At 72.1% G+C, this 112394-nt stretch carries 107 protein-coding genes and 1 pseudogene (2 of these 108 cut by a window edge); 54 read left to right on the top strand and 54 right to left on the bottom strand.

Annotation, left to right across the window (positions count from 1 at the left end):
• The 5 genes from O1G22_RS04385 to O1G22_RS04365 form a co-directional block, all read left to right on the top strand.
• On the top strand, window positions 1–162 hold the end of the coding sequence (locus O1G22_RS04385) for an FAD-dependent oxidoreductase (RefSeq protein WP_270086322.1). 1005 nt of this gene lie to the left of the window's left edge; the window shows 162 of its 1167 coding nt (coding positions 1006–1167); its start codon lies beyond the left edge, outside the window; its stop codon occupies window positions 160–162.
• 134 nt (window positions 163–296) lie between these two features.
• The gene (locus O1G22_RS04380) at window positions 297–2084 is read left to right on the top strand and encodes an RICIN domain-containing protein (protein WP_270080067.1); all 1788 of its coding nucleotides are present in this window, start codon (window positions 297–299) and stop codon (window positions 2082–2084) included.
• A 57-nt stretch (window positions 2085–2141) separates the two neighbouring features.
• Window positions 2142–2963 carry an inositol monophosphatase family protein gene (locus O1G22_RS04375; RefSeq protein ID WP_270080066.1) on the top strand — a complete coding sequence of 274 codons (822 nt, stop codon included), beginning with the start codon at window positions 2142–2144 and terminating at the stop codon, window positions 2961–2963.
• A gap of 52 nt (window positions 2964–3015) precedes the next feature.
• Window positions 3016–4368 (top strand): FAD-binding protein, encoded by a 1353-nt coding sequence (locus O1G22_RS04370; RefSeq protein ID WP_270080065.1) that lies wholly within the window; start codon window positions 3016–3018, stop codon window positions 4366–4368.
• Window positions 4369–4469: 101 nt separating this feature from the next.
• Window positions 4470–4712 carry a chaplin gene (locus O1G22_RS04365; RefSeq protein ID WP_270080064.1) on the top strand — a complete coding sequence of 81 codons (243 nt, stop codon included), beginning with the start codon at window positions 4470–4472 and terminating at the stop codon, window positions 4710–4712.
• Between the two features lie 52 nt (window positions 4713–4764).
• Here O1G22_RS04365 and O1G22_RS04360 read toward each other — a convergent pair whose 3' ends face one another.
• The 10 genes from O1G22_RS04360 to iolC form a co-directional block, all read right to left on the bottom strand.
• A complete protein-coding gene (locus tag O1G22_RS04360) occupies window positions 4765–5934 on the bottom strand; it encodes an acyltransferase family protein (RefSeq protein WP_270080063.1) in 1170 nt (389 codons plus the stop codon).
• Between the two features lie 241 nt (window positions 5935–6175).
• On the bottom strand, window positions 6176–7042 hold the full coding sequence (locus O1G22_RS04355; protein WP_270080062.1) for a sugar phosphate isomerase/epimerase family protein: 867 nt from the start codon (window positions 7040–7042) through the stop codon (window positions 6176–6178).
• Window positions 7039–8055, bottom strand: a complete 1017-nt coding sequence (locus O1G22_RS04350; RefSeq protein ID WP_270080061.1) for a Gfo/Idh/MocA family oxidoreductase — start codon at window positions 8053–8055, stop codon at window positions 7039–7041. The genes O1G22_RS04355 and O1G22_RS04350 overlap by 4 nt, the downstream gene beginning before the upstream one ends.
• Window positions 8056–8075: 20 nt before the next feature.
• Window positions 8076–9497, bottom strand: a complete 1422-nt coding sequence (locus tag O1G22_RS04345) for a sugar porter family MFS transporter (RefSeq protein WP_270080060.1) — start codon at window positions 9495–9497, stop codon at window positions 8076–8078.
• A gap of 9 nt (window positions 9498–9506) precedes the next feature.
• Window positions 9507–10454 (bottom strand): TIM barrel protein, encoded by a 948-nt coding sequence (locus O1G22_RS04340; RefSeq protein WP_270080059.1) that lies wholly within the window; start codon window positions 10452–10454, stop codon window positions 9507–9509.
• Between the two features lie 43 nt (window positions 10455–10497).
• A complete protein-coding gene (locus O1G22_RS04335; RefSeq protein WP_270080058.1) occupies window positions 10498–11988 on the bottom strand; it encodes a CoA-acylating methylmalonate-semialdehyde dehydrogenase in 1491 nt (496 codons plus the stop codon).
• 13 nt (window positions 11989–12001) lie between these two features.
• A complete protein-coding gene (iolD, locus tag O1G22_RS04330) occupies window positions 12002–13879 on the bottom strand; it encodes a 3D-(3,5/4)-trihydroxycyclohexane-1,2-dione acylhydrolase (decyclizing) (RefSeq protein ID WP_270080057.1) in 1878 nt (625 codons plus the stop codon).
• Window positions 13876–14751: a 5-deoxy-glucuronate isomerase gene (iolB, locus tag O1G22_RS04325; RefSeq protein WP_270080056.1), complete on the bottom strand. Its 876-nt coding sequence runs from the start codon at window positions 14749–14751 to the stop codon at window positions 13876–13878. The genes iolD and iolB overlap by 4 nt, the downstream gene beginning before the upstream one ends.
• On the bottom strand, window positions 14748–15617 hold the full coding sequence (locus O1G22_RS04320; protein WP_428986476.1) for a Cgl0159 family (beta/alpha)8-fold protein: 870 nt from the start codon (window positions 15615–15617) through the stop codon (window positions 14748–14750). Before O1G22_RS04320 ends, iolB begins: the two co-directional genes overlap by 4 nt.
• A gap of 7 nt (window positions 15618–15624) precedes the next feature.
• Window positions 15625–16620 (bottom strand): 5-dehydro-2-deoxygluconokinase, encoded by a 996-nt coding sequence (iolC, locus tag O1G22_RS04315; RefSeq protein ID WP_270080054.1) that lies wholly within the window; start codon window positions 16618–16620, stop codon window positions 15625–15627.
• A gap of 239 nt (window positions 16621–16859) precedes the next feature.
• On the opposite strand from iolC, the gene O1G22_RS04310 reads away from it, so the two are divergent.
• Window positions 16860–17852, top strand: coding sequence for a LacI family DNA-binding transcriptional regulator (locus O1G22_RS04310; RefSeq protein WP_270086321.1), 993 nt, complete (start codon window positions 16860–16862; stop codon window positions 17850–17852).
• Window positions 17853–18006: 154 nt separating this feature from the next.
• Here O1G22_RS04310 and O1G22_RS04305 read toward each other — a convergent pair.
• Window positions 18007–18147 (bottom strand): annotated as a pseudogene (locus O1G22_RS04305) (hypothetical protein); the annotation flags it as partial.
• A gap of 489 nt (window positions 18148–18636) precedes the next feature.
• On the opposite strand from O1G22_RS04305, the gene O1G22_RS04300 reads away from it, so the two are divergent.
• The 4 genes from O1G22_RS04300 (at window position 18637) to katG (ending at window position 22027) form a co-directional block, all read left to right on the top strand.
• A complete protein-coding gene (locus tag O1G22_RS04300; RefSeq protein ID WP_270080053.1) occupies window positions 18637–18846 on the top strand; it encodes a hypothetical protein in 210 nt (69 codons plus the stop codon).
• 312 nt (window positions 18847–19158) lie between these two features.
• On the top strand, window positions 19159–19329 hold the full coding sequence (locus O1G22_RS04295) for a hypothetical protein (protein WP_270080052.1): 171 nt from the start codon (window positions 19159–19161) through the stop codon (window positions 19327–19329).
• Window positions 19330–19345: 16 nt separating this feature from the next.
• Window positions 19346–19783 carry a Fur family transcriptional regulator gene (locus tag O1G22_RS04290; RefSeq protein ID WP_225097728.1) on the top strand — a complete coding sequence of 146 codons (438 nt, stop codon included), beginning with the start codon at window positions 19346–19348 and terminating at the stop codon, window positions 19781–19783.
• A gap of 33 nt (window positions 19784–19816) precedes the next feature.
• The gene (katG, locus tag O1G22_RS04285) at window positions 19817–22027 is read left to right on the top strand and encodes a catalase/peroxidase HPI (protein WP_270080051.1); all 2211 of its coding nucleotides are present in this window, start codon (window positions 19817–19819) and stop codon (window positions 22025–22027) included.
• 81 nt (window positions 22028–22108) lie between these two features.
• Here the strand turns inward: katG and O1G22_RS04280 are convergent, their stop codons facing one another.
• On the bottom strand, window positions 22109–22666 hold the full coding sequence (locus O1G22_RS04280) for a GlcG/HbpS family heme-binding protein (protein ID WP_428986318.1): 558 nt from the start codon (window positions 22664–22666) through the stop codon (window positions 22109–22111).
• Window positions 22667–23049: 383 nt separating this feature from the next.
• Between O1G22_RS04280 and O1G22_RS04275 the strand changes: the two genes are divergently transcribed.
• Window positions 23050–24249 carry a right-handed parallel beta-helix repeat-containing protein gene (locus tag O1G22_RS04275; protein ID WP_270080050.1) on the top strand — a complete coding sequence of 400 codons (1200 nt, stop codon included), beginning with the start codon at window positions 23050–23052 and terminating at the stop codon, window positions 24247–24249.
• A 74-nt stretch (window positions 24250–24323) separates the two neighbouring features.
• Here O1G22_RS04275 and sigJ (O1G22_RS04270) read toward each other — a convergent pair whose 3' ends face one another.
• Window positions 24324–25292, bottom strand: coding sequence for an RNA polymerase sigma factor SigJ (gene sigJ / locus O1G22_RS04270; RefSeq protein ID WP_270080049.1), 969 nt, complete (start codon window positions 25290–25292; stop codon window positions 24324–24326).
• Between the two features lie 171 nt (window positions 25293–25463).
• Here sigJ (O1G22_RS04270) and O1G22_RS04265 point away from each other — a divergent pair, with 171 nt between their 5' ends.
• On the top strand, window positions 25464–26156 hold the full coding sequence (locus tag O1G22_RS04265; protein WP_270080048.1) for an NAD(P)-dependent oxidoreductase: 693 nt from the start codon (window positions 25464–25466) through the stop codon (window positions 26154–26156).
• Between the two features lie 9 nt (window positions 26157–26165).
• Here the strand turns inward: O1G22_RS04265 and O1G22_RS04260 are convergent, their stop codons facing one another.
• From O1G22_RS04260 to O1G22_RS04245, 4 genes are all read right to left on the bottom strand, one after another.
• On the bottom strand, window positions 26166–26555 hold the full coding sequence (locus O1G22_RS04260; RefSeq protein WP_270080047.1) for a VOC family protein: 390 nt from the start codon (window positions 26553–26555) through the stop codon (window positions 26166–26168).
• A 103-nt stretch (window positions 26556–26658) separates the two neighbouring features.
• Entirely contained in the window at window positions 26659–27387 is a 729-nt protein-coding gene (locus O1G22_RS04255) for a hypothetical protein (RefSeq protein ID WP_270080046.1), read from the bottom strand.
• A 125-nt stretch (window positions 27388–27512) separates the two neighbouring features.
• A complete protein-coding gene (locus tag O1G22_RS04250; RefSeq protein ID WP_270080045.1) occupies window positions 27513–29084 on the bottom strand; it encodes an amidohydrolase in 1572 nt (523 codons plus the stop codon).
• 35 nt (window positions 29085–29119) lie between these two features.
• Entirely contained in the window at window positions 29120–30592 is a 1473-nt protein-coding gene (locus O1G22_RS04245; RefSeq protein ID WP_270080044.1) for an APC family permease, read from the bottom strand.
• Between the two features lie 234 nt (window positions 30593–30826).
• Between O1G22_RS04245 and O1G22_RS04240 the strand changes: the two genes are divergently transcribed.
• Window positions 30827–31429: a TetR/AcrR family transcriptional regulator gene (locus O1G22_RS04240; RefSeq protein WP_270080043.1), complete on the top strand. Its 603-nt coding sequence runs from the start codon at window positions 30827–30829 to the stop codon at window positions 31427–31429.
• Window positions 31430–31708: 279 nt separating this feature from the next.
• Here O1G22_RS04240 and O1G22_RS04235 read toward each other — a convergent pair whose 3' ends face one another.
• The 6 genes from O1G22_RS04235 to O1G22_RS04210 form a co-directional block, all read right to left on the bottom strand.
• On the bottom strand, window positions 31709–33274 hold the full coding sequence (locus O1G22_RS04235; RefSeq protein ID WP_270080042.1) for a N,N-dimethylformamidase beta subunit family domain-containing protein: 1566 nt from the start codon (window positions 33272–33274) through the stop codon (window positions 31709–31711).
• 131 nt (window positions 33275–33405) lie between these two features.
• Window positions 33406–34410, bottom strand: coding sequence for a hypothetical protein (locus O1G22_RS04230; protein WP_270080041.1), 1005 nt, complete (start codon window positions 34408–34410; stop codon window positions 33406–33408).
• Window positions 34411–34457: 47 nt separating this feature from the next.
• Window positions 34458–35459 (bottom strand): aminoglycoside phosphotransferase family protein, encoded by a 1002-nt coding sequence (locus O1G22_RS04225; RefSeq protein ID WP_270080040.1) that lies wholly within the window; start codon window positions 35457–35459, stop codon window positions 34458–34460.
• Between the two features lie 112 nt (window positions 35460–35571).
• Window positions 35572–37374 carry a phospholipase C gene (locus O1G22_RS04220; protein WP_270080039.1) on the bottom strand — a complete coding sequence of 601 codons (1803 nt, stop codon included), beginning with the start codon at window positions 37372–37374 and terminating at the stop codon, window positions 35572–35574.
• A gap of 203 nt (window positions 37375–37577) precedes the next feature.
• Window positions 37578–38816 carry an iron uptake transporter deferrochelatase/peroxidase subunit gene (gene efeB, locus O1G22_RS04215; RefSeq protein ID WP_270086319.1) on the bottom strand — a complete coding sequence of 413 codons (1239 nt, stop codon included), beginning with the start codon at window positions 38814–38816 and terminating at the stop codon, window positions 37578–37580.
• Window positions 38817–38830: 14 nt separating this feature from the next.
• Complete coding sequence (locus O1G22_RS04210) at window positions 38831–40039, bottom strand: EfeM/EfeO family lipoprotein (protein WP_270080038.1); 1209 nt, start codon at window positions 40037–40039, stop codon at window positions 38831–38833.
• A 193-nt stretch (window positions 40040–40232) separates the two neighbouring features.
• Here O1G22_RS04210 and O1G22_RS04205 point away from each other — a divergent pair, with 193 nt between their 5' ends.
• Both O1G22_RS04205 and O1G22_RS04200 read left to right on the top strand, forming a co-directional pair.
• Window positions 40233–40457 (top strand): hypothetical protein, encoded by a 225-nt coding sequence (locus O1G22_RS04205; RefSeq protein WP_270080037.1) that lies wholly within the window; start codon window positions 40233–40235, stop codon window positions 40455–40457.
• Window positions 40454–40699 carry a hypothetical protein gene (locus tag O1G22_RS04200; RefSeq protein WP_270080036.1) on the top strand — a complete coding sequence of 82 codons (246 nt, stop codon included), beginning with the start codon at window positions 40454–40456 and terminating at the stop codon, window positions 40697–40699. Before O1G22_RS04205 ends, O1G22_RS04200 begins: the two co-directional genes overlap by 4 nt.
• Before the next feature lie 23 nt (window positions 40700–40722).
• Here O1G22_RS04200 and O1G22_RS04195 read toward each other — a convergent pair whose 3' ends face one another.
• Complete coding sequence (locus O1G22_RS04195) at window positions 40723–41511, bottom strand: polysaccharide deacetylase family protein (RefSeq protein ID WP_270080035.1); 789 nt, start codon at window positions 41509–41511, stop codon at window positions 40723–40725.
• Between the two features lie 181 nt (window positions 41512–41692).
• Between O1G22_RS04195 and pip the strand changes: the two genes are divergently transcribed.
• A complete protein-coding gene (pip, locus tag O1G22_RS04190) occupies window positions 41693–42658 on the top strand; it encodes a prolyl aminopeptidase (protein WP_270080034.1) in 966 nt (321 codons plus the stop codon).
• A gap of 74 nt (window positions 42659–42732) precedes the next feature.
• Here the strand turns inward: pip and O1G22_RS04185 are convergent, their stop codons facing one another.
• Window positions 42733–43491, bottom strand: a complete 759-nt coding sequence (locus tag O1G22_RS04185; RefSeq protein WP_270080033.1) for a GNAT family N-acetyltransferase — start codon at window positions 43489–43491, stop codon at window positions 42733–42735.
• Between the two features lie 350 nt (window positions 43492–43841).
• Between O1G22_RS04185 and O1G22_RS04180 the strand changes: the two genes are divergently transcribed.
• The 3 genes from O1G22_RS04180 to O1G22_RS04170 all read left to right on the top strand — a co-directional run bounded on the left by O1G22_RS04180 (window position 43842) and on the right by O1G22_RS04170 (window position 47823).
• Window positions 43842–44273, top strand: a complete 432-nt coding sequence (locus tag O1G22_RS04180; protein ID WP_270080032.1) for a dihydrofolate reductase family protein — start codon at window positions 43842–43844, stop codon at window positions 44271–44273.
• 199 nt (window positions 44274–44472) lie between these two features.
• Window positions 44473–46935, top strand: coding sequence for a SpoIIE family protein phosphatase (locus tag O1G22_RS04175; RefSeq protein ID WP_270086318.1), 2463 nt, complete (start codon window positions 44473–44475; stop codon window positions 46933–46935).
• Between the two features lie 90 nt (window positions 46936–47025).
• On the top strand, window positions 47026–47823 hold the full coding sequence (locus O1G22_RS04170; protein ID WP_270080031.1) for a maleylpyruvate isomerase family mycothiol-dependent enzyme: 798 nt from the start codon (window positions 47026–47028) through the stop codon (window positions 47821–47823).
• A gap of 3 nt (window positions 47824–47826) precedes the next feature.
• On the opposite strand, the gene O1G22_RS04165 is transcribed toward O1G22_RS04170, so the two are convergent.
• From O1G22_RS04165 to O1G22_RS04145, 5 genes are all read right to left on the bottom strand, one after another.
• Window positions 47827–48921: a PP2C family protein-serine/threonine phosphatase gene (locus O1G22_RS04165; protein ID WP_270086317.1), complete on the bottom strand. Its 1095-nt coding sequence runs from the start codon at window positions 48919–48921 to the stop codon at window positions 47827–47829.
• 280 nt (window positions 48922–49201) lie between these two features.
• On the bottom strand, window positions 49202–52141 hold the full coding sequence (locus tag O1G22_RS04160; protein WP_270080030.1) for a lectin: 2940 nt from the start codon (window positions 52139–52141) through the stop codon (window positions 49202–49204).
• Window positions 52142–52325: 184 nt separating this feature from the next.
• Window positions 52326–53972 (bottom strand): APC family permease, encoded by a 1647-nt coding sequence (locus O1G22_RS04155; protein WP_270080029.1) that lies wholly within the window; start codon window positions 53970–53972, stop codon window positions 52326–52328.
• Between the two features lie 97 nt (window positions 53973–54069).
• The gene (locus O1G22_RS04150; protein ID WP_270080028.1) at window positions 54070–55059 is read right to left on the bottom strand and encodes a trypsin-like serine peptidase; all 990 of its coding nucleotides are present in this window, start codon (window positions 55057–55059) and stop codon (window positions 54070–54072) included.
• Window positions 55060–55216: 157 nt separating this feature from the next.
• Window positions 55217–55672 carry a MarR family winged helix-turn-helix transcriptional regulator gene (locus O1G22_RS04145; RefSeq protein WP_270080027.1) on the bottom strand — a complete coding sequence of 152 codons (456 nt, stop codon included), beginning with the start codon at window positions 55670–55672 and terminating at the stop codon, window positions 55217–55219.
• A gap of 138 nt (window positions 55673–55810) precedes the next feature.
• Between O1G22_RS04145 and O1G22_RS04140 the strand changes: the two genes are divergently transcribed.
• Genes O1G22_RS04140 through O1G22_RS04125 form a run of 4 tightly spaced genes read left to right on the top strand, consistent with a single transcriptional unit; the run spans window position 55811 to window position 59632 of the window.
• Complete coding sequence (locus O1G22_RS04140) at window positions 55811–56722, top strand: SDR family oxidoreductase (protein WP_270080026.1); 912 nt, start codon at window positions 55811–55813, stop codon at window positions 56720–56722.
• Between the two features lie 16 nt (window positions 56723–56738).
• Window positions 56739–57611: an amidohydrolase family protein gene (locus tag O1G22_RS04135; RefSeq protein ID WP_270086316.1), complete on the top strand. Its 873-nt coding sequence runs from the start codon at window positions 56739–56741 to the stop codon at window positions 57609–57611.
• Window positions 57612–57621: 10 nt separating this feature from the next.
• Window positions 57622–59145 (top strand): acyl-CoA synthetase, encoded by a 1524-nt coding sequence (locus O1G22_RS04130; RefSeq protein ID WP_270080025.1) that lies wholly within the window; start codon window positions 57622–57624, stop codon window positions 59143–59145.
• Between the two features lie 28 nt (window positions 59146–59173).
• Window positions 59174–59632: a MaoC family dehydratase gene (locus O1G22_RS04125; RefSeq protein WP_270080024.1), complete on the top strand. Its 459-nt coding sequence runs from the start codon at window positions 59174–59176 to the stop codon at window positions 59630–59632.
• Here the strand turns inward: O1G22_RS04125 and O1G22_RS04120 are convergent.
• Window positions 59623–60210, bottom strand: a complete 588-nt coding sequence (locus tag O1G22_RS04120) for a TetR/AcrR family transcriptional regulator (RefSeq protein WP_270080023.1) — start codon at window positions 60208–60210, stop codon at window positions 59623–59625. The two genes, O1G22_RS04125 and O1G22_RS04120, sit on opposite strands and share 10 nt — an antisense overlap.
• Window positions 60211–60316: 106 nt before the next feature.
• Between O1G22_RS04120 and O1G22_RS04115 the strand changes: the two genes are divergently transcribed.
• The 3 genes from O1G22_RS04115 (at window position 60317) to O1G22_RS04105 (ending at window position 63050) form a co-directional block, all read left to right on the top strand.
• The gene (locus O1G22_RS04115) at window positions 60317–61339 is read left to right on the top strand and encodes an aldo/keto reductase (RefSeq protein WP_270080022.1); all 1023 of its coding nucleotides are present in this window, start codon (window positions 60317–60319) and stop codon (window positions 61337–61339) included.
• A 19-nt stretch (window positions 61340–61358) separates the two neighbouring features.
• Entirely contained in the window at window positions 61359–62234 is an 876-nt protein-coding gene (locus tag O1G22_RS04110) for an LLM class flavin-dependent oxidoreductase (protein ID WP_270080021.1), read from the top strand.
• A 78-nt stretch (window positions 62235–62312) separates the two neighbouring features.
• On the top strand, window positions 62313–63050 hold the full coding sequence (locus O1G22_RS04105) for an SDR family oxidoreductase (RefSeq protein WP_270080020.1): 738 nt from the start codon (window positions 62313–62315) through the stop codon (window positions 63048–63050).
• A gap of 6 nt (window positions 63051–63056) precedes the next feature.
• On the opposite strand, the gene sigJ (O1G22_RS04100) is transcribed toward O1G22_RS04105, so the two are convergent.
• Entirely contained in the window at window positions 63057–63971 is a 915-nt protein-coding gene (gene sigJ, locus O1G22_RS04100) for an RNA polymerase sigma factor SigJ (RefSeq protein WP_270080019.1), read from the bottom strand.
• Window positions 63972–64093: 122 nt separating this feature from the next.
• Complete coding sequence (locus tag O1G22_RS04095; RefSeq protein WP_270080018.1) at window positions 64094–65299, bottom strand: NAD(P)/FAD-dependent oxidoreductase; 1206 nt, start codon at window positions 65297–65299, stop codon at window positions 64094–64096.
• Window positions 65300–65379: 80 nt separating this feature from the next.
• On the opposite strand from O1G22_RS04095, the gene O1G22_RS04090 reads away from it, so the two are divergent.
• The 10 genes from O1G22_RS04090 (at window position 65380) to O1G22_RS04045 (ending at window position 74732) form a co-directional block, all read left to right on the top strand.
• Window positions 65380–66219, top strand: a complete 840-nt coding sequence (locus O1G22_RS04090) for a GntR family transcriptional regulator (RefSeq protein WP_270080017.1) — start codon at window positions 65380–65382, stop codon at window positions 66217–66219.
• A gap of 76 nt (window positions 66220–66295) precedes the next feature.
• On the top strand, window positions 66296–67657 hold the full coding sequence (locus O1G22_RS04085) for an MBL fold metallo-hydrolase (protein WP_270080016.1): 1362 nt from the start codon (window positions 66296–66298) through the stop codon (window positions 67655–67657).
• A 61-nt stretch (window positions 67658–67718) separates the two neighbouring features.
• Window positions 67719–68114 (top strand): rhodanese-like domain-containing protein, encoded by a 396-nt coding sequence (locus O1G22_RS04080; RefSeq protein WP_270080015.1) that lies wholly within the window; start codon window positions 67719–67721, stop codon window positions 68112–68114.
• Window positions 68111–68857 carry a sulfite exporter TauE/SafE family protein gene (locus tag O1G22_RS04075; RefSeq protein WP_270080014.1) on the top strand — a complete coding sequence of 249 codons (747 nt, stop codon included), beginning with the start codon at window positions 68111–68113 and terminating at the stop codon, window positions 68855–68857. The genes O1G22_RS04080 and O1G22_RS04075 overlap by 4 nt, the downstream gene beginning before the upstream one ends.
• Before the next feature lie 281 nt (window positions 68858–69138).
• Window positions 69139–70143, top strand: coding sequence for a sugar ABC transporter substrate-binding protein (locus tag O1G22_RS04070; RefSeq protein ID WP_270080013.1), 1005 nt, complete (start codon window positions 69139–69141; stop codon window positions 70141–70143).
• The gene (locus O1G22_RS04065) at window positions 70143–71219 is read left to right on the top strand and encodes an ABC transporter permease (RefSeq protein ID WP_270080012.1); all 1077 of its coding nucleotides are present in this window, start codon (window positions 70143–70145) and stop codon (window positions 71217–71219) included. The genes O1G22_RS04070 and O1G22_RS04065 overlap by 1 nt, the downstream gene beginning before the upstream one ends.
• A 3-nt stretch (window positions 71220–71222) precedes the next feature.
• Entirely contained in the window at window positions 71223–72134 is a 912-nt protein-coding gene (locus O1G22_RS04060; RefSeq protein WP_270080011.1) for an ATP-binding cassette domain-containing protein, read from the top strand.
• A gap of 255 nt (window positions 72135–72389) precedes the next feature.
• Window positions 72390–73574, top strand: coding sequence for a chorismate synthase (gene aroC, locus O1G22_RS04055; protein WP_270080010.1), 1185 nt, complete (start codon window positions 72390–72392; stop codon window positions 73572–73574).
• Between the two features lie 32 nt (window positions 73575–73606).
• Window positions 73607–74089, top strand: a complete 483-nt coding sequence (locus tag O1G22_RS04050; protein ID WP_270086315.1) for a shikimate kinase — start codon at window positions 73607–73609, stop codon at window positions 74087–74089.
• A gap of 154 nt (window positions 74090–74243) precedes the next feature.
• Window positions 74244–74732 carry a carboxymuconolactone decarboxylase family protein gene (locus O1G22_RS04045; protein ID WP_225100181.1) on the top strand — a complete coding sequence of 163 codons (489 nt, stop codon included), beginning with the start codon at window positions 74244–74246 and terminating at the stop codon, window positions 74730–74732.
• Here the strand turns inward: O1G22_RS04045 and O1G22_RS04040 are convergent.
• A complete protein-coding gene (locus O1G22_RS04040; protein WP_270080009.1) occupies window positions 74692–75651 on the bottom strand; it encodes a LysR family transcriptional regulator in 960 nt (319 codons plus the stop codon). The two genes, O1G22_RS04045 and O1G22_RS04040, sit on opposite strands and share 41 nt — an antisense overlap.
• A 119-nt stretch (window positions 75652–75770) precedes the next feature.
• Between O1G22_RS04040 and O1G22_RS04035 the strand changes: the two genes are divergently transcribed.
• The gene (locus O1G22_RS04035) at window positions 75771–76160 is read left to right on the top strand and encodes a RidA family protein (RefSeq protein ID WP_225100179.1); all 390 of its coding nucleotides are present in this window, start codon (window positions 75771–75773) and stop codon (window positions 76158–76160) included.
• Between the two features lie 18 nt (window positions 76161–76178).
• Here the strand turns inward: O1G22_RS04035 and O1G22_RS04030 are convergent, their stop codons facing one another.
• From O1G22_RS04030 to O1G22_RS04020, 3 genes are all read right to left on the bottom strand, one after another.
• Window positions 76179–77405 carry a polysaccharide deacetylase family protein gene (locus O1G22_RS04030; protein ID WP_270080008.1) on the bottom strand — a complete coding sequence of 409 codons (1227 nt, stop codon included), beginning with the start codon at window positions 77403–77405 and terminating at the stop codon, window positions 76179–76181.
• Window positions 77406–77593: 188 nt separating this feature from the next.
• Window positions 77594–77944 carry a CYTH domain-containing protein gene (locus O1G22_RS04025; RefSeq protein WP_270080007.1) on the bottom strand — a complete coding sequence of 117 codons (351 nt, stop codon included), beginning with the start codon at window positions 77942–77944 and terminating at the stop codon, window positions 77594–77596.
• A 231-nt stretch (window positions 77945–78175) separates the two neighbouring features.
• The gene (locus O1G22_RS04020; protein WP_270080006.1) at window positions 78176–78997 is read right to left on the bottom strand and encodes an SDR family oxidoreductase; all 822 of its coding nucleotides are present in this window, start codon (window positions 78995–78997) and stop codon (window positions 78176–78178) included.
• Window positions 78998–79078: 81 nt separating this feature from the next.
• Between O1G22_RS04020 and O1G22_RS04015 the strand changes: the two genes are divergently transcribed.
• On the top strand, window positions 79079–79693 hold the full coding sequence (locus O1G22_RS04015; protein WP_428986317.1) for a TetR/AcrR family transcriptional regulator: 615 nt from the start codon (window positions 79079–79081) through the stop codon (window positions 79691–79693).
• 9 nt (window positions 79694–79702) lie between these two features.
• Here the strand turns inward: O1G22_RS04015 and O1G22_RS04010 are convergent, their stop codons facing one another.
• The 7 genes from O1G22_RS04010 to O1G22_RS03980 all read right to left on the bottom strand — a co-directional run bounded on the left by O1G22_RS04010 (window position 79703) and on the right by O1G22_RS03980 (window position 85781).
• On the bottom strand, window positions 79703–80179 hold the full coding sequence (locus tag O1G22_RS04010) for a hypothetical protein (RefSeq protein ID WP_270080005.1): 477 nt from the start codon (window positions 80177–80179) through the stop codon (window positions 79703–79705).
• Between the two features lie 126 nt (window positions 80180–80305).
• Window positions 80306–81187, bottom strand: a complete 882-nt coding sequence (locus O1G22_RS04005; RefSeq protein WP_270080004.1) for a DMT family transporter — start codon at window positions 81185–81187, stop codon at window positions 80306–80308.
• Between the two features lie 157 nt (window positions 81188–81344).
• Window positions 81345–83096 (bottom strand): carbohydrate binding domain-containing protein, encoded by a 1752-nt coding sequence (locus tag O1G22_RS04000; RefSeq protein WP_270080003.1) that lies wholly within the window; start codon window positions 83094–83096, stop codon window positions 81345–81347.
• Window positions 83097–83270: 174 nt separating this feature from the next.
• Complete coding sequence (locus tag O1G22_RS03995; RefSeq protein WP_225100172.1) at window positions 83271–83552, bottom strand: hypothetical protein; 282 nt, start codon at window positions 83550–83552, stop codon at window positions 83271–83273.
• Window positions 83553–83606: 54 nt separating this feature from the next.
• Window positions 83607–84272: a maleylpyruvate isomerase N-terminal domain-containing protein gene (locus tag O1G22_RS03990; RefSeq protein WP_270080002.1), complete on the bottom strand. Its 666-nt coding sequence runs from the start codon at window positions 84270–84272 to the stop codon at window positions 83607–83609.
• A gap of 177 nt (window positions 84273–84449) precedes the next feature.
• Entirely contained in the window at window positions 84450–85247 is a 798-nt protein-coding gene (locus O1G22_RS03985) for a thioesterase family protein (protein WP_270080001.1), read from the bottom strand.
• 75 nt (window positions 85248–85322) lie between these two features.
• Window positions 85323–85781 carry an Lrp/AsnC family transcriptional regulator gene (locus O1G22_RS03980; protein ID WP_270080000.1) on the bottom strand — a complete coding sequence of 153 codons (459 nt, stop codon included), beginning with the start codon at window positions 85779–85781 and terminating at the stop codon, window positions 85323–85325.
• Window positions 85782–85843: 62 nt separating this feature from the next.
• On the opposite strand from O1G22_RS03980, the gene O1G22_RS03975 reads away from it, so the two are divergent.
• Genes O1G22_RS03975 through O1G22_RS03965 form a run of 3 tightly spaced genes read left to right on the top strand, consistent with a single transcriptional unit; the run spans window position 85844 to window position 87363 of the window.
• Window positions 85844–86599: an AzlC family ABC transporter permease gene (locus O1G22_RS03975; RefSeq protein WP_428986316.1), complete on the top strand. Its 756-nt coding sequence runs from the start codon at window positions 85844–85846 to the stop codon at window positions 86597–86599.
• Window positions 86592–86921, top strand: a complete 330-nt coding sequence (locus tag O1G22_RS03970) for a branched-chain amino acid transporter permease (RefSeq protein ID WP_270079999.1) — start codon at window positions 86592–86594, stop codon at window positions 86919–86921. Before O1G22_RS03975 ends, O1G22_RS03970 begins: the two co-directional genes overlap by 8 nt.
• Window positions 86922–86946: 25 nt before the next feature.
• Entirely contained in the window at window positions 86947–87363 is a 417-nt protein-coding gene (locus O1G22_RS03965) for a nuclear transport factor 2 family protein (protein ID WP_270079998.1), read from the top strand.
• 106 nt (window positions 87364–87469) lie between these two features.
• Here the strand turns inward: O1G22_RS03965 and O1G22_RS03960 are convergent, their stop codons facing one another.
• Window positions 87470–88948 carry a glutamate-cysteine ligase family protein gene (locus O1G22_RS03960; RefSeq protein WP_270079997.1) on the bottom strand — a complete coding sequence of 493 codons (1479 nt, stop codon included), beginning with the start codon at window positions 88946–88948 and terminating at the stop codon, window positions 87470–87472.
• A gap of 193 nt (window positions 88949–89141) precedes the next feature.
• On the opposite strand from O1G22_RS03960, the gene O1G22_RS03955 reads away from it, so the two are divergent.
• Entirely contained in the window at window positions 89142–89399 is a 258-nt protein-coding gene (locus O1G22_RS03955; protein WP_270079996.1) for a hypothetical protein, read from the top strand.
• Here O1G22_RS03955 and O1G22_RS03950 read toward each other — a convergent pair.
• The 4 genes from O1G22_RS03950 to O1G22_RS03935 form a co-directional block, all read right to left on the bottom strand.
• Window positions 89348–89851, bottom strand: a complete 504-nt coding sequence (locus O1G22_RS03950; protein ID WP_270079995.1) for a hypothetical protein — start codon at window positions 89849–89851, stop codon at window positions 89348–89350. The genes O1G22_RS03955 and O1G22_RS03950 overlap by 52 nt on opposite strands.
• A gap of 316 nt (window positions 89852–90167) precedes the next feature.
• The gene (locus tag O1G22_RS03945; RefSeq protein WP_270079994.1) at window positions 90168–90524 is read right to left on the bottom strand and encodes a hypothetical protein; all 357 of its coding nucleotides are present in this window, start codon (window positions 90522–90524) and stop codon (window positions 90168–90170) included.
• Window positions 90525–90630: 106 nt separating this feature from the next.
• On the bottom strand, window positions 90631–91431 hold the full coding sequence (locus tag O1G22_RS03940; RefSeq protein WP_270079993.1) for an SAM-dependent methyltransferase: 801 nt from the start codon (window positions 91429–91431) through the stop codon (window positions 90631–90633).
• Window positions 91432–91929: 498 nt separating this feature from the next.
• Window positions 91930–93039, bottom strand: a complete 1110-nt coding sequence (locus tag O1G22_RS03935) for a (4Fe-4S)-binding protein (RefSeq protein ID WP_270079992.1) — start codon at window positions 93037–93039, stop codon at window positions 91930–91932.
• Window positions 93040–93276: 237 nt separating this feature from the next.
• On the opposite strand from O1G22_RS03935, the gene O1G22_RS03930 reads away from it, so the two are divergent.
• From O1G22_RS03930 to O1G22_RS03910, 5 genes are all read left to right on the top strand, one after another.
• Entirely contained in the window at window positions 93277–93981 is a 705-nt protein-coding gene (locus O1G22_RS03930; RefSeq protein WP_270079991.1) for an SDR family oxidoreductase, read from the top strand.
• A gap of 195 nt (window positions 93982–94176) precedes the next feature.
• Window positions 94177–95163 (top strand): aldo/keto reductase, encoded by a 987-nt coding sequence (locus O1G22_RS03925; protein ID WP_270079990.1) that lies wholly within the window; start codon window positions 94177–94179, stop codon window positions 95161–95163.
• A 115-nt stretch (window positions 95164–95278) separates the two neighbouring features.
• Window positions 95279–95917, top strand: a complete 639-nt coding sequence (locus O1G22_RS03920) for a helix-turn-helix transcriptional regulator (protein WP_270079989.1) — start codon at window positions 95279–95281, stop codon at window positions 95915–95917.
• A 22-nt stretch (window positions 95918–95939) separates the two neighbouring features.
• Window positions 95940–96929 carry a threo-3-hydroxy-L-aspartate ammonia-lyase gene (locus O1G22_RS03915; RefSeq protein WP_270079988.1) on the top strand — a complete coding sequence of 330 codons (990 nt, stop codon included), beginning with the start codon at window positions 95940–95942 and terminating at the stop codon, window positions 96927–96929.
• A gap of 765 nt (window positions 96930–97694) precedes the next feature.
• Window positions 97695–99299, top strand: coding sequence for an ABC-F family ATP-binding cassette domain-containing protein (locus O1G22_RS03910; RefSeq protein WP_270079987.1), 1605 nt, complete (start codon window positions 97695–97697; stop codon window positions 99297–99299).
• A 17-nt stretch (window positions 99300–99316) separates the two neighbouring features.
• On the opposite strand, the gene O1G22_RS03905 is transcribed toward O1G22_RS03910, so the two are convergent.
• Entirely contained in the window at window positions 99317–100102 is a 786-nt protein-coding gene (locus tag O1G22_RS03905) for an SDR family NAD(P)-dependent oxidoreductase (protein WP_270079986.1), read from the bottom strand.
• Window positions 100103–100263: 161 nt separating this feature from the next.
• Here O1G22_RS03905 and O1G22_RS03900 point away from each other — a divergent pair, with 161 nt between their 5' ends.
• Together O1G22_RS03900 and O1G22_RS03895 are read left to right on the top strand one after the other, a co-directional pair.
• The gene (locus tag O1G22_RS03900; RefSeq protein ID WP_270079985.1) at window positions 100264–100920 is read left to right on the top strand and encodes a TetR/AcrR family transcriptional regulator; all 657 of its coding nucleotides are present in this window, start codon (window positions 100264–100266) and stop codon (window positions 100918–100920) included.
• 119 nt (window positions 100921–101039) lie between these two features.
• On the top strand, window positions 101040–102491 hold the full coding sequence (locus O1G22_RS03895; protein ID WP_270079984.1) for a WGR domain-containing protein: 1452 nt from the start codon (window positions 101040–101042) through the stop codon (window positions 102489–102491).
• 122 nt (window positions 102492–102613) lie between these two features.
• Here the strand turns inward: O1G22_RS03895 and O1G22_RS03890 are convergent, their stop codons facing one another.
• Both O1G22_RS03890 and O1G22_RS03885 read right to left on the bottom strand, forming a co-directional pair.
• Window positions 102614–104197 (bottom strand): glycerol-3-phosphate dehydrogenase/oxidase, encoded by a 1584-nt coding sequence (locus tag O1G22_RS03890; RefSeq protein ID WP_270079983.1) that lies wholly within the window; start codon window positions 104195–104197, stop codon window positions 102614–102616.
• Window positions 104194–104793 (bottom strand): TetR/AcrR family transcriptional regulator, encoded by a 600-nt coding sequence (locus tag O1G22_RS03885; RefSeq protein WP_270079982.1) that lies wholly within the window; start codon window positions 104791–104793, stop codon window positions 104194–104196. The genes O1G22_RS03890 and O1G22_RS03885 overlap by 4 nt, the downstream gene beginning before the upstream one ends.
• A 114-nt stretch (window positions 104794–104907) precedes the next feature.
• On the opposite strand from O1G22_RS03885, the gene O1G22_RS03880 reads away from it, so the two are divergent.
• From O1G22_RS03880 to O1G22_RS03870, 3 genes are all read left to right on the top strand, one after another.
• On the top strand, window positions 104908–106503 hold the full coding sequence (locus O1G22_RS03880; protein ID WP_270079981.1) for an FAD-binding oxidoreductase: 1596 nt from the start codon (window positions 104908–104910) through the stop codon (window positions 106501–106503).
• A gap of 75 nt (window positions 106504–106578) precedes the next feature.
• Window positions 106579–107460, top strand: coding sequence for a diacylglycerol kinase family protein (locus O1G22_RS03875; RefSeq protein WP_270079980.1), 882 nt, complete (start codon window positions 106579–106581; stop codon window positions 107458–107460).
• A 106-nt stretch (window positions 107461–107566) separates the two neighbouring features.
• Entirely contained in the window at window positions 107567–107929 is a 363-nt protein-coding gene (locus O1G22_RS03870) for an NUDIX domain-containing protein (protein WP_270079979.1), read from the top strand.
• A gap of 10 nt (window positions 107930–107939) precedes the next feature.
• On the opposite strand, the gene O1G22_RS03865 is transcribed toward O1G22_RS03870, so the two are convergent.
• Both O1G22_RS03865 and O1G22_RS03860 read right to left on the bottom strand, forming a co-directional pair.
• Window positions 107940–108311 carry a thioesterase family protein gene (locus tag O1G22_RS03865; protein ID WP_270079978.1) on the bottom strand — a complete coding sequence of 124 codons (372 nt, stop codon included), beginning with the start codon at window positions 108309–108311 and terminating at the stop codon, window positions 107940–107942.
• A gap of 246 nt (window positions 108312–108557) precedes the next feature.
• Window positions 108558–109820, bottom strand: coding sequence for a molybdopterin molybdotransferase MoeA (locus O1G22_RS03860; RefSeq protein ID WP_270079977.1), 1263 nt, complete (start codon window positions 109818–109820; stop codon window positions 108558–108560).
• A 149-nt stretch (window positions 109821–109969) separates the two neighbouring features.
• Between O1G22_RS03860 and O1G22_RS03855 the strand changes: the two genes are divergently transcribed.
• Together O1G22_RS03855 and fdhD are read left to right on the top strand one after the other, a co-directional pair.
• Window positions 109970–112273: an FdhF/YdeP family oxidoreductase gene (locus O1G22_RS03855; RefSeq protein ID WP_270079976.1), complete on the top strand. Its 2304-nt coding sequence runs from the start codon at window positions 109970–109972 to the stop codon at window positions 112271–112273.
• Window positions 112261–112394, top strand: the 5' end (the start) of a protein-coding gene (gene fdhD / locus O1G22_RS03850) for a formate dehydrogenase accessory sulfurtransferase FdhD (RefSeq protein ID WP_270079975.1). It continues 703 nt past the right edge of the window; only the first 134 of its 837 coding nucleotides appear in the window; it begins with the start codon at window positions 112261–112263; the stop codon falls past the right edge of the window. The genes O1G22_RS03855 and fdhD overlap by 13 nt, the downstream gene beginning before the upstream one ends.

Genomic DNA, 112394 nt, shown 5'->3' with positions numbered 1-112394 from the left:
GTGGAGCACAACATCACCGTCAGCGGCGGCATTTCGCGCGCCGGACACAACCAGGCCCGCCCGGGCCCGGTCGTGGCACGACCCGCCGACCCGGACGCGGCGCTCCTGCGCCAACTGGCCTGGGACAGCCCGCTGTCCGCCACCCCGCCCGAGGAGCCCTGAGCGGTACCACCGGTCGGACACGCTCGCGAAAGTGCAAGAGGCGGAGCACTGGAGTCCATTGCCGGGGAAACCGCCGGGGCCGGATCGTTCCGTGCGACCGGACCTTCGGAACCCTCGGCAACAAGGAGCACAGTTTGCGACTCTTGAACAGAGCCGGCGGCGCCGTCGCCGCAGCCGTCGCCCTGGTCCTGGGCGGCGGCCTCGCATCCCCGGCGACGGCCGCCGCACCCGCCGACGCCACCTACAGCGTGACCGTGGGGACCCCGGTGCCCTTCACCCACCCCACGGACACCCCCGCCACCCCGTACCTGGACCGGGACGGCACCTTCCACTACCAGCAGTCCGCCGCCCTGTACGGCGCCAAGGACCCGCGCACCTGGGACTTCTACACCGGCAAGAACTTCGACTCCGCGAGCTTCGACAACACCCTGAGCAAGGCGGTGAACCCGGCCAACCCCGCCGACCGCAACGACGACACGACCTGGCGCTGCAACAACAGCCCCACCGGCCGGGAGGCGACCTACGCGCCGAGCGGCTCCGGCTACGCCCAGAAGAACTACTGCGACCTGTCCGGGATGTGGGTCGACCCCGACACCGGTGACTGGTACGGCCTGGTGCACAACGAGTTCACCCCGCAGCCCTTCGGCGACGGACTGCACTTCGACGCCATCGACTACGCCGTCTCCACCGACCGCGGCCACACCTGGACCGTCAAGGACCATGTGATCACGTCCCCGTACAGCACCGAGCGCGGCGACACGACGGCCTTCCCGAACCAGACGTACTCCTACGGCGACGGCGACCAGCGCCTCTTCGCCGACACCGCCTCCGGCTACTTCTACGTCTATTACGGCTCCCGGATCATCGACAAGAGCGGCGGCTGGAAGGCCTTCTACGAGCACGTCGCCCGCGCCCCGATCGCCGCCAAGATGGCTCCCGGCTCCTGGCAGAAGTGGTACGACGGCGCCTGGTCCCAGCCGGGCACCGGCGGCAAGGAGAGCGACATCGTCCCCGTGGACGCCGGACACCCCACCGGGTACACACCCGCCTCCGCCGAGTACGACCCCGCCCACACCGGCACCGCCGCCCAGCAGATCGCGGCCGGCACGATGCCCCCGACCTCGCCGCTGTTCGTCATGAACATCACCTACGACGCCTATCTCGGCCTCTACATCGGCACACCGCAGGCCGTCGACCAGAGCGGCACCTCACCGCAGTACCTCTACGCCACCGACGATCTGACCACGCAGAAGTGGCACCTCATCGGGGACACCGGCAGCTACACCAACGCCTCCTGGTACCGCTGGTTCCTCGACCGCGCCAACCGCACCAGCTCCACGATCGTCGGCAGGACCTTCCGCTCCTACTGCTCCTTCGGCTGCTCGCACGACGCCTCCGGAGAGTACGTGGACATCACCGTCGACTCCGCCAGGCCCGCGGCCGCGCCCATGGACACGAGCCGCCGCTACCGCATCGCCAACGGCACGGGCCGGCTCCTCGCCCAGGTGACCGGCGGCTCCGCGACCACCTCGCTGGCCCGGCCCGCCGCATCCGGCCGCGACACCTGGGTCTTCACACCGACCGGCGACGGCGCCTTCACCATCGCCAATGCGGCGAGCGGACAGCTGCTCGGCGTCGACTCCGGCTCCACGGCGGGCCGTGCCTGGGGCGCCCGGCCCACCGTCACCCGGGCACCTGCCGGCGGGCCGGCCGTCGGACAGCAGTGGTTCGTGATCGTGAATGCCGACGGCCACGGCTATCGCCTGGTCAACCGCTACAGCGGCCTTGTGCTCGGCCTCTCCGGCACGGTTGGCCGCTTCGCCGAGACAACGCCGGTGCGCACGTGGACGGACGGTGGCGGGAGTGCCGTGGGCGGGGGCCGCAGCGCGGGGGAACAGACGCTGTCTCTCAGCGCTGCCTGAACCTTCGAGGCACACAAACGCTCAAGGCACCACGGGACTTCTGACTATCCTGCGCCCATGTCGATCATCAACGGGGAATCCGGCAAGGGATCCGACGCCCGCTTGGCGCTGACCGCGGCCCAGGCGGGCGCCGCCGTGGTCCGTGACCTCTACGGCGGCCGGCTCGCGCGCTACGACAAGTCCGCCGGCGACTTCGCGACCGAGGCGGACCTGGCCGCCGAGCGGGCCATCCTGGACGTGCTGCGTGCCGCCCGCCCCGACGACGCCGTGACCGGCGAGGAGAGCGGACGCTCCGGTGCCGCCGACGCCCGGCGCCGCTGGCTCGTCGACCCGCTGTGCGGCACCCTCAACTACGCCGTGCGGACCATGCTCGCCGGCGTGAACGTCGCCCTGCGGGAGGACGCGCTGGTCATGGCCGCCGCCACGGCCGACCCGTTCAGCGGCGAGGTGTTCTGGACCGACGGGGACGCGGCCTGGGTGCGCTCGGCCGACGGCACCGACGAGCAGCTGACACCGACGGCCGCTTCCGCGCTGGTCGACGTCAACCTCGACCCGCCGTTCCCCGACGCCCCCGGCTTCCAGGCCGCCCGCCTCCTGGCCGACCCGGGCTTCGCGGAGCGGTTCCGGCCCCGGGTGATCTCCAGCACCCTCGCCGTGGCCTGGGTCGCCGCCGGCCGCCGGGCCGCCTACGTCACCGACGGCGACCTGCGCGACAGCGTGCACTTCGCGGCCGGCATCGCGCTGTGCCGGGCGGCGGGCTGCACGGTGACCGGCCTGCACGGCGAGCCCGTGCTCAGCGGCGCGGGCGGGCTGATCGCGGCCGCCGACCCGGAGACCCACGCCGCACTGCTGGAACTGGTCAAGCACCAGACGCCGTAGGGGAGTTCACGGCCTTCTCGACGTGCGCCCCGCCGTCTGATGTGATTCCGGCATGACGACGGCCCACGACCTCGCCGCACACCTCGGTCCGGCCCTGGACACCCGCCCGGACGCCCTCCATGACGTAACGGAGGACTTCGGGCACCTCGTCCGGGCTGTGCCGCGCGCCGTACTGCGCCCACGGTCCGTCGCCGACATCCAGCGCCTGCTGGAGTACGCCGGGCCCCGGGGCATCCCGGTGAGCGTGCGCGGCGGCGGGCACTCGATGTACGGCCAGGGGCAGGCGGACGGCGGGATCGTCGTGGACCTGCGCGGGATGGGGCCGGTCGGGCCCGTGACGGACAGTCAAGTGGTCGCAGCTGCAGGCGTGTTGTGGCGGGACGTGCTCGCCGCCACCCTGCCGCACGGACTCACACCGCCCGTCCTCACCGACTACCTGGGCGCGAGCGTCGGCGGCGTGCTGTCGGCGGGCGGGCTCGGCGGCGCCGGCCACCGGCACGGCCTGGTCGCGGACCAGGTCCTGGAACTGGAGGTGGTGACCGGCGCCGGCGAGCACCGCTTCTGTTCGCCCGACCGGGATCCGGAGCTCTTCCACACCGTGCTCGCCGGGCTCGGCCAGTGCGCCGTGATCGTCTCCGCCACCCTGCGGCTGGTCCCCGCACCCGCCCGGGTCCGCCGCTACTGCCTCTCCTACACCGACCTCACCCGCTTCCTGGCCGACCAGCGGATGCTCGCCGAGGAAGGGCGCTTCGCCCATCTGGAGGGCCAGGCCCGCCCGGCCGACGACAGCCGGCCGTACCTGATCGAGGCCGTGGCCCCGCACACCGGCCAACTCCCGCCGGACGACGCCCTCATGCTCACCGGCCTCGCCCACGACCCCACCGCCGTCGAGACCACCGACCTCAGCTACGCCGAGTTCGCACACCGCGTGGACACGGACGAAGAGGTCCTCACCGAGACGGGGGAGTGGCTGCACCCGCACCCGTGGCTCAACCTGCTCCTCCCGCACGACCGCGCCGAGCCCCTCGTCCGCGCCGTACTCGCCGACCCGGCCTTCAGCGATCTGCGCGAGACCGGTCTCGTCCTGCTGTACCCGCTCCTGTCCGCCCGGCTGCGCGCCCCTCTCTTCCAGCGCCCGCCCGGCGACGTCCTGTATCTGTTCGCCCTGCTGCGCACGGCGCCGCCCGGCAGCCCCGAGACGGCCGCGGCGATGGTGGCCGCCAACCGCAAGGTCTATGAACTCGCCCGGTCCCAGGGTGCCGTCGCCTATCCGGTCAACGCCCTGCCCATGTCGGACACCGACTGGCGGGACCACTACGGCAGCCGCTGGCAGGCTCTCGCGGACGCCAAACGGCGCCACGACCCGTACCTGGTCCTGACACGGGGACACGGCCTGCGGTTCTGAAGGGGACCCGTGCGGGCCCACGAACGGCGTACTCGAAGAGGCGGACGGCGCGGGGCGCGGGTGTGATGGAAACGCCCCAACGTCAACCAGTGAGGCAGATCATGCGTCTTCGCAGTTTCGCCACAACGGCCGTGCTCGCGGGTGTCCTCGCCACAGGAGGCTCGGCGACCGCCTTCGCCGCCGACCCCACGCCCGTCGTCGGTGTCGCCGGCAACAGCCCGGGCGTCGTCTCGGGCAATGTCATCCAGATTCCGGTCGATGTCGACGCCAACGTCTGCGGCAACAGCATCAACCTCGTCGGCCTGCTGAACCCGGCTCCCGGGAACGTATGCGTCAACGGGTGACGCCCGCCGTGTGCCGGCTCCCGCACCTGGGCGGGAGCCGGCACACGGCTGCTCAGTCTCTCGTCGCGGCCTGGGCCTCGCGGTGGGCGGCCGCCTTGGCGGCCGGGCGGCGCCGGCGGAGCAGCAGACGTCTCGCCGGGAGCTCCACCGTCTCGTAGAGCAGCCAGGACAGGGCGAGCGAGAGGGCGAACACGGTCGCGGTCACGGCCGTCCCCGCCAGGCCGCCGAAGTGCGGCTTGATGCCGAGCAGGTGCGTCCCCGCGCGCAGCACCAGCAGATGGACCATGTAGAAGGCGAAGGACAGCTCTCCGAGCCGTACCATCCGCCGGCCGCGCCACATCGACGGCAGCCCCTTCAGGTCCGCGTTCGCCGCCGCCGGGATCAGCAGGCTGAAGCCGAGGATCGTGCACATGGTCGCGGAGTAGCCGAGCGGAGCCTGCGGAACCAGGAAATAGCCGATGATCGCCAGGGCGAGCGAGGCCTCCAGGCCGGGTCCGCGCCAGCGGCCGAGCAGGACCAGCCGCGCGGTGACCGCGCCGAGGACGAACTCGGGCAGCCGGGCGGCCGGGAACGAGTACAGCGCGTACGTCCACCAGTGCTGGGAGTCCGCCCGCGAGATCACCACGATCGCCACCAGCGACAGCCCGCCCAGCGCGACCGATCCGCGCACGCCGAGCCTGCGCAGCAGCAGGATCAGCAGCGGGAAGGACGCGTAGAAGAAGGCCTCGCAGGCCAGGGACCAGCTCACCGGGTTGAGCGTCTGCCACCAGGGCCGCCACCAGGAATGCAGCAGCAGCACATTGGCCACCGCCTGCTTCGGCGTCGGCTGTGTGTTGCGCTCCAGCGTGAGCGCCAGCAGGAACGCGAGGCCGACCGTCACGAGGTGCACCGGATAGATTCTGGCGATGCGGCGCCGCCAGAAGCCGAGCGCCCGGTCGTGGGGTCTCGCCGACCAGGTGAGTACAAAGCCGGACAACACGAAGAAGAACGACACTCCGACCGCACCGGAGCTGAAGCCCCAGTACACCAGGCGGCCACCGGTGCCGCCGTAGTAACCGAAGTTGTTCACGTGCAGTCCGAACACCAGCAGCGCCGCCATCCACCGCAGTCCGGTCAGGGACGGCAGTGAGGGGTTGGCGGCGCGCGGGGAGTCCCTGGCGGTCGCTTGGCCGTCAGGGGTGTGCGGCGTCGTCCGGAGCGTCCGGGTCGTCGCCGTGGTCATCGAATCACCTGCCGCAGAGGATTGGCGTGGGGCATGAAGGGGAACGTTGCCCGTTCACCTCCGATCATGGCCCTACATGGCAAACATCACACTAGTGCCGAACGACGCACCCCTCCGGATGCCACGGACAGCCGGACCGGTACACCCGTACGAGTGATGGCGCCCCTGCCCCCGCCGTGGACAGCGGAACGCCCGGCGGCCCGCGTCGGTACGCGGGCCGCCGGGCACGGCAGGCGAGCGGCTAGGCGGCCAGTTCCTTCGTGATCCGCTCCAGCATGAACGCCGAGGACTCGCGGGCCCGCTCCTCCCAGGCGAAGACGCATGCCGTGGCCACGCCGTCGAACTTCAGCTCCCGCAGGGTACCGAAGAACGCCTCCCAGTCGACCTCGCCCTGGCCGATGTCCAGGTGCTGGTGGATCCGGGCCGGGGTGCCGGGCGGGTTGAGGATGTAGCGCAGCCCGCTGGAACCCTTGTGGTTGAAGGAGTCCGCGATGTGGACGTGCTGCAGCTTGTCGCCGGCGTAGCGCATCATCCCCGCGATGTCCGCCGCCGGGTCGGCCCCGGACAGGTGGAAGGAGTGCGGGGCGCAGTACAGGTAGTTCACCCACGGCTTGTTGAGCGCGCGGACCAGGTCGACCGCGGAGGTGTTCTCCTCGCAGAAGTCGTCCGGGTGCGCCTCCAGGTTCAGCGCGATGCCTTCCCGCTCGAACAGGGGCAGCAGTTCGTCCAGCGAGCGCCAGAACGCGGCCTCGCTCTCCGCGGCCCGTTCGGGACGGCCGTTGAACTCCGAGTTCATCAGCGGGCATTCGAGCTCCGCGGTGATCTCGATCATCCGCTTCCAGTAGCGGACGGCCGCCTGCCGCTCGGTCTCGTCCGGGGACGACCACTTGTACAGCGGCAGCACCGAGGACAGCTTCACCCCGTGCCGGCGCAGGGAGTTCTTCAGCCCGGCCACGCGCTCGTCGTCCGCCCGCGGGTGCAGGAAGAACGGCATGAAGTCGTCGCGGGGGGACAACTCGATGTATTCGTAGCCGAGTTCGGCCACCGTGCGCACCATGTCGTCGATCGGCAGGGCGCGGAACATGTACGGGTCGATGGCGATCTTCACGCGGCACCTCCGTAGAAGGCGGGGCGGGGCTTGAGGTCGGTGGCGACGACGCGCCCGGACTCCAGGGCCTCGACCGTCGCGGCCGTGATCACGGTGGCGGCGTAGCCGTCCCAGGCCGAGGGACCGGTGGGCTCGTCGCCGGCCGCCAGGCCCGCGATCCACTCGCGGAACTCGGTGTCGAAGGCGTCCCGGAAGCGCCCCACCCAGTCCGTGAGCACCTCGGTGCTGTGCGATCCGGCGGTGCGTACCCCGACCGCGGCCGGGTCCGGCAGCCGCACCAGGCCCTTTTCGCCGACGGCCTCGCACTGGATGTCGTAGCCGTACTGGCAGTTGACGAAGACCTCAAGGTCGACACGGACGCCCTTGGCGGTCTCGAACAGCATGATCTGCGGGTCCTTGAGGTGCGCGAACCGCTTGCCGGTGGCGCGCGGTGTGATCACCTGGGTGGAGACGATCTCGTCGTCCAGCAGCCAGCGCAGGACGTCCACCTCGTGCACCGCCGTGTCGAGCGCGGCCATCGCCGAGGTGTAGGACTCGGGGACGGTCGGGTTGCGGTGGGCGCAGTGCACGATCAGCGGCGCACCGATCCGGCCCGAGTCGATGACCTGCTTCAGCTGCCGGTAGCCGGCGTCGTAGCGGCGCATGAAACCGACCTGGACCAGGCGCCGGCCGTGGGCCTGCTCCGCCTCGATGATCCTCAGACAGTCCTCGGCGGTGGTGGCGAGCGGCTTCTCGCAGAACACCGGCTTCCCGGCGGCGATCGCGTTCAGGACGTGCTCGGCGTGGGTCGGACCCCAGGAGGTCACGAGGACCGCGTCGACGTCGTCGGCCGCGACCACCGCCGCGCCGTCGGGCAGCACCTGGGCACCGACCGGGGCTGCCGCCTCGGCGGCACGGTCGGCGTCGATGTCGGTCACCGCGGTCACCCGCGCCCCGGTCACGGTGTCGGTGAGGCGCCGGATGTGCTCCGTGCCGATCCAGCCGGCGCCGATGACTCCTACACGTACGGTCATGGTCAGTCCTTACAAGAGGTTCAGGAGAAGCGCGCCCGGAGTTCGGCTTCGAGGGTTTCCAGCGTGCGGCCCTTGGTCTCGGGCACGTAGAGCTTGACGAAGGTGAGCGAGAAGACACCCGCCACGACGAACAGGAAGAAGGTGTTGGAGATCCCGATACCGGAGACCAGCGACGGGAAGACCAGTCCGATCACGAAGTTGGTCAGCCACAGCACCACGGCAGCGACGCCCATGCCGAAACCGCGCATCCGCATCGGGAAGATCTCCGACAGCATCAGCCAGGTCACCGGCGAGATCGCACCCTGCTGGAAGGCCAGGAAGGTGACGGTCATGGCGAGGACCGCGTACGCGCGGCCGTCACCGGACGGCAGCACCAGCGAGAACACGCCGATCAGCAACAGCGCGGCGGTCGTACCGAGCTGACCGGTCATCAGCATCGGACGCCGGTTGACCCGGCCCAGCAGCCATATGCCGACGAAGGTCGCCAGCACCGAGATCACACCGTTGGCGATGTTCGCGGTGAGCGCGCTGTCGGCGGCGAAGCCGGCGTCGGTCAGGATCTGGGTGCCGTAGTACATGATCGTGTTGACACCGGTGATCTGCTGCACGATCGCGATGCCGAAGCCGATGAACATCAGCTTGCGCACCCACGGCGTGGACTTCATGTCCCGCCAGCCGCCGAGCTTCTCCTGCTCCTCCTTCACGGCGAGCGCGGACACCTCGGCGAGCTCGGCCTCGGCCCGCTGCGCGGACCGCACCTGCTTGAGGACCTCCAGGGCTTCGCCGAACCGGGTCCTGGACGCCAGCCAGCGCGGACTCTCCGGCATCACCAGCATGCCGAACCAGAGCACGACCGCCGGGACGGTGGCGATGACCAGCATCCAGCGCCAGATGCCACCCGACTCGCTCCCGACGTTCGCGATGATCGCATTGGACGTGAACGCCAGCAACTGCCCGCTGACGATCATCAGTTCATTACGGGTCACCAGCGCTCCGCGCCGCTCGGCCGGGGAGATCTCCGCGAGGTACACCGGCACGGTCACCGACGCACCGCCGACCGCGAGACCCAGCACGAAGCGGGCCACGATCATGACCGCGGTGGTCGGGGCGAGCGTGGCGCCGAGCGCGCCGACGAAGAACAGCACCGCGAGGGCGAGGATCGTACGGCGCCTGCCGCGCGCGTCCGACATCCGGCCGCCGGCGACCGCGCCGAGTGCCGCGCCCAGCAGCAGCGAGCTGGTGACCATGCCCTCGGTGACCGCGGTCAGTCCGAGATCCTTGCTCATATAGGGCAGGGCACCGTTGATGACACCGGTGTCATAGCCGAACAGCAGCCCGCCGAAGGTGGCGATGACCGTGATCAGCCGCAGCCGCCGGGCGACGGCGGGCGGGGCGTCGGCCACGGGAGCGGGGGCCTGAATCGCGTCGTCCCTGACGTCCATGGCCGCCTCCTACTTGCTGGTCGGGCGTCGAGTTCCGGTCAGGCCGCAGCCGGCCAGGTGCTCACGGGTGCTGACGGCGATGGGCAGCGGCACCTCGGGAGCGCACGGGTACAGGTCCTGCTCGACGATCACGAACAACTCGGCGTCCAGCTTGGCGAGTTCCGCCACGACATCGGCCGGGTTGGGCACGCCCGCCGGCGGCGACACGCACACGCCCCGCTTCACGGCCTCGCCGAATCCCAGGTTCTCGGCCGCGACCTGCGCGAGCACCTCCGGGTCCATCTGCTTGATGTGGACGTACCCGACCCGCTCGCCGAACCGGCGGATCAGATCGACGTTGTCGCCGCCGCCGTAGGCGACGTGCCCGGTGTCCAGGCAGAGGTTCGTGTACCGGCTGTCGGACTCGTTCAGCAGCCGCTCGATCTCCGGCTGGGTCTGGATGTGGCTGTCGGCGTGCGGGTGAATGACGAGCCGCACGTCGTACTCGTCCAGCAGCAGCTTGCCCAGCCGGTCCGCGGCCTTGCCGAACCCGGCCCACTGCTCGGCGGTCAGCTCGGGCGACTCGGTGAACGCGCCGGTCTTCTCGTCCCGGTACATCGGCGGGATGAGGACCAGGTGGTGGGCGCCCGCGGCCGCCGTCAGCGTCGCGACCTCACGGACATGTGCGAGCATCTCGCCCCATGCCTCCGGCCGGTGCAGCGCGCCGAACGCGGTGCCGCCGGAGACCTGCAGCCCCCGAGCCGCCAGCTCCTCCTTGAGGCGCTGCGGGTCGGTGGGGAGGTAGCCGTACGGGCCGAGTTCGAGCCACTGGTAGCCGGCCGTGGCCAGCTCGTCCAGGAACCGGGTGTACGACACCTGGTGCTCGTCCTCGGGGAACCAGATGCCCCAGGAGTCGGGAGCGGAGCCCAGGCAGAGGTTGCCCGCGACGGTGCGGAGCGGGGATGGCGCCGTTGCCATGGCGTGTCCTTAGGGGAGGAGGAGAGGGCAGGGGGGAGGAGACTCAGCTGGAGGTGGGGAAGTTGAAGCCCGCGGTGGTGTGCTGTTCGGTCTGGGGCCAGCGGGTGGTGACGACCTTGGGGCGGGTGTAGAAGCGGATGCCTTCGGGGCCGTGGATGGGGGAGTCGCCGATGAGGGAGTCCTTCCAGCCGCCGAAGGAGTAGTACGACATCGGGACGGGGACGGGGACGTTGATGCCGATCATGCCGACCTTGACGTTTCGCTGGAATCGGCGTGCGGCTTCGCCGGAGGCGGTGAACAGGGCGGTGCCGTTGCCGTAGGGGTTGGCGTTGATGACGTCGATGGCCTGGTCGAGGGTGTCGACGCGGACGATGGCGAGGACCGGGCCGAACAGTTCCTCCTGGTAGGCCTGCATCTGGGTGGTGACGTGGTCGAGGAGGGAGGGGCCGGTGAAGAAGCCGTTCTCGTGGCCGTCGATCTTCAGTCCGCGTCCGTCGACGACGACCGTGGCGCCCTGCTGGGCGGCCACGCCGACCGCGTTGTCGACGCGTTCCTGGGCGGCCTTGGTGACCAGGGGGCCCATTTCGGTGCCGGGCTGGTCGCCGGGGCCGACCTTGACCTCGCGGGCCTTGCGTTCCAGCACCGTCACCAGTCCGTCGGCGGCCGTGCCGACGGCGATGGCGACGGAGAGGGCCATGCAGCGTTCGCCGGCGGAGCCATAGGCGCCGGCGGTGATGTGGTTGGCGGCGAATTCGAGGTCGGCGTCGGGGAGGACGACGGCGTGGTTCTTGGCGCCGCCGAGGGCCTGGACGCGCTTGCCGTGCGCGGTGGCCTGCTCGTGGACGTACTTCGCGATCGGGGTGGAGCCGACGAAGGAGACGGCCTGGATGCCGGGGTGGGTGAGGATGGCGTCGACCGTGGGCTTGCCGCCGTGGACGACGTTGAAGACGCCGTCGGGCAGGCCGGCCTTCTGGTAGAGGTCGGCGACGAAGTTCGCGGCGGAGGGGTCGCGCTCACTGGGCTTGAGGATGAAGGTGTTGCCGGTGGCGATGGCGATGGGGTGCATCCACAGGGGGACCATGGCGGGGAAGTTGAAGGGGGTGATGCCGGCGACGACGCCGAGGGGCTGGCGGAAGTTGTGGACGTCGATGCCGCGGGAGACCTGGTCGGAGAAGCTGCCCTTGAGGACGTCGCCGAGGCCGCAGGCGAACTCCACGACCTCCCGGCCGCGCACGATCTCGCCGCGGGCGTCGTCGACGGTCTTGCCGTGCTCGGCGGAGATGATCCGGCCCAGCTCTTCCTCGTGCTCGACGAGGAGCTGGCGGAAGGTGAACAGGATCTGGGTGCGCTGGGTCAGAGACGACTCCGACCAGGTCTCGAAGGCCTTGGCGGCGGCGGTGACGGCGGTGTCGATCTCGTTGGTGCCGCCGAGGACGACCTGGGCCTGTTCGGCGCCGGTGGCCGGGTTGAACACGGCCTGGGTGTCGGTGCCGGCCACGGCCTTGCCGTTGATCCAGTGAGGGATGGTGTGCACGGGAGAGGTGTCCTTAGAGGTAGTGCCGCTGGGCGAGCTTGCGGTCGGCGTACGTCTCGTACGCCTCCCGGGTGGAGTCGAGGGTGGAGGCCTGGCTGACGGGTACGTCCCACCAGCCGTGTGCGGGCGGGTTGGGGCCGTAGAGGTCGGTCTCGACATGGACGACGGTGGTGCGGTCGGCGGCCTTGGCCTTCTCCATCGCCGAGCGGAACTCCGCGACGGTGGTGGCGTGGAGCACGTCCGCGCCCAGGGAGGAGGCGTTCGCGGCGAGGTCGACGGGCAGGACGTCGCCGTCGAGGAGGCCCGAACGGCCGTTGCGGAAGCGGTACTTGGTGCCGAACCGCTGCGAGCCGAGGGACTCCGACAGAGCGCCGATGGAGGCGAAGCCGTGGTTCTGCACGAGGACCACGATGACCTTCAGGCCCTCGGAGACCATGGTGACGATCTCCTGAGCCATCATCAGATACGAGCCGTCACCGACCAGGACGACGACCTCACGCGTCGGGTCGGCCATCTTGGCGCCGACGCCGGCGGCGACCTCGTAGCCCATGCAGGAGTAGGCGTACTCGACGTGATAGGCCTTCGGGTCCCGGGCCCGCCACAGCTGCTGGAGGTCGCCGGGCATCGAGCCGGCCGCGTTGATGACCACGGCCCGGTCGTCCAGGACGTCGTTCAGCGCACCGAGGATCTCCGTCTGGGCCGGCCGCGGACCGTGCCCGACGGTGAAGCACTGCTCCTCGATCTCCCGTGTGCGAGCGATGAGTTGCCGCGTCCGGTCGCGGTACTCCTGCTCCACCTCCCAGTCGGCCAGGGCTCCGGCGAGGGCCTGGATGCCGAGGCGGGCGTCGGCGATGAGCGGTTCGGCGGAGTGCTTGACGGCGTCGAGGCGGGCGACGTTGAGGTTGACGAAGGTGACATCGGGGTTGCCGAAGACGGTGTGGCTGGCGGTGGTGAAGTCGGAGTACCGGGTACCGATGCCGAGCACCACATCGGCGTCCTTGGCGAGTTCGTTGGCGGCGTGGGCGCCGGTGGAGCCGATGCCGCCGACGGCGCAGGGGTGGTCCCAGGGGACCGCGCCCTTGCCGGCGTGGGTGTCGGCGACCGGGATGCCGGTGGCCTCGGCGAAGGCGCGCAGTTCGGTCTCGGCGCCGGAGTAGACGGTGCCGCCGCCGGCCACGATCAGCGGTTTCTTCGCGGCTCGCAGCAGGCGGGCGGCGCGCTCGACGGCGCTGGGTTCCGGCACCGGGCGGCCGATGTGCCAGACCCGGCGCCGGAAGAAGTCGGCCGGCCAGTCGTACGCCTCGGCCTGCACGTCCTGCGGCAGCGCGAGCGTGACGGCGCCGGTCTCGACCGGGTCGGTGAGCACCCGCATGGCCGCCAGTGCGGCCGGGATCAGCTGTTCGGGGCGGGAGATGCGGTCGAAGTACTTGGACACGGCGCGGAAGGCGTCGTTGACCGTGACATCGCCGCCCCGGGAGCCCTCCAGCTGCTGGAGGACGGGCTCGGCCACGCGCGTGGCGAACATGTCGCTGGGGAGCAGCAGGACCGGGATGCGGTTGGTGATGGCCAGGGCCGCACCGGTGATCATGTTGGTGGAACCGGGGCCGGTGGAGGCGGTGCAGGCGAAGGTGGCGAGCCGGTCGCGCATCTTGGCGTAGGCGACGGAGGCGTGGACCATGCCCTGTTCGTTGCGGGCGAGGTAGTACGGCAGGTCGGCCTCGCCCGTGGTCGCGGCCTGGAGGAGGGCCTGGCCGAGGCCGGCGACGTTGCCATGGCCGAAGATGCCCCACACGCCGGGGATCAGGCGCTGTTCCTGACCGTCGCGTTCGCTGTACTGGCTGGCGAGGAAGCGGACGAGGGCCTGGGCGGTGGTGAGTCGTACGGTGTTCATCGGTTCGCTCCGAAGGGCAGCCGGTCGTCCACGTCCTGGGTGTCCCAGGTGGAGCGGACCCAGCCGTGGGCGGGGTCGTCGCAGATCAGCCAGGCACGGTCCTGACCGGGGCCTGCCATGACGTTGAGGTAGTACAGGTCGTAGCCGGGCGCGGCGATGGACGGGCCGTGCCAGCCGTGCGGGATCAGCACCGTGTCGCCGGAGCGGACCTCGGCCAGGACGTCGATCGGCCGCTCGGGGGTGCCGTAGACGCGCTGGTAGCCGAAGCCGTTCTCGCCGCCGGAGACCTCGAAGTAGTAGATCTCCTCCAGCTCCGACTCCTGGCCCGGACGCGCCTCGTCGTGCTTGTGCGGCGGGTACGACGACCAGTTGCCACCCGGCGTGAGGACCTCGCACACCAGCAGCTGCTCGGCGTCGAAGGTCCCGGGCAGGCAGTAGTTGTTCACCTGCCGCGAGCAGGCATCCGCGCCCCGCAGCTCCACCGGCACGTCTTCCTTGCGCCCGTACCGAGCGGGGAGGCCACCTCGCTCGGTACGGGCGGAGGGCAGTGCGAACCTCCCGCCGGAGGCGCTGCTGATCATGGCCTGCGACGCGCGCGGAACGTATGCGAAGTCGGTGGCCGAGCTGAACACGCCGGCCCGGCCGGTGAGTTCGAAGACCTGCCCCTCGACGGCGACGGTGCAGCCGCCCGTCAGGGGCAGCACGAGGAACTCGGAGTCCCCGCTGGACAGGGTGTGCACCGCGCCCGGCTCCAGGGTCAGGATCCTGAGGCCGGAGTATCCCCAGCCCGCCGACTCGGGCGTGACGACGAGGTCGTACGGGTCCTCGCCCGACGTCCCGCCCGGGATGACGTACGCGCTGTCGGTGGTCACAGCAGGCTCACCGCCTTGTCGACGGCGCCGGCGACGTCGCCGCCGGCGGGGTAGAGCAGGGAGCGGCCCACGACCAGGCCCTGCGCGGTGGGCAGCTTCAGCGCCTTGCCCCAGGAGGCGAAGGCGGCCTCGGGGTCGGTGACCTCGCCGCCCAGCAGCACCGCCGGCAGCGTGGAGGCGGCCAGGACGCGCTCCATGCCGGGGACGACCGGGAGCTTCAGCCAGGTGTAGGCGGTACGGCGGCCGAGCCCCGAGGCGATCGTGACGGACTTGATGACGGCCTCGGTGGAGAGGTCGTTGCGGATCCTGCCGTCCTGCCATTCCGAGACGAACGGCTCGACCATCGCGATGAGCCGGCGGTCATTCAGTTCGTTGACCGCGTGGGCGGTGTTCTCCAGCACCGACGGGGTCGCCGGGTCGCCCAGCGCGATACGGGTGAGGGTCTTGCCACCGTCGAAGCCCATCGCGGCGATGGTCTCGGCGTCGTAGCCGGTGAACCGGTCGTCGATCTCGAAGACCGAGCCCGCCAGACCGCCCCGGTTCATGGAACCGAAGACGCTCTTGCCGTCCAGGACGCCGAGCAGGAGCAGGTCTTCGAGAATGTCGGCGGTGCCCAGGACGCCGGTGACACCCGGGCGTTCCAGGGCGATGCACAGCCGGTCGAGGAGTTCGGCGCGGTCGGCCATGGCCGTCGGATCGCCGCCGACGGCGTTGGCGCCTCGGGCGGGGTGGTCGGCGGCGATGATCATCGTCTTGCCGTGCTCGCCGAGCGGCGAGGTCGCCTTCACCCGGCGGGCGGCGGCCGCCGCGATCGCGCCGGGGTCCTTGACGCGGGCCTGCACGATCCGGCTCACCTTGTCGGACAGCACGTCGTCACGCCTTTCGTTCGATGGTGGTGGCGAGGGCGGCCTCGCGGAGCTTGTCCTCGACCTCGGCCTCGGTCGGCATCGCCTCGGAGCAGGCCGGCCGGCCCGCGACGATGGCGCCGGCCGCGTTGGCGAAGGCGATCGCGCGTTCGGTGTCCCAGCCGGACAGCAGCCCATGGCACAGGGCCCCGCCGAAGGCGTCACCCGCGCCGAGCCCGTTGACGACGTCCACCGGAATCGGCGGTACCTCCACGGCCGCACCGCTGCGGTCCATGGCGAGCACGCCCTTCGGGCCCTGCTTGACCACGGCCAGTTCCACCCCGGCCGCGAGCAGCGCCTCGGCGGCGGCGTACGGCTCGCGCACGCCGGTGGCGACCTCGCACTCGTCGAGATTGCCGACCGCGACCGTGGTGTTCCGCAGCGCCTCGGCGTAGTACGTGCGCGCCTCGGCCGGTCCCAGGCGGTAGCCGCTGACCTCCGAGGGCCAGAACATCGGCCGCCAGTCCAGGTCGAAGACCGTGATCCCGGCCTTGGCCCGGTGCGCCAGCGCGGCCAGGGTGGCCGAGCGGCTCGGTTCCTCGCTCAGCCCGGTCCCGGTCACCCAGAACACGGCCGCCTCGCGCACCGCGTCCAGGTCCAGTTCCGCCGGTCGGATGTCCAGGTCGGGGGCCTTGGGCAGGCGGTAGAAGTACAGCGGGAAGTCGTCCGGCGGGAAGATCTCGCAGAACGTCACCGGGGTCGGCGCGATGTCCGAGACACCGACGTAGCGGCCGTCCACGCCGTAGCCGTCCAGGGCGGTGCGGACGAAGTCGCCGAACGGGTCCCGGCCCGTTTTGGTGATCACGGCCGCGGAGTGTCCGTAGCGGGCGGCGGCCACCGCGACGTTCGTGGGGGAGCCGCCGAGGTACTTGCCGAACGACGTGACCTCCGCCAGCCCGACGCCGGTCTGGAGCGGATACACATCCACTCCCACACGGCCGATGGTCAGCACTTCGAACGGCATCACGCTGGTTTCCCTTCGCTCCGGCTGCTTGAGTCCGGGGGTGGCAACAGAACGGTCCAGAGAGGCCCGGTCAGAGAGCCTGTCGCGCTCTACTAGCGCGCTCTAGTGCGAGTACGATGACCCCTGTCCAAATGTCATGTCAATAGCTTGTTGCCGGGAGATTTCCCGGAGCCCGGCTAGGGTGGGCGCGTCAGAGGGTGGGTGGGCAGGTGGATGTAAACGGCAAGCAGCGGCCGACGATGGCGGACGTCGCCGAGAAGGCGGGGGTCTCCCGCGCGCTGGTGTCGATCGTGTTCCGCAACCAGCCCGGGGCCAGTGAGGAGACCCGGGAGCGCGTGCTGCGGGTCGCCGACGAGCTCGGCTACCGGCCCGACAGTGCCGCCCGGCTCCTCGCGCGCGGGCGCAGCCGTACCATCGGCGTGCTGTTCACCGCGCACCAGATCTTCCAGTCGGACCTGATCGAGGGCATCTATCCCGAGGCCGAACGCCTCGGCTACGACGTGCTGCTGTCGGCCGTCGCCCAGGGCCGCAGCGAGGCCAAGGCGGTCGAGGCCCTGCTGAGCCATCGCAGCGAGGCACTGATCCTGCTGGGCCCCGGGTCCGACCCCGCCTACCTGGACGAGCTGGCCCAGCGCGCCGCCGTCGTCTCCGTCGGCCGCCGGGTGCCCCGGTCGCGCGTCGACTCCGTGCACACCGCCGAGGGCAAGGGCGTACGGCAGGCCATGGAGCACCTGCTGGAGCTCGGGCACCGCCGGATCGTCCACATCGACGGCGGACGCGGACCCGGCTCGGCCGAGCGGCGCCGGGCCTACCGGGCGGCGATGCGCCGGGCCGGTCTCCAGGCCGAGGGGCGTGTGATCCCCGGCGACCACACCGAGCGCTCCGGCATCGAGGCGGGCCGGCTCCTGCTCGACGAACGGGACGCCGGCGCGCCGCTGCCCACGGCCGTGCTCGCCGGCAACGACCGCAGCGCCATGGGGTTGTTGATGGCCCTGACCCGGGCCGGTGTCGAGGTGCCCCGGGACCTCTCCGTCGTCGGCTACGACGACAATCACCTCTCGCATCTGATGCCGATCGGCCTGACGACCGTACGCCAGGACGCCGCCCTGATGGCCGAACATGCGGTCCGCTTCGCCGTACAGCGCCTGGAGAACCCCGAACTGGAGCCCAGGGAGGCGGAGTTGGACCCGCAGCTGGTGGTGCGGGGAACCAGCGGGCCGCCACCTGCCTGAGTCTGCGGGGAAGTTGCTTGTGGTGCGTGGCGCTTACGGCGCGTCGGTGCGTGCGATCATGCGGCTGCCGGCGAAGGTGTGCGGGGGCGAGGCCGTGCAAGGTGTCACCGGAGCAGTGGGCCGGGTCCCGGTCCCAGACGGTGAGGTCGGCGTCACGGCCCGCGGTGAGGGCGCCGCGCAGGTGCTCCTCGCCGAGCAGGCGGGCGGCGCGGGTGGTGTGCGGGGCGAGCGCCTCGTCGTAGGTGATGGTGTGCTCGGGGCCCTTGACACCGATGACCGTCTGCCGGGTGGTCATCCCCCACACCGAGCGCATGGCGCCGAACCGGCCGACAGGGGAAGCCGGATCCGGCACTGGCCTCCGCGCCCAGGTCGAGTCGGCCGCGGGCGGGGAAGAGACGCGCCACGCGCTCCGGGCCCGGAAGCCCTTCCGCACCTCGGCGGTCTCCATGCAGCAACGGCTGCTGCATGGAGACCGGGGATGACCAGGGCCATGGCACGGGCGTGCCGCTCGGGGCCGGCCGGGCCGCTGTGCCCATCACCAGGGTGCCGGCGGGCAGGCCGGGATCGCGGGTGAGGACGCGCTCGTACGCGTCCAGCAGGACGCGGACCGCGCGGTCGCCGTAGGCGTGCGTCGCGCCGGCGGGTGAGCCGGTGCGGTTGCGTCCCATCCAGCTCGTGGTGCGCCCGCCGCAGGCTCCTCGCCGCGCGCGAGCAGCGGCTCCACCTCCTCCGGCCGACATCGCAACTCCTCGGATTCTTCGGTGAGTTGGGGCTGTACGCGGCGATGTCCTTCGAGCTCGTGACCCCCGGCACCCCGCACCGCCCGGGCGAGCCGCGGCACGATCTCGCCATGGCGAGCCACGCCGTCACCAAGCCCCTCCAGGACCACCCGGAGGACCCCGCCTCCGGTCGGCTCCGGGAGCCGAAGGAGGCCTGCCATGCTCTGGCCCGCCGGTACGAGTACGCCGGGGCAGGTCGCCGGGGCGGAGCCTGACCCGCCCGGCGTCGGCCGGCGTGAAGGTGAGTGAGCGGTCCGGCCCACCGGCGGTGCACGGGCACCGGCCCTTGCGTGCAACGCGACGGGGCGTGGTGCCTCGGGCGCGAGGTCAGCGGCTGCGCACGGCGCACGGCCGGGCAGCGCTCGCGGTCGCGCCTTGCCCCGGCTCACCCCTTCGGGCGATCTTCCGGCTTGCCGTGCGGCCCTGGGTGAGCCGGGGCCGGATGATGCGGGCATGCTTCGGCCGGGGTCGTCGGGCCGCCCGTGCCGCCGTGCCCGCCGCGGTGGGTGGGTCGTGCGAGGGCTGTCGTGAAGATCAACGCGCGTGTGGGCGTGAAGATCAGCGCGAAGGCAAAGGTGAAGGCAAACGACCGGGCTGGAGCCGGGGCGGGCGCGGCGGATGGCGGCCAGGTGGACGGCGGGCTGCGGGACGCGGCCAAAATTGCACCCCTCGTTTTCTTGAACCTCTCGTGTTTTTGAGGGTAGGTTCGGCCTCATGACCGCCTCCCCGACCCCGACCACCGCCGAGGAGCTCCGCGGTGCCGGCCTGCGCGTGACAGCAGCCCGCGTCGCGCTGCTGGAGACCGTCCGGGACGGCGACCACCTCGGCGTCGAGGCGATCGCCTCCGGGGTCCGCGCCCGCGTAGGCCACATTTCCCTGCAAGCCGTCTACGAGGCCCTTCACGCTCTCACCGCGGCGGGCCTGGTCCGCCGTATCGAGCCGGCCGGACACCCGGCCCGGTTCGAGGGGCGTGTGGGCGACAACCATCACCACATCGTGTGCCGGTCGTGCGGTGCCGTCGTCGACGTCGACTGCGCCGTCGGCGACGCACCCTGTCTGACCGCCTCCGACGACCGTGGCTTCTCCATCGACGAGGCCGAGGTCGTCTACTGGGGCATGTGCCCCGACTGTTCCCCCGGCCGCAGTTCCTGAGCACCGAGTTCCGCACAGTTCGGAAGGATTGCCATGACTGAGAACAACGACGCGATCGTCGCAGACGCGAAGACGGAAGGCGGCTGCCCCGTCGCCCATGGCCGCGCCGCGCACCCGACCCAGGGCGGTGGCAACCGCCAGTGGTGGCCGGAGCGGCTCAACCTGAAGATCCTTGCCAAGAACCCGGCCGTGGCCAACCCGCTCGGCGAGGACTTCGACTACCGCGACGCCTTCAACGCCCTGGACCTCGCCGCGGTGAAGCGTGACATCGCCGAGGTGCTCACCACCTCGCAGGACTGGTGGCCCGCCGACTTCGGCAACTACGGCCCGCTCATGATCCGTATGGCCTGGCACGCCGCCGGTACGTACCGCATCAGCGACGGCCGTGGCGGCGCCGGCGGCGGCCAGCAGCGCTTCGCCCCGCTCAACAGCTGGCCGGACAACGCGAGCCTGGACAAGGCCCGCCGGCTGCTGTGGCCGGTGAAGAAGAAGTACGGCCAGTCCATCTCCTGGGCCGACCTGCTGGTCCTCACCGGCAACGTGGCGCTGGAGACGATGGGCTTCAAGACCTTCGGCTTCGGCGGCGGCCGCGTCGACGAGTGGGAGCCCGACGAGGACGTCTACTGGGGCCCCGAGACCGAGTGGCTCGGTGACGCCCGCTACACCGGTGACCGCGAGCTGGAGAACCCGCTCGCCGCGGTCCAGATGGGCCTCATCTACGTCAACCCCGAGGGCCCCAACGGCAACCCGGACCCGATCGCCGCGGCCCGCGACATCCGTGAGACCTTCCGGCGTATGGCGATGAACGACGAGGAGACCGTCGCCCTCATCGCCGGTGGCCACACCTTCGGCAAGACCCACGGCGCCGGCCCGGCGGACAACGTCGGTGCCGACCCCGAGGCCGCCCCGCTGGAGCAGATGGGCCTCGGCTGGAAGAGCACCTACGGCACCGGTGTCGGCAAGGACGCCATCACCTCCGGCCTGGAGGTCATCTGGACCGAGACCCCGACCCAGTGGGGCAACGGGTTCTTCAAGAACCTCTTCGAGTACGAGTACGAGCTCACCAAGAGCCCGGCCGGCGCCCACCAGTGGATCGCCAAGGACGCCCCGGAGACCGTCCCGGACGCGTTCGACCCGGAGAAGAAGCACCGCCCGACGATGCTCACCACCGACCTGTCGCTGCGCTTCGACCCGATCTACGGGCCGATCTCGCGCCGCTTCTACGAGAACCCGGAGGAGTTCGCGGACGCCTTCGCCCGCGCCTGGTTCAAGCTGACGCACCGCGACATGGGCCCGGTCGTCCGCTACCTCGGCGCGGAGGTCCCCTCCGAGGAACTGCTGTGGCAGGACCCGCTGCCGCAGCGCACCGGCGAGCTGATCGACGCCGCGGACATCGCCTCCCTCAAGGAGGAGATCCTCGGCTCGGGCCTCACGGTCTCGCAGCTCGTCTCCACCGCCTGGGCCGCGGCCTCCTCCTACCGCAACAGCGACAAGCGCGGCGGTGCCAACGGCGGCCGTATCCGCCTGGAGCCGCAGCGGAACTGGGAGGTCAACAACCCGGACGAGCTCGCCCAGGTGCTGCGCACCCTGGAGGGCGTCCAGGAGTCCTTCAACGCCAAGGGCGGCAAGCAGGTCTCGCTGGCCGACCTGATCGTGCTCGCGGGCTCCGCGGCCGTCGAGAAGGCGGCGAAGGACGGCGGCTTCGCGGTCGAGGTGCCGTTCACGGCGGGCCGTGTCGACGCCTCGCAGGAGCAGACGGACGTCGAGTCGTTCGCCGCGCTGGAGCCGGCCGCCGACGGCTTCCGCAACTACGTCGGCAAGGGCAACCGCCTGCCGGCCGAGTACCTGCTGCTCGACAAGGCGAACCTGCTCAACCTGAGCGCGCCCGAGCTGACGGTTCTCGTCGGTGGTCTGCGCGTCCTCGGTGCCAACCACAACGGCTCCAAGCACGGTGTCTTCACCGACAGGCCGGGCACGCTGACGAACGACTTCTTCGTCAACCTGCTCGACCTGGACACCGAGTGGAAGTCGACCTCCGCCGCGCAGGACGAGTTCGAGGGCCGCGACGCCTCCGGCGCCGTGAAGTGGACCGGCACCCGTGCCGACCTGGTCTTCGGCTCGAACTCCGAGCTGCGTGCCGTCGCCGAGGTCTACGCGAGCGACGACGCGAAGGAGAAGTTCGTCAAGGACTTCGCCGCCGCGTGGGTCAAGGTCATGAACGCGGACCGGTGGGACCTCCGCTGATCCGCCTCGTCTGAACCACTGACAGGGACGTCCGGTCCCGCCCGGCAGGGCGGGACCGGACGTCCGCGTTTTTCGGAGGCGTCAGCGGCCGAGGACCGCCGCGCCCGCCTGCGCGTACCGCTCGTCCAGATCGCCGGACGGGGCACCCGCGACACCGATGCCCGCGACCGGGGCGCCCTTGGCGGTCACCGGGATGCCGCCCGCGAGGAACAGCGTGCCCGGGATGTCCTTCAGGGCCGGCGCCTGCTCCAGCCGCTCGGCCGGCTCCGAGGTGGGCGCGTTCCAGGACACGGCGGTGAACGCCTTGCGCTCGGCCGACTCGTACGACTGCGGCCCCGCCCCGTCCCCGCGCAGGGTGACCAGCGTGTTGCCGTCCCGGTCGACGACGGCCACGGAGACCTGCCGGCCGTCCTTCGCGGCGACGTCCAGCGCGGCACGCGCGGCCTGCTCGGCGGCGGCCAGGGTCAGATGCGTGCTCTGGGTGAGGTCTGCGCTCCGGGCGGCCACGGGGGCGGGCGCGGCACCGGGGGAGTCGGCCGCGCCGGCGGCGACCGTACCGACGACACCCGCGCCGATCACGGCGAGCGCGGCCTGGACGCCCCGCGGTACCCCGCTCCTGCTGACCGTGCTGTCGACCAAGAACACCCAGGACGCCCCGCCGGACGACGCACTGGTCGCGGAGACGGCCCGCATCCTGTCCCACACGCTGGCCCCCGGCGAGTGACGAGGGTCCCCGCCGCTGTCGGTTCCGTCGTCTCCGGTGCGTGACCGCGTGGCTTGCGGGTGTTGGTTCCGTCGTCTCCGGTGAGTGGCCGCATGGCCTGCCGGTGCCTGATCCGTCTTCTGAATGTAGATCATGTACGTGACCATTGACGCGTACACGGCAACTCCCTATCGTCGGGAAAGCGGGAGCGGAAAGCGCTTTCCCTCCTGGCTTCACGATGCCACGCCCGGCAGTGGAGTTCACCCCCTTGGACCGCTCGAATCCCGCACAGCCGAGCCAGACTTCAGGAGACAAGCCGATGCAACCAAGGTCAGCCATCGCGTGCGCGGCTCTGCTCGCCGGCACCCTCGCCGTGTTCTCCGGCACCACGGCACAGGCGGCGACCGCCCACCCCCAGGCCGCAGCGGCGGCCACCGTGCTGTACGTGTCGCCGAGCGGCACCGACAGCGCGGCCGGTACCCAGTCCGCGCCGACCACGCTCACCTCGGCCATCAGCCGCATCGCATCCGGCGGCACGATCTACCTGCGCGGCGGGACGTACACCTACTCCTCCACGGTCACCATCCCGGCCGGCAGCAATGGCACGTCCAGTGCCCGCACCACCCTGTCCGCCTACCCGGGCGAGTCCCCGGTGCTCAACTTCTCGGGCCAGAGCACCAGTTCGTCCAACCGCGGAATCCAGCTCAACGCGAACTACTGGCACCTGTACGGCCTCACCGTGGAGCACGCCGGGGACAACGGGATCTACGTCGGCGGCAGCAACAACGTCGTAGAGCGCGTGGTCACCGCGTACAACCGGGACACGGGACTCCAGCTCGGCCGCATCTCCTCCAGCACGCCGAGCAGCCAGTGGCCGTCCAACAACCTGATCGTGAGCTCCGAGTCGCACGACAACCTGGACCCCACCGGCGAGAACGCCGACGGTTTCGCCTCGAAGCTCACCACGGGCACCGGGAACGTCTTCCGGTACGACGTCTCCCACAACAACATCGACGACGGCTGGGACCTCTACACCAAGACCGACACCGGCGCCATCGGCCCGGTGACCATCGAGTACTCCCTGTCGTACGGCAACGGCACGCTCACCGACGGCACCCAGAACAAGAACGGCGACCGCAACGGCTACAAGCTGGGCGGTGACGACATCGCGGTCAACCACATCGTGCGGCACGACATCGCCTACAAGAACGGCCACCACGGGTTCACCTACAACAGCAACCCCGGCACGATGACGATCTCCAACAACGTCAGCATCGACAACACCGAGCGCAACTTCGCCTTCGACACGGGCACTTCGGTGTTCCGGAACGACACCTCGTGCCGCTTCGCCGTCAGCGGCCAGAACGACAAGATCTCCGGCAGCTCCGACAGCTCCGACCAGTTCTGGACCGGCACGAACGGCTCCCGCTGCTCCTCGTACTCCGGGGCCCTCGGCTGGTCCTTCGCCTCGGACGGCCACCTCGTGGTGACCTTCGGCGGCAGCGTCGTGAATCCGTGACGGAGCCCCGGCCCGACGCATGACACACCCCTCGCGGGACGCCGCGTTCGCCGGCGTCCCGCTCGTGCGCGCCGCTACACCTCCGGCGGTGTCCCGCCCGGCGCGGCGGGGTCCACGGCCGAGAGCTTGTCCGGGTTCGTGACGAGGTAGACCTCGCGGACCCGCTCGGTGTCCGGGTCGAGGTCCATGACCATCACCGCGTGCGGGGAGCCGTCCGCGAACACCACCACGGCCGCGTCCCCGTTGATGTCCCGGTGCTCGAACCGCAGCCCCTCCGCCGAGCGCGCGGCATAGCCGGTCAGCGTCCGGGCCACCTTGTCCCGGCCACGGACCGGCCGGGGCGCCGCCTGCCCCTTGCCGCCGCCGTCCATCCACAGCGTCGCCTCCGGCGCCAGGATCTCCAGCAGCGCCGCGAGATCCCCGCCGAGCGCCGCGGCCACGAACCGCTGCGTCGCCTGCCGCCGGACCCGGGGATGGGCCTGGTAGCGGGGGCGCCGGGCGCGTACCCGGGTCCGGGCACGGTGGGCGAGCTGGCGTACGGCGGCGGGGCTGCGGCCGAGGATGGCCGCGGTCTCGGTGTGCGCGTAACCGAACACCTCGTGCAGGACGAACACCGCCCGCTCCAGCGGGGTCAGGGTCTCCAGGACGACGAGCAGCGCCAGGGACACGGACTCGGTGCGCACCGCCTGTGCGGAGGCGTCCTCGCCGGCCGCCGGTCCGTCGGGGCCGTCCGTGAGCAGGGGTTCGGGCAGCCACGGGCCGACGTACGTCTCGCGTCGCCGGGCGATCCGCGCCCGCCGTGCCAGCGCCTGCCGCACGGTGATCCGTACCAGATAGGCCCGCGGACGGCCGATCTCCGGCGCCTGCCCCGCCTCCCCGGCGCCCGCCCGGCCCGCCCAGGCCAGCCAGGTCTCCTGCAGCACGTCCTCGGCGTCGGCGACGCTGCCCAGCATGTTGTACGCCACCGCGAACAGCAGCTCACGGTGGTCCAGGAACGCCTGCGTGGCGGTGTCGGTCCCCGCAGGCGTCCGGTGGTCGGCCATGGCATCTCCCTCACGACGTCTCGCCACCCTGAGGGGCCGAGGCCCCCGGAGTGTGACATCGGGGGGCGGCTGTGTGCCGTACGTCTCATCCTGCGCCGGTGCTGTCACACCCGCCGCTGTCCGGGCCCTCTCGGTCCATGGCAGCAGCACCGCGCAGCGAAGGAGAAGCCCATGAAACTCGTCGTCTTCGGCGCGAACGGGCCGACCGGGCGGCAGGTCACCGAGCAGGCGACCGCCGCCGGTCACACCGTCACCGCCGTGACCAGGCACCCCGACGCCTTCCCGCCCGGCCGGCCCCGGCTGCGGGTCGAGGAGGCCGACGTCCTGGACGGGGCGGCGGTGGAGCGCGTCGTCGCCGGTCACGACGCGGTGATCTCCACCCTCGGCGTCCCCTACGGCCGGGATCCGGTCACGGTGTACTCGACGGGCCTCACCCACATCACCCGGGCCATGACCCTGCACGGTGTCCGGCGGCTGGTGTGCGTGTCGTCCACCGTCCTGTTCGACGTGCCGGCGCCCGGTGAGGGCGTCTTCTTCCGGAAGGTGCTGGAGCCCTTCTTCGTGCGGGTCGTCGGGCGCACGGTCTACGACGACATGCGCCGCATGGAGGAGATCGTCCGCGCGAGCGGCCACGACTGGACGGTGCTCCGGCCGGCCGGTCTCTTCGACACCGGCGAGGTGAGCGACTACCGGGTGGCGCCGGGCCGGCTGCCCGGACGGTTCACCTCCCGGGCCGACCTCGCGCACGCACTGGTGCGCGAGGCCGCCACCGAAGGTCATGCGCGCACGTTTCTCGACGTACGCACCACCGAGGGCACCCCGCGCCTGATCGACCTGATCAGGCGGGAGGCGTTCGGCACGTGAACCCGCCGGTCAGGCGGGCCAGCCACCGTAGGGGACGGTGATCAGCTCCATGGCGTGACCCGCGGGGTCCAGGAAGTACACGCCGCTGCCGCCGTCGTTGTGATTGATGGTGCCGGGCCGCTTCTGGTGGGGGTCGGCCCAGTGCTCGATCCCGCGTTCCTTGATCTTCGCGTACGCGGCCTCGAACTCCTCCTCGGAGACCAGGAAGGCGTAGTGCTGCGGGGTGATGTGTTCCGCGGGGGCGGTGGCGAAGTCCAGGGTGACTCCGTTGCTCAGGGCGACCGCGACGAACGGGCCCCACTCCCCGGCGATCTCCAGGCCGAGCAGTTCGGCGAAGAACTCGGCGGACTCCCGGTTGTCCCGGGCATGGACGATGGTGTGGTTCAACTCGACGGACAAGGAATGCCTCCTGAGGGCATCTCCTGGCACCTCCATGCCTCACCCGGACGGTGACCGGCACGCGATGCCACTGTCGATCTTAGCCGGGCGGACCTCTGACGGCTCAGCCGACCATGTCGTGTTCGGCCACGGGATGCGCCTCCAGGTCCGGGGCGGCGAGCAGGTCGGCGATCAGCTCGGCGGACCCTCCGACGTAGGTGCTGGTCAGGTCCACGTCCCCGCCCAGGATCCAGGCGCGGTCCGCGGGCCACCACAGATCGGGCAGCTCGGCGAACTCGTCCGGGGAGACCGGCGAGACGGCGTCGGCCAGGGCGCCGCTGAGCAGCACCTCCTCCCGGCCGGGGGTCTCGAAGAAGGGCACATGGCCGAAGTCCCAGCGGCCGTACCCGTCCCACAGCCCGAACCAGCACCGCTCCGGGGTCGTGGTGTGCCGGGTCAGCACGGGTACGAGGGCCCGGGCGAGGCCGGGCGGGGTCGGGCCCTCGGGCGGATGCTCGTCCCAGACGCCGGGCAAGCCGTACTCGGCAACGCCGTAGTAGCCGCTGTCCATGCGGACGACCTCGTACCAGCGCGAGTCCGGCGTGACCCGGGTGCCGTGCGCGGCGGCCACCGCCGACCAGCGCACGGGCCGGTCGTCCAGAGAGGCCGGATGCAGGATCCGGGCGTACGCCGCGAAGCCCCCGGCGGCGACGCCGGCCACCGTGCCGAAGACCCCGTGTCCCGGCGTGCCCGGTGTCAGCCAGTCGGCGGGGGAGAGGTCGCCGGTGCGCACGCGCAGGCGTCCGTACCACTCCGGAGCGGGCATCCGGCGCACCGTTCGGAAGACGTTCATCCGCCCAGTGTGCCGGGTGGGCCGCTGCCTTTGCCCACTTCACGACCGTGCGAAGAGGGCGGGAGCGGTTCCTGCGTGGGCCTCCCGGGCGGCCCGACCCGTGCACCGGGCTCGCCGCTCCCCGGTCACACCCCCCGGTGCACCACGTGTCCGCCGGTCACCGTCAACGCGACCGGGGCGTCGGCCAGTTCGTCGGCCGGGGCGTGCACCGGGTCCACGGTCAGCGCGGTCAGGTCGGCGCGGTGGCCGGGGGTGATGCGGCCGGCGGTGCCGGACTCCCCGGCCGCTGCCGCCGCGTGGCTGGTGCAGCCCTCCAGCGCCTGCAACGGCGTCAGTCCCGGCCGGTGGGCCGCGGCGCCCCTGGGCCGGCGGGCCGTGGCCAGTACGGCCCGGACGTCGTAGTGCGCGATGGGCCAGTCCGAGCCGAGGGCGACCGTCGCGCCCGCCTCCCGCAGATCCCGCAGCCGCCAGGCACGCGCTGCCCGGTCGCCGCCCAGCCGGCGGGACCACTCGTCGGTGCCGTCGTCGCGCGTGTACCCGGTGTGCGGCGGCTGGAGCGAGGCGGCGACCCCCAACTCCGCGAAACGGGGAAGGAGTTCGTCGGGCGCGGTCTCGATATGCTCGATCCGGTGGGCGCCGTACCCGCTCGGCCCGAGGGAGGCGACGGTGTCCAGCACATGGCGTACCGCCGCGTCCCCGATGGCGTGCGTGGCCGTGCGGACACCGGCCGCGTGCAGGGCGTGGACGGCCTCGGCGTAGGCGCGCGGGTCCGGCCAGAACGCGGCGGTGCCCTGACCGTGGCAGTCGGGGTGCTCCAGCCACGCCGTGCCGCCCTCCACGGTGCCGTCCATGAAGAACTTGACGCCGCCGACCAGCCAGTGCCGCCCGCCCCTGCCCTGGAGCCGCGCCAGCTCCCGCAGTGCCTCGTCGTCGGCACCCGGCATGCACCAGGGCGCGAACCGCAGCCGCACCGGCAGCACCGTCTCCTCGGCGACCGCCGCCACCAGGTCGAGGTCGCCGCCGTCCATCACCTGGGCGCCCGTCAGCCCCGTCGCGGCCATGGCGGACAGCAACTCCACGAGCCTGGCCCGCCGTCGGGCGTACGACGGCCGGGGCGCGATGTCCGCCACCAGGTCCATCGCGGCGTGCTCGACCAGATGACCGGTGGGCCGGCCCGTCGCGTCGCACACCACCTCCGCACGCTGGGCGAAGGCGCGCGGTCCGCTCACCCCGGCGGCGGCCAGCGCGGCAGGGCTCGCGAGGGCGGAGTGGCCGTCGTAGAGGCGCAGGAAGGCCGGGGCGCCGTCGAGGACGTCGGCGATCAGGTCGTGATGGACCGGCCGGCCCGCGAACGCGTTGTGGTCCAGGCCGTGTCCGAGGACCCAGCCCTCGATCCGCTCGGCCCCCGCGAGTGCCGCGCGCAGTCCGGCCAGGTCCGTCACACCCGACAGATCCGTGCCCGTGGCCATGTCCAGCCCCCACACCGGGTGGCTGTGCGCGTCGACCAGGCCGGGCACGAGGTGCCCGCCGTGCAGGTCCACGACCTCGGTGCCGGGCCCGCGCCAGCCCCGGACGTCGGCCGCCTCGCCGACCGCGGTGATCACCCCGTCGTGCACGGCGACCGCGGAGGCGGCGGGGCGGGCGGGGTCCAGGGTGCGGACCTGAGCGCCGGTGAGGACGAGGTCGGCAGCGGGCATGACGGCAACTCCTGTACGAGGTGAGGGGGTTCGGGTCAGTCGGTGGGTTCGGTGGCGAACCGGGCGTAGACCTCCGGGCGGGACCGGCGCAGCCACCACGCCAGCGGCATACCCAGGACGAAGACGGCGGGCGCCACGACGACGAGGAGAGTGTTCACCGCCGGGGACGCGCCGGTGAACAGGTCGATGTGGGTCACCACCAGCACGATCGCGGTCGTCAGCAGCACGGCGGCGACCACCGGGGCCACGACCGTGCGCGCCCGGCCCTCCGTGTGGCGCACCCGCCGGAAATAGCAGGGCACCGCGATCGCGGCGAGCAGCTGGAGCAGCAACAGGCCGATCATTCCCGGGGTGTTCACCCACAGCAGCAGCTGCTGGTAGGGGTCGGCGTGCGCCGCCCAGAACGCGAGGACGACCACCGCGCCGAGAACGGTCTGGGCGAGGCCCGCGAGGTACGGCGAGCGATGCCGGGGGTGGATCCGGCCGAGCCCGCGCGGCAGGACGCCCTCCTCGGCCAGGGCGAGGGCGTAGCGGTTGATGGCGTTGTGGAAGGCGAGGAGGGAGGCGATGACACTGGTGACGATGAACAGGTGCATCAGGTCGGCGGCCCAGCCGCCCGCATAGGTGGTGATCGCGGTGAAGAACAGCCCGGCCGGATCCTTCCCGGCGGCCCGTACGACCTGGTCGTCGCCGAAGGCCTGGACGGCGATCCAGACGACGAACGCGTAGAAAAGGCCGAGGAATCCGACGGCGAGGTAGGTGGCGCGCGGGACCGTGCGCTCGGGGTCGCGGGCCTCGCGGCGGTAGATCACGGTCGACTCGAAGCCGGTGAACGCCGCGAACGCGAAGGCGAGGACGGCCGCCATCCCGGGCACCAGTACATGCGAGGGTGCCAGCGACGCCAGGGACAGTCCGTGCGCGCCGCCCTTCATCAGCACCCCGCCGGCGAGCAGCACGAGTATGCCGGTCTCGGCGACGAGCAGCACACCGAGCACTTTCGCCCCGAAGTCGATCGAGCGGTAGCCGCCGTAGCCGATGAGCACCAGTCCGGCGAGCGAGATCGGCAGCCAGGGCACGTCGGTGCCGGCGAGGGTGTGCAGGGTGTCGCGGGCGGTGGTGGCGAGCAGGCCGTAGACGCCGATCTCCATGCCGTTGTAGCCGACGAGGGCCAGCAGGGCGGCGCCGATGCCGACGGGCCGGCCCAGGCCTCGGGTGATGTAGGCGTAGAAGGCGCCGCCGCTGGTCACATGGCGGCTCATGGTGGTGAAGCCGACGGCGAAGACGGCGAGGGTCAGCCCGGCGAGCAGATAGCCGACGGGCGCGCCGATGCCGCCCAGCAGGATCGCGAGCGGGGCGACCCCGGCCATGACGGTCAGGGGCGCGGCGGCGGAGACGACGAAGAAGGCGATGTCGGCGGTGCCGAGGGACCCGGAGCGGAGGCCGGGCGCGCCGGACGGGGCTCGCTCCCCCGGGAGGTCTCCCGGGAGTTCGGAGGTGGACACGGACATACGGGGGAGCCCTTCTGGCGGGGGAGGGGAGAGGGTCCCGGTGGTGGGGCAGCCGGGTTCGCGGGCGTCGGCGGGCCGGGCCGGGGTGGGCGGGGCAGACCGGCGTCTCCGGGCGCCCAGGAGGGATGGCGGGTGCCCGGAGCCGTAAACCTAAAGGCTTTCGGTTTCCGCAATGTAACCTGCCGGTGGGCATCCGGGAAGACCTCGGGCAGACCACAGGGAGAGACGACGACCATGGGACGGCCGCGCACACCGCTTCTCGACCGCGAGCGCATCACCGCGACCGCGCTCCAACTGATCGACGAGACCGGTGACTTCAGCGTCCCGCAGATCGCCCGCCGGCTCGGCGCGCAGACCGGCTCGGTGTACCACCATGTGGACGGCCGTGACGGCATAGTGGAGCTGCTGCGCGAGCGCGTCGCCTCGAAGATCGACCCGGGCACCCTGGAGCTGACCCCGTGGGACGCGGCCCTGGAGGCCTGGGCCCGCTCCTACCGCGCCGCCTTCGCCGCGCACCCCCGGACCATCCCGCTGCTCATGACCTCACCGGTCCGCGCGCCCCGCGTCCTTCAGCAGTACGAGTGCGCCGTGAGCCTGCTGCTCGACGCCGGCTTCGGCCGTGCCGAGATCATGCCGCTGATCATCGCCCTGGAGAACCTGGTCCTCGGCTCCGCCCTCGACCTCGCCGCCCCCGAGACGATGTGGGAGCTGACCGACAACGCGCCCACCCCGCACCTGGCCGAGGCTCTCGCCGCCGTGGGTGAGGGGCGGGCGGACCGTGCCTTCGAGGTGGGCCTGACGGCCTTCCTGAACCATGCGCGGGCGCTGCGGAGGTGACGAGCCGTTGAGTTTCCCAGTACCGCAAGTAACATGATCAGCTTGGATCCGGGGTTACCAGTCAGTCAAGTAAGCGCTGTCCCCGTGACGCGCTGTGCCCGGAGATGCCCATGACTTCTTCCCATGATGCGCTGGAAAACGCGCGCCTCACCTACGAGCAGCACGTACGCACGTGCCGTCAGTGCCATGCCGACGGCGCGGCCTGTGCCGTGGCCAAGCACCTTCTGCGGATCTACAACAACGTTCGCAGAGAACACCGGCGGTCAAGCTGATGCAGCCTCAGCTTCCGTACACGGCAGGCACATTGGCGCGCGGTGCCGGGGCGTGCCGGGCCGCCGGGCCCTGCGCGAAGGTCCGCAGGAGGTTCTCCGTGGTGCGGGTGACGAAGGCCCGGGTGCGGGCGTCCATTCCGTGGTCGCGGCCGAGCAGGCCCGTCCCGGCCACCAGGCCCTCCACCCAGCGCATGGTCCCGGTCGCGAACACACCCGCTCCGGCGGGCGTCGTGTAGTACGCCGAGTCGCTGTGGCTGGACCGTCCGTCGCACACCAGCGGGGAGTGCGCGATGATCTCCAGCGGGCCGGGCGTGGGGGAGCCGGGGGTCACCCGGTCGTACTCGACGCCGACGAGATGGGCGAAGGCGTCGCCTGAGCGCACGCCGGTGCCGTCGTACAGCCAGTGGTCGGCGGCCCGGACCACATAGGGCGCGTCCACCGGGTAGCCCTCGTACAGCACGCCCGTCAGGGAGGATTCCGGGTCGGGCGCGGGCGGCAGCCGGTAGTCGGTGGTGACCAGAGCCGGGTGCGAGCCGTACAAGGGGTCGGCGCGCACGTCGGACTTGTAGCAGACCACCGTACGGTCGTCCGCTCCCTCCCCGGCCTCCAGCCGGACCCGCCGGAAGCATGTGTTCGCGCCCAGGAAGGCGATGTTCGTCCCCGCGTCCCGGGCGGCCGTCACATGGGCCCGCTGCTGTGGCGTCCAGTACTCGTCGTGCCCCAGACAGACGACCGCGTGCGCGCCCCGCAGCACCCCCGGATCCCGGTGGATGTCGACGCCCGTGCTGTAGGCGAGGGGGATGCCGAGGCGCTCGGCCAGCACCACCAGCGCCCACTCGTACACCAGGAACTTCTCGGCGCCCACGCCGTCGTAGGGCCGGTCGAAGCTCACCGCGAGGGACCGGGTGGCGTACGCCCCGGACGTGCCGTTGTACAGGCTGCTGCCGCCCCAGCGGTTGTACGCCTGCCAGGTCGCCGGTGCGTGCAGCAGCACCGTACGGCCCGCGCCCTCGGCGGAGCGCACGATCAGCGGCACGTACCGCTGATGACCGGTGTCCGCCTCCAGCCGCAGCAGATAGGCGCCCTCGGGCCAGCCGCCGCTGTCCACGGTCAGCGTCGCCGGCCAGTCGGCGCGCACGGTGCGGGTGGCGGACAGCGTGTGCGGGGCCGGCCGGGCGCGGCCCGGTATGCGCTCCGACGCCCAGATCCGGCGGGCCTGCCGGCCGCCGTACCAGCCGACCCGGAACGCGGACACCCGGAAGGAGGCGGCGGTGGTCGACACATGCAGCGCGAACGGCTCGCCCGGGGACACGCTCACCCGGTCCGTGTACCCGGCCACCGCGTCCACGGGTCCGGTCGGGCCCAGCCGCCAGTCGGCGGTGCCCGGCGCGTCCCGCTCCGACTCCGGGCGCAGCCGTCCGCCGGGCGGGGTGGGAGAGGAGCGGGTACGTGGTGGTGCGGCCGTGCACGCGCCGGCCGTGCCGAGGCCGAGGCCGGCGCACACGGTGAGGAAACGCCGGCGGCGCAGACCAGCGCTGCCGTCCGAGGACGCGGGGTCGGTTACCGGAGCCACTTCACCTCCCGGGTGCCGTCTCCGCTCCAGCGTCCCGACGCTCACTCGGCCGGCGCAACCGCAGGACGGCGACAACGCGGGAACGCCGGGGGAGGAGTACGGCCGTACGGGTGATGCCGTGGACGGCGCGATCAGGTGCGGAAGCCGACATGCACGTGGTCGTGGTGGGTGGCGTCGCTGAAGAACTGGCCGGCGCCGCCGCCCGACAGCAGCACGGGACCGCCCACGTTGTACGACCCGGCGGCCGCCGCGTCCCGCATGAACCGCTCGATCAGGGACCGCGGGGTCGCCGGGTCGACGACCGCGTGGCCGTCGATCCGCCACACGTCGAAGGCCCGGCCGCGCGGATGGTCGCTGGGCCTGCTGGTGCCGAACACGTCCAGCGGATGCCCCGAGCGCACGACGCTCACCTCCAGCCGGTACGTCCGCGCCAGCGCGAGCATCGCCCGGGCCACGCTGGTGTGCACCTGCCCGCTGCGCAGGTCCGCCGCGGCGGCGGGCGGCAGCACGATCCGCTCGTCGGCCAGCGCCGTCCGGAGGTCCGGGGCGAGCGTGCGGGCGGCCGGTCCGGGCTGCGCGGGATGCAGCGCGACCACGGTCCACCGGCCCCCCGCCTCGGAGAGCCGCACGTCGACCGTCGTGCCGCCCGTGCTCACCCTGCCGCCGCGCCGGATCCACTGCCGGCAGACCACCAGCACACTGGCGGACCGGGACAGGATCCCGCCGTACTGCGCGTCCACGACCTGCAACACCGCCTGGTCGGCCGTCGGCAGCAGCGGCCCGGCCTGAGCGACGAGCCCGGCCGGCAGCCCGAGCGCCTCGACCCGGCTCCGCGCCGCCGCCGCTCCGCCCTGCCCGTCGGCCCAGGCACCGATCGCCTCGACCAGCTGCACGGCCCGCAGCTTGGCGGCCGGCTGCACCTCGGTGGAGGTCGGACGCCAGGGGGTGGTGTGCGGCAAACCGGGCGAGGGGGAGGCCGAGGCGGAGGGCTGGGCCTGGGTCGGTGTCCTGGACTGCACGGCCGGAGTGGACGCACCGCCGGAACAGCCCGCCGCGCCGAGCGCGAGGCCGGCCAGGGACACGAGCACGGCCCGACGGCCGGGCGGGGGCGCCACGGGTTCGGGAGCGCGGGTCATAGGGCCCAGTGTCCGCCGTGGGCACCGGGCGGTCGAGCCCGGGATCCTCAGAACGGCGGCTCGTTGAGCAGTTCGAGCAGCCACTCGGAACCCTGGGCGGCGACCGGGGTGGGGCCCGACGGGTCGGGAAACAGGCGGCCCCAGGACGCGGCGCGGCTCAGGGCGCTCAGCCGCCAGGCGAGGTGGGCGGCGCGCCGCAGGTCCGCCGGTGTGCGGCCGTTACCCGTCCACGGCTCCAGATAGGCGTCGAGCAGCCGGGGCAGGACCTGCGGACCGTACCGCTCACGAGCCTTCTCGGCGGGGACCCGCAGACTGCAGAAGGGGTGCGAGACGGCGGCGTCGCCCCAGTCGAAGAAGGTGAAGCGGTCCGGCGCGGGACGGAACAGCTGGCCGTCGTGCAGGTCCGCGTGGTCGAGCGTGTCCTCGATGCCGAGGGACGCGAGTTCGGCGCACCAGTCCGTGAGGCGCGGCCGCACCCCCTCCAACCGGGCCCGTGCCTCCCGGGGCATGCCGGTGTTCCTGGCGAGCAGCACATCGAACACCTCGGGCAGGTCGAGCGTCCGGGCGGCCGGCACCCCCAGCCGCTCGATCTCGCGCGCGTGTGGGACCAGCGCCCGCTGCATGTGCGCGTACTGGCCCAACAGGCACGCCCAGGTGCGGGGTTCGACCGGTTCCCGCGCGAGCACGTCCCGGAACAGGTCGCCTCCGTCGGGCAGCAGCACCCACGCGCGCCCGGCGTCCACGGCCAGCGGCTCCAGCACATCATCCGGCACCCAGCGGGCCAGCGCGGCGGTCAGCGGCCCCTCGAACGCGCTGGCCGGCGGATTCGCCTTGAACCAGACGGCATCGCGCCCGGCCACAGGCACCCGCACCAGCACCGACCACGGCCGCACGCGCACCTTGAGGTCACCGTTCACCCACAGCCCGCGTACGGCGAGCCGCTCCGCCACCCAGTCGAGCGCTTCGGCCCGCCAGGACTCCTGCTCCCACGGGGTCACCGCGTCCTGGAAGGCGCCCCGGTCCACGGTGATCGCATGCTGACGTCGCATGGTGCCATCCCACCAGCGCGACCGGACTGTGGCCAGCGCTTTTACCGGCCCCTGGCCCGCACACGAACGCGCCCCCGGTCACCGACCAGGGGCGCGCTTCAGGTGTGGACGATCAGGCGCGCTGCTTGCGGCGCATCGTCAGGTACGTGCCGGTCGCGCCCGCGGCCAGCAGGGCGCCCACGCCGAGGCCGACCGGAAGGGCCGGGAAGCCGGAGGTGCTGGTCGCGTTGGCCGTGTTCTGCATCGCCGGACCCGGGGTGATGCTGGTGTCCACCGGGGCGACGTACTTGATCGGGCCGACGGACTTGACCGAGCCGTCGGAGTTCAGCAGCACCTGCTTGCCGTTCGGGTGCCGGAAGTCGAACAGGCCGGACAGAGAGCCCGCCGTGGCGTCGAAGGAGTGGTCGCCGATGCGGCCGGTGTGCCAGTTGTCCTCGATGAAGCGGGTGATGGACGCCTGGTCGGTCAGCGTGTGGTCGACCTTGTTCACCTTGCTGTACGGCGAGATGACGAGCAGCGGCTGGCGGGTGCCGGGGCCGCAGCGGTCCGCGTAGCCGCCGGCCGCCTTCGGGCCCTTCTGGCAGGCGGGGCTGTCCGTCGCCTTGCCGTTGGAGCCGAGCGAGGTGTCCGTGGAGCCGTTCTTCGGGGTGACGTAGGCGTGGTCGTACCAGCCGTCGGAGTCGTCGTAGGCGACCACGATCGCGGTGGACTTCCACTGCGGCGAGCTCTGGATCGCGTTGATCTGCTGGACGAGGAAGTGCTGCTCGTCGAGCGGGTCGGAGTAGCCGGCGTGGCCGTCCTGGTACTCACCGGCCTTGAGGAAGCTCACGGCCGGGAGCTTGCCCGCCTTGAGCGCGGCGGAGAAGTCGGTCAGGTCGTAGTTGTGGTTGGCCTGACCGTTGTGACCGATCTCGGAGACGTTCTTCGGGGCCAGGTGGTGCGGGTTGGCCGTCGACTTGTAGTACGAGAACGGGTTGTGGTGCGGGCTGTAGTCCGACACGGCCGCGCCGCCCACGTTGGTGTGCGTGGTGTCGCACTTGGCGTAGGAGCCCGAGGTGCCGTTCCACGCGGTCGACGGCCGGAAGCCGCCCTGGAACCAGCCCCAGGTCAGGTTCTTGGCGTTGAGCAGGTCACCGATGTTCTTGCCCTGCATCGCCGCCAGCGCGTTGGTGCTGGTGTGGTCCTTGCCGGAGCAGTCGTCGTAGGCCGGGTCGGGGTCGTTGATGACCGTGCCCACGCCCTTGGCGTCGGGGGACTTCACGGCGTACGGGTCGGGCGTCGAGGTCTGCTGGCCGGTCTTCGGGTCGACGGAGATGGCACCGTGCGTGTTGCCGGAGATCAGGTTCAGCGCGCCGGGCGTGGAGGGGCCGTAGACCGAGCTGTAGGAGCGGTCGCCCAGGGAGTAGTGCTGGGCGTAGTTCCACAGCGCGGTGACGGTGTTGCCGTCGTAGTAGTCCATCACCAGGCCGGGCTCGCCGAACAGGCCGCCGCTGCACTTGTCGACCTCGGTGTTCTGCACGAACTGGTCGGCCTTGCCGCCGTCGTAGGCGAGCTGCTCGGCACCGTAGTTGTGGTTCTGGTCGCAGGTCATCGCCTGCGCGGGGGAGAGCCGCTTCGGCGCGTACTGGTTCGGGTTCTTCGTCAGCAGGCCCGCGTGCGCGAGGGTGTCGATGTCCTTGGGGGTGTTCTTCGCCGCCGTGAACTTCGTACCGTCGGTGTTGGCGGCCTTCGGGTAGGTCGCGAAGTAGTGGTCGAACGAGATGTTCTCGTCGAACAGCACGACCACGTGCTTGATCGGCGTGGCGGTCGAGGAGTGCCCGCCCGGCGCGCTCGCGGGCGCTGCGGCCCACCCCGGCGCATTGCTGCCGAGCACGGTGAGCGCAGCGGCGCCCGCGAGTGCGCCCAGGCTCCGCATAGCGGCTCGTCTTCCTCTGCTGGCCATGATGGTCAACCCCTCCGGACAGAACGTCTGTGCGTTGTACGAGCACGAATGCTGTGCCCGCCGCACGGCGCGACGGCGGAGCCATGATGACGCGCGAGTGAACACCGAGTCAGGGATGCTGGGGCAAAACTTGACTCTGTGTTGACCTGTTCGGCCTTCGACCTGTCCGGACAGGTTCAGGCGAGCAGGGCGCGTCCGTACCAGTCGGACGCGTCCCGCACGCCGGGCAGCGCGAAGAAGTAGCCGCCGCCGAACGGGCTGATGTAGTCCGTCAGCGGCTCGCCCGCCAGCCGGTGCTGCACCGTCTCGAACTGCCGCTTCAGATCCTGCTGGTAGCAGCAGAACAGCAGCCCCATGTCGAGGTTGCCGTTGGCGTCCATGCCCCGGTCGTAGTTGTACGCGCGGCGCAGCAGCCGCTGGTCGGCGGTGGCGGGGGTGCGCGGGTTGGCGAGGCGTATGTGCGCGTCCAGCGGGATGACGTCACCCTTGGGGTCGTCGGCGTACTTCGGCGTGTCGTGCTCGTGGTCGCCGTCCAGCGGCGCGCCGGAGACCCGGGAGCGGCCGAACATCCGCTCCTGCTCGCTGAGCGAGACCCGGTCCCAGAACTCCACCAGCATCCGGATCAGCCGGACCACCTGATAGCTGCCGCCGACCGCCCAGTCCGGCTCGCCGGCGCCCGTGCCCACCCAGATCAGACGGTCCATCTCCCGCGCGCTGCCGGTGTCCGGGTTGGCGATGCCGTCCTTGAAGCCCAGCAGATTGCGCGGGGTGCCCGAGGGGCGGGGCGGGCTGCTGAAGCCGTCCAGCCGCCAGCGGACCTGCAGGGCGCCCCGGGTGTGCCGGGCGATGTCGCGCAGCGCGTGCAGCGTGGTGTCGGTGTCGTCGGCGTGCAGATGGAGGCTGAGGTCGCCGTGGCACCACTCGGCCTTGAGGTCGTCGTCCGGGAAGGTGGGCATCGCGGTCAGCCGGCGGGGCTTTCGCGCGGCCAGCCCGTACCGGTCGTCGAAGAGCGAGGCGCCGACGCCCACGGTGACGGCCAGCCGACCGCCGGGCACCTGGTCGCCGAGGACGCCCGAGTCGGCGGGCGGGCCGGTGATGCCGGCCGGGTCCGGCGTCCCGCCCGAGGTGAGGAAGCGGGCCCGCTCGGTCAGCGTGCGCAGCACGTCGGCGAGTTCGGCACGCGTCCCCGCGGTCACGTCGAGGGCGGCGAAGACGCTGGTACGGCGCGGAGCGGCGATGGCGGAGGCCTGGTGGACGCCGTGGAAGGGAGCGATCACGGGGGTGCCGTCGGCCGGTACGGCAGGGGCGGCGGCGCTCGTGGCGAGGCCGGCTCCCGCCAGGGCGGCACCCCGCAGAAAACCGCGCCGGCCCAGGCCGCCGGGCCGTCCGCCCTCGTTCACACGGACCTCGCTCATACGGTCCTCGGCGTTCACACGGTCCTCCGCGGGTCGCACAGGGTGGCCACCGAGGCCAGCCGCTCCACCAGGTCGCCGAGCACCGAGTCGGCCTGCTCCCGCTGGGCCCGGCTCAGCTGGTCCAGCGGGGTCCAGCCCGGGCCGTGCCGGAAGCCGTCGAGGGTTCGCTGGGCGCGGTCCAACTCCTGGTCCAGGCCCGGCAGATCGGCGTACCGCGTGGTGAGCAGCGGGCGCAGCCGGGACAGCACCTGGCGGGTGCCGTCGAGGTTGGCGCGGGCGGTGGCGAGGTTGCTACCGCTGCCGTAGTCGGTGCGGCCGGTCAGCTCGAACTGCACGGTGTTCTCCAGGATCTCGTGCGCGCGCAGCCCCAGCTGGGCCGGGTCCATCCGGGTCTGCGCCCAGCTGTCGCGCAGCCCGGTCAGCGCCTTGGCCAGCGCCGCCGCCGGGGCGCGCAGCCCGTCGGACGACTCGCCGTGCCACAGCCCGTACTCGATCCGGTGGAACCCGGCGAAGTCCTTGTCGCGCACCCCGTCGGCCAGACCCGCGTCGGTGCCGTTGATCTGCGCGTCCGCGTCCCCGAAGGCGTCGTACGCGGCACCCAGCCGCTCGTACTCCAGATGCGCGGGCAGCCAGTCGGACCGGGCGGCGGCGAGATCGCCGCCGTCGATGTCCCGCTGGAGCCGGGTGGTCAGCCGTACGACGTCGGCGAGGCCGTCGCCGACCCACTTCTGGTAGGAGAGGGCGGGCGGGATCAGGTCGTGCTCGCTGACCGGTGCCGCGCCCGGGCCGCGCTGACCCGAGGTGATGCGCACGGTGGGCCCGGTGACGGCGTCGGCGTCGTCGGGCACGCACTCGAAGGCGTACGACCCCTTGCCGACCCGGACCGTCAACTGCCGTGTCGTACCGGGCGCGATGCCCTCCACCTCGCCGTACACCGCGTGGCTGTCCGGGTCCTCCAGATAGACCTCGGCGGCGCCGTCGGAGGAGTTGTGCAGGTCGAAGGTCCGCACTCCGGGCTCGGGCCGGGTCCAGCCACTGCCGCAGCGGCTCTCCGACACCTCGATGACGGCGTGCCCCGACGCGCCGGCGGACGCCTTGCCGTGCCGTGCGCCGTCCGGCGAGACCGCCAGCAGTGTGCCCCCGAGGGCCACGGCGAGAACGACGAACACGGCGGGTGCCGTCCGGAGACGAACGGACCGCGTGCCGAGGCGAGGCAACGGCATGGCGAGCCTTTCCGGGACGACGTACGCAACGGCCTCATGGTAGGCGCCCCTCCGGAACCGAACACCCGTCCCGGGATTTCGGTGACCAAGAATTCCCCCGGGGTTCACCGGTGGTTGGCCGGCGCACTGCCGTACACAGGAGCGGCAGGACCGGTTCTGTGACTTCGGCCCCTTCCGGCCTCTCGGGCGGGAAATGGTCGGTCACCTGGTCGGGATGGTCGCCGTGGACCAGGTCGCCGGGTTCCTCGGGGCCCTCACGGCGGAGACCGGCTGCGCGGTCGCGAGCGTCGAGTACCGGCGGGTCGGCGGCGGCGGCGGTGGCCGGCCGGCCACGTTCACGGACACCGCGCGGGCCGCCGACCTGCTGCCGGGCCTGCCGCACAGGCCACGCCGGGCCGGATCGACCCGGAACGCGTGATCTACGGCGGACACTCGGCCGGCGGTCACCTGGCCCTGTGGGCGGGCGCCCGGCACCTGCTCCCGTCCGGCGCCCCCGGCCGGCCTGCCGTCCCGCCCACCGCCCTCGGTGTGCCGGCCCTCGCGCCGACGGCCGACCTGGCGTGGGCGTACGACCTGGTCAGCGGACACGGCGCGGCGGCGGGCCTGCTCGGCGGCGCGATACGCACACTCATGGCCGCTTCCCGTGCCCGCCTCGACTGAAGTGCCGTACCGGGAACGGCCGGTCAGCGCACCGGGAAACCGAAGGTGTAGCCCTGCTGCTTCAGCCACGGCAGCAGGCTGCGCAGTGCGGCCACGGTCTGGGAGCGGTCGCCGCCCGCGTCGTGGAAGAGGATCGTCGGACCGTTGGCCAGCTCGCGCTTGACCGTGGCCACGATGGCGTCGGTGCCCGGCCGCTCGAAGTCCTTGGAGTCCACGTTCCAGCCCAGCGGCCGCATGCCGTGCGAGGCGGCGAGAGTGCGACTGTACGGCGTGAAGGCGCCGCCCGGGGCCCGGTAGTACAACGGCTGTACGCCACCGGACGCCTGGGTGATCTGCCGCTCCGCGTCCAGGATCTGCTGCGACTGGTAGGCCTCGGACTTCTTGTCCATCGTGGTGTCGTGGGACACCGTGTGGTCGCACAGCCGGTGCCCGGCCGCCACCACCTGCCGGACCAGGTCCGGGTGCGACTGCGCCTGCGGGCCGATCATGCAGAACGTCGCCTTCACCCCGTTGTCGCGCAGCACTTGGAGCACCTGCGGGGTCCACACCGGGTCCGGGCCGTCGTCGATCGTGATGTTGACCGCGTGTGCGCCGCCGTCCGAGGCGTGGGCGATGACGGGGGACACGGCCGCCACCTTCTCCTTCTGCTGCTGCGGCGCGGCGGGCTGCGCCGCAGCGCCGTGCCGTGCCGTGCCGCCGCTCGACTGCCCCGCCTGCGCGGTCCACACCGAGGTCGCGGCGGCGACCGCCGTCACCCCGACCGCCGCCGCGACCATCCGGCCGTACCAACCCCGCCCGCTGTGCCGCGCCATGTCCGCCCCTGTTCTGATCCGTGCCGTGCCGCCGACTTCTTGTGCACCTGTCAGGACGGGCCGGGTTGATCACGGGATCCCTCTGTTACCGATCACGGACAATTCCGGGGCGCTTCCGCGACAGAGCGCACCGAGGGTATCGCCCGGAGCGCGGACTTCCGACCTGCGCTACGTTGCCGGGATGTCCCTTCACCCGGAGATCGAACCGTACGAGACCGGCATGCTCGACGCGGGCGACGGCAATCACGTGTACTGGGAGACCTGCGGCAACCCCGACGGCAAGCCCGCCCTGGTCCTGCACGGCGGCCCCGGCTCCGGCTGCACCCCGTACTTCCGGCGGCTGTTCGACCCCGCCGCCTACCGGATCGTCCTGCTCGACCAGCGCGGCTGCGGCCGCTCCACCCCGCACGCGAGCCGCCACGACACCGACATGAGCGTCAACACGACGGCTCATCTCATCACCGATCTGGAGCAGTTGCGCCGTCACCTGGGCATCGACCGGTGGCTGGTGTGGGGTGTGTCCTGGGGCTCGGTGCTCGGGCTGCGCTACGCCCAGACCCACCCGGACGCCGTCACCGAGCTGGTGCTGACCGGGGTCGCCACCGGCTCCGACGCCGAGGTGGAGTTGCTGACCCGGGGCCTCGGCCGGGTCTTCCCGGACGCCTTCGAGCGGTTCCGCTCCCAGGTGCCCGCCGCTGAACGCGACGGCAACCTCGCCGCCGCCTACCACCGGCTCCTGGAATCCCCCGACGCCGCGGTGCGGGCACGGGCCGCGCGCGCCTGGACCGACTGGGAGACGGCCATGATCCCGGCACCGCCCCGCTCGGTCGAACGCTACGAGGACCCCGAGTTCCGCATGGGCTTCGCCCGCACCGTCACCCACTACTGGGGCAACGGCCACTTCCTCGGCGACGGCGACGGCGACGGCGTGATCCTGCGCCATGCCCACCTCCTCAAGGGCATCCCCGGCACCCTGGTCCAGGGCGCCCTCGACTTCGGCAACCTCCTCGGCATCGTCTGGCGCCTCCATCACGCCTGGCCCGGCAGCGAGTTGGTGATCGTGGCCGACACCGGGCACAACGCCGGGGCGGCCGCGATGGCCGAGGCGCTGGTGGCGGCCACCGACCGGTACGCGCGCCGGCTGTAGCGCCCGAACGGCCGGGCACGGAAGGGATGTTGGGCGGTCATGGCGTCGGCCGGCCTGACCTCCGCGCGCCGGGGTCAGCTGTCCAGCGACACGTACAGTCGCGTGCCGCCCGGCCGGAAGCCGACCCGCTCGTACACGCGGCGCGAGCCCTCGCCCGAGTACTCCAGCCACACGGACCGCGCGCCGCGGCCGAACAGGGTCGCCGACAGGGTGTGGGTGACCGCGGCGGCTATGCCCCGGCCCCGGTGCGCCGGGAGGGTGCCGACGCCGGCCAGTTCCGCGGTGCCCTCGGCGGGCGCCGTGCACAGGGCCCCGCCGGCGCAGCCGCCGCCGGGAGCACGGACGAAGCGGACCGCGCCGCCGCCCTCCTCGGTGCGCCGCAACCGCGCCGCTCCCTCCGGCGACGGCGGGAACTCACCACCGAAGGCCTCGGACAGCGCGGCGTCGAGCGCGGTGTAGTCCGCGTCCGTGGCCGGGACCTCCACCTCGAACGATCGGGCGGCGCGGTCCGGTTCGGCGAGCGTGGCGGGCGTACAGACCAGGTACTCGTGCACCGCCTCGGTACGGAATCCGGCCCGGCGCAGCGCGGGTTCCACGGCGGGCGCGGAGTCCGGGGCGAACTCCAGCCGGGGCGTGAGCCCGCGCTCGCGGAAGGCGGAGATCAGGTCGGCGAGGTCCCGGTCCGTGGGTTCGGCGCCGGGGAAGGGGGTGGCGTAGTTGACGTACGGGCTGGTCGTCGAGGGGTCGAACCCCGCGACGAAGCCGCCGACTTCGCGGGCCGCCGGGCGACGCAGGAGGTGGGCGACGGCAAAGCTCTGGACATCGGTGCGCACGATGAAGACCTCACGGTGAAGGCGGCCACGGGCCGAGGAGGGCCGGGCATGGCCGGGGGTACGGGAACGAGCCTGAAGCGAGACAGGCAGGCGGTGTCGGGACACCGGGTCGTCAGGCCGCCGTGAGGTGACGCGAGGGGCACGGAGAACTCCGCCGCCGGGCGGACGGCTCAGTGCCGGCGGCGACCGCTGCGGGACGCCGGAACCATGGACCTCAGTCCTTACGCGATGAGGGGGCATGCGGTGTGGATCTCGCCCATGGTACGCGTCAACTGCCGTCCGTAGAAAGGGATGCGGGGTGTCCCTGGCTCCGGACCGCCTTGCACGCACCGACCGGAGAGGGAGACGACATGAGGATCCGCGCCCGTACGGCCATGAGCGCCGACGGCTACGTGACCACGCCGAACGGATGGCCGGCCCACACGGCCGACCCGGCCTACGCGACCGGCGCCGGTCACGGCATCCGGGAGTTCCTCCAGGACTGCGAGCAGGCGCTGATGGGCCGTACGACGTTCGAGCCCGCCCTGGGCAACGACCGCCGGCCCTGGCCGACGCTCCAGGTGTTCGTGCTCGGTTCCCGCCGGCCGGCCGGCACCCCGGACCACGTCGTCACCGACAGCGCCCCGGCGCGGCTGCTGGAAGAGCTCCGCGCGGCCAACCAGGGCGGCGACGTCCACCTCGTCGGCGGCCCGCGCACGATCCAACCTTCCACGCCCTCGGCGCGCTGGACACGCTGGAGCTGGTCGTCGTACCCCTGCTGTTCGGCGGCGGGATGCGGCTGACGCCCGCGCTGAGCCCGACGACCGGGCTCGCCTTCGAGCGCCGACGCGCCCTGCCCGGGGCTCGGTGGAGATCGTCTACTCCTGCGAGGGCAGCCGCGCCCCGCTGCCGGACGCCCCGCCCGGCCGGCGCTGAACCACTCCCTGTTTGCCTGCACGCCCGACGGCAAACAGGACCATAGTGGTGTGAGGGGTGAAAATGATGGACAGAGCCCCAGAGAGCAACGCCGAATCCCCGTCCATGGGGCCGGGTGATCCCTTCGACGCGTCCACCGACGCGGCCGCGGTGATCTCGGCGCACGGCATGGTGATCGGCTGGACCCGGGGCGCCACGGCACTGCTCGGCTACCAGGAACAGGAGGTCGTCGGCGGCTCCGCCAGGCGCCTGCTGGCCATGCCGGAGGACCCCGCGCGGCTCGCCGGCATCGTGGGGCGCTGCCGCGCCGGAAGCGGCTGGAGCGGGCGGATCACCGTGAGCCACCGCGACGGGCGCGCCCTCGACGTCGAACTGCGGGTGTCCGCGTCCTTCCGCGTCGGCGACGGCGAGTGCTTCCTGGTGTCGGCGCGCGAACAGCACCGGCGGTGGACCATGGGCCAGTCCGTCCTCGACGGGTTCCTGACCCGCTCGCCGGTGGGCATGGCCGTCATGGACCGGGAGCTGCGCTACGTCTGGCTGAACGACACCCTGGAGCACTTCGGCGGGGTCCCCCGTGATGAGCGGCTGGGGCGACGCCTGAGCGAGCTGCTGCCGGGCCTGCAGGCGGAGGCACTGGAAGGGCTGATGCGCAAGGTGTTCGCCACGGGACTGCCGGTGACCGACTACGAGTACGAGGGCTGGAGCTGGGCCGACCCGCACCGCCGGCACGCCTACTCGACCTCGTTCTTCCCGCTCGTCGACGGCGACGACACCATCACCGGCGTCTGTTACATGGTCCAGGACGTCACCGAGCGCTGGCACGCCCGCCAGCTGCTCACCCTGGTCAACGAGGCCGGCACCGCCATCGGCCGGACGCTCGACGTGAGGGCGACCGCGCAGGAACTCGCCGACTTCGCCGTCCCCAGCTTCGCCGACTTCGTCGTCGTCGACCTGCTGGAGCCGGTGCTCAGCACCGAGGGCCACGGAGCCTGGCTGCCCGACGCCGGCCCCGCGCCCGCCCGGCCCCTGATGTGCCGGGCCGCGATGCGCTCGGTGCGCGAGGGGGCTCCGGAGGCCGTCGCCCAGGTCGGCGACGCGGTCGACTTCGTCCCGCCGCCGCACGACGCGAACCTGCTGATCGAGGGCGAGCCGCTGCTCATCCCGGTCCTCGACCCCTCCGACGACCTGTGGGCCACCCAGGAGCCGCTGCGCACGGCGAAGATCCGCGAGTACGGCGTGCACTCGCTCATCGCCGTGCCGATGCGGGCCCGTAACACCGTCCTCGGCCTCACCACCTTCGCCCGCTCCCTCAACCAGGTCTCCTTCGGACCCGACGACGTCCTCGTGGCCCGCGAACTGGTCGCGCGGGCGGCGGTGTGCCTCGACAACGCCCGCCGCTACACCCGGGAACACACCGCGGCGGTCACCCTCCAGCGCAGCCTGCTGCCGCCGGCCCTGACCGGCGGCACCGCGCTGGAGGTGGCCTCCTCCTACCTCCCGGCGGACCCGAGCGGCGGCGTCGGCGGCGACTGGTTCGACGTCATCCCGCTGTCCGGCGCACGCATGGGCCTCGTCGTCGGCGACGTGGTGGGCCACGGCATCGCCGCGGCGGCCAGCATGGGCCGGCTGCGTACGGCGGTCCAGACCCTCGCCGAGATGGAGATGCCCCCGGACGAACTGCTCGCCCACCTCGACGACCTGGTGCTCCGGCTGAGCGACGAGGAGACCGCAGCCGGCGCGGCCGCCCGCACCACGGCCACCTTCATCGGCGCGACCTGCCTCTACGCCGTCTACGACCCGGTCACCCGGCGGTGTGCCCTGGCCCGTGCCGGACATCCGCCGCCCGTCGTCGTCACGCCCGACGGACAGGCCGGCTTCCCGGAGATCCCTGCCGGGCCGCCGCTCGGACTGGGCGGCATGTCGTTCGAGGCCACCGAGATCGAACTGGCCGAGAACAGCCTGCTCGGCCTCTACACCGACGGCCTCGTCGCGGGCCCCGGCCACGACATGGAGCGCGGGATGGCCCGGCTCGGCGAGGTCCTCGCCCGCACCGACGGGGACCTCGCCGCGCTGTGCACGTCCGCCGTGCGGCAGCTCGTGCCCGTGCCCCAGCCCGACGACATCGCCCTCCTGCTCACCCGCACCCACGCCCTCGGCGCCGACCACGTCGCCTCCTGGGACGTGCCCCCCGACCCGGCTGCCGTCGGCGAGCTGCGCGCCCGCGCCACCCGCCAGGTACGGGACTGGGGTCTGGAGGAGCTGGTCCTGACGACCGAACTCGTCGTGAGCGAACTCGTCACCAACGCCATCCGCTACGCCGCACCGCCCATCCAGCTACGGCTCCTCCGCGACGCCCACCTGACCTGCGAGGTCTCCGACGCCAGCAGCACCGCCCCCCGGCTGAGGCACGCCCGCATCACGGACGAGGGCGGCCGCGGACTCTTTCTGGTCGCCCAGCTGGCCCTGCGCTGGGGCGCCCGCTACACGGACCAGGGGAAGGTCATCTGGGCCGAGCAGGAGATCCCCTGAGTCCCGGAGTTGACTTCGAGTGGACTCCAGCGGACAGACTGACGCCGACGCGACATCCGCACCCGAGGACAGAACAGGACGGCGCCGGCCATGGCAGCGACCAGCGGGCAGGGACACCCCCTGCCGTACGACATCTACCGTGCGGCCATCGCCGACGAGACCCTGCGCTACGCCGAGGCGGTCAAGGGCGCCGACCCCGCGAGCGCCGTACCCGCCTGCCCCGGCTGGACGCTGGCCGATCTCACCCGGCACGTGGGCGGGCTGCAGCGCTGGTTCGGCGGGCTGCTGACCCGGCTGGTGCAGGAGCCGCCGCGCAGCCGTGAGGTGGAGCTGGGGCTGCCGGAGGACGAGCGCGACCATCCCGAGTGGGTGGCGGCCGGCGAGCCCGCCGTCGCGGCCGTCCTGCGGGAGACCGACCCCGAGGCGCCGATGTGGGCCTGGGGCGAGGACCAGCACGCCAGGTTCTGGGCCCGCCGGATGCTCTTCGAGACACTGGTGCACCGGGTCGACGCGGAGCACGCCGTCGGCCTGAAGGCGGCCGGGGAGGCGGACATCGAGCCCGTGCTCGCGGCCGACGGCGTCGACGAGTTCCTCGTCAACCTCCCCTACGCGGGCCTCTTCGCCCCCGGCGTGACCGAGCTGCGCGGTGACGGGGAGACCCTCGTGTTCGCGAGCACGGACACCGGCGAGGAGTGGCGGATGCGCCTGGACCCGGACGGCTTCCGCCGGGTGCCGCACGGCGACGACGAGGCCACGGCGGCCGTGCGCGGGCGGGCGGCGGACCTGCTGCTGCTCCTGTACGGGCGGCGGTCGTACACGGAGCCCGGCTACGAGATCGCGGGACGGACGGCGGTCCTCGACAACTGGTTCGCCCACACCCGCTTCTGACCCTCACTCGGGCGGTGCGGGCGTGGACGGTTCGCCGGGCAGCAGACACACCGCGAGCGCGGCGGTGTCGTCCTGCAGACCCCGGGGGCTGTAGGCCAGCAGGTCGTCGTGGAGGCGGGCGAGCAACTCCCCGGGCGGGAGCGGGCCCCAGGAACGGACCCGCTCGGCCAGGGGGTAGAAGGCACCGGAGGCGTCCCGGGTCTCCGTGACGCCGTCCGTGTAGAGCAGCAGCTGATCGCCGGGCCCGAACGGGTAGACGTCGATGTGATAGGGGTCCTGGACCAGCATGCCGAGGTTCAGCGGCGGTGCCGACCGCCCGCTGTCCAGTTCTCGGACCTGACCGGCACGCAGACACAGCGGTGGCGGATGGCCGCAGTTGACGATGCGCAGGAGCCCGCCGTGGGCCGGGATCTCGGCGAACACCGCGGTGACGAACCGCTCGGCCGTCTCGTCCCCGCCCAGCTGCACCGCCCTGCGGGCCATGCTCGTCTCCAGCCGGACGGCGAGCGTGGCCAGATCGGGTTCCTCGTACGCCGCCTCGCGGAACGCGCCGAGCAGGGCGGCGGCCGTCTCGACCGCGAGCAGCCCCTTGCCGCGCACGTCACCGATGAGCAGCCGGACCCCGTAGCCGGTGGGGACGGCCTCGAAGAGGTCGCCGCCGATCCGGGCCTCCGCGGCGGCCGAGAGATACAGGCTCTCCAGCACCAGATGGCCGATCCGGTGCGGCACCGGCCGCAGCAGGACGCGCTGCGCGATCTCGGCCACGAACCGCACGTCGGCCAGCGTGCGCTCACGCCGGATCCGGTGCGCGGCCAGGACCGTGCCGAGCGCGCCCACCAGGGTCGTACAGATGTACGACGCGACGTAGTGCCGGTCCCACAGATAGCCGACGGACCGGCCCGCGCAGCACGGGGTGCCGGCCAGGATCCCCTCGAAGACCACGGCGAACACCGTCGCGCCGGCGACGGCGACGGGCCCGTAGGCGAAGGCGGTCAGGAGGGGGACCACGATGAGTGCGAAGCTCACCGGCCACTGCGGCGGAGTGAGGGGCTCCACGGCCAGGACGGCGGCGACGAACAGGGCCGGAAGCAGCCGCATCCAGACGGGGGGCGCCGGCACCCCGGTCCGGGGGCCGGTGGCGCCGTCCGGTTCCCGGTCGGTGTCGGTCCGGCTCACGCGTCACTCCCGGACGCCGGGGCACCGGTTCCGGCCGTGTGGTGTGCCGTCCTCGCGGCGGGACGGCACACCTGACGGTTCGGCCTACGTGGTCTTCGCACCCGGGACTCCTGTCACACGACCTCGACAGCCGTCCAGCCTGGCGGGCCGTGCCCCGGAATCCCGGTCATTGCTCCACCGGGCGGCATGTTCCGCAGGGCGGTCAGCCGGTGCCGAAGCCGATCGCGAAGACGTGCAGGCCGCCCGAGGCGACGTCCGACGGCAGGCGCACGCCGCTGACCGTCTTGCCGGCGGCCAGCGCCACCGGCTTGGTGGCGAACACGTACGTGGTGGTGGAGTCGGCCGCGGTACCGGCCTGGTTGCGGTACGACGTGGTCACCGCGACCGTGTTGTCCGCGAGCGGCGAGCCGGTGCCTCCGCCGAGCGTCCAGTCGGAGAGGGCGAGCGGCACCGACTGGGTGGTGCCGTCGGTGTAGGTGACGGTCGCGGTGCCGGAGGCCGGGCCGTTGTTGGCGGCGCCCAGGAAGGAGATGCTGCCGGACCCGGAGACCTTCACCGTCTGTCCGTTCGCCACGTAGTTGTCCGCCGCGCCGGGTGCCACCTTCGGCCAGGTGAACGGGACCCCGCCCGCCGTGACCTTCGCTCCCGGCGTGACGCCTTCGGCGGCCAGGGCGCGCGCCGAGTAGCTGTAGCCCGCGCCGTCGAAGTTCGCCGAGGCGGCGGCGGTGTCGCCGGACGTGCCGACGTCGGTGTAGCCGGGCGAGCCCGGGTAGGAGCGCGGCGCCGCGGCGGCGTCGGACGCCCAGGAGGCGTTGGCTGAGGTGCCGAGGACGTAGGTGAGGGTGCCGCCGCCGGTCAGGGCGCCGTCGGGCGCGTTCGCCTTGTTCCACGCCGTGCCGTTCCAGGTGGCCGACTGGACGTACGGGGCGTCGTCGGCGGCGCCGTCGCCGTTGACCGTGAGGGTGTGGCCGGACGGCAGGGTGATCACGGCCTGGGTGAACATCGGGCTGCCCAGGGCCAGATCGGCGGTGCCGGGGGTCTCCGGGTACATGCCGAGGGCGGACCACACGTACCACGAGCTCATCTCGCCCAGGTCGTCGTTGCCGGCGAGGCCCGACGGGCTGTCGGTCCAGATCTGGTCCTGGACCTGCCGGACGACCGCCTGAGTCCGGTACGGCAGGCCGATGTAGTCGTACTCCCAGGGGATGTTGAGGCTGGGCTCGTTGCCCAGGTTGGTGTGGCCGCCGGCGCCGGTCAGTGAGGACAGGTCCGTGTCCAGGAACGTGGCCAGGGCCGCGTCGCCGCCCATGGCGGTGGCCAGCCCGTGCACGTTGAACGGCACCATCGGCGTGTACTGCCAGGAGTCGCCCTCGACGAAGTTCTTGCCCGAGGTCGGCGAGAAGCCCGAGGTCCAGGTGCCCGAGGCGTCACGCGGCTGGACGAACCCGCTGCCGTAGTCGAACAGGTTCTGCCAGTCCTGGGCCCGGTCCGCGAACCGGCGCTGGTCGGCGGGGTGGCCGAGCGCTCCGGCGAGGGCGGACAGGGCGAAGTCCGCCGAGTTGTACTCCAGCGTGGTGGAGGCCGGGCCGTAGAAGTTGCAGCAGGCGTACTTGCCGTTGCTGGGCAGCCGGCCGATCTGCTCCAGGTAAGTGAGGCCGGGCCGGTTGTTGTTGGCGGTGGTGGCCTCGGCGATCAGCCCCTTGAGGGTGGCGGCGGTGTCGAAGTTCCGGGCCCCGAAGGCGTAGTAGTCGGCGATGATCTCGTCCGCGGGGTCGCCGACCATCACATAGCTCTCGCCGTTGTTCTCCGACCACTTGGGGAACAGCCCGGTCTGACGGTAGTCGTCGAGCATCGACTGCGCGGTGTCGGAGGCGACGGCCGGGGCGAGCAGCGCTTCGAGCTGGGCCTGGGAGCGGTAGACGTCCCAGCCGGAGTAGTTGGCGTAGGCGGCGCCGTGTCCCTTGTCGACGGTGTGCGGCTTGCCGTCGAAGCCGGGATAGCGGCCGTCGGTGTCGCTGATGACGTTCGGATGCAGCAGCGCGTGGTAGAGCGCGGTGTAGAAGACGGTCTGCTGCTGCGCCGTCCCGCCCGCGATCCGCACCCGGCCGAGGAGCGACTTCCAGGATTCGTACGCCGCGCCGCGCACCTTGGCGAAGTCCCAGCCGCGGTTCTCCGCCGCACGGTTGCCCACCGCGCCGACGGCCGACACGTACGAGATGCCGACCTTGGCCTGAATCGTTCTGTGGGTGGTGGTGTCGAACGTGAGGTAGCCGTCGGTGCCGCTCGCCTTGGCCGCGAAGGGGCGGGCCGCGCCGGGTACGACGCCGTGCAGCACGGGCTTGTTGGGTGCCTCGGGGGTGCTGGACGGGACGTTGGTCCGGGGCGTGGTGGGCGTGGCGGCGCTCAGCGCGGTGCCGCTGTGCCGGAACGGCTGGTCGAACACCATGTCGAAGTAGACGGTGTAGGAGTTGCCCTCGCCGCAGAAGTTTCCGCTGGTGACGTGTCCGCTGACCTCCTTGTCGTTCACCACGCGGAACGCGGAGTCGGTGTCGCCGTTCTGGCTGCTCGTCAGCTTGAGCAGGAGGTTCGCCTGGCTGGTGGCCGGGAAGGTGAAGCGGGCCATGCCGCTGCGGGGTGTCGCGGTCAGCTCCGTGGTGACGCCGTTGTCCAGTGCCACCGTGTACGAGCCCGGGGCCGCGGACTCCTTCGCGTGCGAGAAGCTGTCCGTGGCGTGCGTGTCCACCGTGCCGACGGTCGGCAGGACGGGGATGTCACCGGCGGCCCGGCAGCCCGGTCCGGCGATGTGGGTGAGGCTGAATCCCGTGATGGAGGAGTCGTTGTACTCGTAGCCGCCGCCGTCCGGCCGGTGCGGGGTGTCGGGGCTCCACTGGACCATCCCGAAAGGGGTGTCGGCGCCGGGGAAGTCGTCCGCGGCGTGCGAGGTCCCGATGAAGGGGTTCACGAGAGAGGCGGGGTCGGTGACCAGCCTGGCGGTGGCCGCCGCCGCGTGGGCCGGGGCGGAGGCGACACCCAGCACCAGGGCGCCGGCGGCCAGGACGGACGGGAGTCGGAAGGGTGGCCGAACTCGGGCCGCGAACAGGCGAGTTCTGCCGTGACTTCTGAGCCGGGTGGATCGTGTCATCGTGACCATGTCCCTTCGACAACGTTGTCCCGCAAGCTCGTCCCTTCCGTCCGTGCTGTCAAGGAGACGCGAGGAAGAACCAGCCGTACGGCGGTCGAAAGGAGTCAGAACCGGCCTGATGGCATGTCACATACACAAAAGGACCGGCGCGTCGAGGCGCCGGTCCGTCCCTGGTGTCGGTCGGTCAGAGGATCTCTTCCTCCTCCGGGACCACGACCTGGTCGACCATCCGCTGGATCTGCTCGGTGGGCAGGGCCACCGCCATCGCCCAGTAGTAGATGACGAGGCTGAAGACCGCGGTGACGCCGATGTCCCACCACAGCGGGAACCAGGGGTGCTTGAGCGGCCCGAAGTCGCTGAGATAGACGATGAGGCCCATGCCGACCAGATAGACCGGCAGCCACTGTGCGGCGCGCAGGTCGAGCTGGGGCGTGATCGGGTTCATCTTGAAGACGCGGTTGGCGACCAGGATGACGTAGCCGATGAGGATGGCGACGCCGAGCTTCCAGTCCGTGGTCCACCCCGACCACAGGATCAGCAGGTTGGCGACGATGAAGGCGAGCGGCGACATCCAGCTGCCGCCGGGCAGCCGGTAGGGCCGGTGGGCCTCGGGCAGCCGGTTGCGGAACACCCCGAAGGACAGCGGCGCGGCGGCGTACATCAGCACGCTGGCGCTGGTGATCAGCCCGACGAGGGAGCGCCAGCTGGGGAACGGCAGGAAGCAGACGCAGCCGACCACGAACGCGGTGATCAGACCGACCCAGGGGACACCGCGCCGGTTGGTGGCCTCGAAGGCGGAGGGCACATAGCCGTTGCGGCTCAGGCCGTAGGAGACCCGGGAGGAGGCGGTGATGTAGATCAGGCCGGTGCCCGCGGGCGAGACCACGGCGTCCAGATACAGAACCGTGGCCAGCCAGCCCAGGCTGATGAGGGTGGCGACCTGGGCGAACGGCCCGCTCAGCGCCGTGAACGCGGAGGTGGCCCAGTGGCTGCCGATCTGCGAGGCGGGCAGCGCGGCGAGGAAGGTGACCTGCAGGAGGATGTAGATCAGGATGCCGATCAGGATCGACCCGATCACCGCGCGCGGAATGTCCCGCTTGGGGTTTGCGCTCTCGCCGGCGAGCTGGTCGGCCTGCTCGAAGCCCAGCAGCGCGAAGATGATGCCGCTGGTGGAGACGGCGGACAGGATGCCCTTCGCCCCGTAGGGGTTGAAGCCGTCGGCCGCGGTGAAGTTGGCGGTGTGGAACTGGGCGACGGCGAACACGAAGATCGTGAGCAGCGGGATGCCGACCTTCCACCAGGTCGCCGCGCTGTTGGTGCGGGCCAGCAGCCGGATGCTGAGGAAGTTGACGGCGGTGACGACGGCCATCAGCCCGACCGCCACGGCGATGCCGGGCGGGGTCAGGATGTGCTCGCCGGCCTTGACCTTCTCCCAGCCGCTCGCCCAGGAGTAGTGCTGGGCGTAGGTGATCATCGCGAGCACCTCGATCGGCGCCACCGTGGCCGCCTGCAGCCAGGAGAACCAGCCGAAGGAGGCCCCGGCGGCGCCGCCGAAGGCGTAGTGCGGGAAGCGGGCGGTGCCGCCCGCCACCGGATACATGCCGCCCAGCTCCGCGTGGACCAGTGCCAGGATCAGGATGGCGACACCGCCGATGGCCCAGGAGATGATCGCCGCCGGTCCGGCCGCCGCCAGCGCCCCCTGTGCGCCGAACAACCAGCCGGATCCGATGATCGAGCCCTCCGAGGCCCAGATCAGCCCGATGAACCCGATCTCGCGCCGCAGTCCGGGTTTGTGGGTCTTCGGACCGGACGTCGCCTCTGGCACGGCCATGGCGCACACCCCCTCAGATAGGGTGAAGTTCACCACTATCGTGCCACGCTGACGGGTTCATGGCGGTAACGCCGAGGCATCGGTTCCGGGAGGCCGGTCAGCCGGCCGTGAGGTGCGGGCCCGCGGGTGCGGCGCCGCTGACCGCGGCGCGGTACAGGGCCTGGGTGGCGGTGCCGAAGGAGGCGCTGTAGGAGACCTGGGGGGTGTTGCCGCCCGTGTGATAGCCGCCGATGACTCCGATGACGGCCCACCCGCCGGGCCAGGGGACCAGCATGGGACCGCCGCTGGTGCCGCCCACGAAGGCGTCGCAGGCGATGCGCGGGAACGTGCCCGGCTCGGCCGGGTCGTCGCTGTCCCACCGGGTGGTCCAGCTCCAGCACTCGATCGGCTTCTCCTTGCCTGCCGGGTAGCCGATCATCCGCACCGGGGCGTGGTAGTAACCGGTCCCGGTCAGCAGCTGTACTCCGCCGACCGCGTCCTGGATCGGGGTGCCGTCCTCGTTGGGCTCGGTGACCGCGAAGGCGAAGTCGTACTCGGCTCCGGCGTGCTCGCCCAGGTCGTAGTACTCCTGCGGGACGTAGACGCCGTTGGTCCGCACCGGGAAGATCCCGAACGGCTTGAGCGCGTCGTGGTACTGCGGGACGAAGGCCAGATGCCGCTTGGGAGAGGTGCCGGCGTACCCCTTCAGGCAGTGCCCGGCGCTGAGCACGAGGTCGTGGCCTGGGCTGCGGACGACCGAGCCGCTGCAGGTGCGGCCGGTCCCGGTGGCATCGGTCCAGAAGAAGGTGCCGGCCTGCGGGATGCCGTCGAAGCTCCAGCTGGGCGGGATGTACTCGCCGGGCCCTGGCCCGTCCACCGCGGGTGACACGGCGGGCGCGGTCGTACCGCTCTCCGTGCCCTTGAGCACGTCGGCGGGCAGGGCGGCGCTCATCCGGGCCGGCGTCCAGTAGGCGTTGAGCTGTTCGGCGACCGGGTTCGGGTCGGCCGTGGTGCTGTCGGCGGATGCCGTCGTGGTGAGTCCGGCACTGAACAGAAGGGCTGCCGCACAGCCGGCGGCGTATCGGACGATTCTGGTCCCCAGCAACATCGGTTCCCCTCAGGGCGGCCGCAAGTGACGGCTCACCATAAGCCCGCGGCAGCAGGAGTCACAGTGTCCCCGGCCGGATCCGGACGGCGTGTGCGTCCGGCCGCCGACGGGGTGTCAACTTCCGTCGGACAACCGGGTGTACGCGGCGTGGCCGGGCTCAGGACAGCGTGCGGTGCGCGCTCTTGAGGGCGTTGCGGAAGTGGGTGACCTCCTGCGGGGTCAGGTCCTGGACCATGCGCTGTTCGAGCCGGCGGGCCGGTTCGGCGTAGTCCGCGAGCAGGCGGCGGCCGGTGGCGGTGAGGAGGATGACCTTCTCCCGGCGGTTGCCGGGGTTCGGCTCGCGGCGGATCAGGCCGCGGGCCTCCAGGGCGCGGACCATGTCGGCCGTGGACTGTGCCGTGACGAAGGAGTCCCTGGCCAGCTGGGCGGCGGAGATGCCGTCGTGCCGCTCAAGCACCGTGAGGGCGGTGTACTGCAGGGCGGTGATGCCGGCCGGCTTGACCAGTTCCTCCAGACGGGCGCGGACGACGAGTTCGGTGCGCTTGAGCAGATAGAGCAGGGAAGGCCCCGTCTCCGTACCTTGTATCGCTGTGGATTCCGTCGGTCGCGTCATGCCGTGCCTTCCCCGATGTCGATCCGGTCCGCCGCGGTCAGCCTAAGCCATTGACAGGATTCCTGTCGGAAGAGAAGCTGACGCAACCGACAGGAATCCTGTCGATCTGTCGTTCCGGACCCAGGAAGAGGCGCACTCATGGATCTGCACGGAAAGGTCGCCGTCGTCACCGGCAGCGGTCGCGGACTCGGTCTGGCCTACGCCCAGGCGCTCGCCGCGGCCGGAGCTGCGGTCGTCGTCAACGACGTCGATCCCGGCGCGGTGGATGCCGCCGTCGACGGCATCACCGCCGCGGGCGGCAGCGCGGCCGGCGCCGTCGCCGCGGTGGGGGACAGCGAGGCGGCCGAGCGGCTCGTCGAGACCGCCGTGCGGGAGTTCGGGCGGCTCGACATCCTGGTCACCAACGCGGGCATCCTCCGCGACCGCGTGCTGTGGAAGATGACGGACGACGACTTCGACGCCGTCGTCAAGGTGCATCTGCGCGGCACCTTCACCTGCGCCCGCGCCGCGGCCGTCCGGATGCGCGAGCAGGGCACCGGCGGCCGTATCGTGCTGATCTCCTCCCCGGCCGGCCAGCGCGGCAACTTCGGCCAGACCAACTACGCCGCCGCCAAGGCCGGCATCGTGGCGATGGCCCGCACCTGGGCCCTGGAGCTGGCCAGGTCCGGCATCACCGTCAACGCCGTCGTGCCGGTCGCGGCCACCGAGATGACCAAGACCATCCCGGTCTTCGCGCCGCTCATCGAGGAGTCCGAACGCACCGGCGCCCCCCTGCCGGACTGGCTGCGCCGGGACGAGGGGCTCGGTACCGTGGAAGACGTCGCGGGACTGATCACCTTCCTCGCGTCGGACGCCGCCAAGGACATCACCGGGCAGGCCATCGGCATCGGCGGCGACCGGTTGGCCCTGTGGGCGCACCCCAGGGAGAAGGCCGTCGCCTTCGCCGCCGGCGGCTGGAGCGCCGACGCCATCGCCGAGCACTGGCACGACGGCGTGGGCGCCGAGCCCGAGACCTACGGCATCCCCGCTCCCCAGGTACCGGAGGCATGACATGGCCGACCTGGCGATCGATGTCAGCGCGCTGACCGCCATCGACGTCCACACCCACGCCGAGGTGTCGAAGGACGGCCACGCGTCGCTGAGCCCCGAACTCCTCGGCGCCTCCGCCGAGTACTTCAAGGCGCACGGCCACCGGCAGCCCACCATCGAGGAGATGGCCGCCCACTACCGTGAACGCCGCATGGCCGCCGTGGTGTTCACGGTCGACGCCGAGCACGCCACCGGTCACCCCCGCATCCCCAACGAGGAGGTCGCCGAGAGCTGCGCGGCCCACGCCGACGTCCTCATCCCGTTCGCGAGCGTCGACCCGCACAAGGGCCGGGCGGGCGTACGGGAGGCCCGGCGGCTGGTGACCGAGTACGGGGTGCGGGGCTTCAAGTTCCACCCCAGCCTCCAGGGCTTCTCGCCCGACGACCGGATGGCCTACCCGTTGTACGAGGCCATCGAGGAACTCGGCGTACCGGCCCTGTTCCACACCGGCCAGACCGGTATCGGCGCCGGTGTCCCCGGTGGCGGCGGCATCCGGCTGAAGTACTCCAACCCGATGCTGATCGACGACGTGGCCGTGGACTTCCCCGAACTGCGGATCATCCTCGCGCACCCGTCGTTCCCCTGGCAGGACGAGGCGCTGGCCGTCGCCACGCACAAGCCGCACGTGTACATCGACCTGTCGGGCTGGTCGCCGAAGTACTTCCCGCCGCAGCTGGTGCGCTACGCCAACACCCTGCTGAAGGACAAGGTGCTCTTCGGCTCCGACTACCCGGTCATCACGCCCGACCGCTGGCTCGCCGACTTCGCCGCCCTCGACATCAAACCCGAGGTCCGGCCCAGGATCCTCAAGGACAACGCAGCCCGGCTGCTCGGCCTGCTCAAGGACTGAGGGAGACGCCGTGTTGAACCAAGGCATCGGCTCCTGGCCCGCCCGCCGGGCCCGCAAGACCCCGGACCGGATCGCGATCGTCCACGAGGACGACGAGATCACCTACCGGGCGCTGTACCAGCGGGTCCTGCGCCTGGCCCACGCGCTGCGCGCCCTCGGCGTCGCACGCGGCGACCGCATCGCCTACCTGGGCCCCAACCACCCCGCCTTCCTGGAGACGCTGTTTGCGGCCGGCACGCTCGGCGCGGTCTTCGTCCCCCTCAACTCCCGCCTCGCGGCAGTCGAGTTGGCGTACAACCTCAACGACTCCGGAAGCACGGTGCTGGTGCACAGCGCCGAGCACACCGAGACGGCCACGGCGGCGGCGTCGGGCACCGGGGTGCGCCACCGCATCACCCTCGGCCCGGCCGGGCCCGGTGCCGCCGGGTACGACGACCTGCTCGCCGGCGCTGTGAGTGACCCGCTGGACGAAGCCGTCGCCCCGGACGACCCCTGCATGATCATGTACACCTCCGGCACCACCGGCCGCCCCAAGGGTGCCGTCCTGACCCACGCCAACATCACCTGGAACAGCGTCAACGTCCTCATCGACAGCGACTTCGCCGGTGACGAGGTCACCCTGGTCGTCGCCCCGCTGTTCCACACCGCCGCGCTCAACATGACCTGTCTGCCCACCCTCCTCAAGGGCGGCCGCGTGGTCCTGCTCGGCGCCTTCGACGCCGAGCGCGTGCTGGACGTCATCGAGCGCCGGCGTGTGACGTACATGTTCGGGGTGCCCACCATGTACGACGCCCTGTCCGCCCGCCCCCGGTGGCCGACGGCCGACCTGTCCAGCCTGCGCACCCTCACCTGCGGCGGCGCGCCGGTGCCCGCCCGCACCATCGACACCTACCTCGCGCGCGGGCTGGCCTTCAGCCAGGGCTACGGGATGACCGAGGCGTCCCCCGGCATCCTCTTCCTGGACCGGGAACAGACCTCGGCGAAGGCGGGCTCCGCGGGCGTGCCGCACTTCTTCACCGACACGCGCGTGGTGCTCCCCGACGGACGGGACGCGGGCCCCGGAGAACGGGGCGAGATCCTGGTCAGCGGGCCCAATGTCATGACCGGCTACTGGCACCGCCCCGACGACACCAGGGCCGCCGTCACCGACGACGGCTGGCTGCGCACCGGTGATGTCGCGCGGACCGACGAGGACGGCTACGCCTACATCGTCGACCGGGTCAAGGACATGTTCGTCTCGGGCGGCGAGAACGTGTACCCGGCCGAGGTCGAGGCCGCCCTGCTGACCCACCCGGCCGTCCGCGAGTGCGCCGTCATCGGCGTGCCGCACGAGGTCTGGGGCGAGGTCGGCCACGCGGTCCTCGTCCTGGAGCCCGGGGCCCGCGCCGACGCCGAGGAGATCCTCGCGCACGCCCGGACCCTGCTGGCCAAGTACAAGATCCCCCAGACGGTGACCTTCGCCGACAGCCTGCCCCGTACGGCCTCGGGAAAGATCGTCAAAGCCGCCGTACGCGCGTCCTACGCCCACCCCTAGCCCAGAGCCCCGAAAGGCGGAAACCCCCATGTCCACCGAAGCCAACGGCCTCGAAGAGCTGCTCGCCCTCACCGGCCGCGACCTCGGCCGCACCGACTGGCTGGAGATCACCCAGGAGCGCGTCAACACCTTCGCCGACGCCACCGACGACCACCAGTGGATCCACACCGATCCGCAGCGGGCCAAGGAGGGACCCTTCGGCGGCCCCATCGCCCACGGCTATCTCACCCTCTCCCTGATCATCCCGCTCTTCGGCGACCTGCTGCACATCGGCGGCATCTCGATGAGCGTCAACTACGGCCTGGAGAAGGTCCGTTTCCCCAGCCCCGTGCCGGTCGGCGCGAAGATCCGGCTGCACGGTGTGGTCGACTCCGTGGAGGAGATCAAGGGCAACGGCGTCCAGATGCTGCTGAACTTCACCGTCGAGGCCGAGGGGAACGCCAAGCCGGTGTGCGTGGCGCAGGCCGTGTACCGGCACTACGCCTGAGGTACGGCGTCGCCGCGCAGGCCCGCGACGAGGAGCGCGACGAGGCGGCGGGCGTCGTAGCGGGTGTCGCTCTCCGCGCCGATGCAGAGGTTGCCGACGCCGCGCATCAGCTCGTAACCCTGCAGGCCGGGGCGGATCTCGCCCGCCTCGGCAGCCGCTTCCAGCAGCCGGGTGCAGACGGGGACGAGCCGGTCGAGGAAGTAGGTGTGCAACGCCTCGAAGCCCGCGTTGTCCGACTGCAGTACGGCGGCGAGGCCGTGCTTGGTGACCAGGAAGTCCACGAAGAGGTCGATCCAGCGGGCGAGCGCGGCGTGCGGGCTCGCAGCGCTCGCCAGCAGGTCCGGGCCGGCCGCGGCGAGGCTCTCCACCTGGTGCCGGTAGACGGCGATGATGAGATCCGCGCGCGTCGGGAAGTGGCGGTAGATCGTCCCCAGCCCGACGCCTGCCCTGGCCGCGATGTCACGCACCGGCGCCTCCACGCCCGAGGCCACGAACACCTCCGCCGCCGCGTCGAGCAACGTCTCCTTGTTGCGCCGGGCGTCCCTGCGCTGGGACGCGCCCTTGTCGCCGTCGTTCACCGTGCCACTCCCTTGCCTCAGTGCGCCTTGCTAAGTGGAACCGTGTTCCGTATCGTCATTTCCGGAACACGGTTCCGTTTGCTCCATCGTACTGAGGAGGACGGTCATGCAGTACCGCACCCTGGGCCGCACCGGCGTACAGGTCAGCGCGCTCGCGCTCGGCGCGATGAACTTCGGCGCGATCGGGCGCACCACCCAGGACGAGGCCACCGCCCTGGTCGATGCCGCCCTCGCGGCCGGGATCAACGTCATCGACACCGCCGACATGTACGGCGCCGGCGAGTCGGAGGAGATGGTCGGCAAGGCCATCGCCGGCCGCCGCGACGACATCGTGCTGGCCACGAAGGCGACCATGCCGATGGGCGACGAGCGCAACCATCGGGGCAGTTCGCGCCGCTGGCTGGTCACCGCACTGGACGACAGCCTGCGCCGGCTCGGCGTCGACCACGTCGACCTCTACCAGATCCACCGCTGGGACCCGGACACCGGAGACGAGGAGACCCTGTCGGCGCTGACCGATCTGCAACGCGCGGGAAAGATCCGCTACTTCGGCTCCTCGACCTTCCCGGCGTACCGCATCGTGCAGGCTCAATGGGCAGCCCGCGAACACCACTTGAGCCGTTACGTCACCGAACAGCCCAGCTACTCCCTGCTCCAGCGCGGCATCGAGGCCCATGTGCTGCCGGTCGCCGAGGAGTACGGGCTCGGGGTGCTGGTGTGGAGTCCGCTGGCCTCGGGCTGGCTGTCGGGTGCCGTCCGCGCGGGCCGGGACATCACCACTCACCGCTCCGCGTTCATGCCGCAGCGCTTCGACACCGCCCTCCCCGCCAACCGGGCCCGGCTCGACGCCGTCGAGAAGCTGGCGAGGGTCGCCGACGAGGCCGGCCTGACGCTGATCCAGCTCGCACTCGGCTTCGTCACCGCGCATCCCGCCGTGACCAGCGCGCTCGTCGGACCCCGCACGCTCGATCATCTGCACGCCCAACTCGCCGCCGTCGACACCGTGTTGTCCGCCGACGTCCTCGACGCCGTCGACGCGATCGTGGCCCCCGGCACCGACCTCGCCCCGCACGAGAAGTTCGACACCCCGCCCGCGCTGCTCGACCCGGCACTGCGCCGGCGCCGTTGACGTACGGAAGAGACACTCCATGGCACCCACACCCCGTCCCCGCTTCGGCATCATGACCGCCCCCATGCAGGTGACGTACGACGACATCCTGCGGGTCTGGCGCGAGGCGGACGCGATCCCCGAGATCGAGCACGCGTGGCTGTTCGACCATCTCATGCCGATCGGCGGCGACCCGAACGGCCCGGTCCACGAAGGCTGGACGCTGCTGTCCGCCCTGGCCGCACAGACGCGCCGGCTGCGGCTCGGCCTCCTCGTGACCAGCAACCGCTTCCGGCCGCCCGCGATGCTGGCCAAGATCGCCACGACGGTCGACGTCGTCTCCGGAGGCCGGCTCGACTTCGGCATCGGCGTCGGCTCCCGACCGCACCCGCCCGAGGCCCACCGCGAATACCCGGCCCACGGACTGCCCTTCACCGACCCCGCCCAGGCCGTCGAGAGCCTCGCCGAGGCCTGCACTCTGATCCGCCGGCTGTGGACCGAACCCGAACCCTTCGACTTCCACGGCACCCACCACCGGCTCACCGGGGCGTTCGCCAACCCCAAGCCGGTACAGCGCCCCCATCCGCCGATCCTCATCGGCGGCCGCTCCGCCGCGACCCTCCGCGTGGTCGCCGAGCACGCCGACCTCTGGAACATCCCGGGCGGCGACATCGAGGACGCCGTCCGCCGCAGCGCCCTGCTGGACCGCACGTGCGCCGAGATCGGCCGCGACCCCGCCTCCCTCACCCGCTCGATCCATCTGCCCGTCTCCTACGCCGAGCCCGGCACCACCCGGAACGCGATCGCCGAGGCCCTCGACGCCGGCTTCCGGCACCTCGTCCTCGGCCTGCCGGCGCCGTACCCGGCGGGCGTCGCCCGGTGGGTCACCGACGAGATCGTCCTCACGTCGGCCTGACCCCTGTCACAGACCCGGTGGCTGTCCGGTCCTTCTGGCGTGCGCGTCCGGCGCACGCATCAGCGAACGGAGACAGTGATGAAGATCGTGGTCGTAGGCGGTACGGGGCTCATCGGATCGCAGGTGGTGGCGCGCTTGCGGGAGCGTGGCCATGAGGCCGTGCCGGCCACTCCCTCCACGGGGGTCGACACGCTCAGCGGGGAGGGCCTGGCGTCGGCTCTCAAGGGCGCGGACGCGGTCGTGGACGTGTCGAACTCACCGTCGTTCGAGACCGAGCCGGCGCTGGACTTCTTCACGCGCTCGACGCGCAACCAGGCCGAAGCCGAGAAGGCGGCGGGGGTGCGGCACCATGTCGCGCTCTCCATCGTCGGCGTCGACCAGGTGCCCGACTACGGCTACTACCGGGCCAAGGTGGCCCAGGAGGAGGCCGTACGAGGCTCCGGCGTGCCCTTCAGCATCGTGCGCGCGACGCAGTTCTTCGAGTTCATCGCCCCGGTGATGGACATGTCCACCCAGGGCACGGAGGTGCACCTGCCCTCCCTCCGGCTGCGGCCCATGGCCTCCGCCGACGTCGCCGCCGCCGTGGCCGAGGCGGCGCAGGGCGAACCGTCGTACGGCGTACGGAACATCGCGGGGCCCGAGGTACACCGGTTGGACCGGCTCGGCGAGCTCACGCTGGAGGCGAAGCCGGACGGGCGCAAGGTCGTCACCGACGAGACCGCGAGTCCGTTCGCGGGCATGCCCGACGTGCTCGTCGGCGACGACACGGCGCACCTCGCGGCCACGCGGTACGAGGAGTGGCTGGCGCGCGGCTGACCGGCGTCACGGCCGGCCGGTGAACCGGTGGGTCGAACGCTCGTACGACCTCAGCTTGTCGGGTGCCAGCACCCAGTAGAGGGCGTCGATCCCGTCCGGCCCCACGGTGACGGTGACCAGGGCCACGGCGGCCCCGCCCTGTATGAGCAGCAGGGCGGGCCGGCCGTTGGCCTCGGCGATGCCGTACTCGGCGCCGGGGAAGAACTGCTGGGCGAACGCCGTGATCCGGGCGACGCGCTCGGGCCCCACGACCGCCACCCGGGCCACGCCGCGCATACCGTTGCCGTCCGCGTAGGAGACGACGTCGGCGGAGAGCACATGCTCCAGCGCGGCGATGTCACCGTGCCGCGCCGCGGCCACGAAGGCATCCAGCAGGCGCCGGTGCTGAGCCGTGTCGACGGGATCACGGCGTTCGACGGTGAGCCGCTTGCGGGCCCGGCTGACGATCTGCCGGGTGTTGGCCTGGGTCAGCTGCAGGATGCCGGCGATCTCGTCGTAGGCGTAGTCGAACGCCTCCCGCAGCACATACGCGGCCCGCTCCACAGGGTTCAGTTTCTGCAGGACCACCAGCACCGCCAGCTCCAGCGCCTCGCCGCGCTCCGCGCCGACCTGCGGATCCACGCTGGTGTCCACGGGCTCCGGCAGCCACGGCCCGACGTAGGCCTCCCGGCGGGCCCGCGCCGACCGGGCCACGTTGATCGCCAGACGCGTGGTGGTCTTCGCCAGGAACGCCCCGGGATCCAGCACCGCGCTCCGGTCGGTGCCCTGCCAGCGCACCCAGGCGTCCTGCACCACGTCCTCGGCCTCGGACACGCTGCCCAGCACGCGGTAGGCGATGCCGAACAGCCGGGGCCGCAGCCGCTGGAACACCTCCGCCGCCTCCTCCAGCGCCCCGCCGGTCAGCGGCCCTCGCTCGTCCATGGTGCCGATGCCTCTCCCAGGTCGACCGTCGGCCCCCAGGCCGGGCGTGGATCCGGAGCGAGGGGGCCCGCTCGCCGTGTGATCCTACGGCGGCCGGGCCGGGAGAACCGGGAGGCCGGGGCTCAGGCGCGGCCTCGCAGCATGAGGTTCCAGTAGAGGAACGGCAGGCCGTAGCGCTTGAGATACCACATGTCCCGGCGTTCGCGGGTCGTGTCGATGAGGGGAAAGGTGGGGCGGTGGCGCAGCGTGTAGTCGAACTCGGCCAGCAGCATGCTGTGCCGTGACGTGGTGATCGGGCAGGAGGAGTAACCGTCGTACGAGGCGGGCGGTGGTCCGGCGGTCGTCAGGCTCGCGGCGATGTTCCGGGCGACGACCGGTGCCTGTTTGCGGATCGCGGCGCCGGTCTTGGAGTTGGGCGAGGAGCCGGCGTCGCCGAGGGCGAAGATCTCGGGATGGCGCACATGGCGCAGGGTGTGTCGGTCGATCTCCGCGTAGCCGCCGGGGTCCGCCGGTCCGGCCAGCGGACTCGCCTTGAGCCAGTCGGGCGCCGACTGCGGGGGCACGAGGTGCATCATGTCGTAGCGGATGGATTCCCCGGCCCCGGAGGAGCGGTCGACGACGACGGCTTCGCGGCCGTCGGGGTCCACCTCGACCAGCTCGCTGTTCCTGCGCACCTCGATGCCGTAACGGGCCGCGACCCGCTCCAGCTCCTCGGCGAACACGGGCACCCCGAACATCCCCGGGGTGGGCAGCACGAGCACCACCCGGATGTCCTTCAGCACACCCTGCCCGCGCCAGTGGTCCGCGGCGAGATACGCGATCTTCTGGGGCGCCCCACCGCATTTGATCGGCCCGGCCGGCATGGTGAACACGGCCGTGCCCGAACGCAGCGAACGGATCAGGTCCCAGGTCTTGGGCGCCAGTCGGTAGGTGTAGTTGCTGGAGGCGTGGGGCGCGGCGACCGCCTGCGCCATGCCGGGCACCTGGTCCCAGTCGAGCTGGATTCCGGGGCAGACGACGAGCCGGTCGTAGCCGATGGTCCGGCCGTCGGCGAGACCGACCGTGCGCCCGTCGGGGTCCACGCTCTCCGCACGGCCGCGGATCCAGCAGACGCCCTTCGGTAACACGGACCGCTGGGGGCGGGCGCTCGCCCGGGCGGTGGCCCGCCCGCCCCCGACCAGCGTCCACAGCGGCTGGTAGTAGTGCGTGGCGGAGGGCTCGACGAGCCCGATGCCGCGGACGCCGAGGCGCAGCAGCCTGGCCGCCACGCTGACGCCGGCACTTCCCCCGCCCACGATCAGAACCTTGTGGTGAGCGTCGATGCTCATGTCCGCCTTCCCTCTCGCGTCCGTCCGAGCTAATGTACGTACATTAATTCTCCAAATGTACGTACACAAGGATGGGCATCATGGGTGAGGAACCCACGGCCGCGGCCGGCCGGGGCGCGCACTCCCGGGCGGGCCGGGGCGGGACTCCGCTGTGGCGTCATGTGCGGGACGACCTCAAAGCCCGGCTGGAACAGGGCGAGTTCACGGACTCCTTCCCCGGCGAGAACGAGCTGGCCGCCCGGTACGGGGTCAGCCGGCACACCATCCGTGAGGCCCTGCGCGAGCTGCGGGAAGCGGGCCTGGTCACCGCGGCGAAGGGACGCCGGCCGCGCCCGGTCGGCGAGGCTGTCATAGAACAGCCCGTCGGCGCCCTCTACAGCCTGTTCGCCTCGGTCGAGGCGGCCGGTCTGGAACAGCGCAGCATCGTGCGCGCGCTCGACATCCGCGCGGACGCGCATGTGGCGGTGCGCCTGGGGCTGGAGGAGTCGACGCCCCTGCTGTACCTGGAACGCATCCGCCTGGCCGACGGCGAACCGCTGGCCCACGACAAGGTGTGGCTGCCGGCCTCGGACGCCCGCGCGCTGCTCGACGCCGACTTCACCCACACGGCGCTCTACGGCGAGCTCGCCGACCGGTGCGGCCTGCGCCTGGTCGGCGGAGAGGAACGTATCAAGGCCGTCGTCCCGACCGCCGCCGAACAACGGCTGCTCGACCTCCCCGACGGCGTGGCCGCGTTCTCCATCGAGCGGCTCGGCCGCACCCACGGCCGCACGGTCGAGTGGCGCACCACCCTCGTCCGCGGCGACCGGTTCAGTGTCGTGACCCGGTTCGACGCCCGGACCGGCTACCGCCTCGACCCCGCCGGAAACCGTTTCACGCGCTCGCGCCGGAGCGCACGACGGCTCGACGCGGTGCGGTGACCGGGCGGTGCCGCGGAACGAGTCCGGCGCCGTTGCCCCGCCGTGCCGGCGGGGCCGAGGGGAGGGAGTGCCTGAGATGTTCTTCGTCGACACGATCGAGGTGGCGGGGCTCGGCAACCGCTGCTACCTGGCGGGCGGTTCGTCCACTGCCGTGGCCGTCGACCCGCCACGCGACGTCGACCGCGTACTGGAGGCCGCGGCGCGCCGGGGCGTGCGGATCTCGCACGTCGCCGAGACCCACATCCACAACGACTATGTCAGCGGCGGCCTGGAGCTCGCCCGGCTCACGGGCGCCGCCTATCTCGTACCGGCCGGGGCCACCGTGTCCTTCGCACGCATACCCGCACACGACGGGGACCGTACGGTCGTCGACGCCGGGCTCACCCTGCGGGCGCTGGCGACACCCGGGCACACCCCGCACCACACCGCCTACGCCCTCGAAGAGCACGGCACGGCGGTCGCGGTGTTCACCGGAGGCTCACTGCTGATCGGTAGCGTCGGCCGTCCCGACCTGGTCGAACCTCGCCTGACCGAGAGCCTCGCCCGCGCCCAGCACGCCTCCGCGCGCCGTCTCGCCGCCGAACTGCCCGATGCCGCCCGCGTGTTGCCCACGCACGGATTCGGCAGCTTCTGCTCCGCCGGCCGGGCCGGGGGCGACGCGAGCACCATCGGCGCGGAGAAGGCGTCGAACGACGCGCTCACCCAGGACCCCGACACCTTTGTCACCCGCCTGCTCGCGGGCCTCGACGACATCCCCGCGTACTACGCCCACATGGGCCCCGTGAACTCCGCCGGCCCGGCCCCGGTCGACCTCACCGCGCCCGCACCGGCCGACGCCGGGGAGATCGCGGCGCGACTGGCCGCGGGGGAGTGGGTGGTCGATCTGCGCAACCGGACCGCGTTCGCCGAAGGCCATGTCGCCGGCACCTACAACTTCGAGGCCGACGGCCAACTCGCCACCTGTCTGGCCTGGTTGATCCCCTGGGGCAGGCCGGTCACCCTGCTGGCCGAGTCGGCCGGGCAACTGGCCCATGCCCAACGTGAGTTGGTGCGCGTCGGCATCGACCGCCCAGCGGCTGCGGCCACCGGCGGACCGTCCGCCTGGACGACCGCGGGCGAGGCCCTGGCCGCCTTCCCCCGGGCCACCTTCGCGGACCTCGCCGCCCGGCACCCGGCACCGGGCGTCGTCGTACTGGACGTACGGCGTGTCTCCGAACGGGCCGCCGGACACGTCGAGGGCTCCGTCCACATCTCGCTGCACACCCTGCACCGGCGCCTGGAGGAGGTGCCGCCCGGTGAGGTGTGGGTGCACTGCGCGGGCGGCATGCGCGCCGCCGTCGCCGCCTCGCTGCTGGACGCGGCGGGCCGTGCCGTCGTCGCCGTGGACGACTCCTTCGCCGCGGCCGAGGCGTCGGGACTGCCCCTCCGCACCACCTGAGCCCGACCGGAGACCGGAGACCTGATCGACCGACCACCCACACGAGGCGAGGAGCCCGCCCATGCAGACACCCCCGTCCGGCACCGGCCGGATCACCGTCGCGGAAGCGGCCGAACGCACCGGGCACCGCGCCGGCGCCGAGGGCGCGGCCGGTCGCCCGGGAGGCACGTCCGTCCTGCTGGACGTCCGGGAGCCCGACGAATGGCACGCGGGCCACGTCCCCGGAGCCGTACACCTCTCCCTCACCCGGCTCTGCGAAGGAGTGCCGCTGCCTCCCGAGGCCCAGGGGCGGTGCCTGGTCGTCATCTGCCGCTCGGGCAACCGGTCCCGGACGGCCGCCGGGATCCTGAGCGCCCATGGTGTCGAGGCCGTCGACGTCATCGGCGGGATGCGGGACTGGGCGGAGGCCGGGCTGCCGGTGGTCGACTCGCGGGGCCAGCGCGGTACGGTCGCGTGAGCGCCCTGGTCCTCGCCCTCGCGGCCGGAGCGGTGATCGGGCTCGCCCTCGGCGCGCTCGGCGGCGGTGGCAGCGTCCTGGCCGTCCCCGCGCTGATCTATCTGCTGGGCTTCACCCCGGTGGCGGCCACGACCGCCGGACTGGTGATCGTGGCCCTGACCTCGGCGACCGCCCTGACCGCGCACGCCCGTGACGGGCATGTCCGCTGGCGCGCGGGGCTGCTCTTCGCGGCGGCCGGGGCCGGCCCGGCGATGCTGGGCTCCGCGCTCGCCACGGACCTCCCGGCGGGCGCCCTGTCGGCCTCCTTCGCGACGGTCGCCGGGGTCGCGGCGGCGCGCATGCTCCGGCCGGGAGGGGAGGACGACACCGCAGGGGAGATCAGGCTCGGTCACGCGGCGGCGGCCGGTGCCGGACTCGGCGCGGTGACCGGAGTCCTCGGGGTCGGCGGAGGCTTTCTCGCCGTACCGGCCCTCGTGGGCGTCCTCGGACTTCGCATGCGCGAAGCCGTGGGCACCAGCCTGCTCGTGATCACCCTCAACTCCCTGGCGGCGCTGGGCCTGCGCGGCGGCACCGTGGACCACCTGGACTGGGCGGTCGTCGCCCCCTTCGCAGGCGCCGCGGTCCTCGGGGCGTGGGACGGCAGGCGTCTGGCGGCGAAGGTCAAGGGAAGCACACTGCAACGGGTCTTCGCGGCGGCGCTGCTGGCCGCGGCCGTCGCCATGCTCGTCGACGCGCTGGTCTGACAGCGGGCCGCCGACGGTCGCCCCGCTTGTTGGGACGTCCTGACAAACCTATTGACATCACCAGGGGCGCGCTTCATAGTACGGGTCACTAGAGCGCGCTAGTGAAGCGCTCTAGTACCCGGACAAGCGGCACACACCCCAGGCTGCCGCCCACAACACCCTCCGCCGTACACGGCGCTCCCCGACAACACGCACGCCTCGCCGGGTCGCACGAGGCCTCTTTGTCACGACATAAATCCCACTTTTTCGCACTCTGATCAGCACAGTGAGGTGCAAGGGACATGCACAGAAACCGCCGAGCCGCCACTTTGACCGCCACGGTTCTCGTCGGCGCCCTGTTCGCCGCGGGCTGCTCCAGCAGCCATGGCGGCAAGAAGTCCGAGGAAGGCGGCGCGACGGTCTCCGCCGGCAAGGCCACCACCCCGCGGATGACCGTGGCCATGATCACCCACGCCTCTCCCGGTGACACCTTCTGGGATCTGATCCGCAAGGGCGCCCAGGCCGCGGCGGCGAAGGACAACATCAAGCTCGTCTACTCGTCCGACCCGAACGCGGGCAACCAGGCGAACCTGGTGCAGAACGCGATCGACCAGAAGGTGGACGGCATCGCGCTCACCGCCGCCAAGCCCCAGGCGATGAAGGACGCCGTGGCCAAGGCCACAGCGGCCGGCATTCCGGTCGTCGGCTTCAACTCCGGTGTCGGCGACTGGAAGAAGCTCGGCATGCTGGAGTACTTCGGCCAGGACGAGAACATCGCCGGCCAGGCCTTCGGCCAGCGCCTCAACCAGCTGGGCGCCAAGCACGCCCTGTGTGTCATCCAGGAACAGGGGCAGGTCGCCCTGGAGGCCCGCTGCGCCGGCCTGAAGAAGGGCTTCAGCGGCACGACGGACACCATCTACGTCAACGGCACCGACATGCCGTCCGTGAAGGCGACGATCACCGCCAAGCTCAAGCAGGACTCCTCCATCGACCAGGTCGTCACCCTCGGCGCCCCCATCGCGCTGACCGCTGTGCAGTCGGTGGGCGACGCGGGCAGCAAGGCCAAGGTGGCCACCTTCGACCTGAACAAGGACCTGGTCAAGGCCGTCCAGAACGGGTTCGTGGAGTTCGCCGTCGACCAGCAGCCTTACCTCCAGGGCTACCTCGCCGTGGACGCTCTGTGGCTCTACAAGTACAACGGCAACGTCAGCGGAGGCAGCACCGCGCCCGTACTGACCGGTCCGGCCTTCATCGACAAGTCCAACGTCGACAAGGTCGCCGAGTTCGCCGCGAAGGGCACCCGGTGATGAGCATGGCCCAGCACGCCGAGCCGGCGGTGACCACACCGCCGGCCTCCGGCCCGAAGCAGACCGACGGCCGTACCGCCCAACGCCCCCTGGCGCTGCGGCTGCTGGCCCGCCCGGAGGTGGGGGTCTTCCTCGGCGCCGCCGCCGTCCTGGTCTTCTTCCTGGTCGTCGCGCCCTCGGTCCGCCAGGGCAGCTCGATGGCGACGATCCTCTACCAGTCCTCGACCATCGGCATCATGGCTCTGCCGGTGGCGCTGCTGATGATCGGCGGCGAGTTCGACCTGTCTTCCGGCGTCGCCGTGATCTCCTCGGCCCTGACCGCGAGCATGCTCAGCTACCAGCTGACCATGAACGTCTGGGTCGGCGTGTTCGTCGCGCTGCTGGTGTCGCTGGCGATCGGGTTCTTCAACGGCTGGGTGGTGGTCAAGACCGGGCTGCCGAGCTTCCTGGTCACGCTCGGCACGTTCCTGATCCTCCAGGGTGCGAACCTGGCCGTGACCAAGTGGGTGACCGGCAATGTCGCCACCGACGACATCAGTGACATGGACGGCTTCAGCCAGGCGAAGAAGGTCTTCGCTTCGTCGTTCGACGTCGGCGGGGTCCAGGTGAAGATCACGGTGGTGTGGTGGCTGGTCTTCGCCGCTCTGGCGACCTGGGTGCTGTTGCGCACGAAGTACGGCAACTGGATCTTCGCGGTCGGTGGCAACAAGGACAGCGCGCGGGCGGTCGGTGTGCCGGTGACGTTCACGAAGATCTCGCTGTTCATGCTGGTCGGCTTCGGGGCCTGGTTCATCGGCATGCACAACCTGTTCTCCTTCAACACCGTGCAGTCGGGCGAGGGTGTGGGGCAGGAGCTGATCTACATCTCCGCGGCGGTGATCGGCGGGTGTCTGCTCACCGGTGGCTCCGGCTCCGCGATCGGCCCGGTCTTCGGGGCGTTCATGTTCGGCATGGTGCAGCAGGGCATCGTCTATGCCGGCTGGAACCCGGACTGGTTCAAGGCCTTCCTCGGCGTGATGCTCCTCGGCGCCGTCCTGATCAATCTGTGGGTCCAGCGCACGGCGACCCGGAGGTAACCGATGACTGACAACACGGCAGGCACCCACGGCACGGTCGTCCAGGACACCCCGCCCGCCGCCGACGGCCTCCTCGTCGAACTGCGGGGTGCGGGCAAGTCCTACGGCAACATCCGGGCGCTGCACGGGGTCGATCTGAAGGTCCACGAGGGCCGGGTGACCTGTGTGCTGGGTGACAACGGCGCGGGCAAGTCGACCCTCATCAAGATCATTTCGGGGCTGCACCAGCACACCGAGGGCGAGTTCCTCGTCGACGGCACCCCGGTGCGTTTCTCCAGCCCGCGTCAGGCCCTGGACAAGGGCATCGCGACGGTCTACCAGGACCTGGCGACCGTGCCGCTGATGCCGGTGTGGCGGAACTTCTTCCTGGGCTCGGAGATGACCAGGGGTCCCTGGCCGCTGCGGCGGCTGGACATCGCGGGGATGAAGGCGACCGCCGACCGGGAGCTGCGCAACATGGGCATCGTCCTGGACGATCTGGAACAGCCCATCGGTACCCTGTCCGGCGGCCAGCGCCAGTGCGTGGCCATCGCCCGTGCCGTCTACTTCGGCGCCCGTGTGCTGATCCTGGACGAGCCGACGGCGGCGCTGGGCGTGAAGCAGTCGGGGGTGGTGCTGAAGTACATCGCGGCCGCCCGTGACCGGGGACTGGGCGTCATCTTCATCACCCACAACCCCCACCACGCCTACATGGTCGGCGACCACTTCAGCGTCCTGCGGCTGGGGACGCTGGAACTGTCCGCCGACCGCAGCGAGGTCGGACTGGAGGAGCTGACCAACCACATGGCCGGCGGCGCCGAACTCGCCGCGCTCAAGCACGAACTGGCCCAGGTACGAGGCGTCGACACCGAGGAACTCCCCGAGGAGAGCGACCTGACCGCACCCGCGGCGGCCGCCGCCGAAACGGCTTCCTGACGAAACAGCGAACACGCGGACCGAATCGGCTGGGCGAGGGGCATTGCTCCTCGCCCAGCCGTTCGTCATGCGGCATGAGGCCGAAGCACAGGTCGGCGTGGTGACAGTCGAGTATGTCTCGACCAGGCCCTAGGTACAGTCACTTCCGCCGAGAGGGGGGCCGGATATGCCGCAGGACGCGCTGATCGCCGGGGTCCCAGGATCCAAGAGCCTGACGCACATACATGAGATGGACAAGGAGCTCCGGTGAACTCAATGGGCAGGCTGCGTTGGCTGACCGCGGGGGAGTCCCACGGTCCCGCACTTGTCGCGACGCTGGAGGGCCTTCCCGCCGGCGTGCCGATCACCACGGAGATGGTGGCGGACCACCTGGCGCGGCGGCGGCTCGGCTATGGCCGCGGTGCGCGGATGAAGTTCGAGCGTGACGAGGTCACCTTCCTGGGTGGTGTCCGGCACGGTCTGACCCTCGGTTCGCCGGTCGCGATCATGGTGGGGAACACGGAGTGGCCGAAGTGGGAGCAGGTGATGTCGGCCGATCCGGTCGATCCGGAGATCCTGGCGGGCCTGGCCCGTAACGCCCCGCTGACCCGTCCGCGTCCCGGTCACGCCGACCTCGCGGGCATGCAGAAGTACGGTTTCGACGAGGCCCGGCCGATCCTGGAGCGCGCGTCGGCGCGTGAGACGGCGGCGCGGGTGGCGCTGGGTGCGGTGGCGCGGTCGTACCTGAAGGAGACGGCCGGTATCGAGATCGTCTCGCATGTGGTCGAGCTGTGCTCGGTGAAGGCTCCGCAGGGCGTCTACCCGACCCCGGGCGATGTGGAGCGGCTGGACGCTGATCCGGTGCGCTGCCTGGATGCGGATGCGTCGAAGGCGATGGTCGCGGAGATCGATCAGGCTCACAAGGACGGCGACACCCTCGGCGGCGTGGTGGAGATCCTGGCCTACGGCGTGCCGGTGGGCCTGGGTTCGCATGTGCACTGGGACCGGAAGCTGGACGCGCGGCTGGCGGGTGCGCTGATGGGCATCCAGGCGATCAAGGGTGTCGAGGTCGGTGACGGTTTCGAACTCGCCCGGGTCCCGGGCTCCAAGGCGCACGACGAGATCGTCAACACGCCCGAGGGGATCCGCCGTGTCTCCGGCCGTTCCGGCGGCACGGAGGGTGGTCTGAGCACGGGGGAGCTGTTGCGGGTGCGGGCGGCGATGAAGCCGATCGCGACGGTGCCGCGGGCGCTGCAGACGGTGGATGTGACCACGGGTGAGGCGGCTCAGGCTCACCATCAGCGTTCGGATGTGTCGGCGGTGCCGGCGGCTGGGATCGTGGCGGAGGCGATGGTGGCCCTCGTGCTGGCGGACGCGGTCGCGGAGAAGTTCGGCGGGGACAGCGTGGCCGAGACCCGCCGCAACGTGCGGTCCTACCTCGACCACCTGCAGATCCGGTGAGCGTCGTGCCTGCGATCGTGCTGGTCGGGCCGATGGGTGTCGGCAAGTCCACCGTGGGACAGCTGCTCGCCGAGCGTCTGGGGCTCGGTTACCGGGACACCGACGCGGACATCGTGGCCGAGCAGGGCCGGTCCATCGCCGAGATCTTCGTCGACGAGGGCGAGGCCGTCTTCCGGGCGATCGAGAAGCGGGCGGTCGCCGCCGCGCTCGCCGAGCACGACGGCGTCCTCGCGCTCGGCGGCGGTGCCGTTCTCGATGCGGACACGCGTGCGCTGCTCGCCGGGCTGCGGGTCGTCTATCTCTCGATGGAGGTGGAGGAGGCGGTCCGGCGTACCGGCCTGAACGCGGCTCGTCCGCTGCTGGCGGTCAATCCGCGCAGGCAGTGGCGGGAGCTGATGGAGGCCCGGCGGCATCTGTATGAGGAGGTCGCCACGGCCGTCGTCGCCACGGACGGCCGTACGCCCGAAGAGGTCACGCAAGCGGCCCTGGACGCACTGGAGTTGAAGAAGGCATGAGCGAGGCAGTCACCCGGATCCAGGTCGCCGGCACGGCAGGCACCGAACCGTACGAAGTCGTCGCATAGCGCCGGCACTCACCGGACACCAACGGGCCAGAACCCTGATGGTTTAATCCTTGACAAGTGTGGTGCGAACCCCGGAGGAGTCCAGGTTGACCAGTCCCGTCCCGGCCGGCGGCGCCCGGCGGATCTTCATCGACAAGCAGAGCCCCAAGCCGTATCACGCACTGGTGCAGACCTCCGAGGCGGTACGGGCGACGGCCGCCGACGCCGGTCTGGAGCGCACCCTCGTGGAACTGGTCAACCTCCGGGTCTCGCAGATCAACGGCTGCGCCTACTGCCTGCACGTGCACACCCGGGCCGCGCTGCGGGCGGGTGACACCCCGGAGCGCCTCGGTGTGCTCGCCGCCTGGCGGGAGACCGAACTGTTCACGCCCGCCGAGCGGGCCGCACTGGCGCTCGCCGAGGCGACCACCGCCGCCGCGGACACCGCCGCGCAGGACGCGGCCTGCACGGCGGCCCGGGACGTGCTCACCGACGACCAGATCGCGGCGGTCATCTGGGTGGCCGTCACCATCAACGCGTTCAATCGGGTCTCGATCATGAGCGGGCATCCGGTGCGTCCGGAGCCGGCCCGGTAGCCGTGCCGGGCAGGCTTCCGGCTCCGCCCTGACCGATCGCCGCCAGCAGCTGTCCGACCAGGGGATTGTCGTCGCCCTCGCGCCACGCCACCGCGACCCGGGTACGGGCGGTGCCGGGCTCGATCCGGCGGAAGGCGACGCCCTTGAGGCGGATACGGCGGATGCCGGCCGGCGCCACGGACACGCCCAGCCCGGTCTCCACCAGTGCGCACACCGTCTGCCACTCCACCGCGTGCTGCGCGATCCGGGGCGTGAACCCCGCCGCCTCGCACAGGCCGGTGATCCGGTCGTACAGCTGCGGGCCCGCGGCGCGCGGCAGCAGCACGAACGGTTCGTCCGCCAGCCGGTCGAGCGGCACGGTCCGTCGGGCGGCCAGCGGGTGCGCGGCCGGCAGGACGGTCACGAACGGTTCACTGAGGACGGTCCGGAAGCCCAGCTCGGACGGGCCGGCCGGCGGTTCGCGCAGCAGGCCGATGTCGATCGTCCGGTCGCGCAGGGCGTCGAGCTGCGGCGCCGTCGTCATCTCGTGGATGTCGAGATGTGCCTCCGGGAAGCGCTGCCGGAAGTCGCGCAGCAGGCCCGGCAGCACGGTCAGCGCCAGGGAAGCGGCGAAACCGATCCGCAGCCGCCCGGCCCGCCCGCTGCCGGCGGCCCGCGCCGTGGCCAGCCCGTCGGCGAGCCCGGTGAGCGCCCGCCGTGCGGCCGGCAGCAGGGCATGGCCGGCCGGGGTGAGCGCCACCCGGCCCGGGGTCCGGTCGAACAGCGGATACCCGACCTTCTCCTCCAGCCTGCGGATCTGCTGGCTGAGCGGAGGCTGGGCCACACCCAGGCGGGCGGCCGCGCGGCCGAAGTGCAGTTCCTCGGCGAGCACGAGGAAGGCGTGCAGTTGAGGCAGGGGCAGCAGTTCGGGACGGTCCATGATCCTGGGATATCAGCAGATGCCGACGCGGCGACATCCCCTGCGATATTCCTTGGGATATCGATCCATGCCGCTGACCGTATTAGACGTATCGGTGCTGGGCACCTAGCGTTCGGCGCATGACAGAGCGACGCGCGATCCTCAGCGGCTCGACCTTCGAGGAGCAGATCGGTTACGCCCGTGCCGTGGTCGACGGCGACTGGGTGCATGTGTCCGGGACCACCGGGTTCGACTACACGACGATGACCATCCCGGACGACGTGGTGGCCCAGGCCGAGCAGTGCCTGCGCAACATCGAGGCCGCGCTCGCCGAGGCGGGGTGCACCTTCGCCGACGTGGTGCGCGTGCGCTATCTGCTGCCCGACCGCGCGGACTTCGAGCCCTGCTGGCCGGTGCTGCGGCGCTGCTTCGGCGACGTCCGCCCGGCCGCGACCATGCTGGAGTGCGGCCTCGCCGACCCCCGGATGAAGATCGAGATCGAGGTGTACGCCCGCCGCAGCGCCGGCTGACGTTCGTGTGCCGAGCGGTCACGCCATGCCACGGGAGCGCTCGGCCGGGCGCAGGAACGCCGTCCAGCCCCCGTCGGGCTTCTCGCCGACCTGGAGGCGGCGCAGCTGCGCGAGCAGCGCGGGGTCCTGGGCGTCGAGCCAGTCGGTGAACTGGCGGAAGGAGACCAGCCGTACGTCCTCCCGGCCGGCGATCTGCCTGAGGGCCTCCTCGGCGGCGTCCATGTAGATGCCGCCGTTCCACTCCTCGAAGTGGTTGCCGATGAACAACGGCGCCCGGTTGGTCCCGTACGCCCGCTGGAACCCAGCCAGGTACGCCTGTGTCGCCTGGGCGCGCCAGTAGGGGTAGTTGTAGGACGGCGCCCGCGTCGTGTTCCTGGACTGGTTCGCGAGCATGTTGTAGTCCATGGACAGCACCTCGAACGTGTGGCCCGGGAAAGGGATGCTCTGGAGCGGCAGGTCCCAGACGCCGTGCCGCTTGCGCGGCCAGCGTTGCAGTCCGCCCGGCGAGGACGCGTCGTAGCGCCAGCCCAGTTCCCGCGCGACCGGCAGCAGATTCGCCTGCCCGAGCAGGCACGGGGTACGGCCGCCCACCAGCTCCTTGTCGTAGTCGAAGGGGAGCGGCGGGGCGCTGTGCCAACCGGTGTGGGTGCGCCAGGACGTGACGAACGACCGGGCCTGCTCGATCTCCGAACGCCACTGCGCCGGGGTCCAGTCGGCCACCGAGCCGGGGCCGGTGCAGAAGTGGCCGTTGAAGTGGGTGCCGATCTCGTGGCCGTCGAGCCAGGCCTGACGCACGTACGTCAGTGTCTCCTTGAGGTGCCGGTCGGTGAGATAGCCGATGTCGGAGGCGCCGACGGGGTTGTTCGGCGGACGGTACAGCCGCTTCTTGTCCTCCGGCAGCAGATAGAGGCCGGAGAGGAAGAACGTCATATGTGCGCCGTGGTCCCGGGCGAGCTGGAGGAAACGCGGGAACAGGCCGGTGCCCACCTCGCCGGCACCGTCCCAGGAGAACACCACGAACTGCGGCGGGGGCTGGCCGGGTTCCAGGGCCGTGGGCGGGGGCGGCTGGTTGGGCTGCCGTCCGGTGTACGACGTCGAACCGTCCCCGATCAATCGACCCGCCCCCGGCGCGGGCGCCCCTTCGGGCCCGCCCTGGCCACTACACCCCGCCAGTGAGGCGGCGGCCATGCCGATTCCGGCACCGAGCCCGAGACGCGCCACGCTCCGGCGGCTGATTCCACTCATCGCCATCCCAACCCGCGCCCTGCCACGACGCGTTGTGCGCCCCCTCAGCCGAGACCCCCAGCACCTCGCACCATAGGGTCGATAAGCAGACAAATGGCTTTATTTGGTTCGGTGTGGCGGGCAAAGGAGGCTCCCAGCGGGAAGTTGCCTCACCCGGGTGGCCCTATGGCGCTCCACGGCCACAGGGATCACCCGGCGTGGATGCCGTACTCGGCCAGCTGGCTGAGCAGCTCCGCGCGGGTCGCCCGGACCAGGTGTCCGCCCGTGAAGCGCACGTCGTCCGCCACCTCGGCCCCGCACTCGGGCGGGGGTGCGAAGGATTCCGTCTCCTCGTCCGTCGCGAACTCGGCCTCCCCGAGCACCAGTCCGCGCAGCCGCCCGGCGAAGACGTCGACGCCCAGCGGGGGAACGCTCGGGCGGGTCTTGGTGAGGGTCGGGGCGGGCAGCGAGGCCAGGACGTCGTACTCGGCCGGCGACAGGAACGTGCTCGTGACCAGGCCCTGCACGGCACCGGGCCGGGTACAGGGGATCTTCTGCATCAGCTTCAACCCGACCTGGCCGTCCGGCCGTTCGGAGTGGCGGAGCCGCAGACCGGGTGCCCGGCAGATAGCGGTCGGTGATCGTGCGCATGGCCGTCACCGTCGCGGGCGCGGGCGGACCGGCCGGCAGGAAGCGCCGTTCGCGTTCGACGCGTGCGTACCGGCCCGGTCGTGGCGTGGGGGCGGCCGGACCGCCCGTCGTCCCGGTCATTCTCGCGGCGTCGCAGCCCGTCAGCGGAACGCCGCCGCATGGCGTGCCGCCCACGCGGCGAACGGGGTCGCGGGGCGGCCGAGCAGACGCTCCACGTCCCCACTGGCCGTCTGCTCCTGCGGTGTGGGTGTGCCGAGGACGGCCAGCGTGCCCTCGGCGACCGCCGCCGGCATGAACTGGAGCATCTGCGTGCGGGCCTCCTCGCGGCTCTGTTCCACGAACGTCACCGGTTCCCCGAGCGCCTCGGCGAGGGCGGCGGCCCGCTGCCGTGGGGTGATGGGCTCCGGGCCGGTCAGGGTGTAGGTCGCGCCGTCGTGGCCGTCCTCGCGCAGGACGACCGCCGCCGCAGCCGCGACATCGGCCGGGTCCACGAACGGCAGCGCCACGTCGGCGAAGGGTGCCGCCGCCGTACGGTGCCGGCGGACCGGCTCCGCCCAGGCCAGCGCGTTGGAGGCCAGGCCGCCCGAGCGCAGGACGGTGAACGGCAGGCCGGACGCGGCGACAGCCGCCTCGAAGCCCACCGCGTGTGCGTACACATCGGGCCGGGTGCCCGCCCCTTGCGAGGACAGCAACACCACCTTCGCGACCCCGGCCGCGGCGGCCCGGCGCAGGATGCCGGCCGGGTCGTCACCGGCCACCAGCAGGAACAGGGCCTTCGCACCCTCCAGCGCCGGCCCGAGGCTCTCCGGGTACCCCAGGTCGGCGGCCACGGCCCGCACTCCCGGCGGTACGTCCTCGTTCCGGACGCGCCGCGCGACGGCGGTCACCGCCTCCCCGGCCTCGACCAGCTCGGCGACCAGCGCGCGGCCGACGTTCCCGGTGGCTCCCGTGACGACGATCATGACATCCCCTCCAGTGAGTTAGCTGACTAACTAACTCGAGACGTTAGCGTGCGCCCGCGTCCGTTGTCTATCCTCAGTCAGGTGACTGACTCGGAATCCGGCACCCGCGCCACCCCCGCGAAAACACCGCGCTCGGGCCGCGGCGGCAAACGTGAGCGCCTGGTGCGAGCGGCCGTCCAGGTCTTCCATGAGCAGGGCGTCGAGAAGACCACCCTCGGCGACATCGCCCGTGTGGCCGACGTCCCCCTCGGCAACGTCTACTACTACTTCAAGACCAAGGACCTGCTGGTCGAGGCCGCTGTGGACGCTCACTGCGAACAACTCGACGCGCTCACAGCCGAGTTGGCCGCCTTCCCGGACCCGGCCGACCGGCTGAAGGCGCTGGTCGCCGACTGGGTCGACCAGCGCGAGACCGCCGCCCGCTTCGGCTGCCCGTTCGGCACCCTCGCCACCGAGCTGGACAAGCGTGACGACGGCCTGGACCGGGCCGCCGCGAAGGTGATGCGGGCCCTGCTCGACTGGGTGGAGTCCCAGTTCGCCCAGCTCGGCCGGGCGGACGCGGCCGCGCTCGCCGTCGAACTCGTCGCGGCCTATCAGGGCATGTCCGTCCTCACCAACACCCTGCGCGATCCCGGCGTGATGGCCACCCAGGGGGAACGGCTGCTGTCTTGGATCGACGGGATCGCGGGCCGGTAGGGGGTCGGTTCAGATGCCCATCGAGGCCATCTCGATCTGCGAGCGGTAGTTGGCGGCGGCCGCGACGACACAGGCGCGGTAGGTGCGGTCGTCCTTCACGACGAGGAAGTAGTCGCGGAGGTTCTTCCAGTAGCTGAGCAGGTAGCCGATCCCGGGAAGGAAGCCGGGCGGGCGCGGGACGAGCGCGAAGGCCTCGCTGCACTTGAGGATCTCTCCGGTGGCGGTCGACAGGACGTCGGCCACGTCGGAGTTCATGTTCCAGCCGGCGGCCAGCTCCGGCGTCCAGATCGAACCGGCCACCTCCCTGAGGTGCTCCTGCTCCTCCGGGGTCGGATCGTTCAGCGCACCCGCTGCGACCGGGGTCGCGGCGCGAGGCGCGGGGGCGCTCGCCGCGACGGCGGCCGGCCCGGCCGCGACCGCCGCGATCATCACCGTGGTCACCGTGACGGCCGAGCGCAGCCGCGTGCGTCTACCGCATAACGCCATCGTTCGTCTCCCTCCAGGAGGCCTGCCCCGTCCACTCGGCCGGGGCAGGCCGAACGTGTCATGGGCGGACCAACCCGGTCAACAGTGACATCCGGCCAGCCGGGCCGGCCGTGACGGGCGCACCGCTCAGGCCTCCGCGTGCCGCCGCTCCGTCGTGACCGGCACCGTGGTGATGCGCTGGACGGCCCGGCTGAGGACCACGACACCCGCGACGATCAGCAGCGCCCCGCACGCCTCCGGCGCGAGCCACCAGCCCAGGCGGATCCGCTCCCCGAACAGGGTCATGCCGAGGGCAAGGCTGATCATCGCGTCGCCGATCGTGAGCGCCGGCTGCGCGGCCACCAGCGGGCCGGCCTGGAGCGCGTTCTCCAGCAGGACGACGGCGGCGACTCCGGCGAGTGCGAAGCCGTACGTCTGCCAGGACCGCAGAAAGGCCCCGAAGCCGTGGTCGGCGAAGGTGCCGCTGGCCGACTTCAGCAGGGCGGCGGTCAGGGCGTTCCCGGTCGCGGACGCGGCCGCGAGCAGTGCGGCGCGCCGGGCCGGTGCGTGGCCCCGGCCGGAGAGCAGTACGGCCCCGGTCATCGCGCCGAGGCACAGGGACAGGGCCGGGATCCAGCGGGTCAGCGGCGCGTGGTCGGTGGCGCCGTGCGGGGCCGCCGCCATGAGGAGGACCGCCAGGCCGCCCACACAGCAGCCCACGCCCCACCAGCCCGAGCGCGGCATCCGCTTGTGCATCAGCGGGGCCGCGATGAGCAGCGCGAACGGCAGTTCCAGGATGAACAGCGGCTGGACGAGTGCGAGCGGGCCGTTGACCAGGGCCAGACTCTGGAACAGCGCGGCGCCGACCACACCGCACATGCCGATCACCCAGAAGGGCCGCCGCGCCAGCTCCGCGACCAGCCGGATCCCGCTGCGGCGGGAGGTGGACGCCGCCTTGCGCTGGAAGGCGGTGCCCATGGCGTTGCTCGCCGCTCCCGCGACGGCGAACGCCGCGGCCAGTTCGATCACGACCCTCTCCTGCCTGCGGGACACCCCCAGAGCCTCGGTCCTTTCAGCGTACGGAAGACACCGCCCGTGCGCCGGTCCGGCCGTGCGGCGGGCTCACCGCCCGGCCCCGCCCGACGAGTGCCGGGTGGGGCTTGGGGGAAGGGAGAGGGGCGGGTGGTCAGCTGACGGTCAGGTCGTCGGCGTACACCGGTCCCTGTCCGTACCAGCCGTGGACGTAGACCGTGACCGTGCCCGAGGAGCCGGTGGTGAGGGGCACCGTCAGCTTCGACCAGGATGTGGACGAGGTCCAGGTGCTGGCCGTCGCGCCGCCGCTGACGCCGAGATAGGCGTACGGCCCCTGCACCCAGCCGCTCAGGGTGTAGGAGGTGCCGGGCTTCAGGGTCAGGGTCTGTGCGCACTGGCCGGTCTGCGAAGAGGTCGGCGTGGTCTTCAGGGCGTGGGAGCCGCCGTGTACCGGCGAGGTGACCACCGTCGCGCCGCTGTCGCAGGTCCAGGGGGTGAGCGAGCCGGTCTCGAAGTCACCGTTGGCGAGGACACCCGTGCCGCCGCCGGAGCCGTTCACGGCCAGGGCGAGCGAAGAGCTGTGCTTGACCGCGCCGGCCGTGCCGGTGACGGTCAGGGTGTAGGTGCCGGGTGCCGTCGAGGTGCTGGTCCGCACGGTGAGGGTGGAGGTGCCGCCCGCGGTGACGGAGGTGGGGCTGAGGGAGGCGGTCACTCCGCTCGGTGCGCCGCTCACGGCCAGGTCCACGCTCTGAGCGCTGCCCGAGGTCACCGACGTCTTCACGGTCGCCGTCGCCGAGCCGCCGGGGTCGACCGAGGCGGTGGCGGGGGAGAGGGAGACGGCGAAGTCACTCGCGGGCGGTGTCGTCGTACCGCCGGTGAAGGGCTCGAAGGTGTGGCTGAAGTACCAGGTGTCCTGGGCGATGCCGGAGCAGGTGTCGGAGGCGCTGCCGCCGGGGCAGCCGCCGTTGTCGCGCTGGAGGGCCCAGAAGGAGAGGGTGTTGATGCCCTTGGAGACGGCCCAGTCGTACACGGTCGTCGCGTCGGCGGTGGTGAAGGTCTCCGCCGGGCCGTAGTCGTCCACGCCGGGCATCTCGATGACGCCGATCGTGTTCCACAGCTGACGGTCCGACAGATTCGGGTAGAGCGAGGCCAGTTGGTCGTGCAGCCCGCTCGCCGCCGTCTCCGTGTCGGTCGCCATGTGGTGGGTGCCGCCGTCGTAGTAGTCGAACGTCATGATGTTGACGACGTCCACCTTGGCGCCCGCGTTCTTGGCGCTGCGCAGCACCGCGAGCCCGCTGTCGGCGAGCCCGGTCGTCGTGGTCGGCAGGGTGTACGAGAACTGCACCGAGCGCCCGTTCGCGGCCGCCCAGTCCTGCACCTTCTTGATGGCCTGGTTGCGGCGGTCGATGCCCGCGGTGTCGGTCAGGGAGTTGTCCTCGACGTCCATGTCGAGCCGTGAGACGTCGTAGGTCGTGATGATCTTCTCGTAGGCGGCGGCTATGGAGTCGACGTTCGTGCAGCTGTCGGCTATCTCGGTGCCGCCGTTGTCGGCCGCGTAGCCGCCGAGGGACGGGATCACGTCACCGCCGTGGGAGCGGATCGTGGCGAAGTCGGCGCCGAAGACGGAGGAGTCGACCGGCTTGCCCGTGTCGCCGTTCCAGTACGGCGTGCAGGAGCCCTTCTTGTCGGTCTGGAGGAAGGCCATCGTCAGGTATGTGGCGCCGGAGGCCTGGGAGAGGGCGGCGGGGCTGTCGCCGCTGTAGGCCTCGAAGTAGGGCGCGAAGACGTGCGCGGGCAGCGGGGTCGCCGCCTGCGCCGTGCCTGTGGCCCCGAGGGCGAGCCCTGCGGACGCGGCCAGGGTGGCCGCGCCGGCGAGCAGGGCGCGGAGGGATCTCGGACGGGTCATCGGGTACTCCCGGATGGATGACAGGCGATCGAACGGGATGCGAGCAGCCCGGCCGGGGCTATTGGTCTAGGCCATGATTGGTCTGGACCAGACGCCGGTCAAGGTGTGGGAGCCGCCTTTTGCGTGTTCATGAGGGAGTGAACCGAACGGATGCCCACCGTTGTTGATGGACCGTCAGCTGGCTCGGGTGCCGCCGCCGCGCCGGATGCGGCCCAGCAGATCCCGGTGATAGGCGGCGAGTTGCCCGGCGGGTACGGGTGCCGGGCTGCCGCTGAGGGTGTACCACGTATCGTTGCCGGACTGCTGGACGGCGACCCGCGCGCTGTGACCGTCGGACAGCAGGATGGTCGCGACGGTCAGGTCGCCGGTGAGGACGCCGGCCTCGTCGGTCATGGCTCCGCCGGGGCCCGCTGTGACGCGGTCGACGTAACTGTTGATGCTGGGCGGGTTGTTCATGGCTCGCAGGTTTCCATCAACCCGGCCGGCCCGCCCCGCACCGCGCAGGTGGTGTCAGCCGAACAGCGGGAACCGCTCGGCCGCCGCGCCCAGGGCGGCGCGCTCGGCCCCGGTCAGCGGAGCCCGGCCGGTGCCCACGCGCGCGTAGTGCGCGTCGCTCCACTCCGGGAGCGCGGGCCGGCCGAGCAGCCCGTCCAGCGTGGCGCGCACCGCGGCCAGTCCCTCGGGCGACGGTCCGGGGGCGTGCGGGAGGCCGACGGTCAGGTCGAGATGGTGCACGGTCGCCTCCACCGCGAGGGTGGTCAGCAGGTCGCCGGCGGTCAGCACATGCCCCTGGGTGGCGACGGGCAGCGCGGGGTCGGCCGCCTCCGCCGCGTGCACGGTCGCCGTCAGCGTCTCCAGGTACAGGCCCCCCAGCTGTCCCCAGTCCAGGAACATGCTCGCGTTCACCCGCGCCCAGCGGCGGCCGTTCGCCGCGCCGACCGGGTTCGGCCGCCAGTCCTGCCAGTACGTCACCGCGTCCCGGTCCACCGGCTCCGGTGACGGCGTATGCAGGGCCACCAGGGCACGCTGGGCATCGCCCAGGCAGTGAAAGAGAAGATCACGGACCGCCCAGCCGGTACAGCCGCTCGGCACCCACGACTCCTCGTCGCTCAGCCCCGCGACGGCCGCCACCGAGGCCTCGTACGCCGCCCGCAACACCCGTGCCTCTGCGCTCATGTGTCCCCCTGTTCGTCTGCCGCCCAGGGTTTCACACCCGGTTCGACGCCGTCGTGCCCGTTTTCAGGCGCTGGCCGGCGTGGAAACCGCCAGGCGACGGGCCGTTGGGAGCCGGGGAGCCGGAGCCGGGGTCATTGCATGGGCTCGGCCTGTGCGGCGCCGGCGGCACGGCCTTCGCTATGCCCCGCCCCGGCCCGGCAGCGGTCGTACGGTGAGGGTCTGCTGGGCCTGGCCGACCGGGCCGTGGACGTCGTGCAGGACCGTGCTGGTGAGGCCCTGGCCGGTGGGGCCGAAGACGACCGTGGTGTCCATGCCGACCCAGCGGCCCTCCGGCCTGCGGTGGAGGTGGACCGTCAGGTCGACGTTGGGGAACATCCACTCGGTCGGCGGGCGGCGCACGGCGATGCCGTTGGCGGTGTCGACGAGGGCGACGTAGGACGCGAGGGAGCTGCTCGGCTCGCCGGCGACGAGGTCGAGGTGCGTGGAGATCCAGGCCGTGGTGCGGCCGGGCTGCGGGGGGACGACGGGCCGGAAGTCGATGGACGCGCAGTGGCCGCCGGGCCACACGGAGGTCAGCGACTGCGAGGCGATCGCGTCCGGCGGGGTGAGGCGGGCGGCACCGCCGCCGGCCGCCGCACCGGTGTCGACCTCGGTGAGCAGCCAGGCGCGGGCCCGTACGGCCGTCCGTCCCGCGATGTCCACGACCGCTTCGAGGAGTTCGATGGTGCGGCCGGGCCGGATCGACTCCACACGGATCTCGCACTCGTCCAGGGCGAGCCGCCCCAGGATGTCGAAGCTGATCCGGGACAGCAGCAGTCCGCTGTGCGGCCGCTCGGCGAGATACCCGTCGATGGCGTGGACGACGAGTCCGGCGAGCGGGCTGAAGTGCGTCTCGTCGGAGTCCCAGGCACCGCTCGCGTGCGCGGTGGGCTTGTACCGGTGCCGGTCGATGCGTTCGAAGTAGCTGGCGGACAACGGGCGTCTCTCCTCAAGGATGGGTGGCCAGGCGCCGAGCAGGTAGTTGCGCGGTACATCCTGCTCCTGGCGGGCTCAGGGGCCGGACTTGATCGTCTTCATGGTCAGGTGGGAGTCGATGCGCAGGACGCAGGGCAACCCGCTGAGCTTCTCCACCAGGAAGGCCTCGTAGGCCGCGTGGTCGGCGACGGCGACGCGGACGAAGTAGTCGGGCCGGCCGTACATCCGGCGGAACTCGATGACCTCGTCGTAGCCGGCCACGGTGTCCTCGAACTCCAGGAACGTCGTGCGGTCGTTGGCGCTGACCTCGACGTCGACGAGGACTTCCAGGCCCCGGCCCAGGGCTTCGGGATCCACGACCGCCCGGTACCCGGTGATGATCCCGGCCTCCTCCAGCCGCTTGACCCGGCGCAGGCACGGCGGCGGGGTCAGCCCCACCCGCTGGGCCAGCTCGACGTTGGTCAGCCGTCCGTCCCGGCCGAGGTGAAACAGAATGTCTCGATCAATGGCGTCTAGATTCACTTCATTGCGCACAAGCCCATCCTATAGACATTATTGGCAACCATATGCCGTAAGATTCCTCCTAAAATGTCTCCATGCGAATACCTCCTGCCGTGGACGTCGCCGGCGCCCCGTCGCCGCCCGCGCCCGCCGCGCCGCCGCGGACCCGGTCCGAGGCGCGGGCCGCCTTCCGGGACTCGGCCTCCGTGGGGCTGGGCTTCGTCCCGCTCGGGGCCGCCTTCGGCGTGCTCGTCGCGCACTCCGGCGTCGACTGGTGGTGGGCGAGCCTGTCCAGCGCGCTGATCTACGCCGGGTCCTTCGAGTTCCTGCTCATCGGCATGGTCACCGCCGCCGTACCGCTGGCCTCGGTCGCCGTCTCGGCGTTGCTGGTGAACGTCCGGCACGTCTTCTACGCCCTGTCGTTCCCGCTGGACCGGGTCAAGGGCCCCCTCGGCAAGGCCTACAGCACCTTCGCGCTGTGCGACGAGGCCTACGCGCTCACCGCTGGGCAGCAGGCCCACACCTGGTCCGGGCGCCGCATCCTGTGGCTCCAGCTCTTCATGCAGCTGTACTGGGCCGGCGGCGCCACCGCCGGAGCGCTGCTCGGCTCACTCGTCCCCGACGGCGTCAAGGGCCTGGACTTCGCGCTCACGGCACTGTTCACGGTGCTGGCGCTGGAGGCCGTGCGCGAGCGGCGGGAGGATCTGCCGACACCGGTGCTCGCCCTGCTCAGCGCACTCGCCGCCCGGCTGCTCCTCCCGGGCAGCCTGCTCCTCGCCGCCTTCGGCCTGTTCACCGCCGGGCTCCTCGTGCGCCGGCTGACCGCGGGGAAGGACCCGAGCCGTGCCTGACACGCCCTATCTCGTCGCCGCGGTCCTCGTCGCCGCCGCCGTCACCTGGGCGCTGCGCGCCCTGCCGTTCGCCGTGCTCGGCCCGCTGCGCGCGAGCCGGACCGTGCGGTACCTCCAGTCCCGGATGCCCGCCGGGATCATGGTGATCCTGGTCGTCTACTGCCTGCGCGACCTGCCGGTCACGCACACCGCTGTGCTGGCTCCGCTTGCGGCGCTGACCGTCACCGTCGGCGTGCACCTGTGGCGGCGCAACGCCCCACTGAGCATCCTGGCCGGCACCGCGGTGCATGTCGCGCTGGCGAGTACGGTGTTCGCGCACTGACACCCGCCGACCGAGAGGGACGTACATGACGCTGACGCTCGAAGACCGGCTGGCCATCGGCGAGTTGATCGCGCAGCACGGTCACCTCGTGGACGACGGTGAACTCGACCGCCTCGACGAGCTGTTCACCCCGGACGCCGTCTATGACGTGACCGACTTCGGGCAGGACCCGCTGACAGGCCTGCCCGCCATCCGGGAGGCGGCGCTGGCCCTCGGCGCCGGCAATCCCGTCGCCCATCACGTCACCAACGTCGTCGTGCGGGAAGCGGCGGACGGCGTGGTGCGCGCCCGCTCCAAGGGCCTCGGCGTGCGCACGGACGGCTCCTGCGGCTCCGTCACCTACGACGACACTCTCGTCCGCACCCCCGACGGCTGGCGCATCAGCCACCGCACGGTGACCGCGCGGCGCGTTCCGCTGAACGGCGTGACCCGGTCCGGGTGAGGCGTGTGCGGGGGTGTCGCGTGACCTGCCCGACGGTCTCGTCTGCCGCCTGCCGAACGAGGAGTACCTGACCCGCGCCGGCCGCACCTGCGCCGGCCGGGCCGGTTCACTCCACCGGCCAGGTGTGGACCGGGGCGTTGAGATGCATGTAGTCGATGTACAGCATGGTCATCCGGCGCAGCGCCTCATGGCGGCCGGCGCGGGTGGTGGCGTCGAGGCGGTGGCACATCTCCTTCTGCCACACCGCGCCGTTGCGCACCGTCACACAGCGCTGCTCGATGACGCCGAGCAGCGGCTCCCGCCACGCCTCGTCCATACCGGACAGCGCGAGACCCTGGTGGGCGAGCGGCAGCAGTCGGCGCAACACCAGTTCCGGGACCGGGACTTCACCCATGCCGGGCCAGTACAGCAGGGCCTCGATGCCGTGCCGGGCGGCGGTGTGCAGATTGTCCTCGGCGGCCGCGAACGACATCCGCGACCACACCGGCCGGTCCTCCTCGACCAGGGCCCGGGTGAGGCCGTAGTAGAAGGCGCCGTTGGCGAGCGTGTCGGCGACGGTCGGACCGGCGGGCAGCACCCGGTTCTCCACCCGGATGTGCGGCATGTCGTGGGAGACGGCGTAGACGGGACGGTTCCAGCGGTAGATCGTGCCGTTGTGCAGGGTGAGTTCGCCGAGGTCGGGGATGTCGCCGCGGTCCAGGGTCTCGGCCGGGTCCTGTTCGTCGCACAGAGGGAGCAGAGCCGGGAAGTAGCGGAGGTTCTCCTCGAACAGGTCGAAGACGCTGTTGATCCACCGTTCCCCGAACCACACCCGGGGCCGTACGCCCTGCACCTTGATCTCCTCCGGGCGGGTGTCGGTGGCCTGCTCGAACAGCGGGACACGGGTCTCGTGCCACAGCTCCTTGCCGAACAGGAACGGGGAGTTCGCCGCCAGCGCGACCTGGACCCCGGCGATCGCCTGCGCCGCGTTCCAGTAGGGCGCGAACTCCTCGGGGGAGACCTGGAGATGGAACTGGGTGCTGGTGCACGCGGCCTCCGGGGTGATCGTGTCCGCGTACGTCCGCAGCCGGTCGACGCCGTCCACCTCGATGCGCAGGTCCTCACCGCGGGCCGCGAAGATCTGGTCGTTGAGCAGCCGGTAGCGGGGATTCTCCGACAGGGAATCCTCGCCGATGTCCTCCTGGCGCAGCGTGGGCAGGATCCCGATCATGATCAGGTGGGGGCCGATGGATCTGGCCCGCTCGTCGGCGTGGTTCAGCGCGGCCCGGATCTCGCTCTCCCACGCGTCGGGTCCGCCCGCTGTCAGTCGCCGGGGCGGGACGTTGATCTCCAGGTTGAACCGGCCCAGTTCGGTGGACCAGGCGGGGTCGGAGATGGCCTCCAGCGCGTCGCTGTTGCGCATCGCGGGCTCGGCCCTGTCGTCCACCAGGTTCAGCTCGATCTCCAGGCCGACCTGGGGCCGCTCGGACTCGAACCGTTCGTCGCGCAGCATCTGCGCCAGCGCGTCGAGGCACGCGTGCATCTTGATCCGGTACCGGCGGCGGTCCTCGCGGGTGAAGACGAGCGCCGGGACGTCGCGGCCCATCGGCCCTCCAGCAGTCCCCTCGGCGGCGACCTCTCCACCAGCGTCGCACCATCGCGCGAGGGCCACCAAGCGGACGGTCCCCGCACCGGGCGGACGGATCCAGTACCGGGCCGACGGGGGCCGCTGCGGATCCTGGAGGAGTGGAGGGGCCGGTGGCCGGGGCCGTCGCCGCCGTCGGGGTCCCGGCCGTGGCATGGCCGCCGACCGCACCGTCGCGACCGCGTTGCGCGCCGTGCTCTGCATCGCGCCCCGGCGGTTCGGCCTGCCCGGCATCGCGGCGGGCGACGCGGCCCTCGCCCGCCCGGACGCGCTCGGCGAACCGCCTCGGGCCGTCCTCGGCCAGGCCGGTGCACGGACCCTGGTGGCGCTGCCGGTCGACCAGTTCGGCACGCCCGGCGTTCACATCGTTCGCCACCGGCGCGGCACACCCGTCCGCCGCCCCCTTCGGTGAGGCTCGCTCAGATGGGTCCTGGGCCGGGGCCAGGTGGTCGCGTCCTGGGCGTCCGGCCGGGTCAGGCCGAGGTCGGTGCAGACCGCCGTGCACAGCGCGTGGTCCCGGCGGACGCGGTCGGTGAGCGAGGCGTTGCCGTCGAAGTGGGCCGCGATCGTCAGGCCGGTGTCCGGATCCGTCAGGACCGGGCAGGCGCTGCCTCCGGTACGGCCGACGGCGCGCGGCGAACAAGGCCGGCCGAAGTCGAACGTGTCCAGCATCAGGCCCAGCCCCCAGCCCCCAGCCCCCAGCGCACGGGGGACCTCCATCGTCTCGTCCATCACGTCCGCCGGACGCTGGTCGCGCACGAAGGCCGCGCAGGTCTCCTCGCGCAGCAGCCGCCGGTCGCGGTGCAGGCCGCCGGTGCGGACGACCTCGGCGGCGACGGCGGCCTCGGCCAAGGGGCCGGCCATGCAGGTGCTGGGTACCCCTGGGCCACGTCGAAGAGGGCGAGGCCGGCCCCGAGCGCGGCGGGGCCCAGGTACGGCACCTGCACCGCCCAGGCGCCGGGCGGGCCGCCGAGCGTGGCGGTCGGCCCGAGCGGCCCGGTGATCTCGGTGCGCAGGAAGTCGGCGAAGGCTGAGCCGCTGCGTCGCGCGACGACCTCCCCGCGGAGCAGGTATCGGGCGTGACCGAGATACCCGGCCCGCTGCCCCGGGACGTGACCGAGATACCCGGCCCGCTGCCCCGGAATCCGGTCGGGGTCGGCGTCGGCGTCGGCGGCGCAGATCAGCGCGACCAGCGCGTCCCAGCCCTGCTCGAAGGCGTCGTCCGCGGCCCGGTCGGCGGCCCGGAGCGGCGCGGTGTGGCTCCACAGAGGCCGGACCCTGACGGCGTCCGGCCGACTCCGGTGAACTCCGGCAGATGGTCCCGTACCAGGTCGTCCGGGCTCGGCAGACCCAGCTCCCAGGCCCGGGCCCAGGCCCGGGCGAAGGCCCGGGCGATGGCCCGGGCGATGGCGAAGGCGAGCGTGGCCGGCAGCTTGGACACCGAGAACCACGGCACGACCGAGTCGGCCGTCGGGGGCATGCCCGGCGATTCCTCGCCGAGCGCGAAGTCGATGACGGTCTGTCCGTGCAGCAGCACCGGCACCTGTACGCCCGCACAGGTGCCGGTCCTGACCGCTTCCTCGGCGACGGTTCGTGTGTCCGGTCCGGTATGGGTTCGACCCTGTGCCGGACTCGGACGGGACTCACACGGTTTTACGGCCCACCGCGCCGTAGAAGCCGATCGCCTCGGAACCGGCCGGCGGGGTGGTGTCCGGGCGCCAGAACGGGACCTGGGTCAGGCCGGGTTCGACCAGGTCGAAACCGTCGAAGAACCGCTCGACCCGGTCGCGGGAGCGCAGGTTCATGGTGGCCGTCGCGCTGTTGTAGACGGCCTCGGCGTCGCTGCGGTCGTCGGCGAAGTCGCCCGTCGCGTGCGAGAGCACCAGGAAGCTGCCGGCCGGGAGCGCGTCACGCAGGGTGGCCACGATCCGCTCGGGCTCGTCCGCGTCGCGGATGAAGTGGAGGATGGCGACGAGGAACAGGGCGACCGGCCGGCCGAAGTCGATGATCCGGCGGACCTCGGGGTGATCGATGACGGACTGCGGATCGCGCAGGTCGGCGAGCACGATGCTGGTCGTGCCGGCCCGGCTGAGCAGCGCGTCGGCGTGCGCCTTCACGATCGGGTCGTTGTCGACATAGGCGACGCGTACGTCGTCGGCCAGCTCCTGGGCGACCTCGTGCACGTTCGGCGAGGTGGGCAGCCCGGTGCCGATGTCGAGGATCTGGCGGACGCCGTTGTCGACGACGTACCGCACCGCACGGTGCAGAAAGGCCCGGTTGGCCCGCACGGAGATCCACACCTCGGGCGCCGCCGCGGCCAGTTGGTCGCCCGCCCGCTGGTCCACCTCGTAGTTGTCCTTGCCGCCCAGGAGGTAGTCGTAGATCCGCGCGGGATGCGGCTTGCTGGTGTCGATCTGCACGGCCGGGCCGCCGTCCTGAGTCACGCTGTGCTCCTCTCCACGACCGTCACGGCCTCGGTCCGTCAACGGTTGGCCAAAGCTTCCCATATCAACTTCCCCGCCAGTGACCACAGTTCCGGTGCGGGCCGCTCTTCTGCTCGTGCTCGCCGCCGGACAGGGCGTCATTGAGGGCACCCCGGCCGGCGTACTGACCCCGAGGCGATCAAGTGGTGTACGGCGTCGACACTAGGTCACGTCCCCGGACGGCCACCCACCCGGTGATCCGCTTCCCTGCGGCGGGGCCCGGCGATGGCGGCGCCCCGGCGATCCGACGGGGCGGGGAACTACCCGAGCGCATGGATTGATTGCTCCCCGCCCCCCGGTGGGTCGCCCGCCTCGTCGCAGACATGGAGGGACGACTCGCAGACCGGCCGGACGAAGCATCGACTCACCGATCTTGTTCCGACCATCCACCGCCGGCCGCGCCGGGGCCAGCGGAGCCGGTCCGGCCGGGTGACGCGACCGACCGGAGGAATCCGGTGCTCAGCGCGTGTCGGTCGAATCCGGGCTGCGGCGGGCAGGCGGCCGCCAGCCGCCGGAGACCTCCTTCGTCGGCTTGTGCGGGAAACGGCGTTCGGCGTACCGCTGTGCGTCGGAGCCCGGCAGTACGTAGAGAGTCTCCCGCTTCTCCTGCAAGGGGCGCAGCACGGTCTCCAGATAGGCCTTGCGGTCGTCCAGGTACGGGCCCAGGACGTCCTCGCCGGCGGGGCAGACGGCCAGGCAGTAGCCGGACTTGTAGCTGGGTTTGAAGGCGAGGCTCTGCCACATGGAGGCGTTCTCGGGATCGGTGACCCGGGCGCGGAAGTCGGCGGCGTCCGTGCTGTCGGCCACGGTCTGCGCCCAGTCCGTGAACCCGCTCATGAACTCCCGGTAGTTGTGGGTCGTACAGGCCAGTGCGTCGAACGAGCCGTCCTTGCCGATGGCACCGATCGGGCATGCGGCGACGCACAGCCTGCAGTCCACGCAGGGGCTGTAGTCCAGCGGCTGCCCGTAGGCGCTGACCGGGGCGTCCACGAGCACGGTGGCGAGCAGGACGAAGTTCCCGAACCGGGGGTGGATGACGTTGCGGTGCAGGCCCATCACGCCCAGCCCCGCGGCCACGGCGACCGTCTTGTGGGCGACGACCCAGATACGGCCGGGAAAGCGCTCCATCTCCTGGGGGAAGCCGGCCGACGGGTTGAGCGCCCGGTGGCCGGCGTCCTCCAGGGCCCGGACCACCGTGCGGGCGGCGGCGTTGACCTGCTCGTCGGTCTGGTGGAACTCCTGGTTGGCCACGCTGCGCGCGGGTGAGCGCGTGTTGTCGCGATTCATGCGGACCATGAGCGAGACCAGCGAGCGAGTCCCCGGCAGGGCGGCCAGGACGTGCTCCCGCTCCCCGGCGAGATCGGGGTGGTCCAGGCTCACCGCCGCCGCGTCGTCCGCACCGGCCTCCAGGCACAGCGCGCGCAGCCAGTCCGCGTCGATCACCGGCGGCCGCGGCGCCGGTGCGCCGGCCGCGCGCGAGGCCAGGACGGCCCGCACGGACGGATGGGCGGCGAGCCGGGCGGACAGCCTCCGGCTTCCCGGGGCCCCGGCCGTGTCCTGCTCGCTCATACCGACACCTCCCTGATGAGTTGGAAAATCAAACTTACTATGAGGGGTCGTAGGGGGTGACGGCAAGGTGCGACTCCGTGGATCCGCGCGTCCGCCCGGCGGTCCCACTTGAAGCCGGAAACCGATCGGTTTACGGTGGAGTGAAACCGATCGGTTTCCGCTCCGTTCGCGGCCTCCGTCCTCGGTTTCCCTACGGATGTCGTTCCCGGCGTCCCCTGAACCCCCTTGGAGATGGACATGACCGCGATCAAGGACTCGGTCGCCCTGGTCACCGGCGGCAGCCGCGGCCTGGGCAAGGCGCTGGTGGACGAGCTCTACGCACGCGGCGCCGCGAAGGTGTACGCCACGGCCCGGGACCCGCGCACCGTGACGCACCCGGACGCCGTGCCGCTCGCCCTGGAGGTCACCGACCCGGCATCCGTCGAGGCCGCGGCCGCGCAGGCGCAGGACGTCACCCTGCTGGTCAACAATGCCGGCGTCTCGCTCGGCGCCACCTCCTTCCTCGACGCCGACCTCGACGTCGTACGACGGGAGTTCGAGGCCAACTTCTACGGACCGCTGCTGGTCACCCGGGCCTTCACCCCGCTGATCGAGCGCAACGGCGGCGGTCACCTCCTCAACGTCCATTCCGTGCTCTCCTGGCTCGGGGTGGCCGGGTCCTACAGCGCCACCAAGGCCGCGCTGTGGTCCCAGACCAACTCCCTGCGGCTGGAGCTGCGTTCACGCGGCATCGCGGTCACCGGATTGCACGTCGGCTACATCGACACCGACATGACCGCGGCCGTCGACGCGCCGAAGTCGACCCCGCGGGCCGTCGCCGCCCTGGCCCTCGACGGCGTCGAGTCCGGCGCGCACGAGGTGCTGGCGGACGACATCACCCGGAACGTGAAGGCGGGGCTCTCCGGAGACCTGGCGGCGCTGTACCCGCAGCTCGCCGGGTAGCGAGCCGCGCCGCGCAGGCCATCTGCGGACCGACGGGCCGGGGGTGCGTCTCCCGGCCGCTCGCGGGAATCCGCTGATCCCGTCGCCGTACACGCCTCGATACGATCATGGTCGTGCTCACGGAGCAGGCCCGCCCGTCCTCGGACACGCGCCCCGGCGCGCCGGCGGGACCACACCGACGAGGGGAACCGAACCATGGAGTACGTCAAGCTCGGCACGAGCGGTCTGGAGGTCTCGCGTCTGGCGCTGGGCTGTATGAGCTACGGCGTCCCCGACCGGGGTCCGCACCCGTGGACCCTGCCCGAGGACGCGTCCCGCCCGCTCATCCGCCAGGCGCTGGACGCGGGGGTCACCTTCTTCGACACGGCCAACAGCTACTCCGCCGGCACCAGTGAGGAGATCGTCGGCAAGGCGCTCGGGGAGATGGTCCGGCGCGAGGACGTCGTGATCGCCACCAAGGTGTTCTTCGCGGTGGCGGACGGCGCGGCGCGCAGCGAGCGCCCCAACCGGTCGGGGCTGTCCCGCAAGGCGATCATGACCGAGATCGACCACAGTCTGCGCCGCCTCGGCACCGACTACGTCGACCTCTACCAGATCCACCGCTTCGACCCCCACACCCCGGTCGAGGAGACGATGGAGGCGCTGCACGACGTCGTCAGGGCGGGCAAGGCGCGCTACATCGGGGCCAGTTCGATGTACGCGTGGCAGTTCGCCAAACTGCAGCACACCGCCGAGCTGCACGGCTGGACGAAGTTCGTCAGCATGCAGAACCACTACAACCTCCTCTACCGCGAGGAGGAGCGCGAGATGCTGCCGCTCTGCGCCGACCAGGGCGTGGGTGTGATCCCGTGGAGCCCGCTCGCCCGTGGCCGGCTCACCCGCGACTGGGACGAGAGCAGCGCGCGCGGTGAGACGGACGCCTACGGCCGCACCCTCTACCAGTCCGACGACAAGCGCATCGTCGACGCGGTCGCGGCGATCGCCGAGCGCCGCGGTGTCCCGCGGGCCCAGGTGGCCCTCGCCTGGGTGGCCTCCCGCCCCGGTGTCACCGCCCCCATCGTCGGCGCCACCAAGCCGCACCACCTCCAGGACGCGCTCGCCGCGCTCGACCTCCGGCTCACCGACGACGAGGTCGGGGAACTGGAGCAGCCGTACATGCCCCGCGGTATCAGCGGCCACTGAGTCCGGCCGCCGGCCCGACGCCCGTCTGCCCAGCACCTGGACAGACGGGCGTCAGTGTTTTTAGACTCCATGTACAGGATTGGATAATCAGTCCAAGCCGTGGCCGGGTAGGTGGGTGAGCGAGGTGGAGACGGGCTCGGACGAGCACCTCATCCAGGAAGCCGAGAAGATCGCCGTCGCCCTGGGCCGGATGTTCCCGGGGCTGTGCGAGGTCGTGCTGCACGATCTGCGGGATCCACGGCACGCGATCCGGGTGATCGAGAATAACCTTTCGGGCCGTCAGGTCGGCGACTCCGCAACGGAGTTGGGGCTGGCAAGGATCGCCGACCCGGACTACCCCAGCGTCATCCAGAACTACCCCAACAGCTTCCCGGACGGCCGCCCCGCGAAGAGCACGTCCATCGGCATCAAGAACGCCGCGGGGGAGTACGTCGCGGCACTGTGCCTGAACCTCGACATCTCCGTTCTGTCACCCGTGACGCTCGCCCTGTCGAATCTCGTCGCCACCGACACCGCGCACGGTGACCGCCCGCTGGAGACCCTGCGCGACCGCACCTCCCGCGAACTCCGGCAGGCAGTGGAGACGCTTTCCGCGCAGCGTGGCGCCCCTCCCCGGTCACTGAGCCGGGAGGACAAGAAGACGCTCGTACGGCAGCTCTACCAGGACGGCTACTTCGACTCGCGTGACGCGGCGCAGACCATCGCGGATCTGCTCGGCGTCTCCCGGGCCACCGTCTACAACTACGCGAAATGACACACCGGGAGAGGATCACGCCATGGCCGCCGTTTCGCCCGTCACCTTCGACGACGTCCGTGCCGCCGCAGCACGCCTCGAAGGCATCGCCCACCGCACCCCGGTCCTCACCTCGCGCACGCTGAACTCCCTTGTCGGCGCGGAGGTGTTCATCAAGTGCGAGAACTTCCAGCGGGTCGGCGCCTTCAAGTTCCGCGGCGCCTACAACACGGCCGCCCAGCTCTCCCCGGAGCAGCGGGCCAAGGGCATCGCCGCCTACTCCTCCGGCAACCACGCCCAGGCCGTCGCCCTCGCCGCCCGCGAACTCGGCACCAGCGCCGTCATCCTGATGCCCGAGGACGCCCCCCGCTCCAAGCGTGCGGCGACGGAAGGGTACGGCGCGGAGATCGTCACCTACGATCGCTACACCCAGGACCGCACCGCGCTCGGCGAGGCCCTGGCCGAGGACCGCGGGCTCGCTCTCATCCCGCCCTACGACCACCCCCATGTCATCGCCGGGCAAGGGACCGCGGCCCTCGAACTCCTGGAGGAGACAGGCCCGTTGGACGTCCTCGTCGTGCCCGTCGGGGGCGGCGGACTCATCGCCGGCAGCGCCACCGCCGCCAAGGCGCTGCACCCCGGCATCCGGATGGTCGGCGTGGAGCCCGAGGCCGGGGACGACACCAGGCGCTCGCTGGAGAGCGGCACCCGCGTCACCCTGCCCGTGCCCCGGACGATCGCCGACGGACAGGCCCTGCCCACGCCCGGCGAGATCACGTTCGCCGTCAACCAGCGCCTCGTCGACGACATCGCGCTGGTCAGCGACGCGGAGATCATCACCGCCATGCGGTTCGCCTTCGAACGCCTGAAGATCGTCCTCGAACCGAGCGGCGCCACGGGCCTGGCCGCGCTCCTGACGAGCCGCGCCGAGGCCTGCCCGCCCCACATCGCCGGCCGCCCGCCCCGCATCGGCGTCATCGCCTCCGGCGGCAACATCGACACCGCGCGGTTCACCGAGCTGTTGGGTGGCTGATGGGCGGCGGGCTGGTGACTGTTGGTGGGGTCGGTGAGGGCGGTAGGGGTGGAGGCCGGAGCGGGGCCGGAGGGGTCGGTGACCGCCGGCGGGCTGTGACGGTCGGAGCTCGGCGGCGGCCGGAGCCGTCGGTGTCGGCCGAAGGGCCCGGTGTGCGGCCGCCTGCACGGCAGTGCGCGGCCGGCGCAGCCGCCGTACGTGGCCGGTTCGCTCCGGTCGAGTCCAGAGCTCGGCCCAGTCGTGGCCCTCCGGTGGGACGAGGCGTACGGACGGGCGCACAGCATCGCCGAACGGACCGCGGAGGTCATGGACCTGTCCGGTTTCGCCCACCCCGCGGCGCGCGGCGGAGACGCGCGCCTTCACCGGCATGGGAGTGGCCGGCGCACCCGGCTGCGTCGGCGTACCCACGGGCGGCGACACAGGCCTCCTTCCTCCCCGACGACCCGCGCGTCCCACGCCCGGGCGTCGATCCGGTCACCCTGCCCCGGACCCTGCTCACCGGAGCCGGACCGATCGGCCGCTCCATGCGACACCTCGTAGCGGGGTACTCCGACCACCACGGCCTGCCTGAGCGCACCGAGGCCGCCCGGATCGTCGCCGTTCTGCCCGCGTTCACTCAGGGCCAGGGGAGCGGTGCCGGAAAAGCACATGCGCCGCTCGGAGTACGCCGGTTACCGTGACCGCATGTCGACGCCCCGAATTTCCTAGCTGAGGACCCGCTTCCACGCCAGAAGTGTGTCCTCTTGCTATTTCGGAGCGTTCCCCATGATCACCGTCCGTGATGTCGAGCTGCGCGCCGGCGCCCGCTTGCTGCTCTCCGGCGTCTCCTTCACCGTCTCTCCCGGCGACCGGATCGGCCTCGTCGGCCGCAACGGCGCGGGCAAGACCACTCTGCTGACCGCGCTCGCCGGACAGACCCGGCCCGCCGCCGGCACGATCACGCACACCGGGCCGGTCGGCTTCCTCGCCCAGGACTCCCGTGCCGCCGACCCCGCCCTGACGGTCACCGACCGCATCCTGTCCGCCCGCGGTCTCGGCACCGCGCTGCGCGAACTGCGCGCGGCCGAGCGGGCGATGGCCGACGCGGCCCGCCCCGCGGCCCTGGAGCGCGCCATGAGCGCCTACGCCCGCGCCGACGCCGCCTTCCAGGCGGGCGGCGGCTACGCGGCCGAGGCCGAGGCGGCCCGGGTGGCGGCCGGACTCGGGCTGCCCGAACGGGTGCTGGCCGAGCCGGTCGGCGCGCTGTCCGGCGGGCAGAAGCGGCGCGTGGAACTCGCCCGCATCCTGTTCGGCGGCGCCGACGCCACCCTGCTGCTGGACGAGCCGACCAATCACCTCGACGCCGACTCGCTCGCCTGGCTGCGTGCCTTTCTGCAAGCACACCAGGGCGGGGTGGTCGTCATCAGCCATGACACCACCCTGCTCGCCGATGTCGTCAACCGCGTCTTCCACCTGGACGCCACGTGGGCGGCGATCGACCTTCACAACACCGGCTGGCACGCGTACACCGGCCGGCGGGAGGCGGAGGAGCGGCGCCGTACCCGGGAGCGGGCGAGCGCCGAACGCAAGGCCGCCGCCCTGCACGCGCAGGCCGACCGGATGAAGGCCCGCTCCGCCACCGCCACCATGGCCCGGAGCATGGCCCGCCGTGCCGACCGGATGCTGGCCGAGTTGGAACCGGCCCGGCGTACCGAGCGGACCGCCCGGATCCGGCTGCCCGAACCCGCGCCCTGCGGGCGGATGCCGCTCGGCGCGATCAGCCTCGCCAAGTCCTACGGCGGCCACCGCGTCCTCGACGGAGTGGACCTGGCCGTGGACCGGGGCAGCCGGCTGGTCGTGCTCGGGCTCAACGGCGCGGGCAAGACCACCCTGCTGCGGCTGCTCGCCGGCACCGAACGGCCGGACGCCGGACGGGTGGTGCACGGACCCGGGCTGCGCCTCGGCTACTTCGCGCAGGAACACGAGACGCTCGACGCCGATCGCACGGTCCTGGAGAACCTGACCGCGGCCGCGCCGCACCTGGACACGGGCGAGGCACGACGCGTCCTGGGCGCCTTCCTGTTCACGGGCGACGACACCGGCAAACCCGCGGGCGTGCTGTCCGGCGGCGAGCGGACCCGGCTGGCGCTGGCCGGGCTGGTGCACTCCGGGGCGAACGTCCTGCTGCTGGACGAGCCGACCAACCACCTCGACCCGGCCTCCCGCGACGAGGTGCTGGCCGCCGTCGGCTCGTATCCCGGCGCGATCGTGATGGTCACGCACGACGAGGGAGCCCTCGACGCCCTGCGCCCGGACCGCGTCCTGCTCCTGCCGGACGCGGCCGAGGACCTGTGGAGCGAGGACTACCGCGACCTGGTCACCCTCGCCTGACACCGGCCCGAAGGTCCTCAGAAGTGGGTGCCGCCGTCGACGCGGACCTCGGTGCCGGTGATGAACCGGCCGTCCTCCGAGCCGAGCATGGCGACCACGGAGGCCACCGTCTCCGGGCCGGCGAACCCCTGGCCGAGCGCCGGGGAGAGCTTGGCGAACAGGGTCATGTCGGCGTCCGCGGGCAATCCGGGCCCGGTGCTCTGCCCGCTGGCGCCGCTGCCGTCGGTCATCCCGGAGGAGATGGAGCCGGGCTGGACGGCGGTGAAGCGGATGCCCCGCTGTGCGTACTCGGCGGCGAGGGCGTGGGTCATGGCCTGGATCCCGCCCTTGCTCGCCGCGTACGCCGCCATGTAGGGGTGCGCGAAGACGGCCGAGGTGGAGCTGAAGTTGACGACCGCCGCGTCCCGGCCCGCCAGCAGCGCCGGTACGGCCTCGCGGATGACGAGGAAGGTGCCGACGAGGTTGACCTGCACGATGCGGGTGAAGTCCGCGAGGCTCGTGTCGTGGGTGTGCGAGGAGCGCAGGATCCCGGCCGCGTTGACCAGCACGTCCAGGCCGCCGAGCGCGGAGACCGCGGCGGCGACGCCCTCGCGCACGGAGGTCTCGTCGGCGATGTCCACGACGAGCGTGGTCAGGCGGTCCGCGTACGCCCCCGCCTTGTCCGCCGTGTCCTTCAGGCCCCGCTCGCTCACGTCGGCGGCCACGACGGTGCCGCCCTCGGCGAGGAGGCGCAGCACGGTGGCCTGGCCGATGCCCGAGCCACCCCCGGTGATCAGCGCGCGGCGGCCTTCGTAGCGGTTCATGTCTCACTCCTGCCCGCCCCGCCGGGATGCGGCGAGGCCTACGCGACGCCGGATCGCTTGCCCGCCGACGTCCCCATACGCTTCACGTTACGCCTAGGTGACACATTTTGCCATCACGTCATTACGTGCCGTCCAAGGGTGGCGAGCCGTACCCTTCTGGGGTGAGCACCAAGCCGTCCCGGGCGAGCAGCGCGCCGCCCGTCTCCCTGACCGAGCGCCGCAAGGCCGCCACCCAGCTCGACATCGCACAAGCGGCGGCCGAGCTCTTCGCCGCACAGGGCCCGCACGCGACGACGGCCGAGGAGATCGCCCGGCACGCCGGGGTCGCGCTGCGGACCTTCTACCGGTACTTCCGCTCCAAGCAGGACGCCGTGAGCCCGCTGCTCGCCGCCGGAGCCGACCGCTGGCGGGCCCTGCTGGAGGCGGCCGAGCCCGGTACCGGGCTGTCCCGGGCGCTGGAGACGGCCGTGGAACAGTCGCTCGCGGCACCGGACGAGAACGCGGCACAGGCGCTGCTGCGGACCCGTGGCCTGCTGCGGGCCGCCGCCGACGACCCCGCGCTGCGCGCGGTGTGGTACCGCGTCAACCAGGAGTCCGAGGAACGCCTCGTCCCGGTCGTCGCCCGCCTCGCCGACGGGCGTCTCGAAGCGATGCGGGTACGCCTGATCGCGGCGGCGGCCACGGACGCCATCCGCATCGCCCTGGAGACCTGGGCCGACACGGACGCCGGCGTCACGGGCGAGGGCTCCCCGGCCGCCCTGGCGATCGACTGCCTGCGCCAACTGGTCGGCGGCATGGGCGCGTCGGCAGGGGAGTAGGACCGGCTCCGTCCGTCGCAGCCGTGGGTCCGGGTCGTTGTCAGTGGTCGGCCCTACGGTGTGATCAGTGAGAGGACCTGCCGGAACGGCCGCGGGTCCGTCCTCGGGAGGGGTCTGCCATGTCCACGGCGTCCGCGGTGTCGACGACGTATCTGGAGCTGTCGCAGGAGGGCGGCGGTGCTCACAAGTTCTACGAGGTGACCGTCGACGGCCTGGTGGTGACGGTGCGGTACGGCAGGATCGGCGCGGCCGGGCAGACCCAGACCACGACGTTCCCGACCGCGGAGAAGGCGAAGGCCGCCGCCGCGAAGAAGGTGGGTGAGAAGGTCCGCAAGGGATACGCCCCGGCCGTCCAGGGGCAGCGTGCCCCGCGCGCGGTGACCCGGCGTCAGGTCACCTCGGCCCCGTCGACCGCGCGGGCGGTGGCGCCCGTGCTGTGGCGCTTCCGCACCGGCTCCGCCGCCTTCGGCATCCACGTCGACGACGACCGCGCTTGGGTGGGCAATCAGTCGGGTGACGTCTACACCCTGGACCACGAGGGCGCCCTGCTGGCCCGGTTCAGCCTGCCGGACGGTGTGAAGTGCCTCGTCGCCGACGACTTCTGGATCTACGCCGGCTGCGACGACGGCAAGGTCTACGACCTGTCCTCCAAGCTGCCGTTCGCCGCGTACGACATCGCCGCCGACGTCGACATCTTCTGGCTGGACATCCACGAGGGCATCCTCAACGTCTCCGACCGCGCGGGCCGGCTCACCGTCATCGACCACGAGGACGAGCACCAGTGGGCCCGCCGCAGCCAGGGCGAGCACGCCTGGATGGTCCGTGCCGACGACCGGGCCGTCTACCACGGCCACCACCGGGGCGTGACCGCCTACGCGCCCGACGGCGGCGGCGAGTTGTGGCACACGGCCACCAAGGGCAGCGTGCTGTTCGGCTGGCAGGAGGACGACGCCGTCTACGCGGGCACCGGACACCGGGTGGTCCAGCGGCTGTCGAAGGCGACGGGCACGATCGAGGCGACGTATGCCTGCGACAGCGCGGTGTACTCGTGCGCCACGTCCCCGGGCGGCCGGTTCGTCTTCGCGGGCGACTCCGCCTCCTCCGTCTACTGCTTCGACCACAACGGCACGCGCCTGTGGAAGCTCGGCACGGGCGGCGGCTCGGCGCTGTCGATGCAGTACCGCGACGAGCGGCTGTACCTGGTGACGACCGACGGCTCACTGGTCTGCGTCGACGCGAGCGAGGCGGCCATCTCGGCGGCCCAGCAGGGCACGGTGCCGGTGGCGCGGGACGTCAAACTCGCCGCCGCCCTGCCGACGTACGCCCCCGCCACCGCCGTCGCCGCGGTCACCACCGTCACCCAGGCCCCCGCCGGAGCGGTCGTCGTCCAGTGCGTCCAGGAGGGCGGCCGGATGCGGGTGCATGTGGTGTCCGAGGGCTACGACACCTCCTGGAACGTCCAGTTCCCGCGCGCGATACGCGAGCCGGGCGCCCGCTACGTCGTGGACGCCCTGCACCCGGCGGCCGGCGGCTTCTACCGCGTGCGAGGTGACATCCGCCGCCTGCTGTGACACACCACGCAACGGCCCACCCCGGCCGACGGTCCACGACCGTACGGCCGCCTGCGCCGGCACCTCCCGCGTCAGGAAGGGTGACGCACCCCGAGACCGGCCGTCCTGCGCCGGGCGGCCGCTCAGGGGCGTACGGCCGCTTCCCGCTCCAGTACCTCCCGGGCCACCGCGAGCGCCTCGGCGCGGTCCTCCGGTACCAGGCCGATGCGGGTGCGGCGGTCCAGGAGGTCGGACTCGTCCAGGGCGCCCTCGTGCCGGACCGCCCACAGCAGTTCGGCCCGGGTGACCGGGTGGCCCGGCAGCACCGGCTGGGCCAGGGCGGGGTCCTCGGCCGCGAGGGCGTGGACGGACGCGGCCTCGGTGCCATAGCGGCGGACCAGGCGGGGCGGTGCGGACAGGGCGCGCAGCCGGGCGGGCGCGGCGGCGCCGACCAGCGGCAGCGATGCGGTGGGGGAGGGAACGGCGGGCAAGCCCCGGCCGGCGGTCGCGGCGTCCACGGCGTCCTGCGCCATCCGCCGGTACGTGGTGAGCTTGCCGCCGACGATCGTCGTGACACCGTCGGGGGACGTCAGCACCGCGTGCCGGCGGGAGATGTCGGAGGTGCGGGCCGGAGCGCCGTCGCCGCCCTCGTGTCCGGACGTGTCCAGCAGGGGCCGCAGGCCCGCGAAGGCGCCGACGACCTCGTCCCGGGTCACCGGAGTGTCCAGTACCGAGCCGAGGACGTCCAGCAGGAAGCCGATGTCGGTCTCGGGCACCTCCGGGACGTCCGGGATGCCGCCCTCGACCGGCTCGTCGGTGAGGCCGACGTACACCCGGCCGTCGCCCTGGGGCAGGACCAGCACGAAGCGGTTGGTCTCGCCGGGGATCGGGATGTGCAGGCCAGCCGGCAGGGCGCCGAGCCGCTCCGAGCGCAGGACCAGATGGGTGCCGCGGGAGGGCCGGATCCGGATGCCCTCGACGAGGTCGCCCGCCCAGACCCCGCTCGCGTTGATGACGGCGCGGGCCTTGATCTCGCCCTCCTCGCCGGTGAGTTCGTCGCGGATCCGGGCGCCGCTGCCGGTCAGCTCCAGCGCGCGGACCCGGGTCAGCATCCGGCCCCCGTGCGCGGCGGCCGTCCGGGCCAGGGCGGTGACCAGCCGGGCGTCGTCGGTCACCCTGCCGTCCCAGGACAGCAGCCCGCCGCGCAGCCCGGCCGGGCGCACCGAGGGCGCCAGATGCCGGGCCTCCGTCGCCGTGAGCCGACGCGGGGCGGGCAGGACCTGCCGCGGGGTCCGGGCGGCCAGCCGCAGCATGTCCCCGGCGCGGAACCCCGCCCACGCCAGCGAGGCCTGGCCCCGGGACACCAGCGGGGTCAGCGGCAGGACGAACGGCTGGGCGGCCACCAGGTGCGGAGCCGTACGGGTCATCAGCACCCCGCGCTCGACCGCGCTCTCGTGCGCGACGTCGAACTGTGCGGAGGCCAGATAGCGCAGCCCGCCGTGGATCAGCTTCGAGCTCCAGCGGGAGGTGCCGAAGGCCAGGTCGTGGGCGTCCACCGCGACCACGTCCAGCCCGCGGGCCGCCGCGTCCAGCGCGACTCCCGCACCCGTGGCGCCGAGGCCGACGACCAGGACGTCCACCACCCTGCCGTCCGTGGCCTCGGTCAGTTCCCGGGTCCGTCGCTGTGCGCCGAGGGACGCGCCGGTGCCGGCCTTGGTGTCGCTCATGGCGTGAGGGTCCTCTCCAGGAGGGTGCGCAGCTCCCGGAGGAACGCGGTGGAGTCCAGCTCCGGATCGTCCTCGTCGGTCATCGTGCGCAGGGACAGGGTGAACGACTGCACGGTCAACAGCAGTGTGCGGGCCTGCCGTTCGACATGACCGGGGCGCACGGACCCGTCCGTGTGGCCCTCGCGCAGCGCGCCGGCCAGCAGTGCCAGCAGTGCCTCCTGGCTCGCTCCGCGCCGGTCGAGCACATAGGGCAGCAGCAGCTCCGGATCGACGTCGACGATCTTGCGGAAGAGGGGGTGCGCCCGGAACGCCTCCACCCCCGCCACCAGTCCGTCCACGATCCGGGAGCGCGCGTCGGTGACGTCGGCCGCCTCGGGGATGGCCCGGGTGGCCACGTCGATCCACTCACGGGTCATCAGATCGCCCACCAGGGTACGCAGATCCGGCCAGCGCCGGTACAGCGTCATCCGGGAGACACCGGCGCGGCGGGCCACGTCGGCGAGGGTGGTGCGGCGGACTCCGACGGCGAGCACACAGTCGCGTACCGCGTCGAGGACGTGATCATTGTCCGAACCGTTGTGACGAATAGGCGTCATGTGTCACAGTGTAACGCCCCAGGGTCCGGACGGAAGCAGCCGACCGCCCCCGGGCACGGCCGAGCCGGGCCGTCGCGCGAACCGAGCACACCGACCTGTGAGGACGACCGTTCAATGGACATGCTGTGGAACGGCTGGGGCGACCCGGCCAAGGCGGCACCCCTGCCCGACTCGGTGACCGGGCTGCTGCGCGACCTGCTCGGCGTCAAGCCCCGCACCACCCCCGCCCTCGCCCTCGAAGACGTCCGCCTGCCCGCAACCACCGCAACTCCAGGCGCGCTCAAGGCACTTGCGGAGGCCGTCGGCGGCGAGGAGTACGTCCGCACCGACGGCGAGAGCCGCATCCGGCACACCCGCGGCAAGTCCACCCCCGACCTGCTGCGCATCCGCGCCGGAGACGTCACGGACGTCCCGCAGGCCGTCGTCCTGCCCGGCTCCCACGACGACGTCCTCGCCGTCCTGCGCGCCTGCTCCGCACACGGCCTCGCCGTCGTGCCCTTCGGCGGCGGCACGTCGGTCGTCGGCGGACTCGCCCCGCAACGCAGCGCGTTCATCGCGCTCGACCTGCGCCGGATGAACGGCCTGCGCGACCTCGACCCCGTCTCGCGCACCGCCGTCCTCCAGCCCGGCCTGCGCGCCCCCGAGGCCGAGGCCCTGCTCGCCGCACACGGCTTCACCCTCGGGCACTTCCCGCAGTCCTTCGAGTGGGCCACCATCGGCGGTTTCGCCGCGGCCCGCTCCAGCGGCCAGGCGTCCGCCGGGTACGGCCGCTTCGACGAGATGGTCCTCGGCCTCACCCTCGCCACGCCCGAGGGCACGATCGAGACCGGCCGCGCCCCGCGCTCCGCCGCCGGACCCGACCTGCGCCAGCTGATCCTCGGCTCCGAGGGCGCGTTCGGCGTCATCACCTCCGTGACCGTGCGGATCCGCCCGCTGCCCGAGGTCCGCGTCTACGAGGGCTGGCGGTTCGCCTCGTTCGAAGAGGGCGCCGCCGCCCTGCGCCGGCTCGCCCAGGACGGACCCCGGCCGACCGTGCTGCGCCTGTCCGACGAGACCGAGACCCTCATCGGCCTGGCCCAGCCCGACTCCATCGGCGGCGACCTGAGCCAGAGCGCGGCCGGCTGCCTGGCCATCACCGGCTACGAGGGCACCGCCGAGGACACCGAACGGCGCCGGCAGCAGGCGGCCGCCGTCCTCACCGCCTGCGGCGGCACCCTCGTCGGCACCGAACCGGGCGAACGCTGGGCCCACGGCCGCTTCTCGGCGCCGTACCTGCGCGACGCGCTGCTCGACGTCGGCGCCTTCGCGGAGACCCTGGAGACCGCGGCCTTCTGGTCCCGCATCCCCGACCTGCACACGGCCGTGCGCACCGCGCTCACCGACACCCTCACCCAGTCAGGCACCCCGCCGCTGGTGATGTGCCACATCTCCCATGTGTACGAGAACGGCGCCTCCCTGTACTTCACGGTCGTCAGCGCCCAGGGCGAGGACCCCGTCGCCCACTGGGAGCCCGCCAAGCACGCCGCCAACGAGGCCGTGCTCGCCGCCGGCGGCACCATCTCCCACCACCACGGCGTCGGCACCGACCACCGCGACTGGTACGTCCGTGAAGCCGGCCCCCTCGGCATCTCCGCCCTGCGCGCGGTCAAGCGCCGACTGGACCCCGAGGGCCTGCTCAACCCGGGCGTCCTGCTGCCTCCCATCCACTGACCCGGCCCACCATCCCTTCAGCGCCGTACCCCGACACCGTCCGCCGCTCCCCGTCACCGCCCCGGAGGCACACCGATGCGACAGTTCACCGCCGTCGTCAACCCCACCGCGGGCGGCTCCACCGCGGCGGCGACCCTGCTGCACCTGGCCCGGCTGCTGCGCGAGGCCGGGGCCGGACTGGAGACGGAGTACAGCCACAGCCTGGCCCACGCCCAGGACATCGCCCGCCGGGCCGGCGAGCGCGGGCGGATCGTCCTGGCCGTCGGCGGCGACGGCATCGCCGGCGGCATCGGCGGCGCGCTGAGCGGCACCGGAACCGTCCTCGGCCTGGTGCCCGCGGGACGCGGCAACGACTTCGCCCGCGCCCTGAACCTGCCCTCCGACCCGGCCGCCCTCGCCGCCCTCCTGCTCCACGCCGAGCCCCGGCCGGTCGACACCATCGAGGTGGAGTCGGCCGTCCACGACCGCACCGTGGTCCTGGGCAGCGTCTACGCCGGAGTGGACGCCGTCGCCAACCGGCACGCCAACCACGCCCGGCTGCTGCGCGGCGCGGCCTCCTACTACGCGGGCGGCCTGCGCGCCGTCACCACCTGGCGCACGGCCGACTACCGCGTCACCGTCGACGGCGAGGACCACACCCACCGCGGCTACACCGTCGTAGCGGCCAACTCCCCCTACTACGGCTCCGGTCGGCTCATCGCCCCCGGCGCACGCGTCGACGACGGACTGCTGGACGTCGTGATGATCCGCGAGGCACCGCGCCGGCTGTTCTTCGCCCTCATGAACGAGTTGAAGACCGGCGGCCACGTCCACCGTCCCGAGGTGCGTGTCCTGCGCGGCCGGGAACTGCGCATCGAGGCGACCCGGCCCGTCTACTACGGCGCCGACGGCGAGGTCGAGGCCACCTTGCCGGTGACCGTGCGGGTGCGGCCGGGAGACCTGCCGGTGCTGTACTGACCCTCAGCTCGTCGATCGGGAAATGGCACAGGTCGGTGCATGACTGCACGGCCCTGGGTAGGGGAGGAGAACCGGGCCGTACGCGCCGGGGAGGGATTGGTCGGTCATGACGCTGGAGCCCGCCGAGGGAGTGGTGCAGGCACTCGTCCTGTACGACGGACGGCTGCTGCTCGCGGAGCAGGGCGACGGCTGGGGACTGCCGTCGGGAACTCCCGGACCGGCCGAGCCGGCCGAGGCCACCGCGGCGCGGGTCGTCTACGAACTCACCGGCTACCTCGTCGACGGCACCGAGAGCCTCGCCCCGGACGACGGGGCCACGGCCGTGATCTGCCAACTGCTCAGCGAGACCCCCTCCGACGGGGCCCGACTCGCCCCGGAACAACTCCGCTGGGCTCTCCCCGCCGAGACCACCGACGCCGATCTCCCAGCCGTCGTACGCGCCTACATCGAGGGTCACACGCCGGTGTGACACGCGCCGGTCAGCGATCGGCCGCCGGGTCGGGCGCCTGCGCCAGGAAGCGGTCCCGGTCCACGACCGCCCGGTCGATCTCGCCCGTGGCGACCAGCCGGCCCGCGCCGTCGACGGCCCGCACCAGGAAGGTCAGCCGCCGGTCCGTCGTGGAGGGCAGGGGCCGCGCGCTCACCTCCACCTGGCCGCCCACCCGCGTGGCCCGCACATGCCGGACCCGCACCTCGGTACCGACGGTGGTCTGACCGGCCCCGGTGAAGGGAGAGGCGGCCCGCACGGTGGCCGCCTCCAGCCAGGCGATCAGCCGGGGCGTGGCCAGCACGGGCACATCACCGCTGCCCACCGCGTCCGCCGTGTCGGCAACGGTCACCTCATGACGCATGCCCTCACGCTAGCCCCGACGGCCCCGGGCCGCCGTACGACGGTGTCGCCGGCCGCCGCCCGCGCCGTCCCCACCAGCCGGCCCCGCCCGCACGGTGGAGAACGGGGCCCCGTCGACCGGGCGCAGGGCGGTGCACCGCGCGGGGAGAGCCCGTGGTCCGCACGCGCGGGCCGCCGCGTGCCGCCACCCGCGCCCGAGTCCGTTCGTTCTCGTGCGCCGGCCGTGTGCCGTCCGACGACCGCGGCCTCACCGGCCGGGCAGCTCCAGTACCTCCACCGTGGCCCCGGCCACCACACCGCCCGGTGGCACCACAGCGAGGGCGTCCGCCAGGGCCAGGCCGCGCAGCATCGCCGGGCCGTCGAACGGCAGCGGGGTCACCTCCTGCCCGGCCGTGAAGACCGGCAGCAGTCGCGTGTCGCACGGGTGTCCCGGCAGAGCGGCGGCGGCCGTCAGCCGGACCGGACCGGGGTCGCGGTGGCCGCCGAGGTGACGCAGCAGCGGCTCGGCGAGGGTGACCAGGCCGGCCACCGCGGCCAGGGGATTGCCGGGCAGTCCGACCAGCCGGCGCGCCCGGCCGTCGGCGGTGGCCGGCAACTCGGCGAGCAGCATCGGATGGCCCGGCCGTACCGCCACGGAGTCGACCAGCAGCCGGGCGCCCACCGACCGGAGCGTGTCGTGCAGGAAGTCCACCGGTCCCGCGGCGGTGCTGCCGGTCGTGATCACGACGTCGGCGGGAGAGCGGCGCACGGCCTCGCGGAGCGGGCCGAGGTCGTCCGCGATCCGGTGCCGGCCGATCACCTCGGCGCCGAGGCCGTGCAGCCACGGCGGCAGCAGCGGGCCGAGCGCGTCCCGGACCCGTCCGCCGCGCGGCACACCATGCTCCAGCAACTCGTCGCCGAGGACGAGCAGTTCCACGCTCGGGCGGCGATGGACGGTCAGCCGGTCGTACCCGGCCGCCGCCGCGTGGCCCAGGACGCGTTCGGTCACCGTGCTGCCGGCGGGCAGCAGCGGCTCGCCGGAGCGGCACTCCTGGCCGCGCGGCCGGATGTCCCGCCCCGCGCACACCGGCCCGGGGGAGCGGTCGTACAGCAGGTCCTGCCCGGGGTCCACCGCCCCGTGCTCGCTGCGCAGTACGGCGGTGGCGCCCGGCGGTACCGGGGCGCCGGTGGCGATGGGGACGGCGGTGCCCGGGGCGAGCGGACCGGGCTCCTCGCCGGCGAGGACTCCGGCGCCGCTCAGCCGCCACGGCCCCGGTCCGGCCACGGCCCAGCCGTCCATCGCGGCGGTGTCGAACGACGGCAGATCGGTGAGTGCCACGAGCGGTTCGGCGAGCGCGTGGCCGAGTGCGTCGGCGAGGGTGCGGGGGACGGCGGGCAGTGGCTGCCCGGCGCAGGACCGGGCGATCGAGCGGGCCCGCTCCCAGTCCCGGGCGGCCCGCGGCGAGCCCGGCCGGGCGTGTGAGGCGTGCGGTGCCGTGCCGTCGGCCGGGTCCGTCCGGGATGGCGTCATGCGGATCATCGTCGAACGGGTGTCCGGCGAAGTCAAAGAGGGACTTTTTGTCGGCCGATAGGGGCCGCCTATGTGATAACCGCCGCTTATCAGCTCATTGAAAGCACCTCTTTGACTTCCCTGCGTGACAGGGCGGATGCTGCCGGACCATGAGCGGCATCGAGGACCCCGTAGACGACCTGTCGGTCACCCCGCCCAAGCGCTGGGCCACCGGCGTTCCGGCGGTCACCCACGCGCTGGCGTACTCCCTGGAACAGACCTCGGTACGCCGCACCGTGCTGACCCTGCTGAACATCAATCAGGCCAAGGGAATCGACTGCCCGGGCTGTGCCTGGCCCGAGCCCGCGGCGGGCAAGCGGCACCTCAACGAGTACTGCGAGAACGGTGCCAAGCACATCAACGACGAGGCCACCACGCGCCGCGTCACCACCGACTTCTTCCGCCAGTACTCGATCGCCGAACTCGGCGCCAAGTCGGACTACTGGCTCAACCAGCAGGGCCGGCTCACCGAGCCCATGATCAAGCGGTCCGGCGCCGAGCACTACGAACCCATCGGCTGGGACGAGGCGCTGGAGGTGCTCGCCGGGGAACTGCGCCGGCTGGACTCGCCGGACGAGGCACTCTTCTACACCTCCGGCCGGGTGGGCAACGAGGCCGCGTTCCTGCTCCAGCTCTTCGCCCGCGCCTACGGCACCAACAACCTGCCGGACTGCTCCAACATGTGCCACGAGTCGAGCGGTTCAGCGCTGATGGAGACGCTCGGCATCGGCAAGGGCAGCGTCTCGCTGGACGACATCCACACCGCCGACCTGGTCTTCGTCGTCGGACAGAACCCGGGCACCAACCATCCGCGCATGCTGTCCGCGCTGGAGGAGACCAAGCGGGGCGGCGGCAAGGTCATCGCGGTCAACCCACTGCCCGAGGCCGGGCTCCTGCGCTTCAAGCACCCCCAGAGGGCGCGCGGGGTGATCGGCCGCGGCACCGCGATCGCCGACCAGTTCCTGCAGATCCGCCCCGGCGGCGACCTCGCCCTGTTCCAGGCCCTCAACCGGCTGCTGCTGGAGGCCGAGGACGAGCGCCCGGGCACCGTCCTCGACCACGCGTTCATCAGCGCCCACACCACCGGCTTCGCCGACTTCGCCGACCACGCCCGGAAGACCGCCTGGGAGGACGTCCTCGCCGCGACCGGCCTGACCCGCGAGCAGATCGAGGCCGTCCACGAGCAGGTGCTGCGCAGCGGAAAGATCATCGTCTGCTGGGCCATGGGACTCACCCAGCACAAGCACGGCGTCCCCACCATCCGCGAGGTCGTCAACTTCCTTCTGCTGCGCGGCAACGTCGGCCGGCCGGGCGCGGGCGTGTGCCCGGTGCGCGGGCACAGCAACGTCCAGGGCGACCGCACCATGGGCATCTGGGAGCGGATGCCTCAGTCGTTCCTCGACGCCCTGGAGCGCGAGTTCGGCTTCACCCCGCCGACCAAGCACGGCCTGGACTCGGTCGACAGCATCCGGGCCATGCGCGACGGCACCGCCAAGGTGTTCCTCGGCGTCGCCGGCAACTTCGTCCGGGCCACCCCGGACAGCCTCGTCACCGAGGAGGCGATGCGGCGCTGCCGGCTCACCGCGCACATCTCCACCAAGCTCAACCGCTCCCACACAGTCTGCGGCGACACCGCCCTCATCCTGCCCACCCTCGGCCGCAGCGACCGGGACGTCCAGGCGGCCGGCGAGCAGTTCGTCACCGTCGAGGACTCCATGAGCGAGGTCCACGCCTCCCGCGGCAAGCTGGACCCCGCCTCCCCGCACCTGCTCAGCGAGGTCGCCATCATCAGCCGGCTGGCCCGCAGGACCCTCGGGGACACCCCGGACATCCCCTGGGAGGACTTCGAGGCGGACTACGGCACCGTCCGCGACCGCATCTCCCGCGTCGTCCCCGGCTTCCAGGACTTCAACGCCCGCGTGGCCCGGCCCGGCGGCTTCCGGCTGCCCAACCCGGTCAACGAGTACGTCTTCCGCACCCCGAGCGGCAAGGCCGTCTTCACCCGCAACGACTTCACGATGCCCGACATCCCCGAGGGACATCTGCTGCTCCAGACGCTGCGCTCCCACGACCAGTGGAACACCGTCCCGTACGCGATGAACGACCGCTACCGCGGCATCCACAACGCCCGCCGGGTCGTGCTCGTCAACCCCGACGACCTGAAGGCCCTCGGGTTCGCCGATCGCGACCTGGTGGACCTGGTCGCGGTGTGGCACGACGGACGCGAGCGCCGGGCGGAGGGCTTCCGTGTCGTCGCCTACCCCGCCAGCCGTGGCTCGGCCGCCTCCTACTACCCCGAGACCAACGTCCTGGTACCGCTCGACAGCGTCGCGGACATCAGCAACACACCCACGTCCAAAGGGGTGCTGATCCGGCTGGAGCCCGCGAGCGGAGCGGCGTCATGGGGCGAGTGACCGTACGACGGCGGGTGCTGCGCATCCGCGACGGAGCGGCCGCGCACCGGCCGGACACCCTGGCCGCCGAGGAACCGATGGAGATCCGCGTCGGCGGCCGCCCGCTCACCGTGACCATGCG

Source organism: Streptomyces camelliae (genome assembly GCF_027625935.1).
GTDB lineage: Bacteria > Actinomycetota > Actinomycetes > Streptomycetales > Streptomycetaceae > Streptomyces > Streptomyces camelliae.
The sequence above is the reverse complement of the archived record's forward strand: the minus strand, read 5'-3'. Positions and strand labels throughout refer to the sequence as shown.

What these genes read in the sequence shown, in the direction of transcription:
- O1G22_RS04375 (WP_270080066.1), top strand. Translation starts at nt 2,142, where the DNA reads ATGTCGATCATCAACGGGGAATCCGGCAAGGGATCCGACGCCCGCTTG.
- O1G22_RS04370 (WP_270080065.1), top strand. Translation starts at nt 3,016, where the DNA reads ATGACGACGGCCCACGACCTCGCCGCACACCTCGGTCCGGCCCTGGAC.
- O1G22_RS04365 (WP_270080064.1), top strand. Translation starts at nt 4,470, where the DNA reads ATGCGTCTTCGCAGTTTCGCCACAACGGCCGTGCTCGCGGGTGTCCTC.
- O1G22_RS04360 (WP_270080063.1), bottom strand. Translation starts at nt 5,934, where the DNA reads ATGACCACGGCGACGACCCGGACGCTCCGGACGACGCCGCACACCCCT.
- O1G22_RS04350 (WP_270080061.1), bottom strand. Translation starts at nt 8,055, where the DNA reads ATGACCGTACGTGTAGGAGTCATCGGCGCCGGCTGGATCGGCACGGAG.
- O1G22_RS04345 (WP_270080060.1), bottom strand. Translation starts at nt 9,497, where the DNA reads ATGGACGTCAGGGACGACGCGATTCAGGCCCCCGCTCCCGTGGCCGAC.
- O1G22_RS04340 (WP_270080059.1), bottom strand. Translation starts at nt 10,454, where the DNA reads ATGGCAACGGCGCCATCCCCGCTCCGCACCGTCGCGGGCAACCTCTGC.
- iolD (WP_270080057.1), bottom strand. Translation starts at nt 13,879, where the DNA reads ATGAACACCGTACGACTCACCACCGCCCAGGCCCTCGTCCGCTTCCTC.
- iolC (WP_270080054.1), bottom strand. Translation starts at nt 16,620, where the DNA reads ATGCCGTTCGAAGTGCTGACCATCGGCCGTGTGGGAGTGGATGTGTAT.
- O1G22_RS04310 (WP_270086321.1), top strand. Translation starts at nt 16,860, where the DNA reads ATGGCGGACGTCGCCGAGAAGGCGGGGGTCTCCCGCGCGCTGGTGTCG.
- O1G22_RS04300 (WP_270080053.1), top strand. Translation starts at nt 18,637, where the DNA reads ATGTCCTTCGAGCTCGTGACCCCCGGCACCCCGCACCGCCCGGGCGAG.
- O1G22_RS04290 (WP_225097728.1), top strand. Translation starts at nt 19,346, where the DNA reads ATGACCGCCTCCCCGACCCCGACCACCGCCGAGGAGCTCCGCGGTGCC.
- katG (WP_270080051.1), top strand. Translation starts at nt 19,817, where the DNA reads ATGACTGAGAACAACGACGCGATCGTCGCAGACGCGAAGACGGAAGGC.
- O1G22_RS04275 (WP_270080050.1), top strand. Translation starts at nt 23,050, where the DNA reads ATGCAACCAAGGTCAGCCATCGCGTGCGCGGCTCTGCTCGCCGGCACC.
- sigJ (WP_270080049.1), bottom strand. Translation starts at nt 25,292, where the DNA reads ATGGCCGACCACCGGACGCCTGCGGGGACCGACACCGCCACGCAGGCG.
- O1G22_RS04265 (WP_270080048.1), top strand. Translation starts at nt 25,464, where the DNA reads ATGAAACTCGTCGTCTTCGGCGCGAACGGGCCGACCGGGCGGCAGGTC.
- O1G22_RS04255 (WP_270080046.1), bottom strand. Translation starts at nt 27,387, where the DNA reads ATGAACGTCTTCCGAACGGTGCGCCGGATGCCCGCTCCGGAGTGGTAC.
- O1G22_RS04250 (WP_270080045.1), bottom strand. Translation starts at nt 29,084, where the DNA reads ATGCCCGCTGCCGACCTCGTCCTCACCGGCGCTCAGGTCCGCACCCTG.
- O1G22_RS04245 (WP_270080044.1), bottom strand. Translation starts at nt 30,592, where the DNA reads ATGTCCGTGTCCACCTCCGAACTCCCGGGAGACCTCCCGGGGGAGCGA.
- O1G22_RS04240 (WP_270080043.1), top strand. Translation starts at nt 30,827, where the DNA reads ATGGGACGGCCGCGCACACCGCTTCTCGACCGCGAGCGCATCACCGCG.
- O1G22_RS04230 (WP_270080041.1), bottom strand. Translation starts at nt 34,410, where the DNA reads ATGACCCGCGCTCCCGAACCCGTGGCGCCCCCGCCCGGCCGTCGGGCC.
- O1G22_RS04225 (WP_270080040.1), bottom strand. Translation starts at nt 35,459, where the DNA reads ATGCGACGTCAGCATGCGATCACCGTGGACCGGGGCGCCTTCCAGGAC.
- O1G22_RS04220 (WP_270080039.1), bottom strand. Translation starts at nt 37,374, where the DNA reads ATGCGGAGCCTGGGCGCACTCGCGGGCGCCGCTGCGCTCACCGTGCTC.
- efeB (WP_270086319.1), bottom strand. Translation starts at nt 38,816, where the DNA reads ATGAGCGAGGTCCGTGTGAACGAGGGCGGACGGCCCGGCGGCCTGGGC.
- O1G22_RS04210 (WP_270080038.1), bottom strand. Translation starts at nt 40,039, where the DNA reads ATGCCGTTGCCTCGCCTCGGCACGCGGTCCGTTCGTCTCCGGACGGCA.
- O1G22_RS04205 (WP_270080037.1), top strand. Translation starts at nt 40,233, where the DNA reads ATGGTCGGTCACCTGGTCGGGATGGTCGCCGTGGACCAGGTCGCCGGG.
- O1G22_RS04195 (WP_270080035.1), bottom strand. Translation starts at nt 41,511, where the DNA reads ATGGCGCGGCACAGCGGGCGGGGTTGGTACGGCCGGATGGTCGCGGCG.
- pip (WP_270080034.1), top strand. Translation starts at nt 41,693, where the DNA reads ATGTCCCTTCACCCGGAGATCGAACCGTACGAGACCGGCATGCTCGAC.
- O1G22_RS04180 (WP_270080032.1), top strand. Translation starts at nt 43,842, where the DNA reads ATGAGGATCCGCGCCCGTACGGCCATGAGCGCCGACGGCTACGTGACC.
- O1G22_RS04175 (WP_270086318.1), top strand. Translation starts at nt 44,473, where the DNA reads ATGGACAGAGCCCCAGAGAGCAACGCCGAATCCCCGTCCATGGGGCCG.
- O1G22_RS04170 (WP_270080031.1), top strand. Translation starts at nt 47,026, where the DNA reads ATGGCAGCGACCAGCGGGCAGGGACACCCCCTGCCGTACGACATCTAC.
- O1G22_RS04165 (WP_270086317.1), bottom strand. Translation starts at nt 48,921, where the DNA reads ATGCGGCTGCTTCCGGCCCTGTTCGTCGCCGCCGTCCTGGCCGTGGAG.
- O1G22_RS04160 (WP_270080030.1), bottom strand. Translation starts at nt 52,141, where the DNA reads ATGACACGATCCACCCGGCTCAGAAGTCACGGCAGAACTCGCCTGTTC.
- O1G22_RS04155 (WP_270080029.1), bottom strand. Translation starts at nt 53,972, where the DNA reads ATGGCCGTGCCAGAGGCGACGTCCGGTCCGAAGACCCACAAACCCGGA.
- O1G22_RS04150 (WP_270080028.1), bottom strand. Translation starts at nt 55,059, where the DNA reads ATGTTGCTGGGGACCAGAATCGTCCGATACGCCGCCGGCTGTGCGGCA.
- O1G22_RS04145 (WP_270080027.1), bottom strand. Translation starts at nt 55,672, where the DNA reads ATGACGCGACCGACGGAATCCACAGCGATACAAGGTACGGAGACGGGG.
- O1G22_RS04140 (WP_270080026.1), top strand. Translation starts at nt 55,811, where the DNA reads ATGGATCTGCACGGAAAGGTCGCCGTCGTCACCGGCAGCGGTCGCGGA.
- O1G22_RS04125 (WP_270080024.1), top strand. Translation starts at nt 59,174, where the DNA reads ATGTCCACCGAAGCCAACGGCCTCGAAGAGCTGCTCGCCCTCACCGGC.
- O1G22_RS04115 (WP_270080022.1), top strand. Translation starts at nt 60,317, where the DNA reads ATGCAGTACCGCACCCTGGGCCGCACCGGCGTACAGGTCAGCGCGCTC.
- O1G22_RS04110 (WP_270080021.1), top strand. Translation starts at nt 61,359, where the DNA reads ATGGCACCCACACCCCGTCCCCGCTTCGGCATCATGACCGCCCCCATG.
- O1G22_RS04105 (WP_270080020.1), top strand. Translation starts at nt 62,313, where the DNA reads ATGAAGATCGTGGTCGTAGGCGGTACGGGGCTCATCGGATCGCAGGTG.
- sigJ (WP_270080019.1), bottom strand. Translation starts at nt 63,971, where the DNA reads ATGGACGAGCGAGGGCCGCTGACCGGCGGGGCGCTGGAGGAGGCGGCG.
- O1G22_RS04095 (WP_270080018.1), bottom strand. Translation starts at nt 65,299, where the DNA reads ATGAGCATCGACGCTCACCACAAGGTTCTGATCGTGGGCGGGGGAAGT.
- O1G22_RS04090 (WP_270080017.1), top strand. Translation starts at nt 65,380, where the DNA reads ATGGGTGAGGAACCCACGGCCGCGGCCGGCCGGGGCGCGCACTCCCGG.
- O1G22_RS04085 (WP_270080016.1), top strand. Translation starts at nt 66,296, where the DNA reads ATGTTCTTCGTCGACACGATCGAGGTGGCGGGGCTCGGCAACCGCTGC.
- O1G22_RS04080 (WP_270080015.1), top strand. Translation starts at nt 67,719, where the DNA reads ATGCAGACACCCCCGTCCGGCACCGGCCGGATCACCGTCGCGGAAGCG.
- O1G22_RS04070 (WP_270080013.1), top strand. Translation starts at nt 69,139, where the DNA reads ATGCACAGAAACCGCCGAGCCGCCACTTTGACCGCCACGGTTCTCGTC.
- O1G22_RS04065 (WP_270080012.1), top strand. Translation starts at nt 70,143, where the DNA reads ATGAGCATGGCCCAGCACGCCGAGCCGGCGGTGACCACACCGCCGGCC.
- O1G22_RS04060 (WP_270080011.1), top strand. Translation starts at nt 71,223, where the DNA reads ATGACTGACAACACGGCAGGCACCCACGGCACGGTCGTCCAGGACACC.
- aroC (WP_270080010.1), top strand. Translation starts at nt 72,390, where the DNA reads ATGGGCAGGCTGCGTTGGCTGACCGCGGGGGAGTCCCACGGTCCCGCA.
- O1G22_RS04050 (WP_270086315.1), top strand. Translation starts at nt 73,607, where the DNA reads ATGGGTGTCGGCAAGTCCACCGTGGGACAGCTGCTCGCCGAGCGTCTG.
- O1G22_RS04040 (WP_270080009.1), bottom strand. Translation starts at nt 75,651, where the DNA reads ATGGACCGTCCCGAACTGCTGCCCCTGCCTCAACTGCACGCCTTCCTC.
- O1G22_RS04035 (WP_225100179.1), top strand. Translation starts at nt 75,771, where the DNA reads ATGACAGAGCGACGCGCGATCCTCAGCGGCTCGACCTTCGAGGAGCAG.
- O1G22_RS04030 (WP_270080008.1), bottom strand. Translation starts at nt 77,405, where the DNA reads ATGAGTGGAATCAGCCGCCGGAGCGTGGCGCGTCTCGGGCTCGGTGCC.
- O1G22_RS04025 (WP_270080007.1), bottom strand. Translation starts at nt 77,944, where the DNA reads ATGCAGAAGATCCCCTGTACCCGGCCCGGTGCCGTGCAGGGCCTGGTC.
- O1G22_RS04020 (WP_270080006.1), bottom strand. Translation starts at nt 78,997, where the DNA reads ATGATCGTCGTCACGGGAGCCACCGGGAACGTCGGCCGCGCGCTGGTC.
- O1G22_RS04010 (WP_270080005.1), bottom strand. Translation starts at nt 80,179, where the DNA reads ATGGCGTTATGCGGTAGACGCACGCGGCTGCGCTCGGCCGTCACGGTG.
- O1G22_RS04000 (WP_270080003.1), bottom strand. Translation starts at nt 83,096, where the DNA reads ATGACCCGTCCGAGATCCCTCCGCGCCCTGCTCGCCGGCGCGGCCACC.
- O1G22_RS03995 (WP_225100172.1), bottom strand. Translation starts at nt 83,552, where the DNA reads ATGAACAACCCGCCCAGCATCAACAGTTACGTCGACCGCGTCACAGCG.
- O1G22_RS03990 (WP_270080002.1), bottom strand. Translation starts at nt 84,272, where the DNA reads ATGAGCGCAGAGGCACGGGTGTTGCGGGCGGCGTACGAGGCCTCGGTG.
- O1G22_RS03975 (WP_428986316.1), top strand. Translation starts at nt 85,844, where the DNA reads ATGCGAATACCTCCTGCCGTGGACGTCGCCGGCGCCCCGTCGCCGCCC.
- O1G22_RS03965 (WP_270079998.1), top strand. Translation starts at nt 86,947, where the DNA reads ATGACGCTGACGCTCGAAGACCGGCTGGCCATCGGCGAGTTGATCGCG.
- O1G22_RS03960 (WP_270079997.1), bottom strand. Translation starts at nt 88,948, where the DNA reads ATGGGCCGCGACGTCCCGGCGCTCGTCTTCACCCGCGAGGACCGCCGC.
- O1G22_RS03955 (WP_270079996.1), top strand. Translation starts at nt 89,142, where the DNA reads ATGGCCGCCGACCGCACCGTCGCGACCGCGTTGCGCGCCGTGCTCTGC.
- O1G22_RS03950 (WP_270079995.1), bottom strand. Translation starts at nt 89,851, where the DNA reads ATGGCCGGCCCCTTGGCCGAGGCCGCCGTCGCCGCCGAGGTCGTCCGC.
- O1G22_RS03935 (WP_270079992.1), bottom strand. Translation starts at nt 93,039, where the DNA reads ATGAGCGAGCAGGACACGGCCGGGGCCCCGGGAAGCCGGAGGCTGTCC.
- O1G22_RS03930 (WP_270079991.1), top strand. Translation starts at nt 93,277, where the DNA reads ATGACCGCGATCAAGGACTCGGTCGCCCTGGTCACCGGCGGCAGCCGC.
- O1G22_RS03925 (WP_270079990.1), top strand. Translation starts at nt 94,177, where the DNA reads ATGGAGTACGTCAAGCTCGGCACGAGCGGTCTGGAGGTCTCGCGTCTG.
- O1G22_RS03915 (WP_270079988.1), top strand. Translation starts at nt 95,940, where the DNA reads ATGGCCGCCGTTTCGCCCGTCACCTTCGACGACGTCCGTGCCGCCGCA.
- O1G22_RS03910 (WP_270079987.1), top strand. Translation starts at nt 97,695, where the DNA reads ATGATCACCGTCCGTGATGTCGAGCTGCGCGCCGGCGCCCGCTTGCTG.
- O1G22_RS03905 (WP_270079986.1), bottom strand. Translation starts at nt 100,102, where the DNA reads ATGAACCGCTACGAAGGCCGCCGCGCGCTGATCACCGGGGGTGGCTCG.
- O1G22_RS03895 (WP_270079984.1), top strand. Translation starts at nt 101,040, where the DNA reads ATGTCCACGGCGTCCGCGGTGTCGACGACGTATCTGGAGCTGTCGCAG.
- O1G22_RS03890 (WP_270079983.1), bottom strand. Translation starts at nt 104,197, where the DNA reads ATGAGCGACACCAAGGCCGGCACCGGCGCGTCCCTCGGCGCACAGCGA.
- O1G22_RS03885 (WP_270079982.1), bottom strand. Translation starts at nt 104,793, where the DNA reads ATGACGCCTATTCGTCACAACGGTTCGGACAATGATCACGTCCTCGAC.
- O1G22_RS03880 (WP_270079981.1), top strand. Translation starts at nt 104,908, where the DNA reads ATGGACATGCTGTGGAACGGCTGGGGCGACCCGGCCAAGGCGGCACCC.
- O1G22_RS03875 (WP_270079980.1), top strand. Translation starts at nt 106,579, where the DNA reads ATGCGACAGTTCACCGCCGTCGTCAACCCCACCGCGGGCGGCTCCACC.
- O1G22_RS03870 (WP_270079979.1), top strand. Translation starts at nt 107,567, where the DNA reads ATGACGCTGGAGCCCGCCGAGGGAGTGGTGCAGGCACTCGTCCTGTAC.
- O1G22_RS03865 (WP_270079978.1), bottom strand. Translation starts at nt 108,311, where the DNA reads ATGCGTCATGAGGTGACCGTTGCCGACACGGCGGACGCGGTGGGCAGC.
- O1G22_RS03860 (WP_270079977.1), bottom strand. Translation starts at nt 109,820, where the DNA reads ATGACGCCATCCCGGACGGACCCGGCCGACGGCACGGCACCGCACGCC.
- O1G22_RS03855 (WP_270079976.1), top strand. Translation starts at nt 109,970, where the DNA reads ATGAGCGGCATCGAGGACCCCGTAGACGACCTGTCGGTCACCCCGCCC.